The sequence below is a fragment of the Paenibacillus sp. FSL R10-2736 genome (genome assembly GCF_038000245.1).
GTDB lineage: Bacteria > Bacillota > Bacilli > Paenibacillales > Paenibacillaceae > Paenibacillus_AQ > Paenibacillus_AQ phytohabitans.
In genome coordinates this window covers 5,937,426-6,052,768 of sequence record NZ_JBBOBN010000001.1, presented here as the reverse complement: position 1 = coordinate 6,052,768, position 115,343 = coordinate 5,937,426, and the positions used below count along the sequence as shown (strand labels likewise).

At 52.3% G+C, this 115,343-nt stretch carries 101 protein-coding genes and 2 pseudogenes (1 of these 103 only partly in view); 71 read left to right on the top strand and 32 right to left on the bottom strand.

Translation table 11 applies throughout. The features are described 5' to 3' along the window. Positions 1 to 44: 44 nt before the first annotated feature. Positions 45 to 827, top strand: coding sequence for an MBL fold metallo-hydrolase (locus NSQ73_RS25820; protein WP_340988715.1), 783 nt, complete (start codon positions 45 to 47; stop codon positions 825 to 827). A 96-nt stretch (positions 828 to 923) separates the two neighbouring features. On the opposite strand, the gene NSQ73_RS25815 is transcribed toward NSQ73_RS25820, so the two are convergent. Next, positions 924 to 1,244, bottom strand: coding sequence for a MazG-like protein (locus NSQ73_RS25815; RefSeq protein ID WP_042134376.1), 321 nt, complete (start codon positions 1,242 to 1,244; stop codon positions 924 to 926). A gap of 334 nt (positions 1,245 to 1,578) precedes the next feature. Here NSQ73_RS25815 and NSQ73_RS25810 point away from each other — a divergent pair, with 334 nt between their 5' ends. Both NSQ73_RS25810 and NSQ73_RS25805 read left to right on the top strand, forming a co-directional pair. Next, positions 1,579 to 1,788: a hypothetical protein gene (locus NSQ73_RS25810; RefSeq protein WP_340988713.1), complete on the top strand. Its 210-nt coding sequence runs from the start codon at positions 1,579 to 1,581 to the stop codon at positions 1,786 to 1,788. A gap of 91 nt (positions 1,789 to 1,879) precedes the next feature. Further along, positions 1,880 to 2,227 carry a VOC family protein gene (locus tag NSQ73_RS25805; protein ID WP_340988711.1) on the top strand — a complete coding sequence of 116 codons (348 nt, stop codon included), beginning with the start codon at positions 1,880 to 1,882 and terminating at the stop codon, positions 2,225 to 2,227. A gap of 148 nt (positions 2,228 to 2,375) precedes the next feature. Here the strand turns inward: NSQ73_RS25805 and NSQ73_RS25800 are convergent, their stop codons facing one another. Beyond that, the gene (locus NSQ73_RS25800) at positions 2,376 to 3,146 is read right to left on the bottom strand and encodes an SDR family NAD(P)-dependent oxidoreductase (RefSeq protein ID WP_340988709.1); all 771 of its coding nucleotides are present in this window, start codon (positions 3,144 to 3,146) and stop codon (positions 2,376 to 2,378) included. 21 nt (positions 3,147 to 3,167) lie between these two features. Beyond that, entirely contained in the window at positions 3,168 to 3,623 is a 456-nt protein-coding gene (locus NSQ73_RS25795; protein ID WP_042134385.1) for an S-ribosylhomocysteine lyase, read from the bottom strand. Between the two features lie 240 nt (positions 3,624 to 3,863). Between NSQ73_RS25795 and NSQ73_RS25790 the strand changes: the two genes are divergently transcribed. The 8 genes and pseudogenes from NSQ73_RS25790 to NSQ73_RS25755 all read left to right on the top strand — a co-directional run bounded on the left by NSQ73_RS25790 (position 3,864) and on the right by NSQ73_RS25755 (position 13,011). After that, positions 3,864 to 4,721, top strand: a complete 858-nt coding sequence (locus NSQ73_RS25790; protein ID WP_340988707.1) for a MetQ/NlpA family ABC transporter substrate-binding protein — start codon at positions 3,864 to 3,866, stop codon at positions 4,719 to 4,721. 124 nt (positions 4,722 to 4,845) lie between these two features. Beyond that, positions 4,846 to 6,060, top strand: coding sequence for an aminotransferase class I/II-fold pyridoxal phosphate-dependent enzyme (locus NSQ73_RS25785; RefSeq protein WP_340988706.1), 1,215 nt, complete (start codon positions 4,846 to 4,848; stop codon positions 6,058 to 6,060). Beyond that, on the top strand, positions 6,053 to 7,072 hold the full coding sequence (locus NSQ73_RS25780; protein ID WP_340988703.1) for a methionine ABC transporter ATP-binding protein: 1,020 nt from the start codon (positions 6,053 to 6,055) through the stop codon (positions 7,070 to 7,072). The genes NSQ73_RS25785 and NSQ73_RS25780 overlap by 8 nt, the downstream gene beginning before the upstream one ends. Continuing rightward, positions 7,072 to 7,731 carry a methionine ABC transporter permease gene (locus NSQ73_RS25775; protein ID WP_039296489.1) on the top strand — a complete coding sequence of 220 codons (660 nt, stop codon included), beginning with the start codon at positions 7,072 to 7,074 and terminating at the stop codon, positions 7,729 to 7,731. Before NSQ73_RS25780 ends, NSQ73_RS25775 begins: the two co-directional genes overlap by 1 nt. Positions 7,732 to 7,866: 135 nt before the next feature. Beyond that, positions 7,867 to 8,937: pseudogene (locus NSQ73_RS25770) on the top strand (iron-containing alcohol dehydrogenase family protein); the annotation flags it as partial. 209 nt (positions 8,938 to 9,146) lie between these two features. After that, positions 9,147 to 9,869, top strand: a complete 723-nt coding sequence (locus NSQ73_RS25765; protein WP_340988701.1) for a 5'-methylthioadenosine/adenosylhomocysteine nucleosidase — start codon at positions 9,147 to 9,149, stop codon at positions 9,867 to 9,869. 710 nt (positions 9,870 to 10,579) lie between these two features. Continuing rightward, complete coding sequence (locus NSQ73_RS25760) at positions 10,580 to 11,161, top strand: GNAT family N-acetyltransferase (RefSeq protein WP_340988699.1); 582 nt, start codon at positions 10,580 to 10,582, stop codon at positions 11,159 to 11,161. 14 nt (positions 11,162 to 11,175) lie between these two features. Next, a complete protein-coding gene (locus NSQ73_RS25755) occupies positions 11,176 to 13,011 on the top strand; it encodes an ABC transporter ATP-binding protein (RefSeq protein ID WP_340988697.1) in 1,836 nt (611 codons plus the stop codon). A 45-nt stretch (positions 13,012 to 13,056) separates the two neighbouring features. On the opposite strand, the gene NSQ73_RS25750 is transcribed toward NSQ73_RS25755, so the two are convergent. From NSQ73_RS25750 to NSQ73_RS25740, 3 genes are all read right to left on the bottom strand, one after another. Further along, complete coding sequence (locus NSQ73_RS25750; RefSeq protein WP_340988695.1) at positions 13,057 to 13,422, bottom strand: hypothetical protein; 366 nt, start codon at positions 13,420 to 13,422, stop codon at positions 13,057 to 13,059. A 115-nt stretch (positions 13,423 to 13,537) separates the two neighbouring features. Beyond that, positions 13,538 to 14,341, bottom strand: a complete 804-nt coding sequence (locus tag NSQ73_RS25745; protein ID WP_042134396.1) for a Cof-type HAD-IIB family hydrolase — start codon at positions 14,339 to 14,341, stop codon at positions 13,538 to 13,540. Between the two features lie 110 nt (positions 14,342 to 14,451). Beyond that, positions 14,452 to 15,363, bottom strand: a complete 912-nt coding sequence (locus tag NSQ73_RS25740) for a DMT family transporter (RefSeq protein WP_042134398.1) — start codon at positions 15,361 to 15,363, stop codon at positions 14,452 to 14,454. Between the two features lie 231 nt (positions 15,364 to 15,594). On the opposite strand from NSQ73_RS25740, the gene NSQ73_RS25735 reads away from it, so the two are divergent. Then, positions 15,595 to 16,317: a metal-dependent hydrolase gene (locus tag NSQ73_RS25735; protein ID WP_039296505.1), complete on the top strand. Its 723-nt coding sequence runs from the start codon at positions 15,595 to 15,597 to the stop codon at positions 16,315 to 16,317. A gap of 166 nt (positions 16,318 to 16,483) precedes the next feature. On the opposite strand, the gene NSQ73_RS25730 is transcribed toward NSQ73_RS25735, so the two are convergent. Beyond that, the gene (locus tag NSQ73_RS25730; protein ID WP_340988691.1) at positions 16,484 to 17,488 is read right to left on the bottom strand and encodes a lipoate--protein ligase; all 1,005 of its coding nucleotides are present in this window, start codon (positions 17,486 to 17,488) and stop codon (positions 16,484 to 16,486) included. Positions 17,489 to 17,996: 508 nt separating this feature from the next. Here NSQ73_RS25730 and cobD point away from each other — a divergent pair. The 13 genes from cobD to NSQ73_RS25665 all read left to right on the top strand — a co-directional run bounded on the left by cobD (position 17,997) and on the right by NSQ73_RS25665 (position 37,123). Then, positions 17,997 to 19,088: a threonine-phosphate decarboxylase CobD gene (cobD, locus tag NSQ73_RS25725; RefSeq protein ID WP_340988690.1), complete on the top strand. Its 1,092-nt coding sequence runs from the start codon at positions 17,997 to 17,999 to the stop codon at positions 19,086 to 19,088. A gap of 887 nt (positions 19,089 to 19,975) precedes the next feature. Next, positions 19,976 to 24,973 (top strand): S-layer homology domain-containing protein, encoded by a 4,998-nt coding sequence (locus NSQ73_RS25720; RefSeq protein WP_340988689.1) that lies wholly within the window; start codon positions 19,976 to 19,978, stop codon positions 24,971 to 24,973. A 146-nt stretch (positions 24,974 to 25,119) separates the two neighbouring features. Beyond that, positions 25,120 to 26,058 carry an adenosylcobinamide amidohydrolase gene (locus tag NSQ73_RS25715; protein WP_340988686.1) on the top strand — a complete coding sequence of 313 codons (939 nt, stop codon included), beginning with the start codon at positions 25,120 to 25,122 and terminating at the stop codon, positions 26,056 to 26,058. A 52-nt stretch (positions 26,059 to 26,110) separates the two neighbouring features. Next, complete coding sequence (cbiB, locus tag NSQ73_RS25710) at positions 26,111 to 27,076, top strand: adenosylcobinamide-phosphate synthase CbiB (protein WP_340988684.1); 966 nt, start codon at positions 26,111 to 26,113, stop codon at positions 27,074 to 27,076. An 11-nt stretch (positions 27,077 to 27,087) separates the two neighbouring features. Next, on the top strand, positions 27,088 to 28,173 hold the full coding sequence (locus NSQ73_RS25705; RefSeq protein WP_340989412.1) for a histidine phosphatase family protein: 1,086 nt from the start codon (positions 27,088 to 27,090) through the stop codon (positions 28,171 to 28,173). 466 nt (positions 28,174 to 28,639) lie between these two features. Continuing rightward, positions 28,640 to 30,100 carry an aminotransferase-like domain-containing protein gene (locus tag NSQ73_RS25700; protein ID WP_340988683.1) on the top strand — a complete coding sequence of 487 codons (1,461 nt, stop codon included), beginning with the start codon at positions 28,640 to 28,642 and terminating at the stop codon, positions 30,098 to 30,100. Positions 30,101 to 30,114: 14 nt separating this feature from the next. Next, complete coding sequence (locus NSQ73_RS25695) at positions 30,115 to 31,104, top strand: D-alanine--D-alanine ligase (protein WP_340988681.1); 990 nt, start codon at positions 30,115 to 30,117, stop codon at positions 31,102 to 31,104. Positions 31,105 to 31,145: 41 nt separating this feature from the next. Next, positions 31,146 to 32,333 (top strand): aminotransferase class I/II-fold pyridoxal phosphate-dependent enzyme, encoded by a 1,188-nt coding sequence (locus NSQ73_RS25690; protein ID WP_340989410.1) that lies wholly within the window; start codon positions 31,146 to 31,148, stop codon positions 32,331 to 32,333. A gap of 216 nt (positions 32,334 to 32,549) precedes the next feature. Continuing rightward, positions 32,550 to 33,611 carry a nicotinate-nucleotide--dimethylbenzimidazole phosphoribosyltransferase gene (gene cobT / locus NSQ73_RS25685; RefSeq protein ID WP_340988680.1) on the top strand — a complete coding sequence of 354 codons (1,062 nt, stop codon included), beginning with the start codon at positions 32,550 to 32,552 and terminating at the stop codon, positions 33,609 to 33,611. Next, a complete protein-coding gene (gene cobU / locus NSQ73_RS25680) occupies positions 33,608 to 34,171 on the top strand; it encodes a bifunctional adenosylcobinamide kinase/adenosylcobinamide-phosphate guanylyltransferase (RefSeq protein ID WP_340988679.1) in 564 nt (187 codons plus the stop codon). Before cobT ends, cobU begins: the two co-directional genes overlap by 4 nt. Continuing rightward, positions 34,168 to 34,977: an adenosylcobinamide-GDP ribazoletransferase gene (gene cobS, locus NSQ73_RS25675; RefSeq protein WP_340988677.1), complete on the top strand. Its 810-nt coding sequence runs from the start codon at positions 34,168 to 34,170 to the stop codon at positions 34,975 to 34,977. Before cobU ends, cobS begins: the two co-directional genes overlap by 4 nt. A 263-nt stretch (positions 34,978 to 35,240) precedes the next feature. Beyond that, positions 35,241 to 36,794 carry a cobyric acid synthase gene (locus NSQ73_RS25670; protein WP_340989408.1) on the top strand — a complete coding sequence of 518 codons (1,554 nt, stop codon included), beginning with the start codon at positions 35,241 to 35,243 and terminating at the stop codon, positions 36,792 to 36,794. Between the two features lie 2 nt (positions 36,795 to 36,796). Then, positions 36,797 to 37,123, top strand: a complete 327-nt coding sequence (locus NSQ73_RS25665; RefSeq protein WP_340988676.1) for a YnfA family protein — start codon at positions 36,797 to 36,799, stop codon at positions 37,121 to 37,123. A 434-nt stretch (positions 37,124 to 37,557) separates the two neighbouring features. On the opposite strand, the gene NSQ73_RS25660 is transcribed toward NSQ73_RS25665, so the two are convergent. After that, positions 37,558 to 39,246 (bottom strand): methyl-accepting chemotaxis protein, encoded by a 1,689-nt coding sequence (locus tag NSQ73_RS25660; RefSeq protein WP_340988674.1) that lies wholly within the window; start codon positions 39,244 to 39,246, stop codon positions 37,558 to 37,560. Between the two features lie 394 nt (positions 39,247 to 39,640). On the opposite strand from NSQ73_RS25660, the gene NSQ73_RS25655 reads away from it, so the two are divergent. Then, positions 39,641 to 40,366: a queuosine precursor transporter gene (locus tag NSQ73_RS25655; RefSeq protein ID WP_039299835.1), complete on the top strand. Its 726-nt coding sequence runs from the start codon at positions 39,641 to 39,643 to the stop codon at positions 40,364 to 40,366. Positions 40,367 to 40,434: 68 nt separating this feature from the next. On the opposite strand, the gene NSQ73_RS25650 is transcribed toward NSQ73_RS25655, so the two are convergent. Further along, positions 40,435 to 41,529: a M24 family metallopeptidase gene (locus NSQ73_RS25650; protein ID WP_340988672.1), complete on the bottom strand. Its 1,095-nt coding sequence runs from the start codon at positions 41,527 to 41,529 to the stop codon at positions 40,435 to 40,437. 186 nt (positions 41,530 to 41,715) lie between these two features. Here NSQ73_RS25650 and NSQ73_RS25645 point away from each other — a divergent pair, with 186 nt between their 5' ends. Continuing rightward, entirely contained in the window at positions 41,716 to 43,068 is a 1,353-nt protein-coding gene (locus NSQ73_RS25645; protein WP_340988670.1) for a PQQ-dependent sugar dehydrogenase, read from the top strand. Positions 43,069 to 43,601: 533 nt separating this feature from the next. Here NSQ73_RS25645 and csaA read toward each other — a convergent pair. Further along, the gene (gene csaA, locus NSQ73_RS25640; protein WP_076242412.1) at positions 43,602 to 43,931 is read right to left on the bottom strand and encodes a chaperone CsaA; all 330 of its coding nucleotides are present in this window, start codon (positions 43,929 to 43,931) and stop codon (positions 43,602 to 43,604) included. A gap of 182 nt (positions 43,932 to 44,113) precedes the next feature. Between csaA and NSQ73_RS25635 the strand changes: the two genes are divergently transcribed. Then, positions 44,114 to 44,956 (top strand): SDR family oxidoreductase, encoded by an 843-nt coding sequence (locus tag NSQ73_RS25635; RefSeq protein WP_042140836.1) that lies wholly within the window; start codon positions 44,114 to 44,116, stop codon positions 44,954 to 44,956. 117 nt (positions 44,957 to 45,073) lie between these two features. Then, positions 45,074 to 45,577 carry a GNAT family N-acetyltransferase gene (locus tag NSQ73_RS25630; RefSeq protein ID WP_340988669.1) on the top strand — a complete coding sequence of 168 codons (504 nt, stop codon included), beginning with the start codon at positions 45,074 to 45,076 and terminating at the stop codon, positions 45,575 to 45,577. Between the two features lie 37 nt (positions 45,578 to 45,614). Here NSQ73_RS25630 and NSQ73_RS25625 read toward each other — a convergent pair whose 3' ends face one another. After that, complete coding sequence (locus NSQ73_RS25625) at positions 45,615 to 45,962, bottom strand: winged helix-turn-helix transcriptional regulator (RefSeq protein WP_039299846.1); 348 nt, start codon at positions 45,960 to 45,962, stop codon at positions 45,615 to 45,617. A 90-nt stretch (positions 45,963 to 46,052) separates the two neighbouring features. Here NSQ73_RS25625 and NSQ73_RS25620 point away from each other — a divergent pair, with 90 nt between their 5' ends. From NSQ73_RS25620 to NSQ73_RS25585, 8 genes are all read left to right on the top strand, one after another. After that, the gene (locus tag NSQ73_RS25620; protein ID WP_076242414.1) at positions 46,053 to 46,313 is read left to right on the top strand and encodes a YqkE family protein; all 261 of its coding nucleotides are present in this window, start codon (positions 46,053 to 46,055) and stop codon (positions 46,311 to 46,313) included. A gap of 349 nt (positions 46,314 to 46,662) precedes the next feature. Beyond that, positions 46,663 to 48,111, top strand: a complete 1,449-nt coding sequence (locus NSQ73_RS25615) for an RtcB family protein (RefSeq protein WP_340988667.1) — start codon at positions 46,663 to 46,665, stop codon at positions 48,109 to 48,111. 1 nt (position 48,112) lies between these two features. Further along, positions 48,113 to 49,399 (top strand): ATP-binding protein, encoded by a 1,287-nt coding sequence (locus NSQ73_RS25610; RefSeq protein ID WP_042134433.1) that lies wholly within the window; start codon positions 48,113 to 48,115, stop codon positions 49,397 to 49,399. 518 nt (positions 49,400 to 49,917) lie between these two features. After that, a complete protein-coding gene (locus NSQ73_RS25605; RefSeq protein ID WP_340988665.1) occupies positions 49,918 to 50,421 on the top strand; it encodes a sigma-70 family RNA polymerase sigma factor in 504 nt (167 codons plus the stop codon). Next, complete coding sequence (locus NSQ73_RS25600) at positions 50,414 to 51,619, top strand: anti-sigma factor (protein ID WP_340988663.1); 1,206 nt, start codon at positions 50,414 to 50,416, stop codon at positions 51,617 to 51,619. Before NSQ73_RS25605 ends, NSQ73_RS25600 begins: the two co-directional genes overlap by 8 nt. 221 nt (positions 51,620 to 51,840) lie before the next feature. Then, on the top strand, positions 51,841 to 52,347 hold the full coding sequence (locus NSQ73_RS25595) for a metallophosphoesterase family protein (RefSeq protein WP_340988662.1): 507 nt from the start codon (positions 51,841 to 51,843) through the stop codon (positions 52,345 to 52,347). A 28-nt stretch (positions 52,348 to 52,375) separates the two neighbouring features. Continuing rightward, a complete protein-coding gene (locus tag NSQ73_RS25590; RefSeq protein ID WP_340988660.1) occupies positions 52,376 to 52,837 on the top strand; it encodes a GNAT family N-acetyltransferase in 462 nt (153 codons plus the stop codon). 22 nt (positions 52,838 to 52,859) lie between these two features. Next, entirely contained in the window at positions 52,860 to 53,570 is a 711-nt protein-coding gene (locus tag NSQ73_RS25585; RefSeq protein WP_340988658.1) for an HAD family hydrolase, read from the top strand. 76 nt (positions 53,571 to 53,646) lie between these two features. On the opposite strand, the gene NSQ73_RS25580 is transcribed toward NSQ73_RS25585, so the two are convergent. After that, on the bottom strand, positions 53,647 to 54,762 hold the full coding sequence (locus tag NSQ73_RS25580; RefSeq protein WP_340988656.1) for an FAD:protein FMN transferase: 1,116 nt from the start codon (positions 54,760 to 54,762) through the stop codon (positions 53,647 to 53,649). Positions 54,763 to 55,007: 245 nt separating this feature from the next. Between NSQ73_RS25580 and NSQ73_RS25575 the strand changes: the two genes are divergently transcribed. Next, on the top strand, positions 55,008 to 55,580 hold the full coding sequence (locus tag NSQ73_RS25575; RefSeq protein ID WP_039299874.1) for a TetR/AcrR family transcriptional regulator: 573 nt from the start codon (positions 55,008 to 55,010) through the stop codon (positions 55,578 to 55,580). 219 nt (positions 55,581 to 55,799) lie between these two features. Continuing rightward, the gene (locus NSQ73_RS25570) at positions 55,800 to 57,458 is read left to right on the top strand and encodes an SGNH/GDSL hydrolase family protein (RefSeq protein WP_445669684.1); all 1,659 of its coding nucleotides are present in this window, start codon (positions 55,800 to 55,802) and stop codon (positions 57,456 to 57,458) included. 531 nt (positions 57,459 to 57,989) lie between these two features. Here NSQ73_RS25570 and NSQ73_RS25565 read toward each other — a convergent pair. Next, on the bottom strand, positions 57,990 to 58,922 hold the full coding sequence (locus tag NSQ73_RS25565) for a glycosyltransferase family 2 protein (protein WP_076242430.1): 933 nt from the start codon (positions 58,920 to 58,922) through the stop codon (positions 57,990 to 57,992). A gap of 270 nt (positions 58,923 to 59,192) precedes the next feature. Here NSQ73_RS25565 and NSQ73_RS25560 point away from each other — a divergent pair, with 270 nt between their 5' ends. Together NSQ73_RS25560 and NSQ73_RS25555 are read left to right on the top strand one after the other, a co-directional pair. Beyond that, a complete protein-coding gene (locus tag NSQ73_RS25560) occupies positions 59,193 to 60,476 on the top strand; it encodes a glycosyltransferase family 4 protein (protein ID WP_340988653.1) in 1,284 nt (427 codons plus the stop codon). Between the two features lie 516 nt (positions 60,477 to 60,992). Further along, a complete protein-coding gene (locus NSQ73_RS25555) occupies positions 60,993 to 61,715 on the top strand; it encodes a DsbA family oxidoreductase (protein ID WP_340988651.1) in 723 nt (240 codons plus the stop codon). Between the two features lie 96 nt (positions 61,716 to 61,811). On the opposite strand, the pseudogene NSQ73_RS25550 reads toward NSQ73_RS25555, so the two are convergent. The 4 genes and pseudogenes from NSQ73_RS25550 to NSQ73_RS25535 all read right to left on the bottom strand — a co-directional run. After that, a pseudogene (locus NSQ73_RS25550) lies at positions 61,812 to 63,401 on the bottom strand (oleate hydratase); the annotation flags it as partial. A 182-nt stretch (positions 63,402 to 63,583) separates the two neighbouring features. Beyond that, entirely contained in the window at positions 63,584 to 64,153 is a 570-nt protein-coding gene (locus tag NSQ73_RS25545; RefSeq protein WP_042140838.1) for a TetR-like C-terminal domain-containing protein, read from the bottom strand. A gap of 60 nt (positions 64,154 to 64,213) precedes the next feature. Beyond that, positions 64,214 to 64,609, bottom strand: coding sequence for a hypothetical protein (locus NSQ73_RS25540; protein WP_171717636.1), 396 nt, complete (start codon positions 64,607 to 64,609; stop codon positions 64,214 to 64,216). 24 nt (positions 64,610 to 64,633) lie between these two features. Continuing rightward, positions 64,634 to 65,158, bottom strand: a complete 525-nt coding sequence (locus NSQ73_RS25535; RefSeq protein WP_340988647.1) for a hypothetical protein — start codon at positions 65,156 to 65,158, stop codon at positions 64,634 to 64,636. 286 nt (positions 65,159 to 65,444) lie between these two features. Between NSQ73_RS25535 and NSQ73_RS25530 the strand changes: the two genes are divergently transcribed. The 6 genes from NSQ73_RS25530 to NSQ73_RS25505 all read left to right on the top strand — a co-directional run bounded on the left by NSQ73_RS25530 (position 65,445) and on the right by NSQ73_RS25505 (position 70,216). Then, complete coding sequence (locus NSQ73_RS25530) at positions 65,445 to 66,104, top strand: amino acid ABC transporter permease (protein ID WP_340988645.1); 660 nt, start codon at positions 65,445 to 65,447, stop codon at positions 66,102 to 66,104. Continuing rightward, positions 66,085 to 66,762, top strand: a complete 678-nt coding sequence (locus NSQ73_RS25525; protein ID WP_039299894.1) for an amino acid ABC transporter permease — start codon at positions 66,085 to 66,087, stop codon at positions 66,760 to 66,762. Before NSQ73_RS25530 ends, NSQ73_RS25525 begins: the two co-directional genes overlap by 20 nt. Before the next feature lie 22 nt (positions 66,763 to 66,784). Next, complete coding sequence (locus NSQ73_RS25520; RefSeq protein WP_340988643.1) at positions 66,785 to 67,531, top strand: amino acid ABC transporter ATP-binding protein; 747 nt, start codon at positions 66,785 to 66,787, stop codon at positions 67,529 to 67,531. 29 nt (positions 67,532 to 67,560) lie between these two features. Continuing rightward, positions 67,561 to 68,442 carry a transporter substrate-binding domain-containing protein gene (locus NSQ73_RS25515; protein ID WP_340988642.1) on the top strand — a complete coding sequence of 294 codons (882 nt, stop codon included), beginning with the start codon at positions 67,561 to 67,563 and terminating at the stop codon, positions 68,440 to 68,442. 190 nt (positions 68,443 to 68,632) lie between these two features. Next, on the top strand, positions 68,633 to 69,838 hold the full coding sequence (locus NSQ73_RS25510; protein WP_340988640.1) for a threonine synthase: 1,206 nt from the start codon (positions 68,633 to 68,635) through the stop codon (positions 69,836 to 69,838). A gap of 165 nt (positions 69,839 to 70,003) precedes the next feature. Further along, entirely contained in the window at positions 70,004 to 70,216 is a 213-nt protein-coding gene (locus NSQ73_RS25505; protein ID WP_340988639.1) for a hypothetical protein, read from the top strand. A gap of 22 nt (positions 70,217 to 70,238) precedes the next feature. Here the strand turns inward: NSQ73_RS25505 and NSQ73_RS25500 are convergent, their stop codons facing one another. The 5 genes from NSQ73_RS25500 to NSQ73_RS25480 all read right to left on the bottom strand — a co-directional run bounded on the left by NSQ73_RS25500 (position 70,239) and on the right by NSQ73_RS25480 (position 75,523). After that, positions 70,239 to 71,291: an RluA family pseudouridine synthase gene (locus tag NSQ73_RS25500; protein WP_340988638.1), complete on the bottom strand. Its 1,053-nt coding sequence runs from the start codon at positions 71,289 to 71,291 to the stop codon at positions 70,239 to 70,241. A gap of 82 nt (positions 71,292 to 71,373) precedes the next feature. Beyond that, complete coding sequence (locus tag NSQ73_RS25495; protein ID WP_042134467.1) at positions 71,374 to 71,559, bottom strand: CLC_0170 family protein; 186 nt, start codon at positions 71,557 to 71,559, stop codon at positions 71,374 to 71,376. 46 nt (positions 71,560 to 71,605) lie between these two features. Next, on the bottom strand, positions 71,606 to 72,832 hold the full coding sequence (locus NSQ73_RS25490; RefSeq protein WP_340988636.1) for a Ger(x)C family spore germination protein: 1,227 nt from the start codon (positions 72,830 to 72,832) through the stop codon (positions 71,606 to 71,608). Next, a complete protein-coding gene (locus tag NSQ73_RS25485) occupies positions 72,829 to 73,926 on the bottom strand; it encodes a GerAB/ArcD/ProY family transporter (protein WP_340988634.1) in 1,098 nt (365 codons plus the stop codon). Before NSQ73_RS25485 ends, NSQ73_RS25490 begins: the two co-directional genes overlap by 4 nt. Then, positions 73,874 to 75,523, bottom strand: coding sequence for a spore germination protein (locus NSQ73_RS25480; protein ID WP_340988633.1), 1,650 nt, complete (start codon positions 75,521 to 75,523; stop codon positions 73,874 to 73,876). The genes NSQ73_RS25485 and NSQ73_RS25480 overlap by 53 nt, the downstream gene beginning before the upstream one ends. Before the next feature lie 187 nt (positions 75,524 to 75,710). On the opposite strand from NSQ73_RS25480, the gene recQ reads away from it, so the two are divergent. From recQ to NSQ73_RS25445, 7 genes are all read left to right on the top strand, one after another. Beyond that, positions 75,711 to 77,537 (top strand): DNA helicase RecQ, encoded by a 1,827-nt coding sequence (gene recQ, locus NSQ73_RS25475; protein ID WP_340988632.1) that lies wholly within the window; start codon positions 75,711 to 75,713, stop codon positions 77,535 to 77,537. A gap of 15 nt (positions 77,538 to 77,552) precedes the next feature. Next, a complete protein-coding gene (locus tag NSQ73_RS25470; RefSeq protein WP_340988631.1) occupies positions 77,553 to 79,463 on the top strand; it encodes a B12-binding domain-containing radical SAM protein in 1,911 nt (636 codons plus the stop codon). A 254-nt stretch (positions 79,464 to 79,717) separates the two neighbouring features. After that, positions 79,718 to 80,251 carry a GNAT family N-acetyltransferase gene (locus NSQ73_RS25465; RefSeq protein WP_340988630.1) on the top strand — a complete coding sequence of 178 codons (534 nt, stop codon included), beginning with the start codon at positions 79,718 to 79,720 and terminating at the stop codon, positions 80,249 to 80,251. Beyond that, positions 80,208 to 80,378 carry a hypothetical protein gene (locus tag NSQ73_RS25460; protein ID WP_340989438.1) on the top strand — a complete coding sequence of 57 codons (171 nt, stop codon included), beginning with the start codon at positions 80,208 to 80,210 and terminating at the stop codon, positions 80,376 to 80,378. Before NSQ73_RS25465 ends, NSQ73_RS25460 begins: the two co-directional genes overlap by 44 nt. 3 nt (positions 80,379 to 80,381) lie before the next feature. Next, the gene (locus tag NSQ73_RS25455; RefSeq protein ID WP_340988629.1) at positions 80,382 to 80,831 is read left to right on the top strand and encodes a nucleotidyltransferase family protein; all 450 of its coding nucleotides are present in this window, start codon (positions 80,382 to 80,384) and stop codon (positions 80,829 to 80,831) included. A gap of 157 nt (positions 80,832 to 80,988) precedes the next feature. Beyond that, positions 80,989 to 81,540, top strand: a complete 552-nt coding sequence (locus NSQ73_RS25450; RefSeq protein WP_340988628.1) for a histidine phosphatase family protein — start codon at positions 80,989 to 80,991, stop codon at positions 81,538 to 81,540. Positions 81,541 to 81,837: 297 nt separating this feature from the next. After that, complete coding sequence (locus NSQ73_RS25445; protein ID WP_340988627.1) at positions 81,838 to 82,680, top strand: hypothetical protein; 843 nt, start codon at positions 81,838 to 81,840, stop codon at positions 82,678 to 82,680. A 580-nt stretch (positions 82,681 to 83,260) separates the two neighbouring features. On the opposite strand, the gene NSQ73_RS25440 is transcribed toward NSQ73_RS25445, so the two are convergent. The 5 genes from NSQ73_RS25440 to NSQ73_RS25420 all read right to left on the bottom strand — a co-directional run bounded on the left by NSQ73_RS25440 (position 83,261) and on the right by NSQ73_RS25420 (position 87,591). Continuing rightward, on the bottom strand, positions 83,261 to 84,223 hold the full coding sequence (locus NSQ73_RS25440) for an alpha/beta hydrolase (RefSeq protein WP_340988626.1): 963 nt from the start codon (positions 84,221 to 84,223) through the stop codon (positions 83,261 to 83,263). 88 nt (positions 84,224 to 84,311) lie between these two features. Further along, the gene (locus NSQ73_RS25435) at positions 84,312 to 85,280 is read right to left on the bottom strand and encodes a type I phosphomannose isomerase catalytic subunit (RefSeq protein WP_340988625.1); all 969 of its coding nucleotides are present in this window, start codon (positions 85,278 to 85,280) and stop codon (positions 84,312 to 84,314) included. 323 nt (positions 85,281 to 85,603) lie between these two features. Further along, positions 85,604 to 86,029, bottom strand: coding sequence for a VOC family protein (locus NSQ73_RS25430; RefSeq protein ID WP_336102975.1), 426 nt, complete (start codon positions 86,027 to 86,029; stop codon positions 85,604 to 85,606). Continuing rightward, positions 86,030 to 86,635: a tRNA (mnm(5)s(2)U34)-methyltransferase gene (locus tag NSQ73_RS25425; protein WP_340988624.1), complete on the bottom strand. Its 606-nt coding sequence runs from the start codon at positions 86,633 to 86,635 to the stop codon at positions 86,030 to 86,032. Next, positions 86,635 to 87,591 (bottom strand): TIGR01212 family radical SAM protein, encoded by a 957-nt coding sequence (locus NSQ73_RS25420; protein WP_039301554.1) that lies wholly within the window; start codon positions 87,589 to 87,591, stop codon positions 86,635 to 86,637. Before NSQ73_RS25420 ends, NSQ73_RS25425 begins: the two co-directional genes overlap by 1 nt. 244 nt (positions 87,592 to 87,835) lie before the next feature. Between NSQ73_RS25420 and NSQ73_RS25415 the strand changes: the two genes are divergently transcribed. Continuing rightward, positions 87,836 to 88,018 carry a hypothetical protein gene (locus NSQ73_RS25415; RefSeq protein ID WP_039301551.1) on the top strand — a complete coding sequence of 61 codons (183 nt, stop codon included), beginning with the start codon at positions 87,836 to 87,838 and terminating at the stop codon, positions 88,016 to 88,018. A gap of 333 nt (positions 88,019 to 88,351) precedes the next feature. Further along, positions 88,352 to 89,068: a tRNA (guanosine(46)-N7)-methyltransferase TrmB gene (gene trmB / locus NSQ73_RS25410; protein WP_042134479.1), complete on the top strand. Its 717-nt coding sequence runs from the start codon at positions 88,352 to 88,354 to the stop codon at positions 89,066 to 89,068. 134 nt (positions 89,069 to 89,202) lie between these two features. On the opposite strand, the gene NSQ73_RS25405 is transcribed toward trmB, so the two are convergent. Continuing rightward, the gene (locus NSQ73_RS25405) at positions 89,203 to 90,318 is read right to left on the bottom strand and encodes a UDP-N-acetylglucosamine--LPS N-acetylglucosamine transferase (RefSeq protein ID WP_042134480.1); all 1,116 of its coding nucleotides are present in this window, start codon (positions 90,316 to 90,318) and stop codon (positions 89,203 to 89,205) included. 55 nt (positions 90,319 to 90,373) lie between these two features. After that, positions 90,374 to 90,901: a phosphatase PAP2 family protein gene (locus tag NSQ73_RS25400; protein WP_042233383.1), complete on the bottom strand. Its 528-nt coding sequence runs from the start codon at positions 90,899 to 90,901 to the stop codon at positions 90,374 to 90,376. 408 nt (positions 90,902 to 91,309) lie between these two features. On the opposite strand from NSQ73_RS25400, the gene NSQ73_RS25395 reads away from it, so the two are divergent. The 4 genes from NSQ73_RS25395 (at position 91,310) to rplT (ending at position 93,982) form a co-directional block, all read left to right on the top strand. Next, a complete protein-coding gene (locus tag NSQ73_RS25395; RefSeq protein WP_042134481.1) occupies positions 91,310 to 92,548 on the top strand; it encodes a glycosyltransferase family 2 protein in 1,239 nt (412 codons plus the stop codon). Between the two features lie 287 nt (positions 92,549 to 92,835). After that, positions 92,836 to 93,333, top strand: coding sequence for a translation initiation factor IF-3 (gene infC, locus NSQ73_RS25390; RefSeq protein ID WP_039301536.1), 498 nt, complete (start codon positions 92,836 to 92,838; stop codon positions 93,331 to 93,333). A 57-nt stretch (positions 93,334 to 93,390) separates the two neighbouring features. Beyond that, positions 93,391 to 93,591 carry a 50S ribosomal protein L35 gene (gene rpmI / locus NSQ73_RS25385; protein WP_036696104.1) on the top strand — a complete coding sequence of 67 codons (201 nt, stop codon included), beginning with the start codon at positions 93,391 to 93,393 and terminating at the stop codon, positions 93,589 to 93,591. Between the two features lie 31 nt (positions 93,592 to 93,622). Then, entirely contained in the window at positions 93,623 to 93,982 is a 360-nt protein-coding gene (gene rplT, locus NSQ73_RS25380; protein ID WP_036649386.1) for a 50S ribosomal protein L20, read from the top strand. A 118-nt stretch (positions 93,983 to 94,100) separates the two neighbouring features. Here the strand turns inward: rplT and NSQ73_RS25375 are convergent, their stop codons facing one another. Next, positions 94,101 to 94,643, bottom strand: coding sequence for an acyl-CoA thioesterase (locus tag NSQ73_RS25375; RefSeq protein WP_039301523.1), 543 nt, complete (start codon positions 94,641 to 94,643; stop codon positions 94,101 to 94,103). 305 nt (positions 94,644 to 94,948) lie between these two features. Between NSQ73_RS25375 and NSQ73_RS25370 the strand changes: the two genes are divergently transcribed. The 5 genes from NSQ73_RS25370 (at position 94,949) to NSQ73_RS25350 (ending at position 100,295) form a co-directional block, all read left to right on the top strand. After that, a complete protein-coding gene (locus NSQ73_RS25370; RefSeq protein ID WP_171717614.1) occupies positions 94,949 to 96,028 on the top strand; it encodes a BMP family lipoprotein in 1,080 nt (359 codons plus the stop codon). 178 nt (positions 96,029 to 96,206) lie between these two features. Next, positions 96,207 to 97,745 carry an ABC transporter ATP-binding protein gene (locus NSQ73_RS25365; protein WP_340988623.1) on the top strand — a complete coding sequence of 513 codons (1,539 nt, stop codon included), beginning with the start codon at positions 96,207 to 96,209 and terminating at the stop codon, positions 97,743 to 97,745. Continuing rightward, on the top strand, positions 97,738 to 98,814 hold the full coding sequence (locus tag NSQ73_RS25360) for an ABC transporter permease (RefSeq protein WP_039301514.1): 1,077 nt from the start codon (positions 97,738 to 97,740) through the stop codon (positions 98,812 to 98,814). The genes NSQ73_RS25365 and NSQ73_RS25360 overlap by 8 nt, the downstream gene beginning before the upstream one ends. Then, the gene (locus NSQ73_RS25355; RefSeq protein ID WP_042134484.1) at positions 98,815 to 99,765 is read left to right on the top strand and encodes an ABC transporter permease; all 951 of its coding nucleotides are present in this window, start codon (positions 98,815 to 98,817) and stop codon (positions 99,763 to 99,765) included. Between the two features lie 176 nt (positions 99,766 to 99,941). After that, complete coding sequence (locus NSQ73_RS25350; RefSeq protein ID WP_340988622.1) at positions 99,942 to 100,295, top strand: hypothetical protein; 354 nt, start codon at positions 99,942 to 99,944, stop codon at positions 100,293 to 100,295. A gap of 22 nt (positions 100,296 to 100,317) precedes the next feature. Here NSQ73_RS25350 and NSQ73_RS25345 read toward each other — a convergent pair whose 3' ends face one another. Beyond that, positions 100,318 to 100,764, bottom strand: coding sequence for a GNAT family N-acetyltransferase (locus NSQ73_RS25345; protein ID WP_039301506.1), 447 nt, complete (start codon positions 100,762 to 100,764; stop codon positions 100,318 to 100,320). Positions 100,765 to 101,385: 621 nt separating this feature from the next. Between NSQ73_RS25345 and ilvB the strand changes: the two genes are divergently transcribed. From ilvB to NSQ73_RS25320, 5 genes are all read left to right on the top strand, one after another. Then, the gene (gene ilvB / locus NSQ73_RS25340; RefSeq protein WP_039301503.1) at positions 101,386 to 103,137 is read left to right on the top strand and encodes a biosynthetic-type acetolactate synthase large subunit; all 1,752 of its coding nucleotides are present in this window, start codon (positions 101,386 to 101,388) and stop codon (positions 103,135 to 103,137) included. Positions 103,138 to 103,142: 5 nt separating this feature from the next. Continuing rightward, positions 103,143 to 103,622, top strand: a complete 480-nt coding sequence (gene ilvN, locus NSQ73_RS25335) for an acetolactate synthase small subunit (RefSeq protein WP_039301592.1) — start codon at positions 103,143 to 103,145, stop codon at positions 103,620 to 103,622. Positions 103,623 to 103,804: 182 nt separating this feature from the next. Next, complete coding sequence (ilvC, locus tag NSQ73_RS25330) at positions 103,805 to 104,797, top strand: ketol-acid reductoisomerase (RefSeq protein WP_039301500.1); 993 nt, start codon at positions 103,805 to 103,807, stop codon at positions 104,795 to 104,797. Between the two features lie 105 nt (positions 104,798 to 104,902). Continuing rightward, a complete protein-coding gene (locus NSQ73_RS25325) occupies positions 104,903 to 106,444 on the top strand; it encodes a 2-isopropylmalate synthase (RefSeq protein WP_039301498.1) in 1,542 nt (513 codons plus the stop codon). Between the two features lie 357 nt (positions 106,445 to 106,801). Continuing rightward, a complete protein-coding gene (locus NSQ73_RS25320; protein WP_340988621.1) occupies positions 106,802 to 113,704 on the top strand; it encodes a SpaA isopeptide-forming pilin-related protein in 6,903 nt (2,300 codons plus the stop codon). Between the two features lie 108 nt (positions 113,705 to 113,812). Here NSQ73_RS25320 and NSQ73_RS25315 read toward each other — a convergent pair whose 3' ends face one another. Continuing rightward, complete coding sequence (locus NSQ73_RS25315; RefSeq protein ID WP_081969863.1) at positions 113,813 to 114,958, bottom strand: response regulator; 1,146 nt, start codon at positions 114,956 to 114,958, stop codon at positions 113,813 to 113,815. Between the two features lie 267 nt (positions 114,959 to 115,225). Between NSQ73_RS25315 and NSQ73_RS25310 the strand changes: the two genes are divergently transcribed. Then, positions 115,226 to 115,343: the 5' portion of an RNA polymerase sigma factor gene (locus tag NSQ73_RS25310; RefSeq protein WP_042134488.1), read on the top strand. It continues 425 nt past the right edge of the window; only the first 118 of its 543 coding nucleotides appear in the window; its start codon is at positions 115,226 to 115,228; its stop codon lies off the right edge, out of view.

Genomic DNA, 115,343 nt, shown 5'->3' with positions numbered 1-115,343 from the left:
ATTGAGACACTCTGAAATATTGCACAATGAAGGAGGGCGGGCTTATGGATACATTGATTTTTGGGGGAACAGGGGATGCCATGGGCGTACCCCGGGTCTATTGCGACTGTGAAACCTGCACGGAAGCAAGAACGAGCGGCCGCAATAACCGGCTGCGTTCTTCTGTCTTTATAGATAACGGCAGCGGCTTTCTGACGATTGACTGCGGACCGGACTGGCGCAAGCAGATGGAGCTGCTGGGGCACCGCAGTATGCAGCGGCTGCTGGTGACGCATGCACACTTTGACCATATCGGCGGATTGCCGGAATGGGCGGACAGCTGCCGCTGGATGGGCTTCAGGGGGGAGCTCTACGCTCCCGCGGAGGTGATTCCCGTGATCCTGCGCCAATACCCGTGGCTAAGTGCTCATATCGACATGATTCCCTGCGATGACGGCATTACATTGGACGGCTGGCAGATCAGCACTTGGCGGGTCAACCACGGTAAGAACGGCTACTCCTACGCCTTCCGGCTGGAGAAGAACGGCTATGTCTGGATTTATTGCCCGGACTCCATCTCCCTCACACCGGAGGAAACGAAGCATATGCACGGAGCAGACTTATTGGTGCTGGGAACCAGCTTTTATTACGAGGCGGCAGAATTATCCACCCGTTCAGTATATGACATGACGGAGGCGGCAGATCTGCTGGAGATTGTACAGCCGCGCCGCGCGGTATATACGCATATGTCCCATGATGTGAATCTGGAGAAGGATTATATTCTGCCGGAGAAGGTCAGCCTTGCCGTTACCGGGATGAGGCTTCCGCTGTATCGTGAGGAGTCTTGAACAGCCGGATCAGCGGGTAATTCAGCATGAACGATCCGTGTATATACAAACAAAGAAGCTCCGGATGCCCCGGAGCTTCTTTACATACAACCCTAATTATTCTTGCCCAAGCAGCTTCTCTGTTTTGGATAAGAAGGTATCCAGCGCTGCAGCGAAGTCAATATTCATCCGTTCAGCCAAAACCATCAGCCACCACGCACATTCGCCAAGCTTATGCTCCAGTTCAGCTGCAGTATCCCCTTGAGCCAGCCAGCGCCCCTGCTGTGACATGGTCAGACGGCCCACCAATCCGGCATCTGTCAGGAATGCCAGTGCATCCTCTTCGACTGTCCACTCCTTATCATGATGCTGCCGTTCCAATTGATGATAGAGCTGTCTGATTTGAGCGGAACGTAATGCCGCCTCGTTAATATTCATATCTTTTCCTCTTCTCCCTTATGGCAAGTTAGTATATCGTCTGCCCAATATAGCACTCCTAATTAGACGGCATTATGTCATATTAGAATATGACTCCTGCTTAATATGACATAATGTTGTCCTGTTACAGGGCGTATAGTGGACTTGTGAGCTTGACCGGTAGCCCGGCTGGCAGCGAAGATGACGGACAGGAGTGAATATACTGATGAGTCAAAATGAACCATCATTGCCACAGGTGATTATTGATTATATGGAGGCTTCCAATGCACACGACGTCGAGGCCTACATGAATACGTTAACGGCAGATCTGCTGTAAGTGCGGGTGAACATAAACATGACAACACTGCAGCATGATTTTGAGCTGGATAATGCAATTTTTTTCCGCAGCTATGTTCTGGTTATAACAGAGGGGAAGATGACTGGCGGAGGGCGTGTGAACGCGTATGATGAGAATGAGGTAGTGGTGGGAGGACGGCAGCATTCGCGGCGCACCTCAACGTTCATTCTTACGCAGCCTCCGCAAATTCAGATAGACTTTATTTAAAGCTTAGGTCAGAAGGAACTCCGCTTCAGAACTCGAATATCTAACGTAATCGGCTAGCTGACAATGTGATGATGGAGAGGAGTCGGATGCGATGATAAAAGGTTTCGGAGGAATATTCTGGAGAACTAATAATCTTGAGGCTGTGAAAAAATGGTACAGTGATGTGCTGAAGCTTGAAATCGGCAACTGGAATGGGACTGTGATTAAGCCCCAATCCGGGAATGAGACGATCTTTTCGTTCTTTGCAGAGGATGACAGTTATTTTCCAACCGACCAACAAGTGATGCTGAATTTCCAGGTGTATGACCTAAACGAGACTATTCAGCACTTTGAAACAATAGGCGTACCGCTTGCCAAGGAACAAGAGAGCAGCGAATTCGGCAAGTTTGTGTGGATTAAAGATCCTGACGGGCGGCTGATTGAGCTTTGGGAGAAATAGAAGGTAGAAATTCAATTTCATACGGCGAATCTGTTAAAAAGGGACTTCACCCGGCGGCGCCTGCCGCAGGTGAAGTCCCTTTGTTGCAATAATAAATTTGAAAAGTTATCAGGGTCCATGAGAGGCCCCGCTTTACGGGGGGATTGCGTTAGTTCATCGTCATGCCGCCGGTGACATTGATCGCCTGGCCGGTCATGTAGGAGGCCAGCGGGCTGGCGAGGAACAGTACTACGTTCGCTACATCCTCCGGCTCAGCCGTCCGGCCGAGCGGGACCTGCGAGCGGTCCTCGGCGAGAATATCCTCCGGTGTCATTCCGCGCAGGGCAGCACCTTCCACACGCTCGCGCTTCTTCATGTCCGTCTCGACGATCCCCGGGCAGACCGCGTTCACGAGAATCTGCTCCCGGGCCAGCTCCAGCGCCATGACCTTGGTGAAACCAAGGACCGCATGCTTGGAGGCTACATAATTGCCCATGCAGCGGTAGCCGTTTTTGCCCGCCTGTGAGGCAATATTGATGATCCGGCCGCCGCCGCCCTGGCGGAGCATCTGGCGCGCCCCGGCCTGGGAGACCAGATATACGCCCTTAGCGTTGATATCCATTACCTTATCCCAGTCTTCCTCCTTGATGTCAACGGCAAAGTCCATCGTCGATGTCCCGCTGTTGTTCACCAGAAAGTCGATCCGGCCAAAAGAATCCACTGAACATTCAACCAGCCGCGCGGCATCCTCACTTGACGTGACATCGATGCGGATCTGCACCAGCCGCTCATGGATCTGTTCCACGCCAGGCTTACAGGCGATATCGCCAATCACCACATTCGCGCCAGCCTGCAGGAATAAATCGGCAATGCCTTTGCCGATTCCGGTCAGTCCCCCGGTGACTACCAGCGTTTTTCCCGTAAAATCGATGTTTAGCATGGCAGCAGGCTTCCTCTCACTCTAGCTTCTGAAGGGATCATCGCTGATGCCGGCATCCAGGACCTGTCGGGCGTACTCTTGGGCGCTGAATAGGGAATGGTCTCTATAGTTGCCGCATTCCAGTGCAGAGACCGCAGGAACAACCTCTGTATCCAGTACTTTATGCAGAACCTTGGTCAGCGCGGCAGCAACATCGGCAGGGTTATGCTCATCCCAGATAATCAGATAGAAGCCGGTCCGGCAGCCCATCGGCGAGATATCAATAATGCCCTCCAGCTCATCACGCAAATAAGTGGCCAGCAAATGCTCCAGGGTGTGGACAGCGGCAGTAGGCAATGCATCCGCATTCGGCTGCAGGAAGCGCAAATCATATTTCTGGATGGTGCTGCCTTTCTCATTCTTCTCCGTACCTGCAACCCGCACATAAGGGGCCTTTACCTTCGTATGATCCAATTGGAAACTTTCAACCTTCGCCATGTTATTCCTCTTCCTTTCAAGCTTTTCATATCAAACTATCACAACGTATAAAAGATGTAAATAGACAAAGCCGATTAATCCAATCATCTTAATTAAAATGTGTTGACATGAATATTAATGCATTGTAACATATGAATCAACTTAATTCTGATGATTTTACTAGGTTTAATTGTCGGTTGTTGTTGCCGGATCGTCTGGCTTGGGTTTCTACAGAAATATATACATTGGGGGAGAAATTACATGTTGAAGAAAAAATGGATTCATTCCGCGCTGTTAGTCATTGCCACCACTTTGGTTATCGCAGGCTGCGGTAATAACAGTGATGCTGCCGGATCAGGCAGTAATTCCTCCGGACAAGAGAAGAAGACACTGCGCATCAGCTTCAATCCCGGACCCTACAGTGACCAGTTCAAGAACGGTGTTGCACCCTACCTGGAGAGCAAGGGCTACACCATAACTTATAAAGAATTCACCGATGGTATCCAGCCCAATGTGGCTGTAGCGAATGACGAGATTGACGCTAATGTCTTCCAGCATTCCCTGTACCTCGAATCTATCAATGAGCGTGAGAAAATCGACCTGGTAGGTGTGGTGAAGGTGCCTACTCCGCCGATGGGCCTCTATTCCAAAAAACACACCAGCCTGGATGAAGTCAGCGACGGCGATCAGGTCAACCTGCCGAACGAACCGGTGAATATGCTCCGCGCGCTTAACGTCCTGAAGGATGTGGGCTGGATTACACTGAAGGATGATATTGATCCGCTGCAGACTTCGCTGGCCGATATTACATCCAATCCCCACAATCTGAAGTTCATCGCTACTGAGCCGGCCCAGGGCCCGCGCGCACTGGAGGATGTGGATTACGCTGCTATTCAGGGGAACTTCGCCGTTTCTAACAATATTAAGCTGACCACGGCATTGCAGCTGGAGAACATGACGGACCCGTTCACGAATATCGTGGCGGTCGACAGCAAGAACAAGGATGCCCAATTTGTCAAAGATATCATCGAAGGCTACCATTCTCCTGAGTTCCAGGAGTACATCACGTCGAATCCGGATTATGAAGGCTACAAGCTGCCGGACTACTTTACGAAATAACAAACCATTATAGCGCTGCCTGGTGATCTGTCATTTCCCTGTCTGGGAGAAGTGGCAGATCGCCTTTGTATATTCCAGCCTGAAGCTAGAAGTCTCAGAGATCTTGTGAAGAGGTGTAAGTGATATGGATTTTGAACCCGCTAATGTTGTAAAAGAGTTGTCCGGGAATTACTTCAACGCGCTGAAAGCCAGAATTGCCGATTACCGCAGCAAAGGGATAGACGTGATCGATCTGGCCAGCGGCAACCCGGATCAGCCCACGCCGCAGCCCATAATTGATGCCCTGAAAGCGGCAATCGACAAACCGGAGAATCAGGGCTACCCGCCGTTTTACGGTAAAAAAAGCACACTTGAAGCCATCGCTGTCTTCTATAAAAGGGAGTATGGCGTTGAGCTTGACCCGGAGCATGAGGTCGCTGTGTTCACTGGCTCGGGCATTGGGGTGGTCGGCATTCCTCAGAGTCTGCTGAATCCGGGGGATCTGATGCTTACCGCCGATCCGGCTTATCCGGCCTATCATGCCGCTGCCCAGCTGGCGGAAGCCCGGGTTCATACCCTTCCTGTCTATGAAGAGGACGGCTACCTGCCGGATTACGGGCGTGTTCCTGAAGAGATCCTCCGGCAGGTGAAGCTGCTGATGCTGAACTATCCCAATAATCCGACCGGAGCGGTGGCTACGGGGGAATTCTGGGAACGGACGCTGGAGCTGGCCGCCCGCTATAAGTTCCCGGTGCTGAATGATTTTGCCTATGGCGCGTTCGGCTTCGACGGCCACAAGCCGCTTAGCCTGCTTCAGCATGCGGACGGCAAAGCCTATGGAATTGAAACCTATACTGTGTCCAAAACCTACAACATGGCAGGCTGGAGGTTCGGCTTCGCCGCCGGCAATGCTTCGATCATTGCTGCCTTGAAGCATTATCATACGCAGGCGTACAGCACCGTGTTCGGTGCAGTGCAGGATGCGGCAGCGGCGGCTCTGCTCGGACCGCAGGATGCGGTGAGGCAGCTGGGAAGCCTGTATCAGCGGCGGCGCGATGTGCTGGTAGAGAGACTTCGGGGCATCGGCTGGGAGGTTCCGGCTCCGCAGGGCACCTTCTTCGCGTGGTTCAAAGTGCCTTCAGGCTATACAGCGGAAACCTTCGCCCAGCGGCTGCTGGATGAAGCGCAGGTGGCTGTGGCGCAGGGGGAAGGCTTCGGAGAACAAGGACGGCAGTATGTGCGGCTTAGCCTGGTGAACAGCGAGGACAGGCTGAACGAAGCGGTAGACCGGATAGACGCGGCAGGTATTTTCAAGCAGACGGTGGTCACGGACCTGAGGGGGGCAGCTCAGCATGATTGAGCTAAGAGATATTTATAAGACGTTTGAACGGAAGGGCCAATCCATTGAAGCTTTGCGCGGGGTAAGCCTGCATGTGGACAAGGGTGATATTTACGGGGTCATCGGCTACAGCGGTGCAGGCAAAAGCACCCTGATCCGGCTGGTCAACTATCTGGAGCGGCCGACAGGCGGAGAGGTGCTCGTGGAAGGTGAGCCGCTGGCGGAGTACAATTCGGCGCAGCTGCGCGCGGCCAAGAAGAAGATCGGCATGATTTTTCAGCATTTCAACCTGCTGGAATCCAAGACCGTATTCGACAATATCGCGATTCCGCTGGTGCTGCTGAAACGCAGCAAGAAGGAGATACAGGACCGGGTCACCGAGCTGCTGAAATTCACCGGGCTGGAGGATAAGGCGAAGAGTTATCCCAAGGAGCTGTCCGGCGGCCAGAAGCAGCGGGTGGGCATTGCCCGGGCACTGGCTACTAACCCGTCGATCCTGCTATGTGATGAAGCGACCTCGGCACTTGATCCGCAGACGACCAAATCCATTCTGGAGCTGCTCAAAAAAATAAATAAAGAATACAACATCACCATCATGATCATTACGCATGAAATGGCTGTCATCCAGCAGATCTGCAACAAGGTTGCCGTGATGGAGCAGGGGGAGATCATCGAGCAGGGCAAAGTACTGGATGTGTTCGGCAGTCCGCATCACCCCACTACGCAGAGCTTCGTGCAGACGGTTATTCATAACAGTGTGCCGCAAAGTGTGCTGAACACGCTGAAGGCCGAACCGGGGCGGCGGCTGTTCCGGCTGAAGTTCGTTGGAGGCACAGCCTCGGAGCCGATTATCAACAGCCTGATCCGCAGATTCGAAGTCAATGCGAATATTCTGTTCGCCAACATGACGGAAATCCAGCAGACAACGCTGGGGACAATGATTCTGCAGCTGAACGGCGAGCATACAGTGATCGATCAGGCGGCGGCTTTTATCGTCAGCCAGGGTGTGGACATTCAGGAGGTGGAGGTTTAATGCTGGATACAGTGATTACCTCGGAGCAGCTGTTTCAGGCACTGAGGGAAACGGTGGTTATGGTTGGGGTTTCGTTGTTTTTTGGAGCGCTGCTGGGGATTCCTATCGGCATCATCCTTGTTATTACACGTCCGGGCGGTGTTCTGCCTAACAGAATTATCTATTCGGTGCTTAATCCGATCATTAATATTGTCCGTTCGCTGCCATTCATCATTCTGCTCGTAGCCATTATTCCCTTCACGCGGCTGCTTGTGCACACCTCGATTGGTACCAGCGCCGCGATTGTACCGCTTGTTGTATACATAGCGCCTTATATTGGACGCCTGGTCGAGAACTCTCTGCTTGAGGTTAGCCCGGGGATTCTGGAGGCTGCGGAAGCGATGGGAGCGACTACGTTTCAGGTGATCTGGCATTTCCTGCTGCCGGAGGCGTTCGGGTCGCTAATCCTGACGATGACCACGGCGATGATCGGACTCGTCGGGGCCACAGCAATGGCGGGAACGGTCGGGGGCGGCGGAATCGGTGATCTGGCGATCTCGTATGGCTACCAGCGGTTCGACACCTTCGTAATGATCGTTACCGTGGCCATTCTGATTATCTTCGTTCAGGGCATTCAGTCTGCAGGGAACCGGCTGGCGCGTAAGGCGCGGCGGGACTAGGAATGAGGCTGAGGCTGAGGCGGTTGTTAGGCTGAGCGTAGGCTTACAAAACTTAAGCGGATGCTTCCGAAGCAAGTTTTGTATGAAGGTGATTCAAGAAGCGTAGGCTTACACAACTTTTAAGGAGGGACCATTATGACGGAGCGTATTATTGTGCGCGCGGCACCGCAGGAATTCGTCTGCCGGGAGGGCAGCTGGAATGACCTGGAGGAGCATCTGCGCAGACGGGGAATTGAGCGGGTACTGGTGGTGCGCGGTGTGAAGTCCTGGGCGGCGGCCGGGCGGTATTGGCCGCAGCTTGACGGAACGGAGATCCATTATCATGTCTACGGCGGAGAATGCACCTACGGGGAGCGTGATGCCATAGCCGCTTACGCGGCAGAGCATCAGCTGCAGGCGATTATTGCCGTAGGCGGCGGGAAGATCACGGATGTGGTCAAATCTGCTGCAGCCAAGCTGAATCTGCCGGCGGTTATTCTGCCGACGCTGGCCGCTACCTGCGCCGCCTGGTCCTCACTGAGTGTGATGTACGATGCTCAGGGCGCTTACATACGCTTCGATGTGTTCCCCCGAAGCAACGCGCTGGTGCTGCTTGAACCGGCCGTCATCGCTGCTTCACCGCCGGAGCTGCTGACAGCCGGCATTGGCGATACGCTGGCCAAATGGTATGAGGCTGACGCCATCATCCGCCATCTGCCTGCGCCTCCGGTTGAAGTGGAGCTGGCCTGGTTCACGGCGCGCAAATGCCGTGATCACCTGCTGGAGTACAGCGCAGCAGCGCTCGCGGCCGTCTCGGCGGGCGTGCTGGATGATGCGTTAACCCGGACGGTAGAAACGATCATCATGGTGGGCGGTCTGGTCGGCGGCTTCGGTGAAGATTATGGCCGAACTGCCGGTGCGCACTCCGTCCATGATGCGCTTACGGCTATCCCGGAGGCCCACAGCCTGCTGCATGGCAGCAAGGTGGCTTACGGTGTGCTGGTTCAGCTTGCGCTGGAAGAGAACTTCGCGGAGATAGAAGAACTGCTACCGTTCTACCGGCAGATCGGCCTGCCAGCCAGTCTGGCGGATATGGGGCTGGACTTCCTGACTCCGGGCGATCTGCTGGAGCTGGGAGAACGGGCGGCGGTGCCGGAGGCCTCCATTCACAGGATGCACGGCGTGATTACTGCCGCGCGGATTGCGGATGCGGCGGCTGAACTGGAGCGGTTCGTCGGCAGCTGGCGCCGGGATTCCGCCGGAGGACCGGGACGGGCGTCAGGTACCGGTGAAGTGGCACAGACAAACGATACTGCAGGAGCAGGGTATGTGGACGAAGCTGGCTGGAAAGTGGACACGGACGATAGCTATCAAAGAGGGCGGACGGAGTCCGGTGTGCGTCCACAGAACATCATCGGTCAGGGGGCTGTAACATCATGAGTATTGCGATTATCGGCGCAATGGAAGAGGAAGTGGCGCTCTTGCTGTCACGGATGACGGATGTGCGTAGCCTGAAGGCAGGCGTGGGAAGACTTCATTCCGGCAGGCTGAACGGGCTGGATGTGGTTCTGCTGCAGTCCGGCATCGGCAAAGTGAATGCGGCAGTAACTACAACGCTGCTGCTGGAGCGGTTCCACTGTGAGCTCATCATTAATACCGGCGCTGCCGGTGGCTTGGCTCCGGAGCTTAGGGTTGGCGATGTGGTCATCGCCGAGGAACTGATCTACAGCGATGTGGACGCAACAGCATTCAGCTATGCCTATGGGCAGGTGCCGCAGATGCCGGACCGTTATCCGGTCGCGGGCGATCTGCTGGCTGCGGCGAAGCAGGTGATTGCCCGCACTTCCAGGGCGGAGGCAGTCGTCACCGGACTGATTACTACGGCGGATTCGTTCATCAGCCGACCGGAGCGGGCCGATGAGATCCGCAGCCGCTTCCCTGCAGCTAAGGCTACAGATATGGAAGGTGCAGCGATTGCGCAAACCGCCTACCAATTCGGTGTGCCGTTCCTTGCTGTCCGTGCGATCTCCGACATTGCCGGATCAGAAGCGGCAGGATTATTCAAGTCGCATCTGGAGCTTGCCGCCACCAACTCGGCGGAGATCGTTACGGAGATTCTGGCGCTGTATACAGTGGCGGAGACTCGTGGCGCTAAATGAGTGCCTGATAGGTGACTGAATACTAAGTGACTAAATACTAAGGGACTAAATACTAAGTGGACAGACCATTAACAGTGAGCAACTGGCCTGAGCAACTACTATCGGCCAATTTACTAAGAAGAACAACTACTATAAACCGCACTATTGATCAAAACCAAAACAAGTAACCGGTCAACACTAGCAATTGTTGTACGTATTACAACTTGGCTCCCCAGAAACCAACATGATTGGACAGATTGTTGTATGAAATACAATAATTGTCCCTTTAAACCGTTTGGATGAGCGGAAATGTTGCCTTTTATACAACAATTTTGGATTTCGCTCGATATTAGGAAGGAATTGTTGTATTCCGTACAACATTCACTGAGGAAAGCTAAGTATGAGTAAGTATTTCAAGTTCAATCCACCTGAAACCGCCTGTGAGTACTGAACGGAGCTGCTGAAGAGCTTTGTTCGTGGCTTTAAAGGCGGTTTTTGCTGTGTAATAGCGACATTTTTCAGCCCCAAGACCGACCCGCGAATCCGCCTGCCGCCGCTGGGCGCTTTCCCGCAAGCTCTGTAAACTAAAGGCATCCAAGCACGGAATGTAAATAAACAATGAGCCCGTCTTCCAATTTTAAGCAACTAATGTGTATTTTTCATTATTTTCAAGAAAAGGAGAAGGCACTATAATATAACGATATTCGATTATAGTGGAGGATGAATTTGGTATGAGTGAGAATTTGCTTCCAATTCTGCTGGATATTCCGGAGAGCTTTGAAACGGAGCGCCTGCTCGTCCGGGCTGCGCGGCCGGGAGACGGGACGGAAATGAATAAGGCGATCGGAGAGAGCCTGAACGAGCTGAAGCCGTGGATGCCTTTTGCCCAGAGCATGCCGGCGGTGGAAGAGACCGAGGTATATGTCCGGGAGTCGCGGGTAGCGTATCTGAAACGCTCGACACTGAATATGCAGATCTACAGCAAGGCGGACGGCACATACATAGGCAACATCGGCCTGCATCATATCGACTGGGATTGCCGCCGTTTCGAGACGGGATATTGGATCAGAAGCTCATGCGCAGGCAACGGATATATTACGGAAGCGGTGCATGGAATTACGGATTTTGCCATTAGAGAGCTTGGGGCGGAGCGGATTGAAATCCGCTGCAGCGGGCGGAATAAGCGAAGTGCTGCTGTTGCCGAGCGTGCCGGGTTCACGCTGGACGGCATTCTGCGCAAGAGCACACGCGAGGCGGACGGGGAACTCCATGATAGCAAAGTGTACGCTAAGGTGCGGGGTGTTGAATTCTAAAGGGAGATGATGATGTGAAGAAGAAGAAAGGTGCTTTTGCCAGATTAAGTACATACATGCTCAGACATAAGCTGATTTATAGCATATTACTGCTAGTTACCCTATTTAGTATTGTCCTTGATCTGACGATGGCCTGGTTCCTGTCCCGGATTACGGATGCGGCGGTCCGTCTGGACGTAGAGGCTTTTACAGGCCTTGCCTGGTTCGGAGTTATATTCTTGACGGTCGCCGGAATCAACACTTTTCTAAGTGTGTATCTCAAAACTAATATATCGGCCAAAATCAGAAATGAACTGCGCCAGGACATGATGGGACATACCCTGGCTTTGCCGCAGTCTTATTTCGACCGCAATCATTCAGGCGATCTGTTGTCCCGGTTCACGAACGACAATCAGTCGGTCGGCGAAGCCTGCGGACATGTCATGATGGATCTGCTGCGCAATCCGCTGCTGGCGGTGGCCTCCTTCGCTTATCTGATCTATATCAACTGGCTGCTTGCACTGATCTGTCTGTCGGTAGGGCCGCTGCTGTTCCTGACCGGCAAAATATTCGGCAACGCCATGCGTGCCAACAGCGTGCGGGTACAGGAGAATATGAGCAGAACGACGGCTTTTCTGAATGATATCCTGGGCAGCAGCATGGTGTTCAAGGCGTTCTCGATTGAGCGCAGGCTGCAGAAGCAGTATGTAGAATATAGTGAGAGCATTGCCTCCGGGGAGAAGAAGAAGGCGAGAATCGAAGGGGCAACGGGGGCGATCTCCTCTGTGCTGGGCAACCTTACCTTCCTGCTCGCGCTGGTCATTGCCGGGTGGTTTGTGGCCCAGGGATCACTTGAGGTCGGGGCGATGATTGCATTCATCCAATTGATGAATTATCTGGTGGGCCCGTTCTCGGTACTGCCGGGCCTGGTCGCTTCCATGCAGCAGTCGCTGGGCGCGGCGGAACGGATTTTTGAAGTGATGGATGCTGCTCCCGAGGTTGAGGTACTGCCTGACCAGCAGATGCAGCAGCCTGATTTCAATGTGCTACAGCTCGCAGACCTGTCATTCGGATATCCGGAGAGTGAGAAGCAGAGTCTAAGCAAGGTTAACCTGGAGTTAACGCGCGGAAAGCAGATGGCCGTGGTGGGTCCGAGCGGCGGCGGTAAATCAACGCTATTCAAGCTGCTGCTCGGTTTCTATAAACCGGATGCAGGTGAGATTTCAATTAACAATCAGGCGATTGCCGGGATGCCGCTTGAGCAGCTGAGAAGTTATTTCGCCTATGTTCCCCAGGAGTCGGGTCTGTATACCGGAAGCATCCGTGACAATATCGGTAACGGCAGACCGGGCGCTACGGAAGAAGAGATTATAGAAGCGCTGCGGCAGGCGAACGCTTATGATTTCGTGATGGAGCTGCCGGAAGGCATCCACACCGATATTGGTGAGCATGGTTCGAGATTGTCCGGAGGGCAGAGACAGCGTCTCTCCATTGCCAGAGCGATGCTGAAGAACGCGCCGATTCTGCTGCTGGATGAAGCTACGGCGGCTCTCGACAATGAGTCGGAGAAAATGGTCCAGCAGGCGATCCGCAAGCTGATGAAGGATAAAACAACGCTGGTCATCGCCCACCGCCTCTCAACCATCCAGAATGCCGATATTATTCTGGTGATGGAGAACGGGGAGATTGTGGAGCGGGGCGGACATGAGGAGCTGCTGGAGGCAGAGGGACGGTACTTCGAGCTGTATAATTCCCAACTGGAGCAGGAGGCTGTGGAGGAAGGGCAATATTCTTCTTTGGGCGGTGAGAGCTTGAGCAGCGGCGGAACGGCCCCCCTCAAGCAGGAGACAGCTGCAGCAGGTACGTTATAATAGTCTTCTTCAGCTATGTTCTTGGCTTTCAGCATGCGCTACGCGCTACTTGGCAGAGAGAGCGTCAATCGCTTGAACAGCCAGCTTCAAGGCTTGGAGTCTTCTTTCTAAAAGAGTTTGTTGTGGACTGCCAGCCTTGGATTTAGCGTAACTATGTTCAACAGATGGGGTTATTTCAATCAGAACTTTGCGGGCTTCTGCTATATCTTCATGGGAGTACTGATGAGGTTGTTGATTCCAGACGTTCTCCAGAACCGCTAAGCCGATGTGTGAAGCATTGAGCCGTTTCTTTACCAGCGTAATGTTTGTGCCCTTTTGAGTCATTTGCGCAAAGGCATTTTCGAGTTTTTTGATGGTCGATTGCCAGGATTTAATGGATTCGAGCTGGTCCGCAGCAGATACTTCTTCCATGGATGACCCTCCTTTCTTCTTGGATTATAAAAGGTGGCTTACAGCGGTTCAATAAACTGAACCGGCGGTAAGCCACCTTTGTCATATAAGATATCCGCTCAGAGAGGTATGCCTGTTATTCTGCACCGAGAATGAATTTATCGATGGCGAATTTCACGCCGTCCTCATTGTTGCTGAGGGTAACGAAATCGGCAATTTCCTTCAGGGCAGGAATGGCATTCGCCATAGCGACACCGAGGCCGGCGGCTTCGAGCATCTCGTGATCGTTCCAGGAATCGCCGACAGCGATGGTCTCGGACAGCTCGCAGCCGAAATGCTTAGCCAGGAATTCAAGCGCCAGGCCTTTGGTGCCTTCGTGATGCATGATTTCCAGGAAATGCGGCTTGGACTTCGTGATGTGAACCGAATCACCGAGCAGGTTGCGCAGGATCGGGGACAGCTCATCCAGGAAGGCCGGATCGTCGATGATGAGCATTTTAGGTGTTTTTTGCGGGACCAGCTTCTCTTCCCAATTAGGCTCAATGTAGTACTGGGTCTTGTTCAAGGCAGCATAATCGATCAGCTTCTGGTTCTCCTCACGGGCATACAGCTTGTCGTCGATGTAAGTCTGCAGATGCAGGTCATGCTCCACACAATACTGGAACAGCTTGCGCACCGCATCCTGCGGTACATAACGCTCATAGAGCACTTCTTCGTCCAGCAGATTCTTAACGAGTGCCCCCTGATAGGTGATGATCGGCACATTCAGTCCGGTCTGGCGGGCAATCGCCTGGGCGGAAGCATAAGCGCGTCCGGTAGCGAGGGTAACCACAACGCCTGCGGCAACAGCCTGCTCCAGCGCGGTTTGGGTGGCAGGGGTAACTTCCTTGTCGTCATTAATCAGGGTGTCGTCAATATCGATAGCAATCAATTTGTACATTTGGGTTCTCTCCTAAAAGGTTGGTTTAGTCCGGCTTTCCGGGGAATCTTCTATAAGAAGGGGAACGGAAGCACGACTTTTTGTCTGAAGCATGTAACTATAAAATGCTGCTAGCCCTCCGCCTGCGTCCGCGCCGGATCAGGACTCAGCTCCGCCATCAGCATGGCGGCAAGAATGCATCCACAGCCTAGCGCAGCAGACAGGCCGAGTGTCTCTCCGCCGAAGAGCAGGCCTGTTACTGCAGCGAATACCGGCTCTGTGGCATAAATAATCGCCACCCGGGACGGGGTGGTGTATTTCTGGCAGGCGGTCTGAATCCAGAAGGCGAAGGCGCTGGTCGGGCCGATGGAGATTAGCATGGCCCAGAGCACTTCCGGCTTCGCGAGCAGCTCCCCGCTGTGCATAAGCGGTGCGGGGCCATCCACCAGAAGGGTGGCCAGAACGCTGAACAGGCCCACAAAGGCAAGCTGCAGCGCGGCCAGCGGCAAGGCCGGATAACGCGGCGCATATATGCCGGTATACACGATCTGCAGCGCAAAGAAGGCAGCGCAGAGCAGGATCAGGCCATCGCCCTTATTAAGGGAGAACGCAGAGCCGGTGAAGGTCAGCAGATACAGGCCAACCGCTGCGAGGCCGGCACTGAACCAGGTGTAACGGGATATGGCATGCTTCAGCAGCGCCAGAGACAGGAAAGGTACAAGTACCACCGACAGTCCGGTAATGAACCCTGTATTGGAGGTGGTGGTATACAGCAGTCCCATGGTCTGGAAGCCATAGCCCAGGAAGAGCAGCAGGCCCAGCAGCAGAGCATGCAGAACCATACGTAAGCTTAGCTTCTTCCATTCCTGACGGTAGAAGACGGCGGTAATTAGTGCAAGCAGCAGGGCGGCGCCTGTAAACCGGATGCTGTTGAAGGCAAGTGGCGGCAGTACCCGGACGGCAGATTGCACAATAAGAAACGTACATCCCCACATCATCGCCACCAGCAGCAGACTTAGATCGGCGATTCGGGAGCGGTTCACAGGGTGTCATCCTTTCAGGGCCGTATGAGTTGTCCAAATTGTATCCTAAATCAGGGGGCAGGACAAGCCGAAACTGCGTAGCGGCCGTGTCCGCACGGGATGAAGGAGGCCTGTAGCCCGTTATACGCTGGACAAAAAAGGAAAGCCTTGGTATACTTCGATAACCGCACACTTGTTCTTATTTCGGGCATCCAGAATCATTATACTCTCATATGAAGGAGCGGATTCACCATGATGGGCAAATCCCATTTAGTTATCAGCACCGGGGTTACCTTGTCCGCCATGAGTTTGCTTGGGCTTGAAATCACTCTTCCGGCCGTCGCCGTTGCGGTGGTCAGCTCGCTGCTGCCCGATATCGACGAGCCGAATTCACTGCTGGTACGCAAGGCAGTTCCCGAGTTTCTGCTGCGTATCCTGCAGGTATCCCTGATCGGGGCAGCTATTTATCTTTATTTTGCCGGAATCGCTGCTCCGCCGTGGAATATTGCCCTGGCTCTGCTGGTCGGCAGTGTGTCTTTCCTGCCGGGCCGCAGGCTGAGGCATCTGGTGATGCTGCTGATTGCGCTGGCGCTGTTTGCTTTTGCCGATGCCTATGATCCATGGAACTATATTGCCGCCTGTGTGCTGGTCGTAGCTTCCGTTGTCCCGCACCGGGGAATCACGCATACGCTGTATGCCGTGGCCGGCTGGGGGGCGCTGCTGTATTTTGTATCAAAGGGCATGGATGACGGCGGCAGTCTCTGGATTGCCGGGAGTATGTCCTACGGCCTGCATCTGCTGGCCGATTCCCTGACCCAGCGCGGAATTACGCCGCTGCCCCCGCTCCCGGTCAAGCTGCGGCTGAAGCTGATGAGCACCGGCACGAAGAAAGGCAATGCGGTGGAGAAGGTGTGCGTAATGCTTACGCTGGCGCTGGTTGTCTATGTTTTTGTGCTTACGCCTTCTTTGGTGTAAAGGGCAAGCAAGAGCTGGGCAGCAGCTTAAGAGATGAACAACGAGATAAGAGATGGACGGCAAGACAAGAGCCCCACGATCAGCTGCGCAGGATGCGGCAGGATAGCGGGGTTCTTTTTACTGTATAAGTACCTGCTTGCCGGAGTGGTGTCTGCGGTGCAGAGCCCTACTCCTCAAGAAATACCAGACCGATGAAGTCCTCCGGCTCAATGCGGCCGAAGTAATGCTTGAGGTCCAGATCAGCCAGCGCCTCTCTGACCTCGGCTTCCGCATAACGCTTACCGCGCAGCGCGTTCTCTACGTCCGCCACATCGCCGACGCCGAAGAAGTCCCCGTAGATTTTGATCTCGCGGATGATGGAATCCTCAATGTCCATGCGGATATCGACTAGACCGGCCGGGAATTTGCGGGTGTGCTTCACATTGCTCTTCGGCGACAGGCCGTAGTTCCAGTCCCAGTTCTGGTAATGCTCCTTGGAGATTTCATTAATCCGCACCCAGTCGTCCATGGTCAGCTTGTACTGGGGAACCTCGGACGCCTCCATGCCGAAGATGGAACGCAGCAGGCCTTCGCGGAACTGTTCAATTGTCATATCCGGGTTGCCCAGCAGCTCTTTGATATTGGCGACACGGCTGCGTACGGACTTGGTGCTCTTCGACTTGAACTTCTCGGGATTTACGTTCAGTGAAGCCTGCACATCGTCCAGATTAAGGTCGAACATCAATGTGCCGTGGCTGAACATGCGTCCGCGTGTGGAGAACTGGGCGTTGCCGGAGATTTTCTGCTCCCCGACCTGAAGATCGTTGCGTCCGCTCAGCTCGGCATTCACTCCCATCGACTGCAGATAATCAATCACCGGCTGGGTGAATTTGAGGAAGTTATGGAAAGACTGTCCGTCATCCTTGGTAATGAAGCTGAAGTTCAGATTGCCCAGATCATGATAGACCGCGCCGCCGCCGGATAACCGCCGTACGACCTGGATATTGTTGTCCTTCACATATTCCTGGTTGATCTCTTCGATGGTGTTCTGATGCTTGCCGATAATAATCGACGGGCTGTTGATATAAAAGAGCAGATAGCTCTCGTCCATCGGCAGGTTTTTGAGTGCAAATTCCTCAATTGCCAGATTGACCGATGCGTCTGTAATTCCGGTATTATCGATAAAAAGCATAGTGATTCCTCCGCTTGGCCATAGTAAACTGCTGTACTTATTCTAAACTAAAAGAGAGGTTTCCACAAAATCGAAAGTTTAACTTATCCGGCCGGAGTTACGCAAGGGCCGCCAGTTCACCCTCCACTGAGGCTGAAAGCGGACTTCTGTCCGGCAGAATCAGCATCGCCCGGTATTTCTCCGCTTGAAAGTGCCGGGGATCATCATGCCGGGGGCACGTGTGTGCTGCTGTGAGGGCATTGACGTACTTCCGGCAATAGGCCGATAATTGGGAGAAGGATTGCTGAGTTTCACACAGATTGTTGTATGCGATACAAGAATTGTCCTGCTAAACCGCTTGGAGGGGACGAAATGTTGCCTTTTATACAACAGTTCTGGATTATTGCCGGGATCATGCGGAGAATGTTGTATTATGGGCAGGATTTTTGCAGCGGCAGATCTGCTACTCAAATAAGTGTAGTTCAATTAAATTAATGAAGTAATGATTGAGCGTAAAGGGAGTGTACTCATGCTTGAAAAATACGGACACGGCGGCGATCTGTTGACAGCGGCCGAGCTATACGGGGAGAATAGCGGCGGCTTCCTGGATTTCAGCGCCAATATTAACCCGCTGGGCCCGCCGCCGGGGGTGCTGGCGCTGCTGCGGGATGCGGTCTCCGCAATTACGGCTTATCCTGATCCGGGACACCGGAGGCTGAAAGCGGTGCTCGCGGAAAATCTGGGAGTGGGCACGGACTGGATTACCGTTGCCAATGGAGCCGCCGAGTCGATGGCCCTGCTCCTGCTGGCAGCGGCCCCGCGCCGCGTAGGCATAATCGAACCCTGCTTCTCCGAATACCGCCAGCTGGCGGAGCAGTTCGGTGCAGAGGTTTCATCCGTTCAGGGGACCCGCGGCAGTGATTACCGGGCCTCCGTGGACGAGATCTCCGGCCTGCTGGAGCAGACGGATCTGCTGTTCCTCGGCCAGCCGAACAATCCGAACGGCGTCCAGTATCCGCTGGACGAGCTGCGGCTGCTGGCCCGCAAGGCGGAAGCCTGCGGGACAATTCTTGCCGTGGATGAAGCGTTCATTGACTTCATCCCGGAAGCGGACCGGCAATCCCTGCTGCCGGAGCTGGGGGCTTACCGTCATACGGTGCTGGTGCGCTCGATGACGAAGTTCTTTGCCATTCCGGGGCTGCGGCTGGGCTTCACTGCCGCGCACCCGGAGCTTGCCGCGGCGATGACCGGCAAGCAGGTGACCTGGAGCGTGAACGGCCTGGCCCTGCTGGCCGGGGAAGCTTGTCTGCAGAGCGGCGACGGCTATGTGCAGGAGACGCGCGCGCTGATCGCAGCAGAGCGGCAGCTGCTGCGCCAAGGTCTGCTTGAGCTCGGCTGCGAAGTGCCGCCGGGCGAAGCGAACTTCCTGCTGCTGCGGCTGCCCGCTCCGTGGAGCGCGCAGGAGATGCAGCGGCGGCTGGGCGCGGGCGGAATACTCGTCCGCAGCTGCGCGATGTACCCCGGCCTTGAGCCGGGGCATATGCGCGTCGCGGTGAAGGGCCGGGCGGACAATGCCCGGCTGCTGCGGGAGCTGGGGGCGCTGCTGCGGGCGGGGATCTGAGAGCTGCAGCAGTTGAGAGCGTGCCAGCCACCAGCAGTTAGCGTGCCCAGCCGCCAGCCGTTAGCGTGCCCAGCCACCGTGCCAGCCGCCAGCCGTTACGCGCCACCGTCAGCCGTTACGCGCCAGCCACCAGCCGTTACGCGCCAGCCGCCAGCCGTTACGCGCCAGCCGCCAGCCGTTACGCGCCACCGTCAGCCGTTAGCGTGCCCAGCCGTCAGCGTGCCAGCCGTCAGCCGTTACGTGCTAGCCGCAAGCCGTCAGCGTGTCAGCCGCCAGCCGTTAGCGTGCCAGATACCAGCCGCTGCCAGCCGTCAACGGTTCTCCGGCTCGCTTCGCTACCGGTGTGCACGCAGCCTCTCCACAAGAAATAAGTGGAAAAAGAGCATTTATTTAGCCTGAACCAGACAATTTCGGGACAGCAGTTGGAAAAAGTACATCTATTCGTCCCGCATCCCCGTTTGGAGGCGGAATCAAGAGAATTAGATGCCATTTTTCCACTTAATAAATGCATATACGGTTAAATCATATAATTAAATGTCATAAATCCACTTATTTAGCCGGCTATAGCATCGGAACGGAACTCTTCGCTTACCGGAAGGGTCCATCATCAACCTAATGTACAAAGAAATCGCTCCTTTTGAAATGGCGGGTAGTACCTCCATTAATTACAGGAACGGTTTTTTTTGTGTTGTTTTGAAGTATGTATGTTACCGGAAAGTTAATTCGCTACGCGTTCGTTACGAAGCGTGCTTGAACCCAAGCATTACGTTTACCCGGATGGCCGGCCGTAAAGAGGTAAAAAAAGTCGGCTGGATGTAAAGATATTCGTATGTTTAAACTTACCGGGTTTTTATATGCTTAAAACAAATACACAAGGAGGTTAAAGAATGCTCAGAATACCCTTACGAAAAATCCCCGTCTTGATATTGCTGGCTTCACTGGTCTTATCCTCAGCTCCGTTTGGAGAGCCCCCGGCCGCCTATGGAGCAGACGGTGCAAATGCCGCAGATGCCGCAGATGCCGCTGTAAGCTCCCCCGCACTTGATATTACCCAAAGTAAAGTAGAAGGTGAGTATGCGCTGGATCTGTCCGAGGTTGGGAATGTAGACTGGCTGCATCTGAAAGGCAACGGCCCGGATGACATCATTCAGATTAAAAAGGCCGTTCCCAGCTCTGTAACCTTCAGCGTGTACGGGAACGGTACGACAGGTACCGAAGGGAAGCCGGATAGGGGCAATGACGGGAATTATTTGTCCTATTCCTGGAATGACGGCATGGCTGGTTATGAAAGGGCTGTCAAGGATACCGGATTCGGCGTGTTTTTCCCCAAAAACAGAGATTCGGGGATATACGGGGATGTAGGCTGGACCTTCCAAGTTGCCCCTCAGCCGCAGGAGTCGACGGTCGTCTTCGGCATCGGGCTATGGCAGGCGAAAGCTGCTGTGAAGATCTATGCAGATATGGACCTCGTGGAGACGAAGGAAATCAGTGCGGGGGGAACCTCGGAAGTATACAAGTATCAGATTAAGGTGCCAGCCAATGTGCAACTAAGAGTGGAGGGTCTGCAGGCAGAAACCCTTTCACGGTACGGTAACATGTCCTTCTCGGGACTTGCGGTAAGCAGCAAGGAGGTAGCCGACAAAAGTGCGCTGCAGCTTGCCTATAATCAGGTGAAGGACAAACTCCAAGGTGTATACACGGATGAATCCTGGCAGGACTTTGCCAAGGCAAGGGTTGAAGCCAAGGAGGTTCTGGACAAGCAGGATGCCCTACAGGAGGAAATCGACAGTGCCCTGTCGCTTCTGGAGCAGAAGCAAGCGGCTCTGGTAAGAAGAGAAACCAATCTGATGATCGATTACACAGGTGCTGCGGAGAATGAATACGAGTTCGGCAGCAACGGGGATCAGCAGGACAGATATCAGACTTTTACAGCTCAGGAGAGCTTCGAGATGCAGTACGCACAAGTAAATGTGAGGAAAATGTCCAATAGCGTAAGCGACTTGACCGTGAAGCTATATGGGACAGACCCTTCCGGCTTCCCGGCAGGTGCTCCTCTTGCAGAGACGGTGGTCGGACGGGACCGTGTTGCGGACGGTGAAATGACTACGATTCCACTCCGTTACAGTCTCGCCGGAAATACACGGTACGCTCTGGTTTTATCACAGAAGAATCTGTCCGCCGGCAAATACCGCTGGATGGTCATGAAGAAGAACGGGGAAACGGCAAGTGAATTTTTTGGCAAAAGTGTCTCCGGTGCCTTCCAATCCGAAGCACATCTGGGTACCGGCATCTTAAGAATTATTAAGAATACGGATGTGGACAGAACCGCCTTACAGGCCTTAATCGATGATATTGCCAAATCTAACTACAACAGCAGGCTGTACACCGTGCAGTCGTGGTCTGCACTCGAAGCTGCGTTGGCTAATGCCGGCCTGGTTTTGAACGATTTTGACGCTGACCCGGAGGAGATCAATGCAGCGCTCAGCCATTTACAGGCGGCAAGGGGCCAGCTGGAGATTAATATGGATATGGCGGCGATTGCCGGGCAGATCGATCTTATTAGCCGGGCCGTCATCAAAGGCTACACCCTCAGTTCCCTGAACACCTTGAATGCAGCTGTGCAAGCCGCCAAGGCGCTGGATGTTAACGCTCCGGATAACGAGAAGCTGACCGCCTTCTCCGCTGTTTTGGAAGCGGTTCATAATTTGAAGACCGCAGGCAAATACCAGTACGATACGCATGCGCAAATGACAGCAGCCTTCGGCTTCGAAGGCGACAAGAATGCTTCGCTTGCTTTTCTGGACGGATCGTATCAGATCGGCGGAAGCCGTCCGGAGCAGCATGGTCCGGTAGCCCCTAAGCAAATGGTCACGTTCGGAGTTGCAGATACAAGCAACATCAAGTGGACTAAGGGGGAAGGTTATTTACCGGTAATGATCAGTGAATATACGAAGAATAAAGTAGACTACAAGATTGAGACCTTCGCCAACAAGCATACGGTGGACCATAAGGATTATGTCATCAACTATTCGAGAGTCACGGCTGCGAATCATTCAGGCGAGCTCATGCTGCTGCCGGTCGTCTCGGGCAATCTGGTGCCACTCAATGCGGACGCTGTAAATACGTACACCGTTCAGCCGGGGGAGAGCGTTGTCAGGGAATATGCGATTGAAGCTGATAAATATGAATATTTTGACAAGAACGTGACCCGGTATACTTCCTTGACCAAAGAGCAGGTGGCGGGTCTGGGAACCTTCGAAGCCAACTACAGTGAGATGAAGGCTTATTGGCTGAATAGACTCTCCGCAGTGGTGGATATCGGCTTGCCGAACCGGGAGCTTGAGAATGCGTTCAAATCCGGCTATATCGATACGCTGATTATTAAAGATGATACGTATCTGCATGTAGGGGAGAACGGCTATGCCCGGTTATTCTCCCATGATACGCTGGGCATTCTGGTGAACCTGATTCAGAGCGGGGATTTCGCCCATGCGCAGGATTATCTGAAGAGTATCCCGCTGACAGGCGGAATCAACATTGAGACGGGTCAGGTGGACAGCAATCTGTATTGGGACACAAACTGGAAAATTCCGTGGGCCTATGCGGTTTACTTAAGTAAAACCGGAGATGCCTCTATCTTCGATGAGCAGATGACCGCCGATGACGGCTCTACCGGTACCGTATTTGAGAAGCGGGTTAAATTCGGAGCGAGAACCATCGAGAGTGACCGCAACGCTGACGGAATTATGAAAAAAACGTATGCGATTGATTCCGAGGGCAACTGGACGATCGACAATTACTCTGCCCTGACCGGTCTGACCGCCTACGAATATGTAACCCGCGAGCTCTACCGTATAAAGAATGACGAAGCCTATTTGCAGGAGGCGGAGTGGGCAAAAGCAAGGTATGACGACTTATTGGCCAAATTCACAGCCAAGCTGCAGCAGACGATAACCGAAGAAGGGCTTGATTATATTCCGGCCTCGGTCGTTGAGACCAATGATGAGAACCGGATGAGAGACTCCAGAGATGCGAACTGGGCTTCCATGTTCCTGTTCGGCAGATGGCACTGGGACGGATATCTGTATGGGGCGGAGCAGCCCGAGGACAACATCAACCTGAAGCTGCTGGACGATACGTATTCCTATGGAATCAACCGGCGTATTCAGGAGGATACGACAGATTCTCCGTACAACTTCGGGGGGTATCCGCATGGCTTTTATTCAAGCGCGTACAACGCCGGATACGGAAGCGCTGCGCTGCGCGGAGAAGAATACCGGGATATGGGCATCAAAGCGTATGAATTCATGATTGAAAATTCGATGAGCGGGCCGTTCAGCTGGTGGGAAGGGATCAATTATCCTGTCGCAGGAAGCCCTTGGGCACAGACGAATGATCAGCTGAACCTTCAGAATACACCGGGCGGCGGCGGATCGGCCCAGCATATGTGGGGACAATCCGTGAACTCCAAGGTGCTCATTGATTCCCTGATTGCCGAGCGGATATATGATCAGAACCAGAAGGCTGAGATTATTGTAGGCCGCGGGATCCCTAAGGAGTGGGTCAAGGACGCTGCCAAGAACAATAATGTGGTGGCCAGTGTGCAGAATTACCCCGCTCTGCAGGGCGGCAGAGTCGGGTACAGCATTGTAAGACAAGACAATCAGCTCGTGGTGACCTTCAGCAGCGATTTGAGTCAGGCGAAGGTAGAGGCCGGAGGGGCCAGCTTCAGTGTCCAATTGCCAAGCATGGTGAACAATATTACGGATGTATCTGCAGGCATAATGGATAACAGCAAAGGTATCGTTACGGTCCCGTTAAATACAGCCTCAGTAACGATAACTTTAGGGGATTTACCGAAACCGCTGGCTGTTAACTTAGATAAGGATAAGCTTGAAATTGTTTATGCTGATGGAGACCTCCAGACCTCGGTTACGAAAGACGTTATTTTGCCGGCAGCAGGCGAACATGGAAGTGAAATTACCTGGACCTCAAGTAGTCCCGATATCATCTCCAGTAAAGGAGAGGTTAAGCGTCCGGCGAGCACAACCGGGGTGACTTTGACGGCCATCCTGAAGAAAGACGGGGCAGAGGCGCAGAAAAGCTTCGTATTGACGGTTCTAAAGGCAGACACCAAGCCTGACGGAGGCACGGATACAGGGAACAATGGTAATAATGGTAATAACGGTAACAACGGTAACAACAGCAATAACGGCAATAATGGCAATAAAAACAATAATGGGAATGAGGGCAACAACACGGGGAATACCGGTACTATCGTAACCACCGGCAATACGGGCAGCACAGGAAATCCAGGCGATGGCGGTATGGCTACTCAGCCTGCGTTCAAGGATGTAGAGAAGCACTGGGCAAAAGAGAGCATTATAACTGCGGCGCAGCGCAAGCTGGTGAACGGTTATGCAGACGGAACCTTCCGTCCGGACGGAGCGGTTACGCGCAGTGAATTCGCGGTGATCCTGGGCCGCGCCTTACAGGTGGACCTTGCGCAATCCGGACTTTCCTCCTTCACGGATGAAGGCAGCATTCCGCCATGGGCGAAGCCGTATGTTGCCGCAGCAGTTAAATCCGGCTGGATTACAGGCTATACGGATCAGTCCTTCCGGCCGGGCGGAAACATTACCCGCCTGGAGATGATTGCCATGATTGTCCGGGCGCTGGAATGGAAGACAGAACCTAAGGCTAAGGCAGCTTTTGTAGATGCGGAGCTTATTCCTTCATGGGGTCAGCCGTATGCGGCAGCCGCCTATGAAGCGGGTCTGGTTGAAGGCCAAGGCAATAACCGGCTGGCTCCAAATGATCAGGCAACGCGGGCAGAGGCAGTAACCCTGATTCTAAGACTGTTAGACATAACTGAACAGCAGTAGCATACGGCAGAGCAAGCTGGCGTCCGGATTTTCGGCGTCAGCTTTTTGTTTGTAGGCTACAAACATTGATACAGAGAAAACGAGATACTATATAATGATATAGTCGGTTTAGGAATAGTTTATTGCGCGAGAGGAGCGGATGTATTGTGAAAAAAGTGAATGTGAACCTACCCTTTAATCTTGACGGTGGATTGGCAGTGTACCAGAGCAGGGTCTGGCAGGGATTAACGCTGGAGTGGCGGGAAGGCCATCTGCTGCTGGAATTTCCGGCTGAGGTAGACAGTATATCAAGCGCAGTGTATGGCGGAGGAACAGGCCGCCTGAAGCGGGCGGTGAACCAATATGTCACCCGGGACTACGAATGCAGCAATCCGGTACGGGATATGGAAAATAAGCTGCAGGAGTGGGGTTATCCGCTGGAAGGCTGTGCCGGACTGATGACGGCAGTTCCGCTTGAACATGCCGCAGTTGCCGAGGAGGATACCGGCTCTGCGGGGATTATGTGCTGCGTGACAGCGGCTGCGGGCAATGCCGCCCGCGCCGGATCGCAGCGCAGCGTGCTGGCGGCTTACCGCCCGGGCACGATTAACATTATGCTTGGCATTGACGGATGGCTGTCGCCGTCGGCCATGGTCAATGCCGTGATGACGGCGACGGAAGCGAAGGCTGCCGCACTGGCAGATCTCGGAATTACGGATTCCGAGAACGGTCTAATCGCAACCGGGACCACAACGGATGCCATCGTGCTCGCGGTGAGCGGGAGCCGCCGCTATGCAGCGGAGCATGTCTACGCCGGAACTGCGACTGACTTGGGCGGAGCCATCGGCAGGCTGGTGTACAGTGCGGTGACGGAAAGTCTGAGTTCGGTGAAGGCGGCAGAGGCTGCGCGGAGAGCGGAACTAGCTAACTTGGCGCAGGCAGAGCAACTTGCGGCTTCTGCGGGAACTGGGCAAGCCGCGGGTGGAGAAGAAGCAGTTGAAGTCGAAGCAGTTGAAGTCGAAGCAGTAGTGGCAGCTGAACTGTTACCGCCGCAAGAAGCACTAAATGGGCAGCCCGGTCCTCTGAAGAAGGGCGGCCGGGAATAATGTCTGGAATGATGAAGAAGGACCGCCAGGAACCGCAGCGGGGTGAACCAAGGTGAAGCTTGCCATCATACTGTTGGCCGCTTATATAGTGGACCGGATTGTCGGCGATCCGCGTAATCTTCCCCATCCCGTTGTCTATATGGGGAAGGCCATCAGCTCGATAGAGCGGCTTATCCGCCGCTTCGCATCGGCGCCCCGTGCCCTGAAGCGGGCGGGGCTGCTGCTTCCGCTCCTGGTAGCAGGAGGCGCATGGATGCTGACAGCGCTGCTTGTCATGCTACTCTATAAGATATCCCCCTGGCTGGCCGGGGCTGCCGAAGTATGGCTGATCTCCACAACGATTGCCTCCAAAGGGTTGAAGGATGCCGGGCTGGCGGTATATATAGAACTCCGCCAAGGAGATATTCCCGCTGCCCGCAGAGCGCTGGGAATGATCGTCGGCCGGGATACGGCCCACCTGGGGAGTCCGGAAATCGTCCGCGGCACAGTGGAGACAGTGGCGGAGAACATAGTCGACGCGATCATCTCGCCGCTGTTTTTCGCCCTGCTGGGCGGGGCTCCGCTGGCTATGGCTTACCGTGCGGTGAACACGCTGGATTCCATGGTCGGCTACAAGAACGACAAGTACCGCGACCTCGGCTGGGCATCCGCCCGTCTGGATGATGTTGCGAATTACATACCGGCGCGGATTACAGCGCTATTACTAACCTTATGTGCGGCGCTGCTGCGGCTGGACTGGCGGAGATGCTGGCGTACCGTGCGGAGGGATGCACGTCTTCATCCCAGCCCGAACAGCGGCTACCCGGAATCGGCAGTTGCCGGAGCACTGGGCATCCGCCTGGGCGGAGAAAATGTATACCACGGCGTAACCTCCTTCCGCGCCTACATGGGAGATCCCCTGCGGACAATGGAGCCGGAGGATATTATCGTGACTTCGCGTATGATGATGCTGTCTTCAGCCATATTTGTCTGCCTGTGTGCAGCGGTTGCTTTGTTAAGGAACGGGATTGGAGGCTGAGCGGAGTGCAGATGGACAAGGACGAGGGTAAGAATGCGGACAATGACAAGATAAGCCACTTGAAGGATTCGGCTCTGGTAGCTCGCAGCGTTCTAAGTAACCCGGCACCGCAGCAGGAGTTGGGGCTGGGGCTAGGGCGGGAGTTGGAGCAAGAGCTGGGGCTAGGGCAGAAGTTGGAGCAGGAGCTGGCGCGGGAGCCTCAACTGGAGCAGGAACTGGAGCAGGAGTTAGAACTGGAGTTGGAGCAGGAGCAGGAACCTCAACTGGAATTAGAGCTGGTGCTTATCCGCCATGGGCACACGCAGTGGAACAAGGAACGGCGCTATTTAGGGAGTACGGATCTACCGCTGCTGCCGGAGGAGCGGCAGCAATTGTCCACACTAAGCGGCCAGCCTGCACTCGGCGGGGAATTCTGGCGTGTCTATTGCAGTGACATGCTCAGGTGCAGGGAGACGCTGGCAGCCGTGGCTCCACACCTGGAGCGGCAGGCCATCTATGATTCGCGGCTGCGCGAGCTGGATTTCGGCGCCTGGGAAGGCTGCACGTATGAGCAGCTCCAGGATAACCAGCTCTACCGCAGCTGGATTGACCACCCCGAATTAGTAACACCGCCGGAAGGGGAAGCGTGGGAACAATTTGAAGCCCGGGTGGATGATTTCTGGGCTCAGCTGGAGCAGGAACTGGAGCATACAAGCATTAACAGGGGGATGCCCTGGATTGAAACCAGCGAGCTAAGGGTGGTTCCACCAGGGGCAGTTCCACCAGCGCCAGATTCACCAGTGCCCATTTCATCTGTGATAGTTCTACCAGTACCAGATTCACGAGTGCCGATTCCATTTGCGGCAGTTCCACCAGCGGCAGATTCACCAGTACCAATTTCATCTTCGGCAGTTCCATTAGCGCCAGACTCACCGCCCAATCCCCCGCCTCCGCGCGTGCTGATAGTGACTCATGGCGGCATTATCCGGCTGCTGCTGGCGCGTCTGACCGAAGGAGTAAATTTCTATACAGCAGCTGCACCCGCGCCTGGTGAAGTCACTGTACTGAATCTTCGGAAGGATGAAGGAGCCTGGCGCATGATACCGCGCGAAGTGTAGCTACCACGGCTGGAATAGGGACCACTATAATTCGGTTGCGAAAAACCGAATACAATGTGCCACCGAGAGGGTTAATAAGCCAAATGTATGCGAAAAACCGAATACAATGAGCCGCCGACAGCGGTAACGAGCCGAATGTATGCGAAAAACCGAATACAATGTGCCGCCGATAGGGTTAACGAGCCAAATGTATGCGAAAAACCGACTACAATGTGCCGCCGACAGCGGTAACAAGCCGAATGTACGCGAAAAACCGACTACAATGAGCCGCCGACAGCGGTAACAAGCCGAATGTATGCGAAAAACCGAATATAATGCGCCGCCGATAGGGTTAATTAGCCAAGTGTATGCGAAAAACCGAATACATTGTCCCCCCTTAGAACCACAGCCGGAAGAAAATCCCGGGGCTGTGGTTCTTTTTTTACGGCGGCGTCTGTGCCATGATAGCTATGGGGGCGATAGCGGTATGTTTAAGGATTTCAAGCTCATTGCCGGACGTCCGGTATATATCCAGGTGAAGGATTACATGAAGCATCTTATTATCAAAAGCGCGCTCCAGGGCGGGCAGAAGCTCCCCTCAACACGGGAACTCAGCACACTCCTCAAGGTCAGCCGCAACTCGATTATCTCGGCTTATGAGAGTCTGGAGGATGACGGCTTCGCGTATACGGTGCAGGGCCAGGGGAGTTATGTCTCACATGGCGCAGCAGCGGGGCACGGAGATCCGGAAGCGGCATCCTGGAGCGTGGACTGGAAAGAGCGGCTCAGCGGCCAGGCGCTGCTCGCGGAAGAGCTGGACATTATGAAGCGGGGAATCCGCGCGGGGAAAGGAACGATTTCTTTTACCAGTATCGCGCCGGATGAGAGCCTCTTCGATCTGGATCATGTCAAAAAAGCTTTTCTGGAACGCATGTCCGTGGAGGGCAACGTTCTGCTGAATTATGGATATGCCAAGGGATATAAACCTTTAATAGATTATTTGCGGCAATATATGGAGCACAAGGGCGTGGATATGCGCGGGAAGGATCTGCTGATTACGAACGGGTTCACGGAGGGCTTCGACATAGTGTTGTCTGCTCTGGGTAAGCGGCATGGCGCTGTAATCTGTGAGAACCCGACCCATCATACGGCGATCAAGAATCTGAAGCTGCACGGCTTCGGGATACACGGGGTAACGATGGAGCGGGATGGCATCCACCTCGGCGAACTCAAGCGCGCGCTCGAAGAGCGGGAATACGACTGTGCATATCTGGTCCCCTCCTACCACAATCCTACCGGAATTGTCATGTCTCCCGAGAAAAGACAAGGCCTGATGAAGCTCATGTCGGATTACAAGGTGCCGGTTATCGAGGATGGTTTCAACGAGGAGCTGCGTTATTCGGGTGCCCATGTGGCTCCGTTAATGGCGGCGGCAGGAGGCGGGAATAGCGTCATCTACCTCGGCAGCTTCTCCAAAGTGCTGTTCCCCGGGCTGCGGGTGGGCTGGGTGCTGGCGGATCAGGAGCTGATCTATTATCTCGAAAGTGTCAAAAGGGCACGCAGTATCCATACCTCGACGCTCGACCAGTCTATTTTGTACCAATATCTGCTGGGCGGCAATCTGGAGAAGTATCTGAAGAAGGCCCGGCTGGAGTATAAACGCAAATACGAGCTGACGCTGGCCTGCTGCAAGGAGCATATTCCGTATGCCTCATTGTCGGGGGACGGGGGACTGCATCTGTTTGTAACGTTCGCTGAAAGCTTCAGCACAAGGGAATTGCTGGCAGCGTGCCACGGGCAGGGGGTTATTTTTACGGCGGGAGACATCTTCTTCACAGACGGTACAGGGCAGAATACGCTGCGGCTGGGCTTCTCCAGAGTGGCGGATGAGGATATACGCAGAGGGATCGAAATTATTGGCAGGACAGCACGGCAACTTATGGGATGAAGGGGTGTACGGATATGATTAGAGTGGGAGTTATTATGGGCGGCGTATCGTCTGAATATGAGGTGTCCATGAATACCGGCAGGGAGATGCTGAAGGCGCTGGATCCGGCAAAATACACCGGGATTCCTGTACCTATCACCTCACGGAAGGAGCTGCTGGAGGGCGTGGAGGGGCTGGACTTCGCTCTGCTCGCCCTGCATGGGACCTACGGCGAGGATGGCACCGTACAAGGTGCGCTTGAAACGCTAGGCATTCCTTATTCCGGGAGCGGCGTGCTGTCCAGCAGTCTCTGCATGGATAAAGGGCTGGCCAAGACGGTTATCCGCAGCAAAAGCATCCCCACACCCGACTGGCTGTGCTGGGACAATATCAATGAATATGCACCTGAAGCCGTGGACCGGCTGGGTTATCCGGTGATGGTCAAGCCGAATTCCGGCGGCTCCAGCATCGGCATGACCAAGGTGAATCATCCGCAGGAGCTGCGCGGGGCGGTGGAGAAGGCTTTTGCCGCTGACTGTTCGGTGCTGATTGAGCGTTATACAACAGGGCAGGAGATTACCTGCTCCATTCTCGGTGGAGAACTGCTGCCGGTAATCGGGATTCAGTCGCTCGGTGCCGACTGGTTCGATTACAGCGCCAAATATGAGCAGGGCGGGGCGGAGGAACAGATCATCCAGTTGCCTGCGGAGGTCGAGGAACGGGTGCGTACGGCGGCACTTACCTGCTACCGGGCGCTGAAATGCGCGGTGTATGCACGGGTGGATATGCTGCTGAAGGACGGCATTCCTTATGTGCTGGAAGTGAACACGCTGCCCGGCATGACCGCAACCAGCCTGCTGCCGCAAAGTGCAAGGGCGTCTGGCATCTCCTTCACCCGGCTGCTGGATGAGATTATCACCGGATCGCTGCGGGAGCGCGGAGGTATGGGTGGAGCAGCGGAAGCACCAGAAGCACCGGAAGCACCGGAAGCACAACTGGCACAGCAAGGGGGTGGCAGGTTATGAACAGAAAACAATCTGCTTTGCCTGTGGACCGCCACCCCCGCATCCCGAGCCTCACTGGCATCTCCCTGCACAGCGACCCCATTACTCCGCGCTTAAGGGAGATCCCGCCTTCGGGCATCCGCGCTTTTTTTGATCTGGCTGCGGGTAACAACGATATTATTACACTCGGGGTTGGTGAGCCCGACTTCGCTACTCCTGAACAGGTCAGAGCGGCCTGTATCCGCGCCCTGGACCGCGGGGAGACGATGTATACGCCTAACAGCGGGAGGATGGAGCTGCGGGAGGAGATTGCCGGGTATTTGCAGAAGGGCTTCGACCTGCAGTACGATCCTGCGGACGAAATATTGGTTACTGTAGGGAGCAGTGAAGCCGTGGATCTGGCGCTGCGCGCCTTCATCGCACCGGGCGATGAGATTCTGATTCCTTCCCCGGGTTATGTCGCCTATGCACCTATCGCCTATCTGAATGGCGGAACGCTGGCCACGGTGGAGACGACTGTGGAGCAGGGCTTTAAGCTCACGGCCGAAGCACTGAAGCGGGCAATCACTCCGCGATCCAAGCTGCTGATGGTGAATTTTCCAAGCAACCCTACGGGGGCGGTAATGACCTATGAGGACTGGCTGCCGGTAGCTGAGGTGGTGAAGGAGCATGGGCTGATCGTGATTTCGGATGAGATCTATGCCGAGCTGACCTACGACAGCGCACATGTAAGTATTGCCTCACTCCCGGGCATGAAGGAGCGGACGGTGGTGATCAGCGGGTTCTCAAAGGCTTTTGCCATGACCGGCTGGCGGGTCGGATATGCCTGCGGGAACCGCGAACTGCTGGCGGCTATGCTCAAGATTCATCAATACACAGCCATGTGCGCGCCTGTGCTGGGCCAGATCGCCGCTGCCGAATCCCTGCGCAGTGCTCTGCCGGATAAAGACCGGATGAAGGCATGCTTTAAGGACCGCCGGACAATGTTTGTAGACGGACTGCGGTCTGCCGGACTGCCCTGCCATATGCCGCAGGGGGCTTTCTATGCTTTTGCCTCCATTGCCCGCACCGGCATGAGCTCGGAGGAATTCGCCTTAAGGCTGCTGAAGGAGGCGGGAGTCGCAGTTGTTCCGGGCCATGTGTTCGGGGCTGGCGGAGAAGGGTATATCCGCTGCTCCTATGCGGCTTCTACAGCGAAGCTGACCGAAGCGCTGGAGCGGCTGGAAGGCTTCATGAAGGTAAAAATCTAATTGTAAGATCAATCTATATCACCTATAATCCTTTAAGGAAGAAATAGGGATATGTTAGAATTCAATTGGCTTGCAGCCAAGTCAGCGGAAGCTCCCTTCTTCAGAGCAGGGGAGCTTTTTTGTGTTCTGATGACAGTATGCAGAGCAGATAGAAGTGGATTATTTTCAGTAGATTGTTTTCAATAGAATATACAATAGATAACAGGAGGTAATATCATGATCACAGCCATACAAGAAGTAACCGGACGGATCGCTCCGCCTGATGAAAAAGCGACCTTACGCGCGGTGCTCCGCCTGAACAGCCTGACCAAGCCGCCGGGAAGCCTCGGGCGGCTGGAGGCGCTGGCCGTCCGGCTGGCCGGGATCTCCAAAGTAGAACAGCCCTGTTACAGCAGACGTACGGTAGTAGTTATGGCAGCGGATCATGGGGTCTGTTGTGAAGGGGTCAGTGCTTTTCCGCAGGAGGTTACAATGCAGATGGCCTATAACTTTCTGAGCGGCGGCGCAGCCGTGAACGTGCTGGCCCGCCAGGGTGGTGCAGAAGTTCAGTTCGTGGACATCGGCATCAATGGTGATATTACCCATCCGCAGCTGATCGACCGCAAAGTGCGCCGCGGCACGGACAATATGGCGGCAGGTCCTGCCATGAGCCGCGATGATGCGCTGCGCGCGATTCTGGTTGGGGTTCAGGTGGCTCAGGAAGCGGTGAAGAACGGGACGGAGATTTTTATTACCGGTGAGATGGGGATCGGCAATACTACAGCAAGTGCTGCAGTATTATGCGCACTGGAAGGTATTCCGCCAGAGACGGCGGCCGGACGGGGGACAGGCATTGACGACGAGCGGCTGCGCCACAAAATATCGGTGATCGAACGCGCCCTGAAGGTGAATGCTCCGAATCCGGCAGATCCGATCGATGTGCTCTCGAAGGTAGGCGGGCTTGAGATTGCCGGCCTGGCCGGTCTGATTCTGGGAGCGGCTGCGCTGCGGATTCCGGTCATTCTGGACGGTTTTATTTCCGGAGCGGCAGCCCTCGTCGCCAAGGCATTGGCACCGGAATCAACGGCTTACATGATTGCTTCCCATGTCTCAGGCGAGCAGGGGCATAAGCTGATGCTGGACCGCCTCGGTCTGGAGGCGCTGCTGGATCTCGGACTGCGCCTCGGTGAAGGTACCGGCGGAGCGCTGTGCCTGCATTTCATTGAAGCGGTCTGCCGGATTATGCGGGAGATGGCGACCTTCGAGAGTGCGGGGGTCTCCGGGTCGGAGAGCGTATGAGCATCCTTGTAACCGGAGGGGCACGCAGCGGGAAAAGCGGCTTCGCCGAGCGCTTAACCCGGAAGCTGGCAGACCCGCAGCAGGCGGTCTATGTGGCGACCGGGCAAGCGTTCGATGAAGAGATGAAGGCCCGGATTGCCCTGCACCGGCAGCAGCGGGAGGAGGGCGGCTTCCGCTGGGAGACTCTGGAGGAGCCGCTTGAACTGTCGGCGCTGCTCCGGCGGCTGTCCGGCAGCGGCTGCGGTCAGGCAGTCTTGGTGGACTGCCTGACGCTCTGGCTGTCCAACCAGCTGCTGGCTGTGGAGGAACGCAGTGACCGGCAGCAGCTGGTGGAGGCGGCAATTGCCGGACTGGAGCAGAGTGTCTCCAGCTTCCAGGGGACGCTAATTTTGGTTACCAATGAAGTAGGCGACGGCATTGTGCCGGAGTATTCACTCGGCCGGCTGTACCGTGACCTGGCCGGACGGATGAACGCGCGGCTTGCCCGGCAGTGTGAGCAGGTATTCCTGGTTACGGCCGGAATACCTGTTGAGCTGAAGAGCCGGGAGTACATTCTGTGAGCGCGCGGGGGGATGCCGCTGCTGCTTTTCAGTTCCTGTCGCGGTTTCCGGTCAAATACAGCCCGGATTTCTCGCCTGAGCTGCTGCGCCGCAGCGTGGTCTATTATCCGCTGGTCGGCGCAGCCATCGGCCTCAGCGCCGCGCTTGGCGCAGCTGCCGCCGCCTGGCTGCTGCCGGCCTGGCCTGCCGCTGTCATCACCCTCATCCTGTGGGTGGGGCTGACTGGCGGGCTGCATCTGGACGGCTGGATGGACAGCGCCGATGCGCTGCTCAGCTACCGCTCGCGGGAGCGAATGCTGGAGATTATGAAGGACAGCCGCGTAGGCGCTATGGGCGTGCTGGCCTGCGTGCTGCTCCTGCTGCTGAAGGCCTCGCTGCTGGCGGCATTGATTGAAGGCGGCAGCTACAGCATGTTGCCGCTGCTCCTGCTGCCGCCGGTCTGGAGCCGCTGGTACATGGTGCGGGCCATGGCCCGCTATCCGCTGGCCCGCGGCAATGAAGGGCTGGCCGCCAGCTTCGGCGGGCTGCCTGCCCGGCTGGAGCGGCGCGCGCGTCTAACCGCCGCGCTGCTTACGCTGGCCGCTGCCGCGGCGCCTCTGGCGCTCGGCGCGGGCAGCGGGGCCTGGCCGCAGCTGGCAGCGGCGGCCGTCCTGGCGCCGGCGGCTGCGGCAGCCTGCGGCATGCTCGCAGCGCGGCGGATTGCCAGCCGGCTCGGCGGGCTCACCGGCGACGTCTACGGCGCGCTGGGCGAACTGCTGGAGACGGTGGTTCTGCTTGTGCTGGTACTGCTGCAGCACAATCTGTAGCGGACAGCGTCCGCCATGCACTTAGGGCAGCGCCGCACAGCGCTCCAATAGGGCTATAGGGCTGCACCGCCCTGAACACCGGCAAGCAGCCAGAAAGCGAGGAAGCGAAGAAGATGAACATGGAAGATACAGCCTCAGGTAAGGCCGCACTTCAGGCAGTGACGGGAGCTGCACCGGGACCGGATAAGCAGCAGCCAGCTACCGTCCAGGCAGCGCCGGGGGGTGCAGATGAACGCGGCAAGCAGCGGCCAGCCGCCGTGCTGATGGTGCAGGGAACTGCCTCCGATGTCGGCAAAAGCCTCGTCACCGCCGCCATCGGACGGATTATGACCCGGGACGGCTACCGTACGGCACCGTTCAAGTCGCAGAATATGGCGCTGAATTCTTATGTTACAGCGGACGGCAAAGAAATCGGCCGCGCCCAGGGGATGCAGGCGGAAGCCTTCGGTATTACGGCTACCAGCGACATGAATCCGATCCTGCTGAAGCCATCCGGTGAGATGAGCGCGCAGATTGTGGTGCATGGTGTGCCGCATGCCGCGCTCAGTGCGAGAGAATACCGTGAGAAGTTTCTCCCCGAAGCCAAAGGGACGGTGATGGATGCGCTTGGCCGTCTGCGCGAGGCCTATGATATTGTGCTGATGGAAGGCGCAGGCAGCCCCGCGGAGATCAACCTCAAGGCGCGGGATATCGTCAATATGAATCTGGCCGGCTGGGCGGATGCGCCGGTGCTGCTGGTTGCCGATATTGACCGGGGCGGCGTGTTTGCTTTCATTGTGGGTACGCTGGAGCTGCTGGAGCCGCATGAACGGGCCCGGGTCAAAGGCTTCATTATCAATAAATTCCGCGGCGATGTCTCGCTGCTGCAGCCCGGGCTGGACTGGCTGGAGGAGCGTACAGGCATTCCGGTGTTGGGGGTGCTGCCGTTCCTGCCGCAGCTGCGGATTGAGGCGGAGGACTCCGTAGTTCTGGAAGGAACCTCAGGCCGTGTGCGTGAAGGTTCTATGAAAGAACTTGATATTGCGGTCATCCGCTATCCGCGCATCTCCAATTTCACCGACTTCGATCCGCTGGAGGATGAGCCGGATGCTGCCGTACGCTATGTCCTGTCGGCAGACGAGCTTGGAACGCCGGATGTCATTATATTGCCGGGCACGAAGAATACAGCTGCCGACCTGCAGTATTTGCGGGAGCAGGGGTTCCCGGAGGCAATAGAGCGTGCACTGGGACAGGGGACGCAGCAGCTTGCCGGAATCTGCGGGGGGTATCAGATGCTGGGGTTGAAGCTGCTTGATCCTCATGCGGTTGAGAGTGCTGAACCGGGTGAGAGTGAGGGCCTCGGGTATCTGCCGCTGTCAACGGCGTTCCTGCAGCAGAAGACCACAGTACGCGTGAGCGGAACACTGGCTGCGGCTCATCCGCTGCAACTAAGCACTCAGGCGCCCGCCTCAATCGGAGAGATGCCCATTACCGGCTACGAGATACATATGGGAACGACGACGAATCATGATGCTGCTTCAGTACGCAGTCTGTTCAGTCTGGACGGGCCGGAAGGACAGGCTCTGCCGGAAGGCTGGGGAACCCCGGACGGCAGAATCTGGGGCAGCTATCTGCATGGCTTGTTCCACAATGACGGGCTGCGCCGCAGCTGGCTGGACGGATTGCGTATTGCCAAAGGACTCGCACCGCTAGCCGTAACCTTCTCGGCTGCTGCGCTCCGTGAGCAGGAATTTGACCGGCTGGCGGATGCTGTAAGGTCACATCTGGACATGAATGCCGTGTACAATATTATGGGCTTGCCAAGAAATGAGGAATAGGGATGTTTATTGCGGTTCTGCTGTTTATTGTTGCCGGACTGGCCGAGATCGGCGGCGGGTACCTGGTCTGGCTCTGGCTGCGGGAATCGCGGCCGCTGTGGTACGGATTGGCAGGCTCTGCCATCCTGATCGCGTATGGTATTATCCCGACGCTGCAGAAGTTTCCTTCCTTTGGCCGGGTATATGCCGCCTATGGCGGAGTATTCGTCGTGCTTGCTGTGCTGTGGGGCTGGCTGGTGGACCGGAAAACACCGGATCTCTACGACTGGATCGGCGCCGGCGTCTGCGTGATTGGGGTCTCTGTCATCTTGTGGGCACCGAGGCACTGAGCATGTCCTAATCAGTTACCGCACGAATCCCTCTATTCTCATCCACGGATTGTGATGGAACCTTGTTATTCTATGAATCCTGCCCAAAATACAACATTTTGCGGATTGCTTCGGTCCTAATTTGAAAATGTTGTACGGAAGGCAGGATTTCTCCTTTTCTAAACAGGGAATCAGGAAAATTATTGTATTACATACAACAATCCTTCTAAAAAACCTGGTATCTATGAAGCGGAGTTGTAAATCGTACAACATTTATACTGAAACGGCGTGTACCTAACAAACCCAATTTGCCGGTTACGAATCAAATTTGAGGAATTGAAGGATTACGCTTGTCCCTATACAAAAAAGCAGCTCCAACAGCCACGAGGCCTTTGGAGCTGCTTTTTATATTTTACTATTAAACAGCTTTATAGATTTGATTGAACAGAAACTAGCTAAATCTTAAACTGCTCGACAGCCTTCTGCAGCTTCACGGCCTGCTCATGCAGATGCTCTACGGTCAGCGCGTGGCCTTCCAGCTCCTGGTGCTGGCGGGCAGAGTTGCCGGCCAGCGTATCAGCGCTCTGCTGCGACTTGGCTGTAATCTGTGCCGTTTCTTCCACCGAGGCGCTGACTTCTTCGGTGCCTGCCGAAATCTGCTGGGTAGCAGCAGATACGGACTGGATGCTGTGGTTGATGCTCTGGATAAGAATCAGCAGATGATTGAAGGCATTGCCTGCTTCCACCACTTTGTTCATACCTGAAGCTACTTCTGTATTTACGTGGTTCATCTCGGATACCGAGTGGTTCATATCTTCCTGAAGTCCGAGCAGGAATTCGCGGATCTGCTCATTGGATTCCTTGGACTGCTCCGACAGCTTGCGCACTTCACCGGCCACGACAGCGAATCCCCGGCCATGCTCTCCGGCGCGCGCTGCTTCAATGGATGCGTTAAGCGACAGCATCTGAATCTGCTTCGTGATTTCGGTAATACCCTGCACCACTTCCCCGATCATCAGCGAGCGTTCATTCATGATACGGAATTGCTCCAGCGACTGTATCGAGGCCTGTTCCACCTGGCGCATCTGCTGCACAGCACTCTGGGCAATGTCATTACCGCCCATCGCTTCGGCGGAGGCTTCACTGATCTGCTCCGTGACCTCACCGGCGGCGGAAGCGATATGCTGGATGCCAATGTTGATCTCATCCATGGCCCGGGAATTATCGAGTGCGCTGCTCGCAATCGTGGTGCTGCCTTTACCGATTTCCTCTACAGAGACAGCGGATTGCTCAGCCATATTGTTCAGAATCTGAACACGTTCCTTCAGATCATTGGAATCGGCAACTACTGCGCCCGATGTATCCAGCACATGTCCGATCATCTCCTTGAGCCGCTCGCTCATGATCCGGAAGCTCTCGGAGAGCTGGCCTACTTCATCGTTGCCTTTGATCGTAAGTGCTTCGGTGAAATCGCCTCCGGCCAGCTTGTTGCTGTAGGCCGCCAGCAGTTTGATCGGACGGATGATTCTGCGGCTCATCAGTGTGGCGCCGGAGAGTCCGATGATAAGTGCCAGCAGGGTGATTCCCGCACTGGTCCACAGAATGCTGCTCATCTTTTCTTGGATAAAGCCGACATCCGAGCTTACGCCAACGAGCATGGTGGTACCGGGAACGCCAACAAATGCACTCTTATGTATACCATGACTATCACTATAGATTTCACTAAGTCCGGATTTTCCTTTGGAGGCTTGCTCCATGGCAGGCAATACCTCAATGGACTCTTCACGCTGAAGCTTGGCACTATGATCCGCGACCAGAACAGTAGCTTTGCCTTCCTTCAGGTCAATGAGGAAAATGGTCTCAACATCGTGCTGCTTCCGCTTTTCCTCGAAATAGAATTCTACATTGGTCCCCGCCTGTTCATTCTTGTTAAGAGCCTGCTGCGCGCTTGTAGCATTCAGATTCTTATATACATCCTGGGCTGAGGCAGTCAGAGACTTGTTGATCTGCGGCATCACATAGCTGTCGATGATATTAATGGATATGAAGTAGAAGCTGATACTTAGCAAAAGAGAAGTGAGTAACAGAACGACAAACAGCAGAAGCGTAAACTTGCGGCTAATTGATTTTTTGAAACGGAACATTTCTTTCTCTCCTTTTCTGTCAATTGCATCTGAATATCCCAAGCCAGACAAAGAGCCAGGCAAGCAGCAATATATTCCATTGGTGTAGGTCATATATGAAGCTATCTGTGAACGGGAATTGTGATTGATAACTATTCTATAGAATTAACCTCAGGTTGAATAGTGAAAGTTTGCTCTATACTGCATTATTTTTCAGAAAAAATTGAATATTTAACGAGTCTATCACCAATTTACCGAAAAAAATGAATTATACGCTGTTTTCATGAAAATTTTAAATTTCATAGCATGTTAGCTTTTTCTGTGGTAGAGTATTAATGTTTTGTTTCTATAAGAGTGGATAGCCGCGGTTCGTAACCATCCCGCGTAACCAAAACTAGGAGGAGTTAACAGAAATATGTTTAATTTGTTGTGGGGGATTTTGTTTGTTGTTGTTAATTTTGTGTTTTTTCTGCTCTGCTACCGGTTGTTCGGTAAAAAAGGGCTCTATGCCTGGGTAGGCATGGCAACCGTGGTCGCCAATATACAAGTCGCCAAGACGATTGCGATGCCTTTCGATATCGTAATGACGCTGGGGAATACGATGTATGTCACGTTATATATGACCAGTGACCTGCTGAATGAGAGATACGGGCGGGCAGAAGCGCGGAATGCCGTCTGGTTCGGATTCTTCACTCTGCTGATGACTACCGTCATTATGCAGATGGTGCTTGTATTTGAGCCGCAGGAGACGGATATTGCCCAATCCTCACTCCAGACGATCTTCGGCCTGATGCCGAGACTTGCACTGGGCAGTCTTACCGCATATTTTATCAGCCAGTTTCTGGATGTGCGCTTATACGCATGGATCCGCAAGTACTACGGCAGCTCACGGCAGCTCTGGATCCGCTCTAACGGCAGCACCATGATCAGCTCTTTTGTTGACACTTTGATCTTCTGTACGATTGCTTTTGCCGGAACCTATGACCTGAAGGTATGGACAGAGATTCTGCTGACCACCTATCTGGCCAAATTCCTGCTTACAGGTGCAGGCACACCGGTACTTTACCTTGCCCGTTCCTTTAAGTTCGCTGAAGAGGAGCAGACAGTCAGCTCCCAGGAGACCAAGCGCAATATTTCATAGAATAGTTTTATATAAAAAAGCCCTAACCTCCAGTGATCTGGAGATTGGGGCTTTTTTTGATTTCTGAATTACAGGCTCAGCACAGTCAATTCTTTGGGGAAGCTGGTCAGCGTCTGCGGGCCCTCTGCCGTAACGAGCACATCATCCTCAATGCGCACGCCGCCAAGATTCGGCACATAAATCCCCGGTTCTACTGTGAAGACGTTGCCGTTTGCAATAATATCCGTATTGAGTCCATGCAGTGATGGATATTCATGGGTATCCATGCCGAGACCATGTCCGACGCGGTGCATGAAGTATTCGCCGTAGCCGGCGGCTTCAATAACGTCACGGGCGGCCTTGTCAACAGAACCGAAGGTGGCTCCGGCAACAGAAGCGGCAATACCAGCTTCATTGGCAGCAAGCACAGTATTATAGATATCTATCAGCTTGCTGTCTATCTCGCCTACAGCGAAGGTGCGGGTAATATCGGAGGCATAGCCAGCGGCGTATACGCCAAGATCGAACATCAGCAGATCACCCGGCTGAATCTTGCGTTCACCCGGTACACCATGCGGCAGGGCCGTATTCGGGCCGGAGAGCACCATGGTGTCGAAGGAGGGGCCGGAGGCTCCGGCTTTTTTCATCAGGTATTCAAGCTCCGCTACCAGCTCATTCTCGCTGACACCGGCTTTGACATGCGACAGGCCCCGGCGGAGAACTTCCTCCACAAGTTCGGCGGCATGCTTCATAATGCGGATTTCTTCAGGCGTCTTCATGGCGCGCATAGCGCGAAGCAGATGGCCGATGTCGCTGAATGCCCCCGCTGGGATGGCGTCTGCCAGCAACTCATAGCGGCTGACGGAGAAGTGCTCCTTCTCTATGCCGAAGCTGCCCGGAGCAGCGCCGCCGAAGCGGGATTTGAGCAGCTCGTACGGGTTGTCCGTATCGCTGTGCGTCAGAATAGTCTTCACCGAGGAGGCGGCATGCGCCGCTTCGGCGTCCAGCGCCGGAACGATCAGCACAGGCTCCTCATCGCGGATCAGCAGCAGGCCCAGAAAGCGTTCATGCGGGTTGCTGGCGAAGCCGGTCAGATAGTATACATGCTTGGGATCGGTCACGAGGAGAGCATCCAAGCCCCCTCCTGTAAGTCCTTGCTCCAGCTTAAGCAGAGCTTCATTCATTGTAATAGTTCCCCTTTCATATACACGCTTGAAACAGCATTATTCTCATTATAATTCATAATCCGGGAGGCTGCACGTCCCTGGAGCGGATGCTAAAGGGGGTTTAGTGAAGTTAAGCACCGGGTAATAGTTGCCACAATCATTTCTGGTTTCTATTCCCGCTTCACTTAACAGGAGGTTATGAATATGTCCGGTACATCGGTCCTCTCCCGTACATTTCTGCTGCGCGGAACTTTGGTCCTGCTGATGGGCCTGCTGTCAGCCTGCACCTCTTCTGAACAAGATACTATGCAAGGGCAGCTGACAGGCGAGAATCCGCATCTTGACGCACAGCCTGCCGGCACTGCTCTTCCATCTTCGATGACTACGATGACCGAAACGCCGGTGACAAGAACACCGGGAGCGTCTCCGAGTGCAGGAACGGGTGCGCCGGTTGGCGCAGCATCACCTGGTGCCTCTGGAAGCACACAGGCACCGGAAGTAACGGCTGGCGCGCCGAAGCCGCCAGCTTCGTCAGTCTTCCCTTATACCGCGCATACGCTGGCAGACGGATTGAATGTGCCTTGGGAGATGGCGTTCGCTCCGGACGGGCGGATCTTTTTCACCGAACGGCCTGGCAGTCTGCGGGTCATAGAGAACGGCAGGCTTCGTGAGGCCCCGCTGCTGGAGCTTGAAGCCCCCTTTATCAGTAAGGGAGAGGGCGGGTTGCTGGGACTTGCGCTTGATCGGGAGTTTGAGAACAACGGATTGGCGTATGTATATCATTCTTACCGCAATGCGGAGGGCGGAGTGGCAAACCGGGTCCTGCGGATTAAGATCGGCAGCAGCAAAGCGGAGATCAAGCAGGTTCTGCTGGATAATATACCAGGAGACACCAATCATAACGGCGGAAGGGTTAAGCTGGGCCCGGACGGCTACTTGTACATCACCACAGGTGAACGCTATGAGCCTGATCTCGCGCAGGATAAGACCAGCCTGGGCGGAAAAATACTGCGGATTACCACCAGCGGCGGCATCCCTGAAGATAACCCGTGGCCGGGATCTCCGGTCTATAGCATGGGCCACCGCAATCCGCAGGGTCTGGCCTGGCAGCCGGGGAGCGGAGTCTTATACAGCTCGGAGCATGGCCAGTCGAGCCATGATGAGATCAATCGTATTCAGGCCGGGTCCAATTACGGCTGGCCGCTGATTGAAGGCGATGAGACCGGAGCCGCGAAGCTGAAGCTGAAGGCTCCGCTGGCACACAGCGGTGAGGTGACCTGGGCGCCGTCGGGCATGACCTTTATTACGCAGGGGCCATGGAGCGGCGAACTGTTGGTTGCCGGTCTGTCCGGGCAGCAGCTGCTGCGGGTATCTTTGTCTCCTTCGGGCGGCAAGCCTAAGATTACGGCTTTATTCAAAGAGAAGTATGGCCGAATCCGCAATGTGGCGGAAGGGCCTGACGGCACCTTGTATATTATGACCAATAACCGGGATGGCAGAGGCAACCCGCGCGCACAGGATGATAAGCTGATTGCGCTGCGGCCGAATTGGAAATAAGTGCTGTTAGCTGTATTTTCCGTGTATTTCTTCAGGCACTTTACCAGGTTATGCTAATGGCGAAGGGATTTCTCGGCCATCCGCCGCTGATGCGGACTGAGAAGCCGTTATTTTCGGATAATAGCCCGGTTTCTGTCCGGTGCGGACTCAGATGACCTTAATGGCTCAGTTTTACCGTGTTCGGGTCTATAATATTCCGAATAAGGGCTTCTGAGTCCGGATAAACGTCAAAAGTACCCTTTTCCGCAAAATAGCGTCATCTGAGTCCGTTTCACTCTATAACTCTGTAACTCTGTAACAAACAAAGGCTGTCCTCCTTGCAGATCACCTGCACAGAGGACAGCCTTTCCAGTTATGGGACTGCAGCGTGCAAACTCCGGCTACAGCCAGCCCGCAAGCAACCGATCAGTACCTGCGGGCTGCCATCATACCGTGCACCAGTTGCAGACGATATTCTATACCGTCAGGTCTGCGAGCTTACGAGACTACGCAGTGCAAGCGGCTTACCCGGGGTGGCCGGTTCAGCGGGTCCGTTACGCGATCGGCGTTCCGTTCGGAACCTGCTGCTCCGGAGCCAGCAGGATCACATCGCCTTCCTCCGGCACGCCGCCGAGGACGAGCACTTCCGAGAGGAAGCCGGCAATCCGTCTGGGCGGGAAGTTCACGACAGCGGCTATCTGCCGGCCGATCAGCTCTTCCGGAGTGTAACGTTTGGTGATCTGCGCACTGGAGGCCTTAATGCCGAGTTCACCGAAATCGATCTGCAGCTTAATCGCCGGTTTGCGTGCTTCAGGAAAAGGCTCAGCGGACAGAATGGTTCCTATGCGTATATCCAGCTTCAAGAAATCTTCAATAGTAGCCATGTACTCGCCCCCTGTAATTGATAAGTTGCTTCTAACCGGGAATAAACTTCTTGAGAAGTTATTCCATGCCCAGGGGCTATTTTAACCCTAAGAAATGATGTAACATTATCATAAAACATATACTCTGAAAAGGCTACGCCATGCCCTGGCCTGGCTGGCCCGCAAGAGAGGGGAAGATATCCATGAAAGGAAAGACCGTGCTTGTCACCGGTGCGAATTCCGGCATGGGACTGGCTACGACAGTGGAAATGGCCCGCAGAGGAGCCCATGTAATCATGGCCTGCCGCAGCCGCAAACGCGGGGAGGAAGCTCTTGCGGAAGCAGTGCGCCAGAGCGGCTCTGATCAAATCCGGCTGATGCTGTGCGATCTGGGATCGTTCGCAAGCATTCGCGCTTTTGCAGAGGAATTCACGGCCGGCTATCCGGTGCTTGATGTTCTGATCAATAATGCTGGAGTAGTCGCCATCAGACGTGAGCTTACTTCAGACGGCTACGAGCAGGATTTGGGCGTGAATCATCTGGGTCATTTTCTGCTCACCATGTTGGTATTGGATAATCTGAAGCATGCTGAACAGGGCAGGATTGTGGTAGTGGCTTCAGGTGCTTACAAGATTGGCAAGCTGCATCTGGAGGATCATACGCTGTCACGCGGCTTCAACCCGGCTAAGGCTTACGCCCGTTCCAAACTGGCCAACATCCTGTTTACCCGCGAGCTGGCTGCTCAACTGAAGGGCACCAGGGTTACTGCGAACTGTGTGCATCCGGGAGCGGTGGGGACGAGCATCGGAGTGAACCGGGAGACAGGCTTTGGGCGCTCGCTGCTGAAGCTGCTGTCCTACTTCTTCCTGACGCCTGAGAAAGGTGCGGACACGGCCATTTATCTGGCGGCTGCGCCAGAGCTGAGCGAAGTTAGCGGGCAGTATTATTACCGCCGCGAGATCAAGGAATTATCGCCAAGGGCGAAGAATACAGAAGAAGCCGCACGGCTGTGGAAGTGGAGTCTGGAACAGACAGGGCTGAACTAGCCTAAGCTGCTTGAAAAAGCTGAAATCCTGCCTTTTGTACAACAACTTTGGATTTGAGCCGTAGGATGAGGGAAATGTTGTTCACATATCACATACAACTTTTAGGAGGAATAACAGATGGATTGGCAAGTGAACAGCATAGAGGATGCAGCAATTGAGGATTTGGGAGCGATTGTGGAGATTTATAACACGACGGTTGCCGGAAGAATGGTAACAGCGGATCTTACGCCGGTAGCCGTGGAGGATAGAGTGAAGTGGTTCCATGAGCATAACAGCCATCACCGTCCGCTCTGGATTCTGCGGCAAGGCGGCGAAATTGCGGCCTGGTTCAGCTTCCAGTCATTCTACGGGCGTCCGGCCTATAATGGAACGGCAGAGATCAGCGTCTATGTAAGTGAAAAATTCCGCGGCAGCGGCGCCGGAAGTATCCTGCTGACCAAGGCGCTTGAAGAATGTCCGCGTCTTGGTCTGCAGAACCTGGTCGGCTTTGTGTTTGGCCATAATGAGCCAAGCCTTGCACTGCTGCGGAAGTTTGGTTTCGGACAATGGGGCCTGCTGCCGGGTGTCGCCGTGCTGGACGGCATTCCGCGTGACCTTGTTATCGTAGGCCGCAAGCTGTAAATTTATATAAGGCTTTCGCAGAAACAGTGTGTGAAACTTATTGCGGAGGAGCGGCTGAAGCAGACCGGCATTCTTCTTCCGTAATCCAGTCTTCCGACCATACCTGCAAATCACGGATGACGGATTCCAGGGCCCGGCCCTTGTCAGTTAACGAATACTGGATTCTTACAGGTGTTTCGGGAAAAACCTCGCGCAGGACGATACCCTCCTGCTCCAGTTCCTTCAGCCGCTCGGACAAAAGCCTGCCGCTGACGGGCAGCGAAGCTTCAATGGCGCCGAAGCGCTGGGGACCTTGCAGAAGCTGATAGATGATTAAGCCCGTCCAACGTCTGCCGATAATATCCATGCTTTTTTGTAACCTTGGACATAACTCTGTGGATTTCATTAGGCTCACCTCTTACTGTACATTATAAACGAAAAGACCTATAACTAAAACAAATTTGAACTATTTGCACTACTTGAAAGGATGATTCCCTTGGCTAAAAAGAAGAAGATAACTCCGGCTCCGCGCCCTGCTGCGGCCGATGCTCCGGCAACACTCAAAGACCTGCTCAGCCGCGAGGTGCTGGACAAGCTGAAGGCGCAGTCCGATGCGCTCAAAGCCGAAGAGCAAGGCAAGAAAGACGCCGCCCTCAAGGAAGCGGAGGACAAACGCAAGGCAGAGCAGAAACGTCTGGAGAATGATTTCGGCCACCTGCTGGAGAACAGCAATCAGGACTGGTCGAAATTTAAATAAAACAAACTTTACCAAATTCAGGGTTGACAATCTGCAGCAGCGCCATATATTATTGGGTTTATCATTTAGAGAAGGGAGGCCGATGGGTCATGATTGGAACAAATGGTTTGAGAACGCCGCATAGTCAAATTACAACCGCATATGAACTATCTGATCTCATCGCCTTCGTCCGGAAGACATAATGCGCAGCGTGCTTATTATGTCACAACTGCATATGGGTGTCCCAGCTTGAATTCGAAGCTGCACCCAGCGCTCCGGGAGCCGCATGATCAGAACTGATCTGCGGCTCTTTTTGCGTACCACAAAACTGGAATTTATCTTACCAACCTGAGAGGAAATGAAAACATTTATGAATAGCATGAAGCAGCAGGCGGGGGAGATATCCCGCTACAAACATGAGGTAGCCCTTCCGGGCGGCGACCTCAAAGTATATGCAAGTGAGCAATTGTTTGGCTCACTTGATTATAAGGTCCTGGAAATGGCTAACAACAATCTGCAGATTCCAAATATTGAATATATGAGCTACACTCCTGATGTACATGTAGGCGTCGGAACCTGCATCGGGACTACCGCGGTCTGGGATGCCGCGTCAGGTTATGTATCGCCGTCCATTGTAGGCAGCGATATCGGCTGCGGCATGCGTGTACATCTGACCAATCTGCATATGGATGATCTGCGTGAAGTGAAGCTGCGCCGGAAGCTGGTCCGGGCAATTGAGAAGTATCTGCCCATGGAGGCTCAGCAGCGCGGCCATTACAGCGATATCCGGCTGGAGAATATCGTGCGCAAGGGACTGCACGGCCTGCCCAGCAAATATGTTCCGGACAGCTACACTCCGAAGAAATCAAGCGCACTGTCCCATGTGGAGATCAGCAAGCTTGCCTTCGATGACGAGATTCTGAAAGAGCTGCCGGATATGGCCTGGCACCGGGGTCACCGCCAGCTCGGCACCCTTGGCGGCGGCAACCATTTCGTTGAGATCCAGGCGATTGAAATCGCCGAGGAGCAGCGGGAGGTGGCTGAAGCGTGGGGCCTGAGAGACGGGCAGATTGCCGTGATGATCCACTCCGGCTCCCGGGCCTGGGGAGGCATGGTCAATCAGTTCTGTACCCCGGCCTTCGCCAAGGTCATGGGCCAGCTTGGACTGGGCAGCGCTGACCCGCGCCTGATCTATGCGCCCCTGTCACATCCGCAGGCTCAGCGCTATGTTAATCTGATGTACTCGGCGCTGAACTATGCGGTGGTGAACCGCCATCTGATCGCTTATGGTGTACGTGAGGGCTTCCGTGACGTCTTCGGCACGAAATGCGAGCTGCGCACCCTCTACGATCTGATGCACAATTATGCGTGGGAAGAGGAAACCTCCTCAGGCACCAAGTTTGTTCACCGCAAAGGGGCGACACGCGCCCTGCCTGCAGACCATGCGGATAATCCGCGGGCTTATGCGGCAACCGGGCATCCGGCGCTGATTCCCGGCTCGATGGGCACCGCTTCCTACATCATGGTCGGCCAGCCCGGAGGAGAAGAGAATTATTATTCGATCTGCCATGGAGCCGGACGCATCCGCTCCCGCTCGGCAACGAAGCGGCTGGTATCTGTCCATGAATTCTCCCGGTCGATGAAGGTGGGGACGGCAGACGAGATTGTAGTGAATCAGCATTCCCTGGAATCTATCATTGACGAATCTCCCCAGGCCTATAAGAATGTAGATGAGATTATAGAAAGCGTTACGGGCGCCGGCCTGGCTGCTGTTGTAGCCAAATGCAAGCCGCTCGCAGCGATAAAGGGGACGAAATAGGATGGAGCAGGAGATTAAGAAACCTACTGTAATCTACGAATACGATGAAGACAGAGCCGGAATCATCAAAGGTTACGATGTGTACGCACGCCTGGTTGACGGCATACTTGAAGCGCTCTACAGCCGCTACGGCGTCCGTTATGAGCTGTATGCGAGCGATGACCCCAACAGTGAATACTGGAAGCTGCTGGAGAATGATGTGCAGAGCGGGAATGCCGGGGTGGAGCATGTGGCGCGGATTTTTGACCGCCTGGAGGACAGGACGTTTGTGTACGACGATGATAAAGAGCAGCCGGAGTACAATATCCATCTCTCGATCCGCAATAATGTGCTGGCGTATCCTGCCATGGGCATTGCTCTGGCGCGGGTGCCTGTGTTCCAGGAGAACGGCATCAACTTTCAGGACTATGTGTTCGCGGCATCTGACGCGCAGCTGCAATTCTTCCTGGCCAATGTGCGCACCCGGCAGCGGGAGCAGAACATTAATAAGGTGACGGTGTTCACTGACCGGCGTAACGGAATCTTCCGTGAGGATGAACCCATCACCCGCTCTGTCGGGCGTGAGGAGGTCGTGCTGGACGCGGGGATCAAGAAAGAAATCTACCGTTCGCTCGACCAGTTTTTTGATTCGGACCGCAGCTTCTACGTCACTTACGATATCCCGTACAAGCGGGGCATTCTGCTCTACGGCCATCCGGGCAACGGTAAGACTACGCTCGTCAAATCGATCGCCGGAAGTGTACCGGGACCTGTGATCTACTGGCAGATTACCGAATATACGAGCAGTGAGTCAGTGAATGAGGTGTTCGAGGCTGCGGCCCGGCTGGCGCCGATGGTACTGGTGATTGAGGACATCGATTCCATGCCGCAGGAGGTCCGCTCCTTTTTCCTCAACACGCTGGACGGGGCCACTTCGAAGGAAGGCATCTTCCTGATCGGCACCACCAATTATCCGGAGAAAATCGACCCGGGCCTCATGAACCGCGCCGGGCGCTTCGACCGGGCTTATGAGATCAAGATGCCAAATGAGGCGCTGCGCCTCGAATATCTGCAGCTGCGCGGGTTCTCCGCCTTCGCAGGTGAAGAAGGTACGGCCACCGCTGCGCGCCTGACAGGAGATTTCTCCCTGACCCAGCTTGGCGAGCTGTATGTCAGTGCGGCACTGGAATGGCATGAGAATGGCACGGCTGATGTCGAGTCGCTGGTGCGCGGCATGCGCGGCGAACTGGACAAAGGGCGCAAACGGGAATGGATGAAGGATGCTTCGTCCAGTATCGGATTTTATTAAGTAAGAGAGAAGCGACTGTAAAGGGAAGATTTGGGGAGCCGTGAGGCTCCCTTTTTCCTGGGGGATAAGAGTTTATAGGTTTGGAGAAGCGAAGCTTACTCCTTATTTATTTAGTGGCTACCGGGGACAGCGGACATAGTTGGAAAAAAGGCACTTAATTCTGCCAGAACGGAGAGTTGAGAGTAAGCAGTTGGAAAAAGTCCACTTAATCCACCGACCCACCTGGATTTAGCTGAAATCGGACCGATTAAGTGTTGTTTTTCCAATTGCTTTTAATAAAATGTACCTTTGACGCTAAATTAGATGTACTAATTCCACTTAGATCATCCGCAGCACTCCGAACTGTAAGCAAAACTTCTTGACACTACCGACAAAAATCCGCAAATAAGCGTGCTGCTGTCCGTTAACAAACTTAGCTTCCCCTCTGTCCCCTCAACAACGGCGCGGATACGGGGAATTTTCATACAGAAGTGTAACTTTTGGCATTCTCATACGTGGATGGATTAAGGGGGGAGGAGATGGAGCCGAATTCGCTGGATGATCTATATGAGAATTATGTGGCGGACATCTACCGCTATCTGCGCTCCCTCTGCCATGACCACCATGCGGCCGAAGATTTGATGCAGGAGACCTTTTACCGGGCGTATCTGTATCTGGAGGATTGCCGGGAAGAGCGGATTAAGCCGTGGCTGTTCCGCGTGGCTTACAATGCCTTCGTGGATTACAAGCGCAAGGAAAAGCGGAGTGTGTCCAAGGAAGACGGGTTTTTCAGCGGGCTGCCCCATCCCGAAACCACGGAGGGGACTTTGCTGCGTCAGGAACGCTGGGAAGAGACAGCACTGGCACTCAGCCGTCTGCCGGAGGGGCAGCGCCATGCGCTGCTGCTGCATGATTATCATGGGCTGACCTACAAGGAAGCTGCTGGCATCATGAACGTAGGTTTGTCCCAATACAAGATACTGGTATTCCGCGCCAGGCAGAAGCTGCGTGAGGCGGACCGGAGGAGGAATGAGCATGAGTGAGGAGTTCAAAGAACAGCTGAGGAAATACAGTGAGGGAACACTTCCGGAGGAAGAGCGGGAGGCGCTGGAGAGTGAACTTGCGAAGCTGGAGGCTTATCAGCTGTATCTGGAGGAGCAAATGGAGCGGGAAGAGCAGACCAGCGGACGGTGGACCAAGGCGGACCCGGCCGGCAGCGATTCTCCGGGACTCAAGAAGGTAAAGAAAAAAGCGGAAAAGCGGGAGAAGAAAATTATCCGCCGCGGCAAATGGAAGGCGCGGCTCGTGAACACCCTTACTGTATTTGCGGCCTTCATTGTCTTCATGATCATCAGTAATATTATTACTATAGTATTCTACAACACCGGGAACCGTGGTGAGACCTATAGTGATGTTGTATCCTCGGCGATTGCCGTGACCCGGCCCAACACAACCACATATCTTTCCAGCAATGCGAAATCGGTCTTCCGGATGAATCTGACCGGTAAACTGCTGAAGCAGGTAGGCGGGGAGAAGGTTCAGATGGGTAATTACAACCAGACCTTTCTCCTGGGGCTATCCTATCCCGGAGTGTTCAACTGGATGGATGACCGGAATGCAGGTAATTACATTTTCTACTATCCGTCAGCAGATGGTTCCGTCAGCAGCGGGGATAACAGTGATGAGTGGAACAAGCTGGATAAGCTTCCCGAGGGTACGGTTGCCGAAGCTTATCTGTCGTTCGACCACTTATACACCACGGAGGAGCTGCTCAAGGAGTTTGAGCCGCTGAATATCCTGCCTGTGTGGTTCGGAGCAGATACGGGTCCGTCTACCCACGATGAGGTGGTTACTTCTCCGCTAGGTTTCCCCTATCAGCCCATCTGGCATGACGATGATATGCTGAAATCAGAGGTCACCACCCAAAAAACAGGCTGGTTCAGCTCGGTCTCCTCCTACAGCAGCGTATCGCCTTCTGTTGAACCCTATGGGGATGGGGCACTGCGTGATGCCAACTTCATCAAAACGCTTAAGCTGCTGCAAAAGCATCAGTCACTGGCCAGGAAGGCAGCGCCGTTTATTGAACTGGATACTTCGCTCTCCTATCTTCAGGAGCACGGAGTTCAGATCTATGGAGCCGTTGCTACAGGGCCGGTCAAGGAACTGCTGAAGCTGCGCGAGGCTTCCTGGGTCAGCTATATGCGGGTGGGTGAAGTCCGGCTCTGGAATTGGCGGGAATGAGGCTTAGGCCGGGCACGGCTTGCTTCTAAGTTCGCCAAACCGTACAATTATAAGTACGTAAACTTGAGTATGTTAAGGTGAAAAGCTGAGAATCGCAGTTTACAGCGCTTCTCAGCTTTTTTACTACCTGTCCCTCGGGTTCATTATGGATCATATGAATATTTGCATGGAATCTACCAGGATATCTCTAAGGTGATTATGTGAATTAGGAGCTGAAGCAGATGAAGATTGGAGTAGTATCGGATACGCATTTGTCACGGACGGCAAAGGGTTTACCCCGGGCGCTTACGGAAGAATTCCGCCATGTGGATATCATCCTGCATCTCGGGGATTGGGTAGCGCTGGAGATTTATGATATGCTGGCCCGGCTTGCTCCGGTGGAGGGAATCGCCGGCAATAACGATGGCGCCGAGATTATTCAGCGCTTCGGTGAGATCAAGATCGTTACGCTGGAGGGCATGCGTATAGGAATGATTCACGGACATGCGCCGTATTCCCGTAAAGGGACAGATGGAAATGCGCTGCTGGCCTTTGAAGGCCAGGAGGTGGACTGTATTCTCTTCGGCCATTCCCATCAGCCGCTGATGCGCCGGGAGAACGGTATTCTGCTGTTCAACCCAGGCTCGCCTACAGACAAACGCCGGGAGAAGCAGTATTCCTTCGGACTGATGGACATTGAAGACGGCAAGATCACAGCCCGTCATGTCTTTTATGACTCCAAGGAATAAAGGAAGCTGGTAGAAGGAGGGGAGAGCCATGTTGAATTTTCGTTTTGAACGGGCAGGTCTTGAGGATGTGGAGGAGCTCGCTCCGCTGTTTGATGAATACCGCAGCTATTACGGCCAAGTCTCTGACATGGAAGCTGCGCGGGAATTTCTGAAGGCGAGACTGTCCAATGAGGAGTCTGTGATTTTTATGGCTGTTGCCGGTGAGGGTGCGGACAAGCGGACGTATGGAATGGCACAGTTGTACCCTTCCTTCTCCTCCATTACAGTTCAGCCCGTATGGATTCTGAACGATCTGTTTGTGACGGAGGAGCAGCGCGGGCATGGACTTGGCTCACTGCTGCTTGAAGGCGTGCGCGGATTTGCGCAGGGTACTGGTGCGAAGGGACTGACGCTTTCAACGCTGACGCATAATACCGGCGCACAGCGTCTGTATGAAGCCCAAGGCTACATCCGGGACGAGAGCTTTTTCACTTATCATTTATATTTCTAAAGATATAGTTAGGGGAGTTTACGTGGAGACAAGCAATAAGCTGGCCGTGTTTTTTGATCTGGATGATACGTTGTACGACCATTTGGTGCCTTTCCGGGAAGCGGTGCGCGAGGTGCTGGCGCCAGACGAAGACAAGCTGGATTATGCGGAGCTGTTCTACACCGTCAGGCATCATAGTGATTTACTATGGCCGAAATATCTGCGCGGGGAGCTTGAGCTGGAGGAGACCCGGGTGATGCGGCTGGAGCTGGCTTTTGCCGAATATGGCCTGCCCTTGAACCGGGAGCAGGCAGCCAGAGTTCAGGCCTCCTATATTGCCCGCCAGTACACGATCGGGATGATCGAAGGCGTGGCGGAGCAGCTTCAGCGCTTTATTAGCCTGGGGCATCCGGTAGGCATTATCACCAACGGCCCGCTGGAGCACCAGATGGGCAAGCTGCGCGGGCTGGGTATAGATAAGATCATTCCGCAGGAGATGATCTTCATCTCGGATGCTGTCGGTCTGGCTAAGCCCGACCCGGCCATCTTCGCCCATGTCAATAAGATGACGGGAACTGCACCTGAGAACAGCCTCTATGTAGGCGATACATGGGCTAACGATGTGGTTGGTGCGCTTGCGGCAGGCTGGAAGGTATGCTGGTACAACCCGCGCGGCCGGCAGCCGGGTGGAGATCACACGCCAAGCTATATTTTCACCAATTATAAGGAGTTCAGTGAGCTGCCGCTGGTATGACAAAAAAGGTGCCCTCCCCAAAGGAAGGCACCTTTTCTGCTTGCATATGATGCTGTACATCCATCACTGCGCGGTATTAATTAGCGAAGCTGTACGTAGGATCGGTCAGATTCAGCCGTTCTCTCAGCGAAGAGGTGGCATAAATCTTGTTGTCGTCTGTGATGAAGAAGGCATCGACCTTCTCCGGGAGCGCTTCAAGATACTTCATGCCGTCTTCGAGACCCATCAGGAATACACCGGTTGACAAGGCATCCGCATCTGTTGCGTTCGGACTCATAATGGTAATGCTCTTCAGCCCGTTCTGGGACGGGAAGCCCGTCCGCGGGTCTAGAATATGATGGTAGCGCACCCCGTCCTGCATGAAGAAGCGCTCGTACACCCCGGATGCGTCGATAACCTCGTCCGAGATTTTGATGGTACCCAGCTGGGTACCGCGGCTCTGATCGGGGTCCTGCAGGCCGATATTCCACGGCGAGCCGTTCGGCTTGTTGCCAAGTGCAATAATACTGCTGCCGCCGAGATTGATCATCGCACTATCCAGGCCTTGCGCCTTGAGATAGTCGGCGATCCGGTCAGCGGCATACCCTTTGCCGATCCCGCCCATGTCCAGCACCATGCCTTCTTTGGCCAGCTTCACCGTCTTCGCGGCATCATCCACAATAACATCCTTGTAATTGGTCAGGCTGCGGGCTTTATCAATCGCTGCCTGATCGGGAACATGCTCTCCGCCTTCACCGATTGCCCAGAGGTCAACGAGCGGTCCAACAGTCGGATCATATAGCCCGTCCATTTCTTCGGCATATTTGAGGGAAAGCTTCACGATATCCAGCGTTTCGTCGGATACGGCTACGGCTTCTTTACCGGCTGCCTGATTCACAGCGTATAATTCCCCGTTCTCCTTGGTGCGGCTGAACTCGATGTCCATCCGTTCTAGCATCGCCTGAATATCATCCATATTCTTCTGCTCTACAGTATCACCGAAGACCTTGATATTCACGACCGTATCATAAATATAAAACGTCTGTTCCAGGGACTTCGTATCGCCATCTTTCGTGACCGTTGCACCGCCGGGAGTTTCAGTAGTTGTGCTGTCTTTTCCATTGTTGCCCACCAAGAGCCAGATGCCCACAGCTGCGACGATAACAATGACGAGAGCGGCCAGAATAACGCCGGATTTCTTGTTCTTAAACATATTCCACCATCCATAAAGTTAGTTTCTTGATCACATCTTTATTATCATACCCCAGAAAGAATGGCAAGGGATACTAATTTCATGACATTTTGTGCAGAAGAGCAGCTTGCAGAACGGAAGCGGATTGAAACTTTTATCAAAAAGTTGTCTTCTTCCCGGGGACATGGTAAATTGATTTGTGACTTAGTGACCAAAAATTAAATTCAGTCAATTTATGGTCGTACAGGAAGAAGGGAGTTTTACCTATGTCCATTGACCGCAAGGCGTTGATCCTGCAGGCAGCGACCCTGTCCTTTGTACAATTTGGCTATAAAGCTACGACTATGGATCAGGTATCCAGAATCGCCAATGTGGGCAAAGGCACGATCTATACTTTTTTCAAAACCAAAGAAGAGCTGTTTGAGGAAATTCTGGACAAGGCTTCGCAGGAGTTAATGTCGGTGATGAACCGTGTAGCGGCAGAACAAACGACCTTTGTGCATAATTTGCTTAATCTGCTGGATTCTATTCTGGAATTCCGGTCTGATCATGAGCTATTTGTGAAGCTCGCCCAGGAGGTGCGGGACATCGGAACAGCCCAGGCGCTGGAAGGTGTTAAGCGGATGGAGGCATACGCGCTGGATTTCTTGAGACAGCAGATTGAGGAAGCCATCGGCAGCGGTGAAGTGAAGCCCTGTGATTCCAGTGTTGCGGCATTTATGATTCTGCGAATGTACCTGGCGCTCACCACGGAATGGAACAAATCCCATGAGCCGCTGGACAAAAACCGGATTAAAGAGCATATGATCCTGTTCATTTCTACAGGGATTTTACTATAGTATGGTGGACAAATTAGAGAATTATTGTAATAACTTAACAAAGTCCGCCTTTCCCGGTTGAGCGTAGTCCGCCTCCCGTCTATAATGAGAGCGTCTTCATATATACCGGAAAGCGAGCTGATCCAAGTGAAGGGCAATAACAATGATTTTACCGGCGGCAGATTGGAAGGTCCGGCGGCCCCCAAAGATCCGGAGGAGAGAAGAAGCGGCTTCTTCGTCATGTTCGAAACAGCGATCGAGGCGACAGCCAGAGCGGAGGGCAGTCCATCCCAGGAAGTGTATCTGGAAGGCAATTATCTGACGGATAAGGCAAGATACATAGGCGGGATTACGGATGAGGGGATGCTGGCGCTTCTGACAACCTGGGCCGGGTTCCGTGAGCTGGTGCATAGCATCGGGGTGTCCGTGAAGACCGGGACCGGCAGTGAAGGGGGAAAGGTCTCCTTTCTTATGCAGAACTGGGGCAGAAGCAGCAAGTATGAGACAGGAACGCAGCTGCGTGTCCCCTGTCCGGGGGACGGGACGGAGGTATTGCTGAAGCTGGAGGAAGCCGTGTGGTCCGGGGACGATGTAAGTCCCGGCAAATTCGCTTTTGAATTTAGCCGTGAAGGAGAGCTGGCAACGGCGAGTATTATTTTCTATCTGAATGACGGCTATACTGCGCCAGAAGCTACAATGGAAGCTCCGGTTGCCTTCGGTTCGCTGGAATACCGCGCAATGATTGCTAAGTCTCTGCTGCATTCGGGCAATAATTACCGGCTCAGAACAGCTATAGACAAGGCAATCAAGGGGGAGGATGTCACCATTGCTTATATTGGAGGGTCCATCACCCAAGGTGCAGGGGCTAAGCCGATCCACACCGGATGTTATGCCTATCAGTCTTATTTGCAGTTCAAGGAGCAGTTCGGTAAGGACGGTGGAGAGAATATCCATTATGTGAAAGCCGGAGTAGGCGGGACGCCTTCTGAGCTTGGAGTAATCCGTTATGAAAGAGATATTCTGCGGGAGGGTGCGGTAACGCCGGACATCGTGGTGGTGGAATTTGCAGTGAATGACGAGGGTGATGAAACGAAGGGCAATTGCTTCGAGAGCCTTTGTCTAAAAATCCTGTCTGACCCGGCCCGGCCCGCCGTGATTCTGCTGTTCAGTGTGTTTGTGAACGACTGGAACCTTCAGGAACGGCTCGCTCCTGTGGGCAGGCACTATAACCTCCCGATGGTCAGCATCAAAGATGCGGTAACCGGACAGTTCCGTCTGAGCAAGACTGAGGGGAACGTCATATCGAAACGGCAATTTTTCTACGATATTTATCATCCTGCTAATGACGGACACCGGGTAATGGCGGACTGTCTGGGTTATTTATTCTCCGAGACCTGCCGGTCGCTCCGGGACGAAGAGGATATTACAACCGCTAAACGACCGGTCCTCGGAAATGATTACGCGAATATACGGCTGCTTGACCGCAAAAGCCTGCCAGATCTCAGCGATGTCGGGGTGGAAGCTGGCGGCTTCGGGGCAACCGACACGGATTTGCAGCGGGTAGAGCTGGATGCCGATCCCTTCGGCACCCCGGAATTTCCGCATAACTGGCTGCATACAGCAGCATCCGGTGAGGAGAGCTTCAGGCTGACCCTCACCAGCAGCAATCTGATCCTCGTATACAAGGATTCGGGCAGCCCTGAGTTTGGCAGAGCAGATATCTTCGTCGATGGCAGCCTTGTGCTGACTGCTGACCCGCATGTGAACAGCTGGACGCACTGTAATCCGGTCATTCTGTACCAGAATGAGCAGAGTCAGGAGCATGTCATTGAGATCCGCATGGCGAAGGAAGATAAGGACAAATGCTTCACGGTACTGGGCTTCGGTTATACTGCCTGATGGTTTAAGAACCAGCACACAACAGGACTAAAGAAGTGAGTTCATTCAAACAATGCAGCAACTTATGTATTCAGTCCAAGTGGAAATTCAGGATAGTTGTATTATGTACAATTAAAACCTGCGAAAAGGGTTGCTTCCGTCTTATAACTGCAGTCTGTACAACTAAATCCGCCCAAATCGGACAGAACCCTCTACAACCGGCATTTTAATTGTACGAAATACAACTAAACGGAGAATGGGGTGTGAATTAGACGATTTAGTTGTATAAAGTGCAATTAAGCATGCCGGATACCGTAATCCGATCACTGTAATCCGGTCACCGCTAACCTTCAGTAGTGGCGGAGGAGAATTTTGGAACTGTAGGAGCGACAGGGTCCGCCTTTGTCTGCGGATTTCCACCGCGAACAGCGGGTTAAATTCAAGAAATCGGCAGACGGGCAGCGGCCGGAGGGCCAAACATCCTCTGGAGTCACGGCAATCCCATAATAGAAAAAATACAAGTTCAATCTATATAGGTTGAATCTGGCGCTGCTAGTCCAGCATAAATTCCCTGTATTTATCCTTGCGGGGGTTCAGTACGAAGAGAATTCCGCTGGCATAGCCCGAGACGGCATTGAAATTCCGCTTGAGGGTAGCTTTGCCGGTTAAATAGGTCAGTGTCCACAGCAATGCGGCATAATTCTTCACCGGTGCCTTGCGCAGATTAAGCAAATAATAATGATTCACTGCAGTAGCACGTGCCACCCGGCCTGCCTTGTCGCGGGAGCTGGGCGATTCATGATGCATAATCTTCATCTCCGGATTGATGACAAGCTTGCCGTATCTGCTGGCCAGATGGCACATATAGATATCGTCAGCCACCGCGTAGCTGGTCATCCAGGGGTAAGGTTTCATATCCTGAAGCGCAGACGTCCGGAAGGACATATTGCAGCCATGGAAGAAATCCGTCTCAAAAATATTCTCGGTCTCCCCCCACAGCAGCAGGGAGCCTGCCAGTGTGCTTGCCGACAGCCTGCCGGGTGAAGCCGACATCTGGCAGGTCAGCCTGCCGAGCAGTTTGCCGGACCTGCTGCTGGAGAGGCCCTTGGCGATGCCGCCTACTCCGGCAATGGACGGGTCCGAAGCGTAGGTATCCAGCATCCGGCGGATGTAGAGCGGATCATCCAGCTCGGCATCGTCATCGAAGCTGAGTAGAATCTCACCGTCGATAAGCCCCAGGGCTTCATAGCGGGAGAGCCAGACGCCGGGTTTGGTTTTGCGGTAATAGCGCAGCTCGGCTTGAGGCATACGCCCCAGTACCTTGCGGAAATACTCCAGCACTTTCTCCTCAATCTCGCCGTCATCCACAATCAGCAGTTCAATTGAAACATCCTCCAGCTCTGTCTGCCTGCCGATGGATTCAATGCACAGGGTCAGATCGCTGATCCGGTTGCGTGTAGGAATTACTATAGACAGATCATGCATACCGCTGACTCCTCCCGGGACGTCCTAGACTGTCCGCATTAATTTTAGATTACAATGCACCGAAAGTACGTGTTGATCTAATTTTACTCCCCCTTTTGTAGGCCGTATATACCACTTTGGTTTACTTTTATTTAGTACAGTTGCGCTTATAATAGAATTAATTTCAGAATGTATATGCTTTCAAAACCTAAGCGGATGCTTCCGAAGCAGGTTTTGTACGAAGTATCATCTGAAGAAGCAACGCTAACAAAACTTTTAGGAGGGGACGTTATGCATGTCGGGATCTTTATGCATACCAATTACTTTGAAGATTTCTTCGTAAAGGGTCTGGGTCTCAGTGAAGAGGAATATGTACATTCGTATCATAACGATTTTTCTTTCGACTATGCGCGTCTTCTGCAAACCAAGGGGATCCGCACGACCATCTATAATTTCACCAGGGTTGGGAGTGAGGTCCGCACCTATCAGCACGGAATCGTGGATTGTACGATTAAGTTTATCCCGGTGGGCATGCTGTATAAATGGTATTCCGTCATTCCCTTGTCCCACCGGACACCGATCGGCAAATTCGTATCACAATATATATCCACGATTCAGAGAGACCTGTGTGATATTCTGCGGGGAGACGGAATCAGCCTGATCTATGCCCAGGAATATGCTTCCGGACGCTTTGAGCGGCTGGCTGCCGCTGCGAAGAAGCTGAGCATCCCGATCATTGCCGCTTACCACGGGGGCAGCATCCATAAGTGGATTCTGCCGATCAAGAAGCATACGCTTCATAAGGCAGCATTCATGACTACGCTTAACGAAGATGAGCAGAACAGCATGGTGCGCCACTTTCCGCATCTGGAGGGGCGGATCCGGCTGCTGCCGAATTTCGTGAATTCGGCGATCTTTTACCGGCGGGATAAGGATGAGGCGATAGCCGCATTGGGGCTGGACCCCGGCTGCAGATATATCATTACCGTTGGACGGCTGTTTGAGCATCAGAAGGGCCATTCACTGCTGGTGCAGGCCATGGAGCAGCTGAAGCAGCACCCTGACCTTAGAATATTGGTTGCCGGCGGCGGTCCGGATGAACAGAGTCTGAAGGATCTGATCCGGACCAAGGGGCTGGAGGACCGCTTCATCATGCTCGGTACAATCCGCAACAAGGATATGCTGGCCAGCTATTACAGCGTCTCAGAGCTGTTTGTGCTGCCTTCGCGTTATGAAGGTTTGCCGCTGGTTATCCTGGAAGCCGGGGCCTGCGGTCTTCCCACCGTTGCTTTTAATGTGATGGGGGTCAGAGGTCTGGTACGCCACGGGGAGAGCGGACTGCTCGCTGAGGGGCTTGACCCGGCTAAACTAGCTGCATCCCTGGATCAGCTGCTCGGCAATCCTGATATGTGCCGGGAGATGGGGGCAGCAGCGCTGCAGATCGTCCGCTCTGATTATTCGGAAGAGATTATCGGAGCCAGACTCTACAATCTGCTTCAGGAGAGCTTAGGGCTTGATCCGTCCGCACCGCTCTTCGGTGACGGGTATGCTCCGGAGTTAACGTCTCCCTTGTAGACCGCTGTCTTATTGTTGTGCCGTTGTGACTGAGGCCGCGGCTGCCGGAATACGGCGGATGGTCACTCCTCTAATTGGCGAACCCGTTGCAGATCCCATGCTCTGCGACTACATAGAAGCCTATAGCTGCTGTATACCTGCATAGAGGCCGATAGAGGCTATACAGGCATACAGCAGCTTGTTGCGGAACGGGGCGATTATTTTGGGATAGCTGCCGCATATATAAACAGACCCGCTATAAGCAAGCATCCAATCTGCGGATGATCACCCCGGAATCCTCTCTGAACAATGGAACGCCTCCCTAAATACATCTGCGGACTTGATATGGAATTCACCTGCCGTCTAATCACCAATTAGTCAATGTAATGATCCATAAGCACCGGAACAACGCCATCTGTATCCCGGCAGAAAGTTTGTTTGTAATTTTCGGTTTTTAACTATATAATAGTAAGTGACATGTAAGACTCGTCGATTGTAGTACAGCGTTGCATCCAATACATTTCAGGAGGAATTCCCATGAGAATAGATATATGGTCCGATTATGCCTGCCCGTTCTGCTATATCGGCAAAAGACGGCTGGAGCACGCCCTGAGCCAGTTCCCGGACCGTGACAAAGTGGAGGTCGTGTTCCGCAGCTTCCAGCTGGATCCGAATGCGCGCACCGACGAAACGAGAGATATTCACGATATTCTGGCTGCCAAATACGGCATGACCCGTGACAAGGCTAAAGCTACGAACGCACAGCTTGCCGAACAAGCGCAGGGTGTGGGTCTTGAGTTCAACTTTGATACAGTCCAGTCGACCAATACGTTCGACGGTCACCGCTTAAGCCATTACGCGGCTACAAAGGGTAAAGCCCCGCAAATGACCGAACGGCTGCTGCGAGCGTATTTCACCGACTCGCTGAATCTCGGTGACCGCAAGGTACTGGCTGAGCTGGCCGCTGAAGTCGGCTTGGATCAGGCTGAAACGGCTGCGGTGCTGGAGAGAGACGCTTATGCTGATCAGGTGAATGCAGATATTGATGCGGCCCGGCTGCTGAATATCACCGGCGTGCCGTTCTTCGTCTTCAACAACAAATACGCGGTGTCCGGCGCGCAGCCGGGTCCGGTATTCACCGAAGTCCTGGACACCGTATGGGCCGAAGAGCAGAATACTCCTGTGCTCCAGGTAGTCGGCAAGCCGCAGTCCAAGGCAGAAGATGCTGACGGCTGTGATGATGGCTCCTGCAGCATCTGATTCCGCTTAGGCAGACTCGCACACAAATACCCCGCTGTATGGATTCTCTCCATGCAGCGGGGTATTTCGTTTACTTATTCCGGGCCTATAACAGTACTATCTGAACGAAGTTACAAGGCTCGATAACAGCGTGCGCACATCATGCTGGTATTCCTTAATCGGCTCGACCGGACGGTTAATGCCGAACAGGGTGTAGACAGCGATTCGGGCTGCACGGACGGAATATTCTTCCGTGAAAACCACATCGTCCGGGATTTCGCAGTATTGGCCGACAAAGGCCAGGTTGGTGGAGCCTTCAGGCACAACCTGCGGCCGGTCGCTGTTCAGTCTTGGCATGAACTGGGACGTAATGTACGGCATCATGCAAGGAATGCAATTGGCAGTAGCCATGATCTCTTCCTTATGCGCCTCGAAATGCAGATGGCCAATCAGCTCCTGCATGATCTCTTCGCCGGTACAGTCGCACATTTTCTTGTGGACATAATCGCCGACCTTGTCCGGATACAGTCCGTAACCCCAGAATACCTTGACATGCTCCGGCTGGTTGCGGAAATGCGGCTGGAAGGCCAATACAACGGACATCAGCCAGCTGGAGTCCTTGAAGGTCACGAGTGCGCCGGTGCCGGCCCGGTTGCGGGTGAAGTCTTCCATCAGGTCGAAGAACCTCGAGTCCTGGAAGGTAACCGTGAAGGATTCCCACTTGGACTCGTCCACATGATCGTCGAAGGACGAAGGATTGCCGAGACCCGGCTTCTTGGCGGCGATATTCTCCCACAGCTTCCAGGAGCTGCCCTTGCCGTTCAGGCGCGGCGCCGAGGTCATCGAGCCGAGGCTGGAGCCTTCGGTCATCGAGCCGTTGGTGATAATCACACGGTCGCCTTCATTAATCTCTATCACGTCTTCCACGCCTTGACGGGAGACCTTCATTTTCGTAACGGTAATGCCGTCGCCTTCTTTGAATTCCAGATCGGTTACCGTACATTTTAACGTGAAATCTACGCCAAACGGCTCCAGATACTGGTGCAGCGGCAGAATAATCGAGTCATATTGATTGTAAGGGGTGCGGGTTACGCCTTCGAGCGTCTGAATTCTCGGGAATTCATGAATGAAGCGGATCATATAGCGTTTCAGCTCAACCGCACTATGCCAAGGCTGGAAGGCGAAGGTAGTCGCCCACATATACCAGAAGTTGGTGGTGAAGAAATGCGGTCCGAACCAGTCGTTAATCCGCGCTTTGCCCATTTTGGCCTCCGGAGTAATGATCAGTTTGCCCAGGGCCAGGCGGTCAGCCATATCGAAGCCCATCGAATTGACATCCTGAATCTCACCCTTGCTGTCCACCAGGCGCGCCTTGGAGCGGGTTGGATTGGCATCATCGAACTGTGTGATTTCTTCCCGCAGCGTCAGCCCCGGCTGGTCAATCGATGGAATCGTATTTAGAAGTTCCCATAGGTTCTCATAGGTTTCGTCGTTCAGCATCCGGCCGCCGCGGATTACATAGCCGTGCTCCTCACTGCCTGAGCCGTCATTGCTGCCGCCGAGGATCTTCATCTCTTCAATAATGTGAATGTTCTGTCCGGGAAAACCACAGTCTCTGACGAGGTATGCCGCACCCGCAAGTGATGCAATTCCGCCTCCGACAAAATACACCTGCTCGTTACCGTACTCTTTTTTCACTGATTGTCGCCTCCATAGGTTTGCTTGATTGCTGTACCTGAACCGAGTGTAATATAGCGCCGCTGTGGAAGGTATCATCAAAAGTCCGCGAGTGTATGAAATTTGGTCATATGGAGCAAAGTGTATAGTTTTTGGACAGGAAAATAACCCCAAAACATATTATTTCATTAAAAAAGCCGCAACCCGGAGGGTTACGGCATCGCCTGTTCATATTTATGCAGCGCTTTGAGGAAATTTCCTTCGATCAGCACGCTGAGCTTCTCAATCATATGCTTCGGCTGATCCTTCATACCGTCGCGCATCCACTGAATCACAAGCCCGGTGAAGGCCAGCGTGTAGAAGTTAGCGATAAATTGCTTATCCTCCAGCCTGATATCCATCCCGGCGGCCAGCTCGTTAATGACTCCCATGATCAGATCATTAGTTACTTCATACAAGTAGGCATCGAGATGTGTCCGTCCCAGTGAGTCCAGCGTGTTGCAGCAGAAGGCTTTATTGCTCTCGATATAGCAGAAAATCCGGTGAAATCCGTCCGTCCACGTGCTGTAGCTGCGGTACTGGGCAATACTCTCGACCGCCTCAGTCTTGTAGATCCAGCCCAGGAGGTCAAAGATATCCTGAAAATGATAATAAAAGGTCTGCCGGTTCACTCCGCAGTCGTCCACCAGATGCCTGACGGAGATTTTGTTCAGCGGAATATGTGCCATCAGCTCTTTCAGGGAGCGGGCGAGCGCATTTTTGGTCAGCAAGGAATTGGACATCAGGGTCATCAGCTCCTCTTGTAATCCTGTATAAGGGTAGAGTCCGGCCAGCAGAAGGCATCAGCGTCTGCGCAAATATTGAACAAGCAGCCGGCTGCCTTCCACAAGCAAACCAAGGACGAAACCACCCGCCGTGAACAGGAGAAAAGACAGAAAGCCCGCAAGATCCTCCCAGCCTGACATATCGCGGGAAGTGTAAATGAACATCAGGCTGATCCCGAGCACAACGCCTGCGGTCGAGAATATCCACACCAGCCGGGCGCCATACCAGCCGAAGCTGTTAATAATACCGGAGAGCACGATAGAAAGAGCAGCCCAGCGAAGTAAGATCAGAAGATCGAAACTCTCGCCGAGCAGCACGAACCGGTGCAGAATCAGCAGCAGCCACACAATCAGCGCATAACTGACATACCACCAGAGCCAGCGGCCCGTCCTTGCAGGAGGCAGAAAATTCATATGCAGTTCACCCCGCCTTAAGAATTATACCTCCTCCAGTTCCCCGGCGCTTTGCAGCAGGAACTTCAGAAGGTTCGGAATATCTTCCATCTGTTCTTCAGTGATTTGTCGCTTGAACTGCAGTTCTATGCAGTTATTGTACGTATCGCCTTCCTGGCCGTAGCGGAAGCTGAGGGACTGGACAGGCTGGAAATCCGGCCCCCAGATCGTAGACAGAATCTTCTCCGCCGCTGGACACTGCACATTCACATCGTCAATCTCCATATAAAAGCGTAATAGAAGAGTGCAACCGGGATCACTCCCCGGTGTTTCCATAATTTCGTCGCCCAGATCCTTCACCGAAGATTGCAGCATAATTTCGGAGGTTACATTATTGCCTTCAGTCAATTTGAAAGAGAGACTGAACTCCCGTGACATCAGCGCGAGGTTCAGCAAATCCGACCGGTCCGTCACGACAAGGATTCCATCCAGATTATCATAGTCGTAGATCTGGTTCTCAAAAGCGATTTTAATATTGTCAAATACAGTAGGATGGAACAAGAGCGGCACCTTCTAACGTTTCTCTGTATTGTACCATGACGCGGAAAAGAGTGAAAATTAAGAAAACATAGTTGACAAGTAGGCATTATGTGAATAAGATGATTACCACAGTATGTGAGGTTTTTGTAAGAATTTTAAATAGTTTGGCAGAATTGTACATAGGGCAATCATCGTTGCTCACAAAAATCCAAAGGCGTCTTAAGCCGCCTATAAAGTGGGGTTTTCACATTTGAATAGTTAGTTTTATCTGCATTCATGGGGGATTTTATTTACAGACAAAGGGTTGTGAATGGTTATGAATTTGGATTGGGAGTTTATCGCCGAGAGCCTGCCGCTGTATGGTGACGCGATGTGGCTGACCTTGAAGCTGGCCTTCTGGGCCATTCTGTTCTCGCTGGTGCTGGGATTCAGCGTTATCCTGTATTACAAAGTGAAGGGCATCAGCTTCATTATTCAAGCTTATATCGAGCTGTCGAGGAATACCCCGCTGCTGGTACAGCTGTTCTTCCTATACTATGGCTTGCCTAAGGTCGGCCTTCGGATGAGCGAGGTCACCTGTGCCATTGTCGGGCTGACCTTCCTGGGAGGCAGTTATATGACCGAGGCTTTCCGCGGCGGAATGGAAGCTGTAAGCAGGACACAGGTGGAGTCGGGACTTAGTATCGGATTATCCCGGACCCAGCTCGCCAGATATGTTATTCTTCCGCAGGCCTTTGCCATCAGCATTCCTTCACTGGGAGCGAATGTGATTTTTCTGCTCAAGGAGACCTCCATTGTCGGAGCAATCGCCTTAATGGATCTGATGAATGTGGCGAAGGATCTGATCGGCATGCATTACAAAACAGCAGAATCCCTGCTGCTGCTGGTGGCCGCTTATCTCATTCTGGTGCTTCCTCTGTCGGTTGTGCTGAGCTGGCTGGAAAGGAAGGTAAGATATGCAGAATTCGGGGATTGAGGTACTGTTTGAAGGCTCGAACTTCGAGCGTCTGCTCGGCGGTCTGCTGGTTACCATTGAAATTTCGTTTGTTTCCATTGTGATCGGGACGGTGCTGGGCATAGTGATGGGGCTGCTCCGGACGCTGAATGTGAAGCCGCTGCAGGCATTGCTACGGTTGTATCTGGAGGCTTTCCGGATTATACCGATTCTGGTCTGGCTCTACGTTGTGCATTTCAGCTTCACGCCTCTATTAAATATCGACATTAGCGGTGAGACGACTTCCATTCTCGTGTTCAGCCTGTGGGGAGCGGCCGAGATTGGCGACATTGTGCGGGGGGCGCTGCAGTCCATGCCGAAGCATCAGGAGGAATCGGGTGCAGCGCTGGGACTCAGCCGGGGGCAGCTGTACCGGTATATTCTTATCCCTCAGGCTATCCGCAGAATGGTGCCTGGCGCAATTAACCTGGCGACACGGATGATCAAGACCACCTCGCTCGTTGTGCTGATTGGAGTGATAGAGGTTGTGAAGATCGGGCAGCAGATCATTGAGCTTGGGGTCATCAAAGCGCCAAACGCTTCGTTTTGGGTGTATGGCTTCATCTTTATCCTGTACTTTGCCGTATGTTTCCCGTTATCCCGTATTTCCCGGAGAGTGGAACGCAGATGGCAGAATTAGCCGTTAGGAAGGAACGATAATCATGATAAATACCGGCGAACTGTTGCTGGAGGTAGAAGGATTGCAGAAAAGCTTCGGAGAACGGCTGGTTCTAAGCGGCATTGATCTGCAGGTAGTTAAAGGGGAAGTAACAGTTATTCTCGGCCCGTCCGGCTGCGGAAAAAGCACGCTCCTGCGATGTCTTAACGGGCTGGAGCCCGTGCAGGGCGGAAGAATCAGCTACCATGGCCAGGATCTGGCCGGGCCGCAGGTGAATTGGCGTGAAGTCAGGCAGCGCATCGGGATGGTGTTTCAGAATTATGAGCTGTTCCCGCATATGACGGTGCTGGACAACATTCTGCTCGGACCTCTCAAGGTGCAAAAGAGAGAACCGAAAGAAGCGCGGCAGCAGGCAGAGCAGCTGCTGGGCCGGGTCGGGCTGCTGGACCGCAAGGATGCTTATCCCCGGCAGCTGTCCGGAGGACAGAAGCAGCGGATCGCGATTGTACGCGCGTTATGTATGAACCCCGAGATCATGTTATTCGATGAAGTAACGGCTTCGCTTGATCCTGAAATGGTGCGTGAAGTGCTGGATGTTATTCTGGGGCTTGCCGAACAGGGCATGACGATGATTATCGTGACCCATGAAATGGGCTTTGCCAAGTCTGTAGGTGACCGGATCGTATTTATGGATCAGGGCAGCATTTGTGAGATCGCGGAGCCGCAGCAATTTTTCACCCAACCAGCGACAGAGCGTGCACAGCACTTTCTGGATATATTTCAGTATTAAAAATCATAGAAAACAGGGGATGAAGAGGAATGAGAAAAGGGATGAAATGGGCAGTATCATTTATGGCAGCGGGTTTATTGCTGGCGGGCTTAACCGCTTGCAGTAATTCGGATAACAAGAATAATAGTGCAGGATCGGCCTCATCCAAGTTTGCTTCTATTGAACAGCTGAAGAAGGACGGCAAGGTCCGGATTGGTGTTTTTGCGGATAAACCGCCATTTGGATATGTGGATGCTGACGGAAAGAATCAGGGCTTCGACGTCTATATCGCCAAAAGATTCGCCAAGGACCTGCTCGGGGATGAATCCAAGGCGGAATTCGTTCTGGTAGATGCGGCCAGCCGCGTCGCTTATCTGGAATCCAATAAAGTAGATATCATTATGGCTAACTTCACCGTAACGGATGAAAGAAAAGAAAAAGTGGATTTTGCCAATCCGTATATGAAGCTGTCCTTCGGGATCGTATCCCCTGACAGTGCACCGGTTACTTCGATTGACCAGCTGAAGGAGAAAGGCCAGAAGCTTATCGTTGCCAAAGGAACCACTGCAGAAACTTACTTCACCAAAGAGTACCCGGACATTGAGCTGCTGAAATTTGACCAGTACACAGAGATCTTTGCAGCACTCAAAGACGGACGCGGTGCAGCGATTGCCAACGATAACACCGAGCTGATCGCCTGGGCGAAGTCCAATCCCGGCTTCACGGTAAGCATCCCGGCGTTTGGCGGACAGGATACGATTGCCCCGGCAGTAGCCAAAGGCAACACGGAGCTGCTGAACTGGATCAATACAGAGCTTGAAACCATTGGTAAAGAGCAATTCATTCATCAGGCCTATAACGATACATTGAATGAGGTCTATGGAGAAGGCTATACTGACGAGCTGGTAGTTGAAGGCGGTAAGGTAGAGTAATTTGGCCGCGCTATGGCGTCAGGTCTGAGGAACTGGTACGAGATCAGATAGTGAGCATGAAAAGGCACCCTTGCGGGTGTCTTTTTAGGTGAAAGAGCATTTCGCAGGTTAGTAATAGAGTTAAGCATATTAATCCTATATACTAAGTTTAAAATGGAATGACAGCCATAATAAGAATGGGGAGTGCCGGATGAGTTACAGCTATATATCACATTTGGAATGTCCGCAATGCGGAGAATACTATAGTGCTGATGCTGTGCGCCAGCTCTGTACATGCGGATCCCCGCTGCTGGTGCGGTATGATCTGGAACGATTGAAGAGGGAGTGGTCGAAAGAGGATTTGGGCAGCAGGAATCCTGATTTATGGCGGTACCATGAGCTGCTTCCGGTAGTGGAGGAGGGCCATGTGGTCACACTCGGGGAAGGAATGACGCCGCTGCTTGCACTGCCGCGTCTCGGAGAAGACTATGGTATCTCTTCATTGTTAATGAAGGATGAGAGTCTGGTGCCGAGCGGCAGCTTCAAGGCACGCGGGGCAGCGGTTGGTGTCTCGAAAGCGAAGGAGCTTGGCGTAACAGGGCTGGCCATGCCGACGAACGGCAATGCCGGAGCAGCATGGGCGCTCTATTCGGCAAGGGCTGGCATTGAGGCAACGATAGTGATGCCGCAGGATGCGCCGAAGATTACGCGCAGCGAAGTGGCGCTTGCCGGAGCGAAGCTGTATCTGGTCAACGGCCTGATCAGCGATGCCGGGGCCATTGTAGCAAGGGAGGTGGCGGACAAAGGGCTGTATGACGCCTCCACCCTGAAGGAGCCTTACCGCATCGAAGGCAAGAAGACGATGGGGCTGGAGATTGCCGAGCAGCTTGGCTGGGAAATGCCGGAGGTAATTCTCTATCCCACCGGAGGCGGAGTCGGATTAATCGGCATTTATAAAGCGCTGCAGGAGCTGCAGGAGCTCGGCTGGGTGCAGGGCCCGCTGCCGCGGCTGGTTGCCGTGCAGGCCGAAGGCTGTGCGCCGATCGTGAAGGCGTGGGAAGAGAAGGCCGAGCGTTCGCAGTTCTGGCCGGATTCCGCCACCGCCGCCTTCGGCATCAATGTGCCGAAGGCGCTGGGCGACTTCCTGGTGCTGAAGGCCGTCTATGAGACGGACGGCGTGGCAATCGCTGTCTCCGATGCAGAGATGAGCATCGAGCAGGAGAAGATTGCCCGGCTGGAGGGCTCGTTCATCTGTCCGGAAGGTGCCGCCGCCTTCGCCGCTGCGCGCAAGCTGGCGCAGTCTGGCTGGATTCGGCCGGAGGACCGGGTGGTCGTGCTGAACACAGGCGCGGGCATTAAGTATCCCGACTCCGTGCAGACCGATCCGCCGTTGCTGGAGATCGGGGAGTTTATCTAAGCCGGATGATTGCGGGACTGGCGGAATACGTCAATGCCTCTACACTGGATTCTTTAGCGGCGGAGTGGAGGCTTCTTGGGAAGCACTATAGACACTGTAAATAGAAATGTTGTACGTTTTGCAACATTGATTGATGGATAGCCGGGTGATCGGGAGGATTGTTGTATGAAATACAAGAATAATCCTGCTGAGCCGCTTGAAAAAGGTGAAATGCTGCAGTTTGTACAACAATTGTGGATTTGGGCCGGATCTCTGCCACAGAAAGCGGATGAATCGGGGAATTCCCGAAAGCGACAAATGAGAGGCATAAATGCCTCTCATTTTCCTTTAGTTACGCGAATAAATGTGTCTGGAGTGGAATCACACTCTAGTAATTGACTAAGAAATTAGCCGGGCTTAATCAGTTCGTCGGCGCAGGTGCAGTATACTTCAGGAATGTCTTTGGAATCGGACTCTCAAAGGTGAGGATATCCCCGGTAGTCGGATGAACGAACGAGAGCACGCGGGCATGCAGTCCGAGACGGCCGACGGCTTTGGTCTCTGCGCCGTATTTCTTGTCGCCGGCGATTGGATGCCCGATGTCTGACATGTGGACACGGATCTGGTTCTTCCGTCCGGTCTCCAGGTGGACTTCCAGCAGGGAGAAATGGCGGTTGGCCTGGATCAGCTTATAACGGGTTACGGCATGCAGCCCGTCCCCTTCATGCGGACTGGAGTACATCTTCAGCGTAGACGTCTCCTTCAGCCAGGAGCTGATGGTGCCTTCGGATTTCTTGACTGCGCCTTCCACCAGCGCCACGTAGGAGCGTTCCTTGACGGTCTCTTTCCAGCTGTTCTGCAGGGACTGCTGAATCGCCTCGCTTTTGGCAAACATCATGACTCCTGAGGTATCACGGTCCAGGCGGTGTACCACAAAGACGCGGTTCTTCGGATTCGTCAGGCGCACATGCTCCATCAATTGGCGGTAAGCTGTCAGTTCATTGTCTTCTCCGGTAGCAATCGACAGCAGTCCGGCATCCTTCTGAATGACGATGATATCATCATCCTCATGGACAATGGTCAGCCCGAGCATTTCTTTGGCTTCTGCATGCTTCTCCTGATCAATGGTCACGGTCTGACCGGGATGGAGCTGATGGTTATGCTGGGTTACCGGCTTGCCGTTTACCGATATCTGTCCCCGGGACAGCATCGACTTGACCGCATTCCGTCCCTTATTCGTAATCGTCTTAAGCAGGTAAGGCAGCAGCTCTGCGGGCTCGGACACCGTATAGGATTTTATCTGTGCAGGTGTTTTAGTTGTTGTTGTGGCAGGTGCTCCCGGTCTTGCCCCCGGTTTATGGTTAGAGGTCTTGTTCCCCTGATTTCTGGTTCCTGATTTAGGCTGAGCCTTGGAGGCTGCTGCGGGCTTCACGCCCCGCTTGGAACCCTCTTTGGGATTTCTTCTTGTATTCATGCCTGCATTCTCCGTCCTGTAATATTGTACTCCTCAATATACCATGGGCCGTGAAGAAATACTACGGAGGGTGCCGGGACAGCTAGACATAAATGATCAGCCCGATAAGGATAGCCAGGGAGATGACGCCGTAGGCCCATCCCAGAACCATAGCGTATTTTTTCTCCCGGAGCCAGCCTTTGCTATTGTAAATCCGGGCATCTACCGCCAGCAGCATCAGTGTGGAGATTAACATTATGATAACCAGACTTCCGAACAGGCGGACCATGCGGATCGCTCCCTTATAAATATAGATACATGAACTTAATTACCGGTTATTGGTCTTTCAGTCCCACTCTCCGGATATGAAGCTTCATTTGAATGTCTACCTCAATGCTGCCATACAGGTTTTCCCAGTCATCTTTGTCATGGATATGCTCTTTCCAGTAGGCAGGATGGTGACTTCGGATCATTTCGCCCATGCCAAAAATATCGGAGTGATCCTTCTGGGTCTGCTTAACCAGTCCGGTCAGTATGCTTCGGACCTGTTCCTCGAAATCCCGTTCAATTTCCTGCAGCTTGGCGGATGAGTCGACAGGGATATTGCTGCCATATTGCTCATCGAGATCGGCCTCCAGGAAGACCTGATACGACAGAACCGGTTTGCCGTCCTTGATGTAGCTCCGCGTCCGGGTGAACCGCTCATTGATTTTGGTCATGACGATACCCATCTTATTGGTATGAAAGAGGGTAGAATAACCTCCCGGGTCGATTCCCTTGAGTGCCATGAAGCCGCCGATTTCAATCGGAGCGGTCTTGTTGACCATTCTTCCGCCGCTGAAATAAGCCAATCCTTTGATCAGGATATTATCTCTATTGCGAAGTGCGACATAAGGCAAGTACGCGCTCTGGCCCCACTTGGTATCCGCCGACCAGAATGTGCCGATATAATCCCGGGGGAACTTCCCGGAGGACACCGACTTCTCCATCATGGACAAAATATAAAGTGTGGGCACACGCTGAAGCGGCGGATTCACATCCATGAAATCAGAAGCTTTGCCTTCGGATACCAGCAGCCAGGTCCTGCGCCGGATTTCCGGATTGCGCCGGAGATAGTCGTTGAGTTCTTCGAGATTGCCCCGGGCGATATCCTCGCTGATGATAATGATCCGCAGGTGAACCAGATAACGCGGGTCGGCAATCTGCTGCTGCAGATTGTTCATGGCATCATCGAGTGAAATGCCGCGCACGCTAACTACCCAGACCGGGCTGGTCTTGGCGTCACCCGGGTTGCCTCCTCCGCTTCCGGGACCCAGGGGAACTCTGCCGGGAACCGCAATCTGTGCGGTCACACTGATCATTTCTGCAGGCAGATTATCATGGTTAATATGGGTGACTTCGTCTCCTTTCTCTGCCTCTTCGGCCGAGATCTTATCGATGGACAACCCGAGTACAAGCGCCCGGTCTTCAATTTCTACCTGATCCCAGCAACCGCTTAGAACAGGGGCAGCCATAGCCAGCATTAGGATTAGGGCGAATGAGCGCGGAAGCCTTCTGATCATGAGGAGGCCTCCTTCCCGGCGCGCCGGATGAAGTAGGCCATCCATAGCAGCAGCGGATATCCAATCATCAGTACCATTCCGGCATTGCCCAGGTGAAGAATCCATTCATAGGCCTCGAAGACATTAGGGGGCAGCATCGCCAGAGCAAAGATCAGCGGCAGCAGTATACTTGCGGCCATACTCTGATCACGGAGAGCGAACAGGTTCTGCATCAGGTAAGCGGATATGTAATACGTAGTGTACACCGTTGTATAGACCGAAATGACCCAGATAATGATGAAGATGGCATCCAGCCGTTCAAGAAAACCCTCACCAAATGCTGCGGAACGCGCCATTTCCAGCGTGGGATAGATCAGCAGCTTGGTCTCCTCCGCACCAAACATTCCCACAGAGGCAATCACGATCAGTACATAGATGGCACCCGACATGATTATGGCCAGCGCGCCAGCACGGAATGCGTGCTTCGGCTTTTCCATGAAAGGGATCAGCAGTGTAATCACGAAGGAGCTCTGGAACAGATAGCTTGCCTCCCGTGCACCATTCCAGAATTCGAGGGTAGGTGACATTAGAATGGGCTGCAGATTAAGCAGATCAACGCTTTTCAGGGAGATGAGGATCGTGAGTACGATGGAGCCGACAATCAGCGGCAGGTAGAAAAAATGGATATACGAGAACTTCACAACATTGCGTCTGGAGGAGAGCAGGCTAACGAGCAGCATCAGAAAAATGGTGGCTTCAATTGGTGTTTTTTTATACAGCACGGTTGTAGCGACATCTCCGAACTGGCGTGTAGTGATCCCTGTCAGCGTAATAAATAATATCAGAATTACGGCGGTGAAGACGGTGGCTAGCGGACGTCCGATCAGCCTGCGGCTGAACACAAAGAGGGACTCTTTGGGGAAACGCTGGCACAGGGAGGCGAGCAGCCAATAGCTGAGGAAAGACAGGACGACGCCGCTGAATGCGATGAAGGGCGCGCTGCTGTTCCCGGCTAATGCCATGTAACGGGGGAAACTGAGAATCCCGACACCGATAATGGTGCTACTGATGACGGCGGCTGCGCGCAGCGTTGTGATCTGCCGGAGATTGTTCACTGGGTTCACCTTCCTGCCTGAGGATCTGATCTACATGTACTGCGGGAACATTGCGGGACAGCCTGTCATTATTCTGGGCATGCAGGAAGCTCGGACGGCGGCGCATCCACCACAGCGGCACACGTACCAGCGTATCCTTCAGGTCACGCCATTTGCCGGGTATGAAAGGGGACATATACGGGACGCCGAAGGATTCCAGGAACAGCAGATGGTTCAGAATGAGAATCGTACCGATCATCACACCGTAGAGACCGAACATTCCGGCCAGTATAATCAGCGGAAATCTTAGCATCCGCAAGGCAATAGCAGCATTATAGGCTGGAGTGGCAAAAGAACCGATGGTCGTCAGCGCCACAATCACCACGGTAATCGGACTGGCGAGTCCGGCACCTACTGCTGCCTGTCCAATCACGAGAACGCCCACGATGGATAAGGCGCCGCCGATCATCTGCGGCAGACGGATCGTAGCTTCACGCAGCACCTCCATGGAGACCTCCATGATCAGTACCTCCAGAACGGCAGGAAACGGCACACCTGCTCTTCCGCCCGAGATAGCCACAGCGAATTCCGTTGGCATTAATTCGGGATTAAACGAGATCACAGAAACATATAACGCCGGGAAAAAAAGTGAGAAAGACAGCGCGATGAGACGGATTATGCGGATCAGGCTGCCCATAATGAAACGCTCTGTGTAATCATCTACCGTCTGAAAGAACTGGTTGAATAGAGCAGGGACGATTACAGCAAATGGAGAACCGTCGACAAGCATGGCAACCCGCCCTTCCAGCAGAGCGGCAACCGTCTTGTCGGGCCGCTCTGTGCATTGCACCTGCGGGAACGGAGACAGCGGCTGGTCTTCAATGAACTGCTCAATGTATCCGGCATCAAGAATGCCGTCGGTATCAATCATTGAGATTCTGCGCATCGCTTCAGCAACGAGCCCGCTATCGGCAATGCTCTCGACATAGCATAAGGCCACCCTCGACTGGGTACGGGTTCCGATCGGGCTGATTTCAATCCGGAAATCTGTGCTCTGAAGCCGGTAGCGCAGCAGGGACAGGTTGTTCTCCAGCTTCTCTACGTACCCTTCACGGGGTCCGCGGATGACCTGCTCGGTCTGCGGCTGCTCCACGCCGCGCATATCAATCTGGCGCATATCGAGCACAAGGGCTTCGGGCACTCCCTCTATCAGCAGAATCAGCTCACCCTTCACGGCAGCGTCCGGCAGCACGGAAATGTCTGTAGTGGTTGTTCCCTGAGTTACCTGGACGGCTGTGCTCCAGATATAATGGATCATACCGGCCATATGCTCCGGAATTTCCTTATGCCCGGTGGGCCCGGCCATTAAAGGTTTAAGGACATGCTCGCGCACCTGCTCCGTATTAACCAGTGAAGAGAAAAAGAGCATTACGGCCTGGTGGGCTCCGAAGAGCTGGAAGTCGCGGACTACGAGGTCGCCGTTGTCGCCGAGCCGTGCCTGAAGCGCTTGTAAATCAGCCTGCAGATTTCCTGTAAGCGGACTTTTGTCAGGCTCCGGAGGAGAAGCTTGCTGCTGCTTATGCACATAAGCGGTATATTTATCTTTCCAGGCTTGCAAATGGCGGCCTCCTCAGCAGTACAATTCGAATGTATTTCTATAAAGTGTTGCTTGATCGCGTGATTTTTATGTAAATTTTATGTAACAGGCCCAAAAGGAGTGCTAGGATATCTGCTTCAAGCGGTTGCCTAAGTACCCTGTTGCCCGGTAAACTAAAGGTAGAAAGTCTTAAGGAGTCAGAAGAGATATGAAGATGCAAGGATCACTAATGGAGCAAGCGCAGGCTGAACTGCAAAAATATTACGGGTATCCCGATTTCCGGGAAGGCCAGAAGAAAATTGTGAACAATCTGCTCGAAGGCCGCGATACGCTGGGCATCCTGCCTACCGGAGGCGGTAAATCGATCTGCTATCAGGTTCCGGCACTGCTGCTGCCGGGACTTACACTTGTTGTGTCCCCGCTGATCTCGCTGATGAAGGATCAGGTGGACGCCCTTACTACCGCCGGAATTCCGGCTGCCTATATCAACAGCACCCTAAGCGGCAAGGAAGTGAATGACAGGATCCGCGCTGCCCGCCGGGGCGAGCTGAAGCTTCTGTATGTGGCGCCGGAACGTCTGGAGCTGGACTGGTTCCGCCTGGAGATGGCAGGGCTGTCCATCTCCTGCGTGGCTGTCGATGAGGCGCACTGCGTATCGCAGTGGGGCCATGATTTCCGTACCAGCTATCTGGCGGTGTCGCCGTTTGTAGAGGAGCTGCCGCAGCGGCCGATTCTGGCCGCTTTTACCGCTACCGCTACACCTGAGGTTATGGAGGATATGGTCCGGCTGCTGCGTCTGCGCGATCCGGGCGTCTTCATGACCGGACTTGGCCGTGATAATCTGGCCATGCAAGTGCTGCGCGGAGAGAATAAGCGTGAATTCGTACTAGACTACACGGCGCAGCATTCGCATCAGCCGGGTATCGTCTATGCCGCCACCCGCAAAGAGGTGGATGATCTCTATCAGCGGCTGCAGGCGGCGGGAGTCGCCGCGGGCCGCTATCATGCCGGGATGAGCGACCAGGAACGGGCCGAGAACCAGGAAGGGTTCCTGTATGACGATATCCGCGTCATGGTTGCAACGAATGCTTTTGGGATGGGGATCGACAAGTCCAATGTCCGTTATGTCATCCACTATAATATGCCGAAGAATATGGAGGCTTATGTCCAGGAGGCCGGACGTGCCGGCCGCGACGGGGAGCCGAGTGACTGTATTCTGCTCTTCAGTGCACAGGATATCATGACGCAGAAATTCCTGATTGAGCAGAATCCGCAGGACACAGAGCGCAAAGCCAACGAATACCGCAAGCTGCAGCAGATGATTGATTACTGCTACACCACCCGTTGCCTGCGCAGTGCACAGCTGGATTATTTCGGCGAGAATCATGACGATGATCCGTGCGGCATCTGCAGCTCCTGCACCGATGAACGGCAGCTGGTAGACATGACGGTGGATGCTCAGAAGATCTTCTCCTGCATCCACCGCATGCGTGAACGCTACGGGGTGGCGCTGGTATCCTCAGTGCTGAAGGGCTCACGCAATCAGAAGGTGCTGCAGTACGGCTTCGAGAAGCTGCCGACCCACGGGGCGATGTCCGGGCGCAGCGAGAAGGAGATTACCGAGAGCATCAATGTGCTGATCTCGGAGGGTTATCTGGCCTTGTCCGAAGGCCAGTATCCGGTCGTGCGCCTGCAGCCGCTGGCTGCCGAGGTGCTGCGCGGCCAGCGTGAGGTTCACCAGCGCGTGGCCCGCACGCTTGTCACCTCCGGCACGCGGGACCGCAGCCGTACGCGCGACCATTCGCCGTCGGCCGTCAACGAGACGGTCTTCGAGCAATTGCGCCTGATCCGCCGGGAGCTTGCGGGGCGCGAGCATGTGCCGTCCTACATCATCTTCAATGATGCGACGCTGCGCGAGATGAGCGTGGTTTGTCCGCAGACGGAAGCGGAGATGCTGAGGGTGAAGGGTGTCGGCGAAGTGAAGTACCGCAAATACGGCAAGGCATTCCTGGAGTTTTTTCAAAATGAAATGTAAAGAAGGTTATAAGGCATGAGAATCATCCTGGCCACATTAAATGCCAAATATATTCATACGTCACTGGCGATCCGGCTTCTGAAGGCGTACAGCGAGCATGAATTCGAAGATATCCTTTTGGCGGAATACACCATCAAAGATCCCTTGATGAATATCGTGTCGGACCTTTTCCAGAAGCAGCCGGATGTGATCGGCTTCTCCTGTTATATCTGGAACATTGAAGAAACGGTCAAGCTGGTCGCGATCCTCAAGCAGGTGATGCCGGAGGTGAAGATCGTACTTGGCGGGCCGGAGGTGTCTTATGAGCCGCTGTACTGGATGAAGCGGGAAGCCGGAATCGACTTCGTAGTCAACGGGGACGGGGAGGAGACCTTCCATCATCTGCTGCAGGAGATCCGGGATGAGCACAAGTATCATTTCGTATACGGCGCTGCCTACCGCAAGGGGGAGGAACTGATTGTCAACCCGCCGCGTCCCAAAAGCGACCTTAATACCCTGCCGACGCCACACCGGTTCGCGGATGATCTGCCGGAGCTCAGTAAGCGTATTGTGTATTTTGAGACGAGCCGGGGTTGTCCCTTCAACTGCCAGTTCTGCCTGTCCAGCATCGAGGTAGGCGTGCGTTATTACGATATTGAACGGGTGAAATCCGATCTGCTCTATCTGATTGAAGGCGGGGCCAAGGTGATCAAATTCCTCGACCGCACCTTTAATATCAACCGCAATTACGCGATGGAGATGTTCCAGTTCCTGATCGACAATCACCAGGGCTGTGTGTTCCAATTCGAGATTACAGCGGATATTATGCGTCCGGAGGTGCTGGATTTCCTCGCCCAGAATGCGCCGCCCGGAGTTTTCCGCTTCGAGATCGGTGTGCAGTCGACCAATGACGAGACCAATGAATTGGTCAAACGCCGTCAGAACTTCACGAAGCTGTCCCGCACGGTAATGAAGATCAAGGCCAGCGGCAATATCGACCAGCATCTCGATCTGATTGCCGGACTGCCGATGGAGGATTATTCGACCTTCCGCAAGACCTTCAATGATGTATTCGCCATGGAGCCGGAGGAGCTGCAGCTGGGTTTCCTCAAAATGCTCCGCGGCACCGGGCTGCGCGCCCAGGCGGCCAAATACGACTATACGTACATGGAGCATGCGCCGTACGAAATTCTCAGCAGCCATGTCATGCCGTTCTCGGACATTATCCGGCTGAAGCGGCTGGAGGACGTGCTGGAGAAGTACTGGAACAGCCAGCGCCTGGCTCATTCGGTCAAGTATCTGATCCGCCATGTCTTCCCGTCACCATTCGATTTCTTCCAGGAATTCGGCGACTACTGGGAAGCGCGGGGCTGGCAGAAGATCGGACATCAGCTCGAGGATCTGTTCACCCGGCTGCATAATTTCCTCACGGACCGGGGGACGGCGTCCATGGACATCATCACCGGACTGATGAAGCTGGATTATTTCCTCGGCCATAAGTACAAGCCGCGCAAAATCTGGTGGGATGAGGTGATGGGCAAGTCGGAGTGGGCCAAATACCTGAAGCAGATTGCCGGGCAGCCGGAGCTGATTTCGGCCAAGCTGGCAGAAGCGGGCTTAAGTGAGCGTGAGCTGCAGAAGTACATCGTGCTGGATGTGCTTCCGTTCCGGCTTGAGCCGGTGCTGGATTCGATCAGCGGGCTGCGATTTGACGGCTTGGATGGTGCTGAAGGCGAGAACGCTGGTATTGCTGTAGCAGAAGCCGCAGAGAATGTGACGGCTGGGATAGCAACGCCGAATTCTGCGGCAGCATTGGCTGTGGCCGAGGGGGCAGCCCCGGCTCTGGCTGATGCGCATCCGGGTTCAAGCGATGGCAGTACGCTGCTGATTGTGCTGTATCAGCAGGACGAGAGCCAGCGGGCGCAGTATTACACGCTGCCTATATAGCCGGAAGCCAGCTGCTGAATCAGCAAGAACTTGCGGCTATATAACCCGCACTGAGGACTACAACCAAATCAAACAAGTAACTGATTAATCGCTTCGGCTATAGGATAAGCCGGAATTGCCCGATTCCTCAGATACTGATTCCCAGATTGGTTGCTGGCAGAATTAAACTTTTTAAGTTCGCGCTTGTATCGGTAATAGTAAACAGCTTAAGTTAGGCTCATGGGAAATATGCTGTTTGGGGGAGGGATGTAAGGATGAGTCTGGATCAGCGCATTACATTGTTCAGGTATGAAGAGAAGCATGAGGAGAAATTTAAGGACCAGTTGCTGAGCTTTCAGCTTCCTCCGGAGCAGGCGGAGTTTACCGGGCTGCCTGAAGAGACGCTGCAGGATGCCTGCACGGATGCCGGCAAAATGGGAGTCGTCATTGCCCAGGGAGACCGGGCGGTAGGCTTCTTCGTTCTTCATACCGGAGAAGGCATCGCGGACTTCTTCCAAGACTACTCCGGCGCAGTGCTTCTGCGCGCATTTTTGATGGATTATTCCAGCCAGGGACAAGGCTTCGCCAAAGCAGCGATGGCCCTTCTGCCTGATTTCGTCCGCCGTCATTACCCGGAAGCAGAGCAGATTGTGCTGGCCGTTAATGAGCGCAACATCCCTGCCGGACAGCTATACGCCCGGGCAGGGTTTCAGGATTACGGGCTGCGGCGCAGCGGGAGCAAAGGGCCGCAGCTGATTTTACAATATGAGCTGGCTACTGAGGCCGTGGCTCCGGCTGCCCATGGATGATGGGGATATCCTTCGCAATCGTCTGACGGAGCTGTTCTCCCGCAATATGCTGCTGATGGATATTTTCAAGCGTGCTCAAGGTCTGGGTCCGTTTCCTTATTATATTGGTGCAGGGTGTCTGGTTTAGGCGGTGTGGAACGAGCTTACCGGGCGGGAGCAGGGTTACGGAATCAGTGATATTGATATAATCTACTACGACGGGCATGATTTGAGCTATGCTGCGGAGGACCGGATGATCGCCAACGGACGTGAGCTGTTTGCAGGTATTTCAATTCCGGTGGATATCAAGAACCAGGCCCGGGTTCATCTGTGGTACCGTGATAAGTTCGGTGTAGAGCTGGCACCTTACGCTTCTCTGGAGGATGCAATTAACAGCTGGCCGACAACAGTCACATCGCTGGGGGCGAGACTCAGCAGCGAGGGTAAGTGGCTGGTATACGCACCGTTCGGTCTGCACGATCTGTTTCATTTAATCCTGAGGCCGAACAAGGCGCTAATCAGTGAGGATGTCTACTTGAATAAGACACGGAAATGGAAGTCGAAATGGCCGGAGCTTACGGTTGTCCCATGGGGGCAGTGAAGCTTCGGCTTTTTGCTGTGTTCATGACGTTCTACTACTTCAGCAGATGCGATATGAAGAGCGTGGCAGGCTTCCATTAAGAAATACGACCGGGTAGGATTGTGTAGCAGGAGGAGCGAATAGATTTAGTACCAAAAAAAGATGCAGGGGGATTTCAATGACACAGTTTTATCTCATTCGCCATGGTGAACCCGAGTGGAACATCAATGAGCAGTATAAATTAAAGGGCCATGGCCGGGATCTGGTACCTCTTACGGAAGCAGGAGTGAACCAGGTATATTGGACAGCAAAGGATGAGCGTTTAAAAGAGGCAGAAGTGATTGTCTCTTCTCCATATACGAGAGCCCTTCAAACGGCCGCTATTTTATCCAAGGAACTCGGTTTAGACATAAAGGTTGAATTGGATTTAAGGGAATGGCAGCCTGACTTAACCTTTGAATATGATTCCCTGGAGCGGCTTGCAGAGCTGGGGAACGATTATGATGCTAATCATGGAGTGTATCCTCCCGGGGTAACCAAGCTTTGGGAGTCCAAAGAACTGCTGAAGAACCGCATTGAGAAGGTAATTGACAGATATCTCGGATATAAAAAAGTGATCATTACCGGACACGGCATGGCTTTTCGTACCCTGGTAGGAGAGGTGGAAGAAATTCCGCATGCTTCGATTACCGGATATAATAAAACGCAGGCTGTAATAGAAACAACGTAATTGTAATTGGTGGTATCCGGTGTTAATATCAGAAATGAGATGCCTATAAAGGAGCATAAACCGTATCATGTGGATGACTCTGTAAAGATTAACAAGTCTAAAGAATGCCTGTAATAGTGAACGCACTATTGTATTAGGCATGTCTTTCTTTAATCTTACAGGGTATGCAGGATAAGGTGTATCATAAAAACCACTCTGCGGATACCTTTGGGTATCCGCTTTATTTTTACGGGAATAACGCATCTCCCTTGATTCTTACCTGCCTATCCTCCTGAAAATGAATGGAGGAACTACTATATGCAAACTAAATTGATCTTAATCGAGGGCTTACCGGGCTCCGGGAAATCAACTACGGCTCAGCTGGTGCAAGAAATTCTTACGGAGAGAAATCTTAAGGCCAGGCTATTCCTTGAAGGAAATTTGGATCATCCTGCTGATTATGATGGAGTCGCTTGTCTAGATGAAGTTGAATACGATGATCTATTAAGCGCCTATGAGGAATTCAGGGATTTATTAAGCCCATATACATGGAATCAAGGAAATAGTTATTTCGTGGAATACCGGAAACTAATCAATGAACACGGTTCAAGTATTCCAAATGAAATGCTGGATACTTTGGTGAAGCACGATGTGTATGAATTGCCGCTACCCCGAAATAGGGAACTGATTACGGAAAAATGGAAGCAGTTTGCGGAGAGTGCCTTAAATGGCGCTGACCTTTATATTTTTGATTGTTGCTTCATACAGAATCCTGTGACCATGGGAATGATCAAACATGATGCCGCCAAGGAAGACGTCACAAGTTATGTTATTGAACTGGCAGCCATTGTAGAAACGCTGAATCCGCTTCTGATATACGTTGACCAGAACGATCTTGATTACTCTTTCGGCAAGGCTGTTGAAGAAAGACCCCGGGAATGGTCAGAAGGGTTTATTGACTATTACACCAAACAAGGGTTTGGCAAGAAACACGGCCACCATGGTTTGGCAGGGACTTTACAGGTTCTTAAGGCAAGAAGGGGACTGGAAGAAAGGATCTTTAACGGCGTAAATATGGCTAAGACAAAAGTGAACAATTCTTCATATGATTTAGATGCGTACAGAGAGGTTTTAGTGAAGATAATATCAGATATAAACTGAAGGGATTCCCAAGGCAGATAAGCGATGGAACCTGGAATTGGATCATCCTCAAGCTTGGGCCTGAATTAGGTGCAATCGGTAAGGATTGAGACCGTTCTCAAGCAGAGCGCTTAGCAGATAACTGTATTTCGTGCAGTTAAAATACGGCGAAAAGCCGGATGAGCAGGGATAACTGTATTCTGTACAATTAAATTAGAGAATAGTGCGCTTTTATGGCATAGGAGCATTTTATAAGTGTATAGAGTGCAATTAAAACTCCTTCTGCGCAGAAAAAGATCGTTTTAGTTGTACATTTTACAGTTAAAGCTTGAGGGGGAGTCTCATACCGGGATGCGCAATTCCGCGGGGATCCTGCAGAAAATACAGCAATAGTTGCTGCTGCAATGTCAATCAGGTGGAGGCACCCTGGGCAGCAGCAGAACTTTGGCAGCATAAGCGAAAGCGAGGTACGCCGTCAGAGACGTCGTACCTCGCTTTATTTTGGATACATACCGATTTAAGCTACTGACATTTCTCAGCATTTCCCCTGCGGGTTACACGAATGGTCAGCCAGGGCACCAAAGTCAAAGCTCCATTGAAGCTAATTCGCCGTAGGCTGAAGCCGCATGGAGCCGGCAGGGAGGTGGCGGGCAAGCCAGTCCAGCACATCGGCGGTGACCTCATCCCGGTTGACCTCGTTCAGCATCTCATGCCTGCCTTCAGGGTACAGCTTGCACTCTACGTCCTGTATTCCCTGCCCGCGGTACAGTTCGGCCAGACGCTTCACCCCTTGACCGTTCATCCCCACGGGGTCTTTCTCTCCGGCGAACAGATAGACAGGTTTATCTCTGCACAAGGTCCGCAGGGTGGCCCTGGTATGAAGCTCCCGCAGCATATGGAAGAAATCCCGGAAGAAGCGGGTAGTGCAGATCGCCCCGCAGAACGGGTCGGAGATGAAGTGGTCCACCTCCACAGGGTCTCTGCTAAGCCAGTCAAAGGCGGTCCTGACAGGAGAGAAGGCACGGTTATAAGCGCCAAAGACAATGCCGTTCAACAATACGCTGCGATGGTGGTCTCCCTGCAGCCTTAGCTGCATTGCCGACAGCGATTCTGCCAGCCGCAGCATGCTCCGCGGACCGTTGGTACCGCTGAGAATGAAGCCGCTGTAGATTTCGTTACCTTCTTCGCACATCAGCTTCTGGGCCAGGAAGGAGCCCATGCTATGGGCGAACAGGTAAATCGGCACATGCTGATGCCGGGAGCAGGCGATTCCCGCAAGCTGCAGCAGATTGCGGCGCATCCAGTAGAAACCGTTCTCCCCGGTATCGCCTAGCAGATTGACTTGGCCGGCGGTGAGGCCATGGCCCCGGTGGTCATTGGCATACACCGCATAACCGGCTGCGGTGAGCGCGGACGCAAAACGGGCATAACGCGCAGCCGTCTCACACATGCCGTGAGAGATCTGCACGATCCCTCTGACGTCAGCTCCAGCTTCCGGCAGCCATTCATAGACATGGATTTTGACACCTAGTGGATCCGTCATCGTAAAGGTGTTCTCTGTCATCGCCGTCCTCCTGAAAGTTAAATTCAGCAATCCTAGCGCAAGAGTACTTCGTTAAACTAAATCTGCCCGGTATACAAGTTATGGTTGCTTACGGCAGATAAGAGCGGAGAACCGTGGACATGCCTTCGATGCTGTAAGCGCCGAGGCTGGACGGGAGCAGATAGCATTCGCCTGCTGCATAAGGCTGGGAGCCGTCTTCCCAGATCAGGTGGCCGCTGCCTTCACAGATCACCAGAATGGTGAAGCTGTCGTCCGTGGTGGCAAGCTGCCATTCACCGGCGACCACACCTTTTTCAACGATGAAATAAGGGGAGGAGGCGATTTGCAGCCATTCACCGGTCACTGCACCGTCTGTCTTCATCGAGGTCGCGCCTGCACCTTCATAGGCAGTAACATTCAGGGAATCCTCAATATGCAGCTCGCGGGGCTTGCCGTCCAGGCCGGGACGGTCGTAATCATAAATCCGGTATGTAGTGTCGGAGTTCTGCTGGATTTCGGCTACAACGACACCTGCGCACAAGGCGTGAACGGTGCCTGCGGGAATATAGAAAGAATCTCCTGCCGCTACAGTCACTTCCTGAAGGCTGTCCATAACGGTCCCGTTCTCAAGTGCATCCTGCAGAACCTCGCGGGTTACGCCTTCTTTCAGACCGTAGATGATTTTGGCACCCGGCTTGGCATCCAGCACGTACCACATTTCTGTTTTGCCCAGTTCGCCCTTGGGTAATCCGGCATAATCATCAGTAGGGTGTACCTGTACGGAAAGATTGTCATTGCAATCGAGCAGCTTGATCAGCAGCGGGAATCTTCCGCCGTCTTCCGTAATGCCCTTGCTGCCGAACCATTCATGTCCGAACTGCTCACGGATGGCATCCAGACCTAGTCCGGCAAGTTCGCCATTCACAACAGAAGAGGTTCCGTTCGGGTGGTCAGCGATCATCCAGCCTTCACCGATATGGCCTTCCGGCAGCTCCAGGCCGAATTTCTCCAGCGCACGGCCTCCCCAGACACGTTCTTTGAACTCCGGCTGAAATTTCAGAGGATATGGTTTAGTCATTACAACATCTTCCTTCCTGATTATAGAATGTTTAAGACTTAATATTTAAACGGTACATCGGACTATAACCCAATAAGTAACCGGTCAAACGCTGGTCAGACCCTGGTCAGACCCTGGTCAACCAAGCCGGATCATATGTGACACGCTTAAGCTCACACATTATTGGCAGCATCATGGTTATGTTGTACTTATTACAACATTGATTGAGTGATACCAGGGTGATTGGAAGCATTGTTGTACAAAATACAAGAATTTTGCCGCTAAAATACTTGCAGGAGGAGAAATGCTGCCTTTTGTACAACAATTTGGATGGAAATCGCTATTTATGAAGAAAATGTTGTATTTCGTGCAGGATTTGTAGGACTATGCGCCGGTTGGAAGAACTCAAGCTTCTCGCTGTCCGGTCCCTCGAAGAAGAAATAGCGGCTGCCGTTCGCGAGCTCTGAAATACCGGTCAGTGCCGGGATGCCGAGTCCGGCAAGTCTTCTGTGCTCTTCCTCAATGTCATCGACTGTGAAGGCGGTATGGCTTACCCGTCCTTCCTGCGGCAGACCCTCGAATGCCCGTTCAATCAGTTCAATCTCAACACTGGCCTGTCCGGGGAAGCTGAGAAAGGCGAGACGCACTTCATCTCCAGGCTGGCCCAGAATACCCTGAAGCGTCAAGCCGATGACCTCCTGGTAAAATTGCAGTGAACGCTCAAGAATGTCCACTTTAATGCCGACATGCTCCATTTTGGTTACTGCCATTTAGTGATCAGCTCCTTTTTTCTTCTCTACAGCTACAACATACGGGGCGGAATCGCGCTGCAGCTGGCGGTACACGATGGATTGCGCGTCCGGCTGGGCCAGTCCGGCGGCCCAGGCTTCCACGGCGGCAGCTTCACGGCCGCCGCCTTCGTGGCCGGGATACAGCACGGCCGTGATGATCCCGCCCGGGCGCAGCAGCAGCAGCGCCGCCTCCAGCGCGGCCAGCGTGCTCTCCGGCTCGGTGATGATGGTCTTGTCGGCATCGCCTGCAGGCAGATAGCCGAGGTTGAACATCACCGCCGAGACCGTTCCGCGCCAATCCTGCGGAACGGCTTCAGCCATTGCTGCATGGCTCCGCTGCAGCAGCGTCACGGGAGACAGCGCAGCAGGCGCTTCCTCCCGGGCCAGCCGCAGGCGCTCTCCGGCAAGAGCCAGCGCCGCGTGCTGGATGTCGAAGCCGTAGACCCCGCCGCGCGGCCCCGCCGCCTTGGCGAGGAACAGGGTGTCGCTACCTGTGCCCACGGTGGCGTCAATGGCCCGTCCGCCGGGGGCGAGCCGCTCGGCGGTTAATTTATGAGCAAAGCTAAGGACGGACATGAAGCCCATTAGCCCTTCCTCCAGTACTTACCCTGCCAGGTATCACGGGCAATCAGCTCGTGGTCAATGGCATTCAGAACTTCCCACTTCTTCAGGCTCCACATCGGGCCGACCAGGGAATCACGCGGAGCATCGCCGGTCAGGCGGTGGACAATCATGTCCGGCGGCAGAATCTCCAGCGAGTCGGCAATCAGCTTCACATACTCATCCTGCTCCAGGAAGCGCAGCAGGCCGGCTTCGTACTGCTTCACCATCGGCGTTTTGCGCATGAGGTGAAGCAGGTGGATTTTGATCCCCTGCACGCCCATGTTGGCAACAGCAGATACAGTCTCCAGCATCATCTCGTGCGTTTCCTGCGGAAGCCCGTGAATGATATGGGTGCAGACCCGGATACCGTGACGTCTGAGCTTCGCAACGGCTTCGGTATAACAGGCTGTATCATGCGCCCGGTTAATCAGATCGGAGGTAGACTGGTGGATGGTCTGAAGACCCATCTCCACCCACAGATAGGTGCGCTTGTTCAGATCGGCAAGGTATTCGACCACATCATCGGGAAGGCAGTCCGGCCGGGTAGCGATGGCGAGACCGACCACACCCGGCTGCTGCAGGATAACCTCATAATATTCCCTTAGCTCCTCAACGGGAGCGTACGTATTAGTGTAGGCCTGGAAATAGCCGATATATTTGGCGTTTGGCCATTTCAAGTGCTGGCGGTCACGTACATTGTTGAATTGGGTAACCAGATCATCGCGGCGGCTTCCGGCGAAATCACCAGACCCTCTGGCGCTGCAGAAAGTGCAGCCTCCTTTGGCGATGGAACCGTCACGGTTTGGACAGGTGAAGCCGGCATCCAGCATGACCTTGAACACCTTGGTATCCATCTGATCACGCATTTCATAGTTCCAGGTATGGAACCGTTTATCCCCCCACAGAAGCGGAGAGGAGGTCTGTAGAAGATTAGACATGTGCAGCTCCTTTCATTAACCTTCCCATTGTATCAAAAATCAAAGAAGAGCGTAACAATTACTCCCGGAAATCCGGCGGGAAAAGGCTAGAAATAGGCAGGAAACAGCCGGGATTTCGCTTGTAAATGCTTACACAATATGTTATATTTAAAGTGTAAAAAAGCCGCTGCAGCAACCACAATCACATTTTTGAATTCATAATTTCGTGTCGTCCGGTCCATAATAAACCATAGAGGTGATAACGATGAATTCTCCAACGGTGTTTCCCGATAATAAAGGTTCGATTGATGTGCAGCTGACTCCTGATGAGGCCCTTGCCCTGACAGGCGTGGAATTTAACGGCAACCACAAGATTAAGACCGAAGCGCAGCGCAAGATCCGCAGTGCCTTCGAGAAGACATTTGATTTTAACGCTCCGGCAAGGTAGACTATGTACTGTTGAAAAGTGGACCCCAATTCCAAATACAACAAAAAGGGATTTTCCAACCGGCCTTTTTCAGGCTGGACGGGGAATCCTTTTTTTTGGATTTTTGCAGGGATATTTTCAGCTTCCTGCTTAAATCCCTTTACTTTTGACGGCAAGTTCGGCACAATATTGCAAGTGGCAGTTATCCTAGAGACTGCGACGAAATAAAGTACCGCTAATTTGTTGACAAAACTCCCAAAACCGTGGAGATTTTGTCAACAAAAGCGGGTACTAATTTCCTCGCAGCTCCCTATTCACAGATAATGCAATAAGAGATAAGCGGAGGAATACCTAATGCGTTTACGCGGAAGAAAAGGAATACGTGAAAGCCTTGAGGAGCAGACTGACCTGGTCATTCTTGATCCACGCAGCCTGAAGGGCCGTTGGTCGGAGCTGTTCGGCAATGATCATCCGATTCATGTGGAGTTCGGAATGGGCAAGGGGCAGTTTATCAGCCAGATGAGCTTCAAATATCCCGGTATCAATTTTATCGGCGTTGATATGTACGATGAACTGGTCCGGCGTGCAGCCGAGAAGGCCAGAAATGTGTGGGAGCCGGCAGGGGAAGAGACGCCGCCGAACGTCAGAGTGGCACTGGCCAATATCGATTATGCGGAGGAAGTATTTGCTCCGGGTGAACTGGAGCGGATCTACCTGAATTTCAGCGATCCGTGGCCGAAGAGCAAGCATGCCCGCCGGCGTCTGACGCATCCGCGTTTTCTCGACAAATACCGCGGGCTGCTTAGTCCGCTTGGCGAAATCCACCTGAAGACGGATTCCCGCAGCCTGTTTGAATTCTCCCTGAATGCTTTTGCCGACTATGGTCTGCAGATGAAGAACATTTCCCTTGATCTGCATGAAGGCGGCGTGATCAATGAAGAGCATGTCATGACGGAATATGAAACCAAATTTTACGGACGCGGTGTGAACATTCAGCGCTGCGAGGCCATTGTCGGGGAAGAGGCGCTTAAGCAGTATCAGGCCTCCCGGCTGGACAAATACCGCCTGTAGTCCTTTCGACATTATTAGCTGTATAGTGCAAATGGCAGTCCGGGGAATCTTCCCTGGGCTGCCATTTGCCGTTTATCATCCAATATAAGGAGGTGTATGCCTTAGGTCCCATTGTTCTATAAGAATCCGGGAGGCTATTCCAGCATGTCAATGATGCTCTGGGCGCTTTGCAGCGGGTTGAACCGGGAAATCTCCTCCAGATGGGCTTGACGTTTGGCCCGCACATCCCCGTAGTCACCCAGCAGCCGTTCCATCCAACGGTCGACCACATCTAGGGAGCTTATCGGTTCCCCGAAGCCGGCGGCCGTGAAATAACGGCAGTTTTCTTCTTCCTGCCCCGGCAGCGGTGAATGGAAGAGCATAGGGATGCCCTTGGCCAATCCTTCGCTGCAGGTCATTCCGCCGGGCTTGGTGACCAGCAGGTCCGAGACCTCCATGAGCTTATCGACTTCACGGGTGAAGCCCAGCAGCTTGATGTTGGGGTGGCTGTAGCGAGGGTCTTCCTGCATTCCGCGCAGCAGCTTGTCATTCTGTCCGAGGCAGAACACAAGCTGCACCTTCTCCCGCCAGCCGGCGAGGGCCTCGTTCACCACTTCATCGTTCATCATGCCCCAGCCGCCGCCCATGACCATGACCGTAGGCATGTTCCGGAGGCTGAACTGCTTCTGGATCTCTTCCCGGCCGGGATGCTCCCAGAAATCGGGATGTACCGGCATACCGGTTACCCGGATCTTGGCGGCAGCAACACTGCGGCGGCGGAGCTTAGCCTTGACCTCCGGTGTAGAGACCAGATAACGGTCTACTTCAGGACTGATCCAGCTGGCATGGGCGTCGTAATCCGTGATGACTGTGATCAGCGGCGCTTTCAGCGACGGGTCCAGCCGTTTCAGCCGGGAAACCACAGCGCCGGGAATGAAATGAGTACAGACGATGATGTCCGGTTTCAGCTGCTTCACAATATTTTGCGTATGCGTATAAAATATGCGGTGCAGGGCAAGTGTGGTAAGACGATTGAATGATTTCTGGTGCCGGTAGACGTAGCCCATCAGCCGGGGCTGGGAGATCACCGTTTTGCGGTAGGCAGAGACAATGATCGGCGCCATCTTGGGATTGAGGAAGCTTCCGAGCTCCAGCACCTTCGTCTGCACATCAGGCGACAATTTGCGCAGGCTGCTCGACAGCGCGTATGCTGCCTGGGTATGCCCTGCGCCGAAACCTTCCGACAGCAATAATACTCTTTTTTTGCGCAATGTATAGTTCACCTGTTCTTTAGTGGTATTCAGGGGTCCGGCAGCCGGGAGGGCGTCAGACCCATAGCGCAAGCGTGCCTGCGGCAACGCCGGAGCCGATTACCGCACCAGCGATGACATCGGACGGATAATGCAGCCCGAGATAGATCCGGGAGAAGCCGACCGTGCAGGCGAGCGGAAGCAAGATATAGGTCAGGGCAGGGTAGGCCATCATATAAGGAACCGTAGAGGCGAAGATAGCTGTAGTATGGCCTGAAGGAAAAGAATGATCCTTAAGCGGATTATGAAACGTATTGGTGCCCGGCAGCGCCAGATAAGGCCGCATGCGCGGATAGAGCTTTTTGGCAACGGCAACGGGCAGATGGCTTACAGCCAGTGCGGTCAGTGCCTGCAGTCCTGTAGTTCTCCATGGCTGTGGACACAGTGCCCAGATCAGAAGATTGATACCGATGGAGCTCGTAGCTCCTCCGAGATGAGTGAGGTACCAGAGCCAGAAGTTCAGAAAACGGTTATGCAGCCGTCCGTTAATCCATTGAAAGAGAAGCCGCTCCAAGAGATGCAGTTTCTTGAAAAAAGGTCTCATATCTTGTCCCTCCGTTAGTCCGGCTAAAGATATTTGGCGCAGCTTAAGCAGCAGGTTCCAAGACCTGAAGCTGTCTTTATCATACTTTTTTAAGGCAGTCCATTTCAAGAAAAAGCTCGGAATCACTCGAAAAATGCCAGTTTTGACTTGTGTACCCCAATGCGTCTACAATGATTCAAGCAGGAAGATCCCGTTTATAAGGTAACAGAGAAATAAGGATTCGGCCATGATCCGGATACCATGTTCATATCTTAGGAACGGGGCTATACACAATTCGGAAGCCTGCCCGAGAAAAAGGGATAATTCTTGTCTGCTGTAAGGGATGCAACAAAAGGGTCAGAAAGAACGTTAACAAGCCTGAGAGAGAAAGAGAACATCTAGACTTGGAAAAGGGGGCATCAAAAGATCATGACAGACGCATTGTTTGTTACGCTCCAAGTGATCTTGGCGGCAATTGCAGTTTATCAGTTTGCATTCTCACTGTTTGGGCTGCACAAGAAAAAGAACAAGGTTAAGTATGCGCCGCAAAAGTCATTTGCCGTACTGGTTGCCGCGCACAACGAGGAAGAAGTAGTCGGCGCGTTAATGGAAAATCTGAAGCAGCTTAATTATCCCCAGGAACTGTACGATGTATTTGTCATCTGCGATAACTGTACGGATAATACAGCAGCCATCGTACGGGAGCACGGCATGAATGCCTGTGTACGGACCAACACGAATCTTCGCGGAAAAGGTTATGCTATCGAGTGGATGCTCAAGGAGCTGTGGGCGCTGCCCCGCCAGTATGATGCTGTCGTGATGTTTGATGCCGACAACCTCGCGCATACCGAATTCCTGACCGAAATGAATAATGATCTATGCTCAGGCGGCCGTGTAATTCAAGGTTATATCGATACCAAGAATCCGGAGGATTCATGGATTACCGCTGCTTATGGCGTATCCTACTGGTACATCAACCGGCTCTGGCAGCTGTCGCGCCATAATCTGAATATGGCCAACTTCCTCGGCGGAACAGGCATGTGCTTCGAGACGAACCTGCTCAAAGAGATGGGCTGGGGGGCCACAAGTCTGGTGGAGGATTTGGAATTCACCATGCGCAGCGCTTCTAAGGGTGTGTATCCAAGATTTAACTATGATGCTAAAGTCTTCGATGAGAAGCCGCTTACGTTCAAGGCTTCCTCCAGACAGCGTCTGCGGTGGATGCAGGGGCATTTCACAGTCGCCCGCCGTTATTTCTTCCCTTTGCTGTGGCAGAGCATCAAAGAACGCAGCCTGACGAAGTTTGACTTGGCGCTCTATGGAGCGAACGTCTACATTGTGCTGCTGACGTTCCTGATGACGGCGGTAATGTGGATCGACAACTCCATGTTCGATGGTCCGCATATTGCTAATATTTACGGTCATTTGCCGCTCTGGCTGAGCTACTTTGCCATTGGCGCCAATATTTTGACCTTCCTGCTGGCCATGGCGCTGGAGAAGGTGAAGTTCAAGAAGGTATATCTGTACCTCCTGGCCTTCCCGGTTTATCTGCTCTCGTGGTACCCCATTACGTTCTACGCGTTCTTCACGCAGAACAACAAGCAATGGAGCCATACCAAGCACACGCGTGTGGTGCGGCTTGAGGAAGTGCAGAGCAAGCAAGTGTAGTATAATGCCTGATTGTTATCTAAGTATTTTTTTGGGAAGATATTGACACTGTTCGCTCAGTGTTGTATAGTATTCAAGTATGCAAAACATAGGGATTGCAAGCAGAAGCACCGGCTTCTCACCTGAACGGCTAAATTGCCGGCTGGTTTTGATCTCAATGCTTTATGAATGGTTATAATTCATGAACGTTGATCAAACGGGGTGTCGGGGAGTTACCGGCATCCCTTTTTTATGGAGAACCGCATTACAAGAAGATCCGGAGGTGGAGTATTATCAGTAAGGAACATATGATCAATGATGAAATTCGGGCCAAAGAGGTCCGGCTGGTTGGAGCAGAAGGTGAACAAATCGGGATCAAACCGATCCGCGAGGCGTTGCAGATGGCGATCGATCTTAATCTTGATTTAGTCAATGTAGCACCGCAGGCGAAACCGCCGGTATGCCGCATCATGGATTACGGCAAGTTCCGTTATGAAACGCAGAAGAAAGAGAAGGAAGCGCGCAAGAACCAGAAGATCGTGGACATCAAGGAAGTCTGGTTCCGTGCTAACATTGAAGAACATGATTATCAGACCAAGTTCCGCAATGTTATCAAGTTCCTGGGCGAAGGCGATAAAGTGAAGTGCTCCGTTCGTTTCCGCGGACGTGAGATTACCCATGCGAGTATCGGCCAGAAAATCCTGGAGCGTGTGAAGAACGAAGTGGAAGATATTTCTGTTGTTGAGCGCCAGCCTAAGCTGGAAGGCCGCAGCATGATTATGATTTTGGCTCCTAAAGCCCAATAATCCTGGAGTCACTTGCACAGCAATTTGGCGCCGCATAATATTCAAGGAGGAAACACCATGCCTAAAATGAAAACACATAGCAGCCTGAAAGGCCGCTTTAAGATCACTGGAACTGGTAAAGTATTGCGTTACAAAGCTCACAAGAACCACTTGCTGTCCCACAAATCGAAACGCGCAAAACGCGTATTGAACGGCAATCCAGTAATGGCCCCTGGGGATGTAAGACGTTTGAAACAAGGACTTGCTAACTTGAAATAGTTAATTACACATTTTTGGGAGGTTTATTAATATGGCAAGAGTTAAAGGCGGATTTGTAGTTCGTCGTAGACATAAAAAAGTATTGAAACTGGCAAAAGGTTACTTCGGTTCCAAGCACCGCATTTTCAAAACAGCTAAAGAGCAAGTAATGAAATCGATGGTTTACGCTTACCGTGACCGTCGTCAGACTAAACGTAACTTCCGCAGACTGTGGATCGTTCGTATCAACGCAGCAGCGCGTTTGAACGGTCTTTCCTATAGCAAGCTTGTATACGGCCTGAAATTGGCTGGCGTAGAAGTGAACCGTAAGATGCTGGCTGATCTGGCAGTGAACGATCTGAACGCATTCAACTCCCTGGCTGTAGTTGCCAAAGAGAAGATCAACGCGTAAGAATGATATAAACCGAAAAGCACCGCCTGCGGGATGTCCCGCGTGACGGTGCTTTTTTGTGCCGTAAGGCTGAGCTGCTGCTCCCTGCTATATTGAAGGAACAGAATTCCGGAGAGTGCTATTCCCAGTACTTTGTTGTGCTAAGCTGTGAAGCCAGCTTCTTGCTGCTGGCGCGTCTGATCTTGCGCAGCTCCGAACGCTCGTTGGCCGATTGGCAGATCAGCTTCTCTTCCTCAGTCTCGGCAATGATGGCCGGAACCGGGGATGGAGTGCCGTCTTCATGGACTGCAACGAAGGTAAGGAACGATGTAGCCGCAACAGCGCGTTCGCCTGTATAGAGGTTCTCCGAGATGATTTTGACGAATACCTCGATGCTGGTGCGTCCCGTCCAGGAGACAAAGGATTCGAAGCAGACGGAATCAGTTGGCCTGATCGGCAGAAGGAAGTCTACAGAGTCAGCGGAGGCGGTTACCACGTTCGTACGGCAGTGGCGCATGGCCGAGATGGAGGCGACTTCATCAATTGTGCTCATCAGTTTGCCGCCGAACAATGTTTTGTGGTTGTTAACATCATTCGGGAAGACACGGCCGGTTTTGAATACGCGGGATTCGTGGCAGTATTTAGAGGCCGGAACAACTTGAGGTTTGTTTTCTTGATCCATTTCAGTAACTCCCTTTGCGAACAATATGTAAACATTCATGATAATAGAAAAGCCATCACTGTGCAATAATAACGTTAATGCGCGGGTATCACAAGATGAATTTCGAGGTTTCCTGACACCTACCATACATAGCGGTTACATGCCGTGTCATGGTAAGCGGTTTCTTGTTGAAAAATGCAAATTATTATTGACCTGAGGTCATTAATAGACTGGATTTTAGCTTTTTTTGCAGGTATAATTTGTTCTAATGGTATGTCCAAGCAGAACACAGAAGACATCCAATTTTCTAAGGGGGATCACATTCGATGAAGAAGTTTTACCAACTATCTTTAGTTATGGTTATGGCATTCACTGTTATTTTGGCAGGATGCGGAAACAATAACAACGCAAACACCAATGCTGGAGCGGCAACTACTGCACCAACCACAGATGCAGCAGCAACAGAAGCACCAGCAGCAACTGAGGCTCCTAAGGCTGTCAAACTCGGTCTCGTAACTGACGTGGGCGGCGTTAATGACAAATCCTTTAACCAATCCGCTTGGGAAGCCCTGCAGGCTCTGGAAACAGAATCTGGCGCTGAAATCAAATACCTGCAAAGTAAATCCAATGCAGACTATGAGCCAAACCTTAACCAATTCGTTAAAGGCGGCTATGATCTGACTTGGGGTATCGGTTTTGACCTTGGCGATGCAGTGTTGAAGGTTGCTAATGAGAACCCGACTGCTAACCTGGCGATTATCGATAGCGTAGTAGAAGCTCCTAACGTTGAATCTGTTACATTTGCTGAGAACGAAGGATCCTTCCTGGTAGGTGTTGTTGCAGGTCTGACAACCAAAACTAACAAAGTAGGCTTCATCGGCGGTATGGAAAGCCCGGTTATCAAACGTTTCGAAGTTGGCTTCAAAGCCGGCGTATTGGCAGTTAACCCTACTGCGAATGTAACAATTACTTATGCAGGTGCTTATGACAAGCCTGATACTGGTAAATCCCTGGCTGCTACCCTGTATGATGCAGGCAATGACATCATCTTCCCGGCTGCCGGCGCTACAGGTAACGGCGTATTCAATGAAGCTAAATCCCGCAACAAAGCTGGCGGTACTAAAGTATGGGTTATCGGCGTAGACAAAGACCAATCCCTGGAATTTGGCGATGACGTAACTTTGACTTCCATGATCAAACGTGTTGACGAAGCGGTTAAGAAGGTTTCCCAGCAAGTGGTTGACGGAACATTCAAAGGCGGCACTACAACTGTTCTTAGTCTGAAAGACAACGGCGTAGGCCTTCCTGAAACATCCAAAGCTAACGTTTCTGCAGAAATCCTGGCTAAAGTTGACGAGTACAGCAAACAAATCATCGATGGAACAATCACTGTTCCTGCCGAGTAATTCTTTGCCTCACCTTTACTGGATTTAACCATATCAAGAAACAAGGCCGGTTACTTGAGCTGGCCTTGTTCTCTGTTACAACATTTGTTATAGGTATACACAGCGGTACCGTCCTGCATAGGGCGGTACAGCCGTGTCTATAAGGCAGTATTATATATTCTGTGATGAGGGTGATACCATGAGTGCTGCGGCTCCTGTCGTAGAGTTGAAGCAAATCACAAAACGCTTTCCCGGTATTGTCGCGAATGACTCTATCAGTCTGACGCTGGAAAAAGGCGAGATACATGCACTGCTTGGTGAGAATGGGGCAGGCAAATCTACCTTGATGAATATCGTATTCGGACTGTACCAGCCCGATGAAGGCAGCATCGAAATCGACGGGAAACCGGTTATTATCGATAACCCTAATAAGGCTATTGAGCTTGGCATTGGTATGGTTCACCAACATTTCAAGCTAGTAGAGCCTTTTACGGTAACCGAGAACATTGTTCTTGGCATGGAACCGAAAAAAGGTCTTAAAATCGACTATAAATCCGCTGCGGAGCAGGTTCGTAAGCTATCGGAGCAGTACGGTCTTCAAGTCAATCCAAATGCCAAAATTCATGACATTTCGGTAGGCATGCAGCAACGGGTAGAAATTATGAAAACCCTGTACCGCGGAGCGGATATACTTATATTCGACGAGCCTACCGCTGTACTTACGCCCCAGGAAATTACTGAACTGATGGCGATTATGAAGCGGCTCGTTGCCGAAGGCAAGTCCATCATACTTATTACCCATAAGCTGAAAGAAATTATGCAGATTTCCGACCGTGTAACCATTATCCGGCGGGGCAAGGTAATTGATACCGTTAAGACCTCCGGAACGAATCCGAACGAGCTGGCCGAAAAAATGGTCGGACGCGGTGTTACCTTCAAAGTAGACAAGCAGCCTGCACATATTGGTGAAGGCATCCTGAAGCTGTCGGATGTCAGAAGTAAAAGCAAGGATGGGGTCCCTGTGCTGAACGGCCTCAGCTTTGAAGTGAAAGCGGGCGAGATTCTGGGGATTGCAGGAGTCGACGGCAACGGACAAAGCGAGCTTATTCAGGCGATTACCGGTTTGCGCAAGATCGATTCAGGTTCAATTACAGTTTCGGGCAAGGAAATTGCCAACCTCTCTCCGCGTAAAGTGTCTGAAATGAATGTCTCCCATATCCCTGAAGACCGGCACAAGCATGGGCTGGTACTTGATTTCACTGTAAGTGAGAATATGGTGCTGGAAACGTATTATAAGAGCCCGTACAATCAGAACGGATTCTTGAATAAGGATGTTATCAACCAGCATGCAGAGGATCTGGTGAAGCAATTCGATGTGCGTACGCCTTCAATTGAGAACAAAGCCCGGTCATTATCCGGCGGTAATCAACAGAAAGCGATTATTGCGCGGGAAATAGACAAAAATCCGACGCTCCTGATTGCAGCACAGCCTACACGCGGCCTTGATGTCGGAGCCATTGAATTTGTTCAGAAGCAGCTGATTGCCCAGCGCGACCAGGGCAAAGCCGTATTGCTGATCTCTTTTGAACTGGACGAAATTATGAATGTATCTGACAGAATTGCCGTTATCTACGAAGGGCAGATTGTCGGAGAAGTATTCCCGCAGGATACGAATGACCAGGAACTGGGTCTGATGATGGCGGGCAGCTTGAAGCGGGGAGGCCACGCGGATGTCTAGAATCAAAAAAATATTCGCTACAGACACCTACATTATTCCGCTTATTGCGATTCTGTTGGGTTTCCTGGTCGGCGCTATCGTTATGCTGATTGGCGGATACGATCCGGTTGCAGCCTACTCGGCGTTATTCAAACGCGTATTTGGCAGTCCATACGATTTCGGTGAAGCTGTGCGCGAGATGACTCCGCTAATGTTCACAGGTCTCGCGGTAGCCTTTGCTTTCCGCTCAGGGATGTTTAACATTGGCGCCGATGGTCAGGTAATGATTGGTATGACGGCTGCTTCAGTAGTCGGCATCAAGCTTGGCGGCGTATTGCCTGCATTCCTGCTTGTACCTCTTGCGGTGATTGCAGCGGGTGTATGCGGCGGACTTTGGGCGGGGATTGCCGGTTACCTGAAGGCCAAACGCGGAATCAACGAAGTTATTACTACGATCATGTTGAACTGGATTGCGCTCTTCCTGTCGAACTATATTGTCCGGACATTCCTGCTCTTACAAGGACAGAACCGTTCGGAAGATAATCCGGCATCGCTGTCGATGACCTTCCTGTTCTCCACATTCGACAATGCCCGTCTGCACTGGGGAACGGTTATTGCCCTTGCAGCAGCTACATTCTTCTACGTCTATTTGTGGAAAACCAAGCAAGGTTACGAAATGCGTGCGGTAGGTTTGAACCCGCATGCTGCAGAATATGCAGGTATGAATGTAGGACGCAATGTGATCAAAGCGATGTTCATCAGTGGTGTGTTCGCCGGATTGGCGGGAGCTGGTGAGGTACTGGGTGTGTTCCATTATCAATCGGTATTCGCGGCATCACCTGGTTATGGATTCGACGGTATCGCTGTGGCTCTGCTCGGGCTGACTCATCCGCTCGGCGTCATTCTCGCTGCTATTCTATACGGTACGCTTACGTATGGTTCTGCAGGGATGAGCTTTGGTGCTGATGTACCTCCGGAGCTGATCCGTATTGTCATCGGTTCAATTATTTTCTTCATTGCTGCGCAAGGCATTGTACGCTGGGTGCTCAAACCGTTTTACTTCAAGCGCAAGAAAGAGAAGGTGTTATAGATGGAAGTCTTAGGCCAACTGCTCAATACAACGCTTGTTTTTTCCACGGCGCTTATATTTGCCGCCCTTGGCGGCATCTTCTCTGAACGATCCGGTGTCGTCAACATCGGACTTGAAGGCTTGATGATGTTTGGTGCATTTGCTGCAGCAGTAGGCGGGTACTATGCTCAGGAAGCAGGAATGGGTGAATGGGCGCCATGGGTTGGTGTGCTTAGTGCCATGGCTGTGGGTGTCATTGGTTCACTGATTCATGCGGTGGCTTCGATAACCTTCAAGGCCGATCAGACGATAAGTGGTACGGTCATCAACTTCCTTGCCGCAGGCAGTACACTGTACATGGTTAAGCTAATCTTCGACGGATCCGGTGAAACTCCGCTGATCGACGGTTTTAGCAAAGTAGCCATTCCCGGACTTTCCAAGATACCAGTGATCGGAGAAGGGATTTTTAATTCCTATCCAACGACCTACTTAGCGATTATATTGGTAGTTGTTATTTATTTCGTCCTGTTCAAAACTCCGTTTGGACTCCGTCTGCGTGCAGTCGGTGAACATCCGAGTGCAGCTGATACACTGGGTGTAAATGTAAACAAGATGAGATATATTGGTGTAATGCTTAGCGGCCTGCTGGCTGGTATCGGCGGAGCTACGATTACTTTGACAACTACCGGTACGTTTGCGCACAATACCATCTCCGGACAAGGCTTCATTGCCATTGCGGCGATGATCTTCGGTAAATGGAATCCGCTGGGTGCTTTCGGAGCAGCCGTATTCTTCGGTCTGTCCCAGGCCATCCGTAACTATGTGCAATTGTTTGAATGGTCCAAGAGTATTCCGCAGGAATTCATTTTCATGATTCCTTATGTACTAACCATCATCGTCCTGGTCAGTGCAGTCGGACGTTCTTCGGCACCTAAGGCTTTGGGGGAACCGTACGACCCGGGTAAACGCTAGGGTCAGTTTCTCCTTGTTTAATTCTTTTTCGTAGCAGAGCGCATTTCCGGTTATCCGGAAATGCGTTTTTTTGTTAGCGGTGATGCTGCTCCTTCATGATTCGGGCAGGACAGATGTACAGGCAAATACCGGCCGAGGCGAATAGACTGCTTAAGAAACTCATTAGGAGGGATATTATGGCACAGCCGGTTACGAAAAAACAAGTCATGAAGCTGGTGGGTAAAAATATCGTTGCAGTAAAAAAAGACGGCTCCAAGGTGATGGGCAAGTTACTCCGTGTTTCGGGCAACCGTCTTGTTCTACAGCGTATCAGTGGTAAAAAAGTACAAACCAAAGCATTGATTCCGCTTGTATTGTTTGATTTGCTGGCCGTCGGTACGGCTCCATACGCTTATGGCGGTGGAGGTTATGGCTATGGCGGTGCCCCTTATGGAGGCGGTTATGGCTATGGCCCAGGGCCTGTTCCCGGTCCTTACGGCGGTTATGGTCCTGGTCCCGGTTATGGTGTTCCGCCTATTGGATTCTTTTAAGCTGTAGAGCTGCCTGAGTTCATCAGATAAACTGTTTTTCAAGCTCATAACAGTAGTTTTGCGGTTGATAACGGGCTACGCTGTAGCCCAGTTTTTCATAAAAGGCAAGACCGGCTGTATTCCCGGTATCCACAGAAACCTTTGCCCGCCGGCATGCACGTGATAGTGCAAACCGCTCCGCTCTGTCCATCAGCATATTCCCGTAACGCCTACGCCTTGCATTAGGCGCAATAGCGAGCATATCGATATATAACAAATCTCCATGCAGCATAAAGTGTACGAACCCCAGCGGATCACTCTCATAGTCAGGACAAGCCACGAGAGTAACGCCTTGCCCCAGACGGCGGGGCAGATCTTTTCTGACCTGATTGATAATCGTCTGTGGAAGATGGGATAGCGGGACAAGCTGCTTTTCAATCAAGTCAAAAATGACGGTGTCATCCTGCTTGGGTCTGCGGTAACGAATCATAAAATGCCCCCTTTCCACGCATTGTCGTATATCATATGCCCTGCTTGGTGTGGGCGTTCCGGAAAGGGTAGAACAACATTTTGTGAAGAATTTAATATATATCCGCAAGATGGGTATTGACTTACCGTGTGAGGAAATCATATAATGTGTCTAAACATTTTAACGAACATACATGTATCGGCGATGAAGAGGACGAAGTTTTAAGGGCTCTTTTGTTCAGAGAGTGAGAGGAATTGCTGCAACCTCCACCAAAATCCCTTATATACGAGCTCACCTCGGAGCTGTTTCCCTGAAAGGTCCATCAGCAAGAGCGGTGGAATTATTAGGGGGAATCGTTTGGTCCGCGTTAGGGACTTCAGGTTACAGAGATTTGGGCCCTGCCTACATCGATGGATTTTTGTATCCTGATAAGGCATTTCATCGTGAGATGTAATGCAAACATGGGTGGTACCACGGAAGCTAAACCTTTCGTCCCTCACGCGCTTATTCTGCGCGTGGGAGGCGAGAGGTTTTTTTGTTGAATAGGGAGAATTTACGGCCTGTTCGCCAATATTAAATGTTGTATAAAAGACGTCCTGTCATTTGAATAATGAATGTGAACAATCGAAGGGAGGAATACTGATGAGCGCGCAATTACCGGAAGAAGTGCGGTCTATAGAGCAGTTACGTGAGAAATGGAAAAATCCTGAGGTGATTACAGGGTCCGAAGTCCTGCTGCGCAGTCTAGTACTGGAAGGTGTGGATACTGTATTCGGATATCCGGGCGGGGCTGTACTCTATATCTATGATGCTCTTTATGGATTCGATGATTTCAAACATATTCTGACACGCCATGAGCAGGGAGCGATTCATGCAGCTGACGGATATGCCAGAGCGAGCGGCAAAGCAGGCGTATGTATCGCCACTTCAGGCCCGGGGGCAACTAATCTGGTAACAGGAATTGCTACTGCATTCATGGACTCTGTTCCGCTGGTGGTAATCACCGGGAACGTATTCTCCAGCCTGATCGGCACAGATGCTTTTCAGGAAGCGGATATTACCGGTATAACGATGCCGATTACGAAGCACAGCTATCTGGTACGGGATGTTGAAGACCTGCCGCGAATTATTCATGAGGCCTTCCATATCGCGAATACGGGACGCAAGGGTCCGGTACTGATTGATATTCCCAAGGATGTATCTGCTGCTAAGACATTGTTCACGCCGGTTCAGCAGCAAGGCGTTAACCTTCGCGGCTACAACCCGCGCACTGTGCCAAACAAGCTTCAGCTTGATAAGCTGGTGAAGGCCATTGCTGCTGCAGAGCGTCCGATCATTATTGCAGGCGGCGGGGTCATTTACTCCGGAGCGCATGAAGCGATGTATGAATTCGTGAAGCGTACAGAAATTCCTATTACTACAACACTGCTGGGTCTGGGCTGTTATCCGAGTGCGGAGGATCTGTGGATGGGAATGCCGGGCATGCACGGTACCTATACAGCGAACAATGCGATTCAACAATGCGATCTGCTGATTAATATCGGTGCCCGGTTTGATGACCGTGTAACCGGTAAGCTGGATGGTTTCGCTCCCAAAGCTAAGATTGTTCATATTGACATCGATCCGGCGGAGATCGGCAAGAATGTATCGCCTGATATTCCAATCGTTGGCGATGTCAAAACCGTGCTGGAAATGCTGATTCCTGATGTTAAGCGGGCTGCGAATGCGGATGCCTGGAGAACGCAAATCGCCCAGTGGAAGCTGGATCAGCCGCTGCGTTATAAAGATTCAGAGTCAGAGCTGAAACCGCAATGGGTAATTCAAATGATTAATGACACCACTAAAGGCGAGGCAATTGTTACTACTGACGTAGGACAGCACCAGATGTGGGCTGCACAATATTACAAATTCAATCACCCGCGCGCATGGATTACTTCGGGTGGTCTTGGTACAATGGGCTTCGGCTTCCCTGCGGCAATCGGAGCGCAAATGGCACATCCGGAGCGGCTGGTAGTCTCCATTAATGGTGACGGCGGCATGCAGATGTGTTCACAGGAACTTGCGATTTGTGCGATTAATAAGATTCCGGTCAAAATCGTTGTAATCAACAATCAGGTACTGGGAATGGTCCGGCAATGGCAGAATCTCATCTATGAGAAGCGTTACAGCTATACCGATCTTGCCGGCAGTCCGGATTTTGTGAAATTGGCTGAAGCTTACGGAGTTAAGGGTCTGCGGGCTACGAATAAAGAGGAAGCCGGAGCTGCGTGGAAAGAAGCCCTGGAAACACCTGGACCCGTCCTGGTAGAATTCGTTGTCCCTAAAGACGAGAATGTCTACCCGATGGTAACCCAAGGGTCAACCATTGATCAAATGCTGATGGGGGATGAATAGCGGTGATGAGACATACGATTTCCGTGCTTGTAAATGACCAGCCAGGTGTGCTGCAGCGGGTATCCGGACTATTCGGCCGCCGGGGGTTCAATATTGAGAGTATAACTGTAGGCCAGTCTGAAGAGATTGGGCTGTCCCGGATGGTTATCGTTACTCTTGGAGACCAGCATACGCTTGAGCAGATTGAGAAGCAGCTCTACAAGCTGATCGATGTCATCAAGGTTATTGATCTTGGCTCCAAGCCCATGGTTGCCCGTGAGCTGGCGTTGATTAAGGTCAAGGCTGATCCGGCTGAACGGCCTGAGATTATGGGTGTTGTCGAAACCTTCCGGGCCTCGGTAGTGGATATCGGAACAACAAGCTTACTAGTACAGGTGGTTGGAGAGACCCAGAAAATTGATGCTATGATTGAGCTGCTGAAGCCTTATGGCATTAAGGAACTGTCACGAACAGGTGTAACGGCGATGATCCGCGGCAATGCGTGATCGTCACAATTTACAGCTTTAACGGATTACTGCTTGCTTGCATTAATTTATTAAGATATGGTTAGGCTTTCCCGCGAAAGAGCGGGGGCTTGAGGAGCACGCCAATGCATAGGTAAGGAAGCACCGCGCTCTTGAAGCACCCGCTCTTTACGATGGGTCCAAATTAAAGGAGGATATTGACAATGGCAGTTACAACGTACTATGAACAGGATGCAGAACTTAGCGTATTAAAAGGAAAGACAATTGCAGTAATCGGGTACGGAAGCCAAGGGCATGCTCAGGCACAGAACTTGCGTGACAGTGGACTTCAGGTTGTCATCGGCCTGCGTGAAGGCAAATCCTTTGAAACTGCCAAGAATGACGGTTTTGAAGTATTGTCTGTAGCAGAAGCAGTATCCCGTGCAGATGTAGTGCAGATTCTCATGCCGGACGAAACACAGGCATCCGTATATAAGAATGAAATTGAACCGAACCTGAAGAACGGCGCGGCTCTGATGTTCTCCCACGGCTTTAACGTACATTTTGGTCAAATCGTTGCTCCTAAGGATGCAGACGTGCTGCTGGTAGCACCTAAGTCCCCGGGCCACATGGTTCGCCGTACTTATGTTGAAGGCTTCGGAGTTCCCGGCCTGATCGCCATTGAACAGGACGCTACCGGTAATGCCAAGGCGATCGGACTTGCATATGCCAAAGGTATCGGCTGTACCCGTGCAGGAGTTATCGAAACATCCTTCCGCGAAGAAACAGAAACTGATTTGTTCGGTGAACAAGCTGTCCTCTGCGGCGGTGTATCCGCACTGATCAAAGCCGGATTCGAAACACTGACAGAAGCCGGATATGCTCCTGAGATGGCTTACTTCGAGTGTCTGCATGAAATGAAATTGATCGTGGACCTGGTGTATGAAGGCGGACTTGCCACTATGCGCGATTCCATCAGTAACACAGCTGAATACGGTGATTATGTAACCGGACCACGCATCATCACAGATGAAACCAAAAAAGCAATGAAAGAAGTGCTGTCCGATATTCAACAAGGTAAATTCGCCCGCGACTTTATCCTTGAGAACCAATCCGGCCGTGCCTTCCTGACAGCTACCCGCCGCAACGAAGCCGCTCATCCGGTAGAAGTGGTAGGAAGCCAGCTGCGTGAAATGATGCACTGGATTAAGAAATAGGACATATACTTAAGACTACATGAACCATAGGTGATTCTCAGATGCGGCCGTAATTTTGCGAGCCGCATTTGGGGATTTATGGACAATTTGCAGGAGGTGCTCAGCATGCGGAAAATATATGTGTTCGACACGACGCTGCGTGACGGAGAGCAGTCACCGGGTGTGAACCTCAACACGCGCGAGAAGGTGGAAATCGCCTATCAGCTGGAGAAGCTGGGAATTGACCGGATGGAAGCCGGATTCCCTGCGGCATCGCCCGGAGATCTGGCTGCGGTTAACGCAGTGGCCAGAGCCGTGAAGAACGTCACTTTGATTGGCCTCTCCCGTTCCAGAGAGAGTGATATCGATGCGGTTAAGGAAGCGCTGCAGGGAGCACAGGATCCTTGTATTCATATTTTCCTTGCTACATCACCGATTCACCGCCAGCACAAGCTCCGTATGGATAAAGCACAGGTACTGGAAACTGCGCAGTCGGCTATCCGTTATGCCAAGAAATATTTCCCCAAGCTGGAGTTCTCTTTGGAGGATGCCGGCCGGACAGAACGTGATTTCATGGCTGAAATGGTGTCGATGGCGATCCGTGAAGGAGCCAATGTGGTGAACATTCCTGATACTGTGGGCTATCTGAATCCTTCGGAATACGGAGCGATTTTCAAATTCCTGAAGGATACGGTGCCGGATATCGAACGGGTACAGCTCAGTGCACATTGTCATAATGATCTGGGGATGGCTACCGCCAATACGCTTGCTGCCATTCAGAATGGCGCGGATCAGATCGAAGGGACCATTAACGGCATTGGTGAGCGGGCAGGAAATACGGCTATTGAAGAAGTAGCGCTGGCGCTGGAGACCCGCAGCGAATTTTTTGACGCCAAAACTTCACTGGTCCTGTCGGAAATATCCCGTACCAGCCGCTTGGTCAGCAAGCTGACCGGGATGGTAGTGCCCGGGAATAAGGCCATCGTCGGGGCCAACGCCTTCGCGCATGAATCTGGTATTCATCAGGATGGCATGCTGAAGGAGAAGACCACCTACGAGATCATGACGCCTGAAACGATCGGACTCAAAGAGAGCAAGCTGGTGCTCGGCAAGCACTCCGGACGCCATGCCTTCCGCGACAAGCTCAGTGATCTGGGCTATGACGTCCCGGAGGAAGAGCTGAATGCCGCTTTTGCCAAGTTCAAGGATCTGGCGGACAAGAAGAAGGAAGTCTCGGATGAGGATATTCTGGCTCTTCTGGAAGAGAAGCTGATTGATACACCGGAGACCTTCAGCCTGCAGACAATATATGTGACTTATGGTAATGAAGCTACGCCAACGGCCAAAGTTATTATTAACGGGCAGGAGCCGCAGCCGATTGTGGCAGTTGCCGAGGGTAATGGTTCCGTAGACGCGATCTATAACGCCATTGATCAGGCTACTGGTGAGGAAGTCACCTTGGGCGACTATTCGATTAAGGCAGTCAGCAGAGGTAAAGACGCACAGGGTGAGGTTCATGTTGTGCTGTCCCAAGGTGAGATCGCAGCGCAGGGCCGCGGACTTAGTACCGATATCCTGGAAGCGAGTGCCAGAGCCTATCTGGATGCACTGAACAAGCTGATTGAGAAGCGTAAGACGCTGCTCCCGGCCGACCAAGCCAGCCTGTAAACGGTATATATAGAAGCTTTCCACTAAAGTAAAACCTGAGTTTAAGCCATTGGGCCAGCAGAACATTCTGCTGGCCCAATGGCTTTTTTGTTTTTCTTAGGGGGATTTGTGAGTTTATCAGCGGTTTGTCAGTGATTTATCAGTGACTTTAGTTACAATTTATCTAGTCATAATCACGCCTTTTGGCACTTTCTTTGTCAATACTAAGCGTTATTTAGGAAATTGGAGTGAGAAATGGGGAAATTACTTAGCTGTTCAGAAATTGTTCATGTCACTGCTCTAATGTCTTATCTGATCATTCCACGACTGAAGTAAGAACAAATTATACATATGAAAGAGGGAGAGGTCTTGAGATTAATGAAAAAGAAAAAATGGGCACTGGGGCTCGGAATAATACTGTTTATAACATCATTCGCTAATGCAATGGGTTTCTTCACCAATGTAAATGCGGATGCAATGAACACAGAAATTACCGAAGATATTGTTAAAACTGTAACACTCTCGGTATACGAAAATGGGACGCAGGTTACGGATAGTGTGTACAAGCTGGATTCTATGGTTAAGCTGAATTTGACTTATGAGCTTCCGGATGCAAAGTATGACGAAGGCGCTACGTACACGTACACCCTTCCTTCCCAATTAAAAATTAATCAAACGTATTCCGGTACGCTGGTTAATAGTGAATTCGCTAATGGAATTGGTACTTATACTGTAGGTGCTGATAATAAAGTCGTCTTTGTTTTTAATGAAAATATTGAAGGGCTATTAGATATAAAAGGCACTTTTTGGGTTGAATCCACCCTAAGCTCAACTACAGTTACCGGCAGCACAACGCAGGTGCTTTATTTTCCGATAGCGGGAAATGCCAATAACTCAATTACACTCCAGGTTCAACCCATTAACGGCAAAGCTATCACCAAAACCGGAACACCCATGCCGCAAAAATATAATGCCAGCAGTATTGACTGGACGGTTGATGTAAATACGCTTTTGAACAAACTTGATAATGCTGTAATTACGGACCCCATGCAGACAGGCTTGGAGCTGGACCCGGCTTCTATTGCTGTATATGCCTTGACGGTGGATGTTAAAGGAAACTTAACCCTTGGCGGGCAGGTCAGTTCTGCACTCTATGACACGACCGCAAGTGATCTGACCAAATTGGATCTGAAATTCAATAATTCAATAAATGAAGCCTACCGGATAAAGTTTACTACCAAGAACATAAGTACTACAGAGCAAACAAAGTTTAATAATACAGCTACACTGACTGCTAATGGCTCACCTCAAACTGCCTCTGCAGAGGTTAATATTAACTTGGGCAAAACGCTGGAAAAGTTTACAAGCGGTTATAATTCATCGGATGAGACCATTACTTGGGAGATTAGGTTCAATTATAATGAAAAATCAATAACGTCGAATAATGCTGTGCTGACTGATTATTTCAACATAACCCAAGACTATGTTGATGGTTCAATGATTATCTATAAGGTCAAGCTGGATCAAAATGGATCTGGAACAGATGACGGAACGTTGATCGCAGATACAGATTATACGCTGACACAACTACCTGACGTATCAGATACAGCCGGATTTAAGCTTCAGTTCAACCATGATATTCAATCTGCCTACCGGATTGTCTATAAGACAAAGGTAGCTGAGCGGGTATACTCTGGTGAGAGTATCGTAAATAAGGCGACATATAACGGGCAAACTGTTCAAACGAGTACTTCGACTACCCAACGTATTTTGAACAAGCAGGCTGTAAATAACGGTACGGATGTAGACTACTTGAACAAGACCGTGAAATGGACTATTAAGGTTAATGAAGACAGCAGAACTATGACAAACCTGGTACTTACCGATAAATTTACTAACGCAGGATTGCAACTGATCGGGAAACCGGATATTTCGCCTGCGCTTGTTGAAGGTACAGATTATGAGATCACCAATTTAGGCTCTGGTGAATTTAAGGTGAATGAGGGTTTTGAGATTAAATTTTTAAAGCCAATTACTAAGGCTTACACGATTACGTACAGTACTAAATTTGATTATTACTCGTTGATCACTGCTTCAAAATATTTCATTAATACTGCATCCATTGTGTGGAATGAAAAAACATCAAGCAGTGCTCAGACATCAAGTTCAACATTTACTCCAGACGGTAAAGTTATAAAGAATGGATTTAAGACAGGAAAGTATGATATAGCCAGTAAGAAAATCACTTGGACAGTTGGAGCGAACTATAATAAAAGAGTGCTCGCTGCAGGTGCGGAGCTGGTTGATACGCTTCCGGCGGGTCAGCAGGTAGTTGCGGGTACTGTGATTGTTAATAAGATGAATTATGGTGCTGATGGAGCACATTACTCTGTAAATCCTGCTTTGGTTGAGGGTACAGACTACACAGTTACTGTAACAGATAAATTGCTCAAGGTTAAATTCAAAGACAGCGTGGATTATGCTTTCTATGTAGTTTTTAAAACGGAGTTCAAAGACGGTGATATTAACCTGTCTAGCGTTACTAATAACGCCATTTTGAATAACTCGGGCGATAAGCCAGTCTCGGAAGTATTATCCGGCAGTGCAAGTGTAACGAATGGCGGACAATATGTAACAAAAGCCGGATCCCGGGATAGTTCTGATCAAACTATCATTAACTGGACAGTAACGATTAATGCAAACCAGTCAAACGTGAGCAATGTTCAAGTCGTGGATACTCCGAGTAGTAATCAGGTACTGCTGCCTGAAAGCTTCCAGCTTGTTGAGACCACTGTTAACCCTGAGAATGGGGCTGTAAATGTAACGGCTAACAAGCTTGAGCGTGACAAGGATTATACGCTGGATTTCATCACGGACAGTACCGGCAAGGATACATTCAAGCTGGCATTTACGAACACCATTAATAAACCATACATTCTCACCTATAAGTCAGTCATTACGGCAGTAGGGACCGTACCTGTAACCAATGCTGTGTCGTTCAGTGGATTGGGGTCCCAACTGGTAAGTAAACCTTTTCCATTCACCCAAAGCTTCACCATTGTTGATACCGGAGGTACGGGCAGCGGTGTGAAAGGCTCGCTTAAGGTGCTGAAAACAAATGCAGACCAAACTAAAAATCTTCAGGGTGCTGAGTTCTCCATGGGTCGCATTGTAGGTACAGAACTGAAGGATACAGTGAAAGCAACCAGTGATTCAGCTGGTAATCTGGAGTTCACTAATTTGCGGGCCGGTAAATATGTTCTAAAGGAAACAAAGGCACCTACCGGATATGCACTGGATACTACAGCACGGACGGTAACCATTAATTCTTCTACACCTGTTCTGCTGAACGTTACGAATGATTATAACGGCTCGCTCAAGCTGACTAAGGTTGCCCAGGATGATTCGTCCAAAAAACTTGCAGGTGCAGAGTTTGAACTGTATGATGCAGCAAATAAATTGGTCGAAACGGGAACTACCGATGCAAACGGCGTAGTGATTTTTACGAAATTAATGGGAGGAAGCTACACATACAAAGAAACCAAAGCACCGGCTGGATATAAGCTTAATGGTAATAGTGTTCCCGTAACTATTGATCCGGCTCAACAAAATGCTGTGACGGTTACTAATGAAGCACTTCAAGGTTCGCTTAAACTAATAAAGGTAGATAAAGATGATGCAACGAAGAAGCTTTCAGGAGCAAAGTTTGAGTTATACAATTCCAGCAATACTCTAGTGGCAACATCTACTACCAATGCCAGCGGGGAAATTGTATTCAGTAATTTGAAGTTCGGAACCTATTCCTATCAGGAAACTGCTGCTCCGGCCGGATATGAACTGGATTCAACAAAGCAGAGCGTTACGATCGACTCGGATGTGCAGAAGGTTCTGGAACCGATCAAGAACACAGCAACTCTGGGCTCGCTCAAGCTCGTTAAGGTAGATGCAGCTGACAGTACGAAGAAGCTTGCCGGAGCGAAGTTCGAGCTGTACAATTCCAGCAATGCAATGGTGGCAGCGGCAACTACTAACGCCAGTGGTGAAATTATATTCGATAATCTAAAGGTTGGAGCATATACCCTGGAGGAAACCAAGGCTCCGGCTGGATATGATTTGGATTCCACGGTGCGCAACATCACGATTAGTTCGAAAGTACAGCAGGTGCTGGCTCCAATTACGAATAAAGAAACCTTGGGTTCGCTCAAGCTTGTTAAGGTAGATGCGGCGGACGGAACGAAGAAGCTTGCCGGAGCGAAGTTCGAGCTCTACAATTCCAGCGATGCTCTGGTGGCAACGGCGACTACCAGTGCCAATGGTGAAATAGTTTTCAATAATTTGAAGCTTGGAGACTATACACTGAAGGAGACCGAAGCTCCAACCGGGTATGAATTGGATGGAACGGTGCGTAATGTCAAGATTGATTCGAAAGTACAGCAGATTCTGCCGTCAATCCCCAATAAAGCAACCACAGGCTCACTCAAGTTCGTTAAGGTAGATTCGGCTGACGGGACAAAGAAGCTCTCAGGAGCAAAGTTCGATTTGTATAACGCAAGCAACAATGCTTTTGTTGCCTCAGCTATTACCGAAGAAAATGGTGAAGTTGTATTCGGTGACTTAAAGTTCGGAAATTACAAGCTGGTGGAAGTTATTGCTCCAACCGGATATGATTTAGATGGAACAGTGCGTACTATCAAGATTGATTCAAAGGATCAGCTGGTGCTGGACCCAATTAAGAACACCAAAACCTTGGGCTCACTCAAGATAAGTAAGGTAGATTATAATAATGTGAATAAGAAGCTTGCCGGAGCAGAGTTCAGACTCACGAATACCAGCACAAATGTGGCGGTAACGCGTGTTACGAATAACGATGGTGAAATTGAATTCACAGATCTGAATCTTGGGGACTATACCCTGGTGGAAACCAAGGCCCCCTACGGATATGATTTGGATGCAAGGGTACGCAATGTCAAGATTACTTCGAAGGATCAGCTTGTTCTGACCCCGATTGCGAATATAGAAACCATCGGCTCGATTAAGTTCGTTAAGGTCGATGCAACTGACGGGACGAAGAAGCTTGAAGGAGCTGTATTCAAGCTCACGAATTCCAGCAAGGTTGTGGTAGGAACAAAGACTACCAATGCCAGCGGTGAAATTGTATTCGATAATTTGAAGGTCGGAGTCTATACCCTGGAGGAGACGGCGGCTCCAGCCGGATATGACTTGGATGGAACACCACAGAATATTACGATTGATTCTAATGTACAGAAGGTACTGGACCCGATTAAGAACCAGGAGACCCTGGGTTCGCTCAAGCTAGTTAAGGTAGACGGCGCTGATGACATGAAAAAGCTTGCCGGAGCAGAGTTCAAGCTCACGAATTCCAGCAAGATTGTGGTAGCAACGAAGACTACCAATGCGAACGGTGAAATTGTATTCGTTGATTTGAAGCTGGGTACGTACACGCTGGAAGAAACAAAGGCTCCAGCCGGATATGATCTGGATGGGACAGTGCGTAACATCACAATCAGCGGGAAAGCCCAGCAGGTGCTGGCACCGATTAAGAACGTGGAAACCCTGGGTTCACTTAAGCTCATCAAGGTAGACGCTGCTGACGCGGCGAAAAAGCTTGCCGGAGCAGAGTTCAAGCTCACGAATTCCAGCAAGATTGTGGTAGCAACGAAGATAACCAATGCGAACGGTGAAATTGTATTCGATGATTTGAAGCTGGGTACGTACACGCTGGAGGAAACAAAGGCTCCAGCCGGGTATGAATTAGATTCAACGCCGAAGGACGTCACAATCACTGTGAAAGCCCAGCAGGTGCTGGCACCAATCACGAACCAGGAGACCTTAGGCTCACTCAAGCTCGTTAAGGTAGACGCCGCAGACGCGACGAAAAAGCTTGCGGGAGCAGAGTTCAAGCTCACGAATTCCAGCAAGATTGTGGTAGCGACGAAGACTACCAATGCGAACGGTGAAATTGTGTTCGATGATTTGAAGCTGGGTACGTACACACTGGAGGAAACCAAAGCTCCAGCCGGATATGATCTGGATGGGACAGTGCGTAACATCACAATCAGCGGGAAGGCCCAGCAGGTGCTGGCTCCTATTAAGAATGTGGAAACCCTGGGTTCGCTCAAGCTCATCAAGGTAGACGCCGCTGACGCCACGAAAAAGCTTGCCGGAGCAGAGTTCAAGCTCACAAATTCCAGCAAGATTGTGGTAGCAACGAAAACTACCAATGCGAACGGTGAAATTGTGTTCGATGATTTGAAGCTGGGCACGTACACGCTGGAAGAAACAAAGGCTCCAGCGGGATATGATCTAGATCCAACGGAGCGCACTATTACGATTAATTCAAAGGTACAGCAGGTGCTGGCACCAATCACAAACCAGGAGACCTTGGGTTCAATCAAGCTCGTTAAGATCGCCGAAGGTAACGCAGCGAGAAAGCTTGCCGGGGCTGAGTTTAAGCTTTATGATTCCAGCAAGAGCGTAGTGGCAACGGGGATTACCAACGTGAATGGTGAGATTGAATTTAAGGATTTGAAGCTTGGAGTATACACATTGCAGGAAACCGTGGCTCCAACCGGCTATTATTTGGATTCCACGGAGCGCAGCATCATCATTGATTCGAAGGTACAAAAGGTGCTGGCCCCAATTACGAATAAAGACATACCGGCACCGACAGGAGCTCCCGGAACGAACCCGGTGGTTACTCCAACACCTACTCCGGTTAGTACGGTAACGCCAGGTGTAACTAGTACACCAGGTCCTTCCGCAACAGGAGTACCTGGCGTGACGTTTACACCGGGACCTACACCAATAGCGACCCTAAATCCTACTGCACCTGCAGTAAGCAGCGCACCGACGCCACAGGCTACGTCAGCAACGACTGTTGAGGATATTCCAATCGATGGGGAAATTCCGCTGGGCGGCATTCCAAGCATTAGTGTGGAACCGTCACATGGTACAGTAGTCATTACACCAGACGGCAAATGGACTTATACTCCTGATCCGGGATATACAGGCAAGGATAAGTTCACCATTACTGTAACGGATGAAGACGGCAATGATCTGGATATCATTATTGAGGTGGGTGTTGATGAGGTGCCGACAGGTACGGTAACTGATACAACCTCCGGTGAAGATGGCCTGCCTGGAGATCTCCCTAAGACAGGGGAAGAAAGCCCGCTTCCATTGTATCTGATGGGTGGGGGACTGATCGTTCTGGGGATTATCCTGGCACGCAGATTCAAGACACGCAATAAACCGGAGTAATCAGAGATAGCATAAATAAGGTTATACTGGTATACAGACAACCCGCCCGAAGCAAATGCTACGGGCGGGTTGTCTTGTTCTTATATTCAGCAGAAGAATAAGATTAATTCACAGACTTCTGAAATTATGCTGCTTCCATTCCTCGTACCAGCGGGTTATATTTGCCGGCAGGCCGATTCCCAGTTCCCCGTTCCAAAGAGCTGTCATCGTGTTATATTGCTCCTCGACCCCGGAGCGTTCACCGATGATATCATACGTTTTCATAAGTCCGAAATATCCCTGTTCGAAATAAGGCTGAAGACGGACAATACGCTGATATATCGTAACAGCCTCAGGGAGTTTGCTGGTCTCTATATAGAACGCTGCCAGACTCAGCGCATGATGTAGCCAGATCGTCCGGAGCCGCTGACGTTCACTCTCAGCCCACAAATAATCGTAGTCGGCCAAATAATCACCAGTGTAGAAATCCAGCAGACGCTGATGCTCTTGAATATTTCCAGCGCTGACCGGCTCCAGAGTAAGAAGGCCTTTCTCCCATTCGTAGCTGTCAATTAAAGCGCCCCCGGTCTCCAGGGTATAGCCTTCTCCGCCGCTGACATTATTGATGGGGAGATCGATTTCTCCCTGCTTCAAGCACTGCCTTACCTGATAAATGGTAGTGTACAGGTGGGTTGAGGCTTTTTTGAGATTGAAATCAGGCCACAGGAGATCGATCAGGCTGTCCTTGCTGACAAACCGGTTACGGTTATGAAAAAGATAAGCAAACAGCTCCTGGGCTTTCGAGGTACGCCAGCGAATATTGCTTAGCGGCTGTCCGCCGCGCTCGAAACGCAGGGACTGGAGGCTGCGGATCATGATTTGATGATCTGTAATTTTATTGTCGGGCTCCAGCTCGATCCGTTCCTCCAGACGCTGAATAGTCTTCACCAGCCTGCTTCTGCTTACCGGCTTCAATACATAATCAAGCGCGTTTAGCTCAAAAGCATCTACAGCGTAGTTATTGTATGCAGTCACAAATATGATTTTGGCACGGGGGCAAAGATTCTGCAGGATTTCACCAGCTTGAACTCCATTCATCTCGGGCATATCAATATCCAGGAAAATAACTTCCGGGTCCAGCTCCGGTGCTGCTTTTACCGCTTCATAAGGGTCTGTAAAGGCGGCAAGGATCTGTACTGACGTTAATTCTTCAAGCATGAGCTGAAGTTTTATAAGTGCAAGACGTTCATCATCCACTAGCATAGCTCGAATCATTTCTGTCCACCGCTTTCCTTATCTTTATCGCTGAACGGATAACATCCTCAGAAGGAGCAGCCGTTTCTATTTGTATGCTGCCTAGCCATGATGATAAATGAATTCGACAAGAAAAAGGAATTCCCTTTCTGTAGAGGATAAGCCCCATGTAGGATATAGTAAAGTAAAATAGGCTACAAAATTATTATAAAAAAATTTCGTATGTCCTGCAGGGGGATCAGCTTACCCGGCGTCTAACGTTATGTAACTGAAGGAGGGGAGAATTACTTGGAAGAGACGGAGTGGATTACTGCTGTGCTCAGCGGAGAGCATCAGGCCTTCGGGCACCTGGTGACACGCTATCAGGGCATGGTATACAGTGTATGCATCAAAATCACAGGAGAAG

What these genes read in the sequence shown, in the direction of transcription:
- NSQ73_RS25820 (WP_340988715.1), top strand. Translation starts at nt 45, where the DNA reads ATGGATACATTGATTTTTGGGGGAACAGGGGATGCCATGGGCGTACCC.
- NSQ73_RS25815 (WP_042134376.1), bottom strand. Translation starts at nt 1,244, where the DNA reads ATGAATATTAACGAGGCGGCATTACGTTCCGCTCAAATCAGACAGCTC.
- NSQ73_RS25810 (WP_340988713.1), top strand. Translation starts at nt 1,579, where the DNA reads ATGACAACACTGCAGCATGATTTTGAGCTGGATAATGCAATTTTTTTC.
- NSQ73_RS25805 (WP_340988711.1), top strand. Translation starts at nt 1,880, where the DNA reads ATGATAAAAGGTTTCGGAGGAATATTCTGGAGAACTAATAATCTTGAG.
- NSQ73_RS25800 (WP_340988709.1), bottom strand. Translation starts at nt 3,146, where the DNA reads ATGCTAAACATCGATTTTACGGGAAAAACGCTGGTAGTCACCGGGGGA.
- NSQ73_RS25795 (WP_042134385.1), bottom strand. Translation starts at nt 3,623, where the DNA reads ATGGCGAAGGTTGAAAGTTTCCAATTGGATCATACGAAGGTAAAGGCC.
- NSQ73_RS25790 (WP_340988707.1), top strand. Translation starts at nt 3,864, where the DNA reads ATGTTGAAGAAAAAATGGATTCATTCCGCGCTGTTAGTCATTGCCACC.
- NSQ73_RS25785 (WP_340988706.1), top strand. Translation starts at nt 4,846, where the DNA reads ATGGATTTTGAACCCGCTAATGTTGTAAAAGAGTTGTCCGGGAATTAC.
- NSQ73_RS25780 (WP_340988703.1), top strand. Translation starts at nt 6,053, where the DNA reads ATGATTGAGCTAAGAGATATTTATAAGACGTTTGAACGGAAGGGCCAA.
- NSQ73_RS25775 (WP_039296489.1), top strand. Translation starts at nt 7,072, where the DNA reads ATGCTGGATACAGTGATTACCTCGGAGCAGCTGTTTCAGGCACTGAGG.
- NSQ73_RS25765 (WP_340988701.1), top strand. Translation starts at nt 9,147, where the DNA reads ATGAGTATTGCGATTATCGGCGCAATGGAAGAGGAAGTGGCGCTCTTG.
- NSQ73_RS25760 (WP_340988699.1), top strand. Translation starts at nt 10,580, where the DNA reads ATGAGTGAGAATTTGCTTCCAATTCTGCTGGATATTCCGGAGAGCTTT.
- NSQ73_RS25750 (WP_340988695.1), bottom strand. Translation starts at nt 13,422, where the DNA reads ATGGAAGAAGTATCTGCTGCGGACCAGCTCGAATCCATTAAATCCTGG.
- NSQ73_RS25745 (WP_042134396.1), bottom strand. Translation starts at nt 14,341, where the DNA reads ATGTACAAATTGATTGCTATCGATATTGACGACACCCTGATTAATGAC.
- NSQ73_RS25735 (WP_039296505.1), top strand. Translation starts at nt 15,595, where the DNA reads ATGATGGGCAAATCCCATTTAGTTATCAGCACCGGGGTTACCTTGTCC.
- NSQ73_RS25730 (WP_340988691.1), bottom strand. Translation starts at nt 17,488, where the DNA reads ATGCTTTTTATCGATAATACCGGAATTACAGACGCATCGGTCAATCTG.
- cobD (WP_340988690.1), top strand. Translation starts at nt 17,997, where the DNA reads ATGCTTGAAAAATACGGACACGGCGGCGATCTGTTGACAGCGGCCGAG.
- NSQ73_RS25720 (WP_340988689.1), top strand. Translation starts at nt 19,976, where the DNA reads ATGCTCAGAATACCCTTACGAAAAATCCCCGTCTTGATATTGCTGGCT.
- NSQ73_RS25705 (WP_340989412.1), top strand. Translation starts at nt 27,088, where the DNA reads ATGGACAAGGACGAGGGTAAGAATGCGGACAATGACAAGATAAGCCAC.
- NSQ73_RS25700 (WP_340988683.1), top strand. Translation starts at nt 28,640, where the DNA reads ATGTTTAAGGATTTCAAGCTCATTGCCGGACGTCCGGTATATATCCAG.
- NSQ73_RS25695 (WP_340988681.1), top strand. Translation starts at nt 30,115, where the DNA reads ATGATTAGAGTGGGAGTTATTATGGGCGGCGTATCGTCTGAATATGAG.
- cobT (WP_340988680.1), top strand. Translation starts at nt 32,550, where the DNA reads ATGATCACAGCCATACAAGAAGTAACCGGACGGATCGCTCCGCCTGAT.
- cobU (WP_340988679.1), top strand. Translation starts at nt 33,608, where the DNA reads ATGAGCATCCTTGTAACCGGAGGGGCACGCAGCGGGAAAAGCGGCTTC.
- NSQ73_RS25670 (WP_340989408.1), top strand. Translation starts at nt 35,241, where the DNA reads ATGGTGCAGGGAACTGCCTCCGATGTCGGCAAAAGCCTCGTCACCGCC.
- NSQ73_RS25665 (WP_340988676.1), top strand. Translation starts at nt 36,797, where the DNA reads ATGTTTATTGCGGTTCTGCTGTTTATTGTTGCCGGACTGGCCGAGATC.
- NSQ73_RS25660 (WP_340988674.1), bottom strand. Translation starts at nt 39,246, where the DNA reads ATGTTCCGTTTCAAAAAATCAATTAGCCGCAAGTTTACGCTTCTGCTG.
- NSQ73_RS25655 (WP_039299835.1), top strand. Translation starts at nt 39,641, where the DNA reads ATGTTTAATTTGTTGTGGGGGATTTTGTTTGTTGTTGTTAATTTTGTG.
- NSQ73_RS25650 (WP_340988672.1), bottom strand. Translation starts at nt 41,529, where the DNA reads ATGAATGAAGCTCTGCTTAAGCTGGAGCAAGGACTTACAGGAGGGGGC.
- NSQ73_RS25645 (WP_340988670.1), top strand. Translation starts at nt 41,716, where the DNA reads ATGTCCGGTACATCGGTCCTCTCCCGTACATTTCTGCTGCGCGGAACT.
- csaA (WP_076242412.1), bottom strand. Translation starts at nt 43,931, where the DNA reads ATGGCTACTATTGAAGATTTCTTGAAGCTGGATATACGCATAGGAACC.
- NSQ73_RS25635 (WP_042140836.1), top strand. Translation starts at nt 44,114, where the DNA reads ATGAAAGGAAAGACCGTGCTTGTCACCGGTGCGAATTCCGGCATGGGA.
- NSQ73_RS25630 (WP_340988669.1), top strand. Translation starts at nt 45,074, where the DNA reads ATGGATTGGCAAGTGAACAGCATAGAGGATGCAGCAATTGAGGATTTG.
- NSQ73_RS25625 (WP_039299846.1), bottom strand. Translation starts at nt 45,962, where the DNA reads ATGAAATCCACAGAGTTATGTCCAAGGTTACAAAAAAGCATGGATATT.
- NSQ73_RS25615 (WP_340988667.1), top strand. Translation starts at nt 46,663, where the DNA reads ATGAATAGCATGAAGCAGCAGGCGGGGGAGATATCCCGCTACAAACAT.
- NSQ73_RS25610 (WP_042134433.1), top strand. Translation starts at nt 48,113, where the DNA reads ATGGAGCAGGAGATTAAGAAACCTACTGTAATCTACGAATACGATGAA.
- NSQ73_RS25605 (WP_340988665.1), top strand. Translation starts at nt 49,918, where the DNA reads ATGGAGCCGAATTCGCTGGATGATCTATATGAGAATTATGTGGCGGAC.
- NSQ73_RS25600 (WP_340988663.1), top strand. Translation starts at nt 50,414, where the DNA reads ATGAGTGAGGAGTTCAAAGAACAGCTGAGGAAATACAGTGAGGGAACA.
- NSQ73_RS25595 (WP_340988662.1), top strand. Translation starts at nt 51,841, where the DNA reads ATGAAGATTGGAGTAGTATCGGATACGCATTTGTCACGGACGGCAAAG.
- NSQ73_RS25590 (WP_340988660.1), top strand. Translation starts at nt 52,376, where the DNA reads ATGTTGAATTTTCGTTTTGAACGGGCAGGTCTTGAGGATGTGGAGGAG.
- NSQ73_RS25580 (WP_340988656.1), bottom strand. Translation starts at nt 54,762, where the DNA reads ATGTTTAAGAACAAGAAATCCGGCGTTATTCTGGCCGCTCTCGTCATT.
- NSQ73_RS25575 (WP_039299874.1), top strand. Translation starts at nt 55,008, where the DNA reads ATGTCCATTGACCGCAAGGCGTTGATCCTGCAGGCAGCGACCCTGTCC.
- NSQ73_RS25570 (WP_445669684.1), top strand. Translation starts at nt 55,800, where the DNA reads ATGTTCGAAACAGCGATCGAGGCGACAGCCAGAGCGGAGGGCAGTCCA.
- NSQ73_RS25565 (WP_076242430.1), bottom strand. Translation starts at nt 58,922, where the DNA reads ATGCATGATCTGTCTATAGTAATTCCTACACGCAACCGGATCAGCGAT.
- NSQ73_RS25560 (WP_340988653.1), top strand. Translation starts at nt 59,193, where the DNA reads ATGCATGTCGGGATCTTTATGCATACCAATTACTTTGAAGATTTCTTC.
- NSQ73_RS25555 (WP_340988651.1), top strand. Translation starts at nt 60,993, where the DNA reads ATGAGAATAGATATATGGTCCGATTATGCCTGCCCGTTCTGCTATATC.
- NSQ73_RS25545 (WP_042140838.1), bottom strand. Translation starts at nt 64,153, where the DNA reads ATGTCCAATTCCTTGCTGACCAAAAATGCGCTCGCCCGCTCCCTGAAA.
- NSQ73_RS25540 (WP_171717636.1), bottom strand. Translation starts at nt 64,609, where the DNA reads ATGAATTTTCTGCCTCCTGCAAGGACGGGCCGCTGGCTCTGGTGGTAT.
- NSQ73_RS25530 (WP_340988645.1), top strand. Translation starts at nt 65,445, where the DNA reads ATGAATTTGGATTGGGAGTTTATCGCCGAGAGCCTGCCGCTGTATGGT.
- NSQ73_RS25525 (WP_039299894.1), top strand. Translation starts at nt 66,085, where the DNA reads ATGCAGAATTCGGGGATTGAGGTACTGTTTGAAGGCTCGAACTTCGAG.
- NSQ73_RS25520 (WP_340988643.1), top strand. Translation starts at nt 66,785, where the DNA reads ATGATAAATACCGGCGAACTGTTGCTGGAGGTAGAAGGATTGCAGAAA.
- NSQ73_RS25515 (WP_340988642.1), top strand. Translation starts at nt 67,561, where the DNA reads ATGAGAAAAGGGATGAAATGGGCAGTATCATTTATGGCAGCGGGTTTA.
- NSQ73_RS25510 (WP_340988640.1), top strand. Translation starts at nt 68,633, where the DNA reads ATGAGTTACAGCTATATATCACATTTGGAATGTCCGCAATGCGGAGAA.
- NSQ73_RS25505 (WP_340988639.1), top strand. Translation starts at nt 70,004, where the DNA reads ATGAAATACAAGAATAATCCTGCTGAGCCGCTTGAAAAAGGTGAAATG.
- NSQ73_RS25500 (WP_340988638.1), bottom strand. Translation starts at nt 71,291, where the DNA reads ATGAATACAAGAAGAAATCCCAAAGAGGGTTCCAAGCGGGGCGTGAAG.
- NSQ73_RS25495 (WP_042134467.1), bottom strand. Translation starts at nt 71,559, where the DNA reads ATGGTCCGCCTGTTCGGAAGTCTGGTTATCATAATGTTAATCTCCACA.
- NSQ73_RS25490 (WP_340988636.1), bottom strand. Translation starts at nt 72,832, where the DNA reads ATGATCAGAAGGCTTCCGCGCTCATTCGCCCTAATCCTAATGCTGGCT.
- recQ (WP_340988632.1), top strand. Translation starts at nt 75,711, where the DNA reads ATGAAGATGCAAGGATCACTAATGGAGCAAGCGCAGGCTGAACTGCAA.
- NSQ73_RS25470 (WP_340988631.1), top strand. Translation starts at nt 77,553, where the DNA reads ATGAGAATCATCCTGGCCACATTAAATGCCAAATATATTCATACGTCA.
- NSQ73_RS25465 (WP_340988630.1), top strand. Translation starts at nt 79,718, where the DNA reads ATGAGTCTGGATCAGCGCATTACATTGTTCAGGTATGAAGAGAAGCAT.
- NSQ73_RS25460 (WP_340989438.1), top strand. Translation starts at nt 80,208, where the DNA reads ATGAGCTGGCTACTGAGGCCGTGGCTCCGGCTGCCCATGGATGATGGG.
- NSQ73_RS25450 (WP_340988628.1), top strand. Translation starts at nt 80,989, where the DNA reads ATGACACAGTTTTATCTCATTCGCCATGGTGAACCCGAGTGGAACATC.
- NSQ73_RS25445 (WP_340988627.1), top strand. Translation starts at nt 81,838, where the DNA reads ATGCAAACTAAATTGATCTTAATCGAGGGCTTACCGGGCTCCGGGAAA.
- NSQ73_RS25440 (WP_340988626.1), bottom strand. Translation starts at nt 84,223, where the DNA reads ATGACAGAGAACACCTTTACGATGACGGATCCACTAGGTGTCAAAATC.
- NSQ73_RS25435 (WP_340988625.1), bottom strand. Translation starts at nt 85,280, where the DNA reads ATGACTAAACCATATCCTCTGAAATTTCAGCCGGAGTTCAAAGAACGT.
- NSQ73_RS25430 (WP_336102975.1), bottom strand. Translation starts at nt 86,029, where the DNA reads ATGGCAGTAACCAAAATGGAGCATGTCGGCATTAAAGTGGACATTCTT.
- NSQ73_RS25425 (WP_340988624.1), bottom strand. Translation starts at nt 86,635, where the DNA reads ATGGGCTTCATGTCCGTCCTTAGCTTTGCTCATAAATTAACCGCCGAG.
- NSQ73_RS25420 (WP_039301554.1), bottom strand. Translation starts at nt 87,591, where the DNA reads ATGTCTAATCTTCTACAGACCTCCTCTCCGCTTCTGTGGGGGGATAAA.
- NSQ73_RS25415 (WP_039301551.1), top strand. Translation starts at nt 87,836, where the DNA reads ATGAATTCTCCAACGGTGTTTCCCGATAATAAAGGTTCGATTGATGTG.
- trmB (WP_042134479.1), top strand. Translation starts at nt 88,352, where the DNA reads ATGCGTTTACGCGGAAGAAAAGGAATACGTGAAAGCCTTGAGGAGCAG.
- NSQ73_RS25400 (WP_042233383.1), bottom strand. Translation starts at nt 90,901, where the DNA reads ATGAGACCTTTTTTCAAGAAACTGCATCTCTTGGAGCGGCTTCTCTTT.
- NSQ73_RS25395 (WP_042134481.1), top strand. Translation starts at nt 91,310, where the DNA reads ATGACAGACGCATTGTTTGTTACGCTCCAAGTGATCTTGGCGGCAATT.
- infC (WP_039301536.1), top strand. Translation starts at nt 92,836, where the DNA reads ATGATCAATGATGAAATTCGGGCCAAAGAGGTCCGGCTGGTTGGAGCA.
- rpmI (WP_036696104.1), top strand. Translation starts at nt 93,391, where the DNA reads ATGCCTAAAATGAAAACACATAGCAGCCTGAAAGGCCGCTTTAAGATC.
- rplT (WP_036649386.1), top strand. Translation starts at nt 93,623, where the DNA reads ATGGCAAGAGTTAAAGGCGGATTTGTAGTTCGTCGTAGACATAAAAAA.
- NSQ73_RS25375 (WP_039301523.1), bottom strand. Translation starts at nt 94,643, where the DNA reads ATGGATCAAGAAAACAAACCTCAAGTTGTTCCGGCCTCTAAATACTGC.
- NSQ73_RS25370 (WP_171717614.1), top strand. Translation starts at nt 94,949, where the DNA reads ATGAAGAAGTTTTACCAACTATCTTTAGTTATGGTTATGGCATTCACT.
- NSQ73_RS25365 (WP_340988623.1), top strand. Translation starts at nt 96,207, where the DNA reads ATGAGTGCTGCGGCTCCTGTCGTAGAGTTGAAGCAAATCACAAAACGC.
- NSQ73_RS25360 (WP_039301514.1), top strand. Translation starts at nt 97,738, where the DNA reads ATGTCTAGAATCAAAAAAATATTCGCTACAGACACCTACATTATTCCG.
- NSQ73_RS25355 (WP_042134484.1), top strand. Translation starts at nt 98,815, where the DNA reads ATGGAAGTCTTAGGCCAACTGCTCAATACAACGCTTGTTTTTTCCACG.
- NSQ73_RS25350 (WP_340988622.1), top strand. Translation starts at nt 99,942, where the DNA reads ATGGCACAGCCGGTTACGAAAAAACAAGTCATGAAGCTGGTGGGTAAA.
- NSQ73_RS25345 (WP_039301506.1), bottom strand. Translation starts at nt 100,764, where the DNA reads ATGATTCGTTACCGCAGACCCAAGCAGGATGACACCGTCATTTTTGAC.
- ilvB (WP_039301503.1), top strand. Translation starts at nt 101,386, where the DNA reads ATGAGCGCGCAATTACCGGAAGAAGTGCGGTCTATAGAGCAGTTACGT.
- ilvN (WP_039301592.1), top strand. Translation starts at nt 103,143, where the DNA reads ATGAGACATACGATTTCCGTGCTTGTAAATGACCAGCCAGGTGTGCTG.
- ilvC (WP_039301500.1), top strand. Translation starts at nt 103,805, where the DNA reads ATGGCAGTTACAACGTACTATGAACAGGATGCAGAACTTAGCGTATTA.
- NSQ73_RS25325 (WP_039301498.1), top strand. Translation starts at nt 104,903, where the DNA reads ATGCGGAAAATATATGTGTTCGACACGACGCTGCGTGACGGAGAGCAG.
- NSQ73_RS25320 (WP_340988621.1), top strand. Translation starts at nt 106,802, where the DNA reads ATGAAAAAGAAAAAATGGGCACTGGGGCTCGGAATAATACTGTTTATA.
- NSQ73_RS25315 (WP_081969863.1), bottom strand. Translation starts at nt 114,958, where the DNA reads ATGATTCGAGCTATGCTAGTGGATGATGAACGTCTTGCACTTATAAAA.